Annotated in this window: 101 protein-coding genes and 7 pseudogenes (1 of these 108 running past the window's edge); 44 read left to right on the top strand and 64 right to left on the bottom strand. The window is 59.2% G+C overall.

Annotated features, from left to right (window positions below):
- The 12 genes from C440_RS06205 to cobN all read right to left on the bottom strand — a co-directional run.
- Window positions 1–31 carry the 5' end (the start) of a lysine N(6)-hydroxylase/L-ornithine N(5)-oxygenase family protein gene (locus tag C440_RS06205; RefSeq protein ID WP_008319366.1) on the bottom strand. 1,529 nt of this gene lie to the left of the window's left edge, so the window shows 31 of its 1,560 coding nt (coding positions 1–31); its start codon is at window positions 29–31; its stop codon lies beyond the left edge, outside the window.
- Complete coding sequence (locus C440_RS06200; protein ID WP_008319364.1) at window positions 24–623, bottom strand: GNAT family N-acetyltransferase; 600 nt, start codon at window positions 621–623, stop codon at window positions 24–26. The genes C440_RS06205 and C440_RS06200 overlap by 8 nt, the downstream gene beginning before the upstream one ends.
- Window positions 620–2,419 carry an IucA/IucC family protein gene (locus C440_RS06195; RefSeq protein WP_008319362.1) on the bottom strand — a complete coding sequence of 600 codons (1,800 nt, stop codon included), beginning with the start codon at window positions 2,417–2,419 and terminating at the stop codon, window positions 620–622. The genes C440_RS06200 and C440_RS06195 overlap by 4 nt, the downstream gene beginning before the upstream one ends.
- Window positions 2,416–3,918 carry a pyridoxal phosphate-dependent decarboxylase family protein gene (locus C440_RS06190; RefSeq protein ID WP_049915491.1) on the bottom strand — a complete coding sequence of 501 codons (1,503 nt, stop codon included), beginning with the start codon at window positions 3,916–3,918 and terminating at the stop codon, window positions 2,416–2,418. The genes C440_RS06195 and C440_RS06190 overlap by 4 nt, the downstream gene beginning before the upstream one ends.
- Window positions 3,919–3,953: 35 nt before the next feature.
- Window positions 3,954–5,321 carry a diaminobutyrate--2-oxoglutarate transaminase gene (locus C440_RS06185; protein WP_008319358.1) on the bottom strand — a complete coding sequence of 456 codons (1,368 nt, stop codon included), beginning with the start codon at window positions 5,319–5,321 and terminating at the stop codon, window positions 3,954–3,956.
- Window positions 5,322–5,836: 515 nt separating this feature from the next.
- Window positions 5,837–7,201 (bottom strand): cytochrome P450, encoded by a 1,365-nt coding sequence (locus C440_RS06180; RefSeq protein WP_083893998.1) that lies wholly within the window; start codon window positions 7,199–7,201, stop codon window positions 5,837–5,839.
- 110 nt (window positions 7,202–7,311) lie between these two features.
- A complete protein-coding gene (locus C440_RS06175) occupies window positions 7,312–8,109 on the bottom strand; it encodes a helix-turn-helix transcriptional regulator (RefSeq protein WP_008319351.1) in 798 nt (265 codons plus the stop codon).
- 42 nt (window positions 8,110–8,151) lie between these two features.
- Window positions 8,152–9,018, bottom strand: coding sequence for a UbiA family prenyltransferase (locus C440_RS06170; RefSeq protein WP_008319349.1), 867 nt, complete (start codon window positions 9,016–9,018; stop codon window positions 8,152–8,154).
- 396 nt (window positions 9,019–9,414) lie between these two features.
- A complete protein-coding gene (locus C440_RS06165) occupies window positions 9,415–10,722 on the bottom strand; it encodes a cobyrinic acid a,c-diamide synthase (protein WP_008319348.1) in 1,308 nt (435 codons plus the stop codon).
- Window positions 10,719–11,522, bottom strand: coding sequence for a cobalt-precorrin-7 (C(5))-methyltransferase (locus C440_RS06160; protein WP_008319345.1), 804 nt, complete (start codon window positions 11,520–11,522; stop codon window positions 10,719–10,721). Before C440_RS06160 ends, C440_RS06165 begins: the two co-directional genes overlap by 4 nt.
- Window positions 11,515–12,195 (bottom strand): precorrin-8X methylmutase, encoded by a 681-nt coding sequence (locus tag C440_RS06155; protein WP_008319343.1) that lies wholly within the window; start codon window positions 12,193–12,195, stop codon window positions 11,515–11,517. Before C440_RS06155 ends, C440_RS06160 begins: the two co-directional genes overlap by 8 nt.
- A complete protein-coding gene (gene cobN, locus C440_RS06150; protein ID WP_275040241.1) occupies window positions 12,188–16,018 on the bottom strand; it encodes a cobaltochelatase subunit CobN in 3,831 nt (1,276 codons plus the stop codon). Before cobN ends, C440_RS06155 begins: the two co-directional genes overlap by 8 nt.
- A 33-nt stretch (window positions 16,019–16,051) precedes the next feature.
- On the opposite strand from cobN, the gene C440_RS06145 reads away from it, so the two are divergent.
- The gene (locus C440_RS06145) at window positions 16,052–18,229 is read left to right on the top strand and encodes an ATP-binding protein (RefSeq protein WP_008319339.1); all 2,178 of its coding nucleotides are present in this window, start codon (window positions 16,052–16,054) and stop codon (window positions 18,227–18,229) included.
- Here the strand turns inward: C440_RS06145 and C440_RS06140 are convergent.
- Genes C440_RS06140 through cbiT form a run of 11 tightly spaced genes read right to left on the bottom strand, consistent with a single transcriptional unit; the run spans window position 18,226 to window position 26,930 of the window.
- Window positions 18,226–19,455, bottom strand: a complete 1,230-nt coding sequence (locus tag C440_RS06140) for an outer membrane protein assembly factor BamB family protein (protein WP_008319336.1) — start codon at window positions 19,453–19,455, stop codon at window positions 18,226–18,228. The two genes, C440_RS06145 and C440_RS06140, sit on opposite strands and share 4 nt — an antisense overlap.
- A gap of 6 nt (window positions 19,456–19,461) precedes the next feature.
- The gene (locus C440_RS06135; RefSeq protein WP_008319333.1) at window positions 19,462–19,839 is read right to left on the bottom strand and encodes a DUF3209 family protein; all 378 of its coding nucleotides are present in this window, start codon (window positions 19,837–19,839) and stop codon (window positions 19,462–19,464) included.
- Window positions 19,840–19,841: 2 nt separating this feature from the next.
- Complete coding sequence (locus C440_RS06130) at window positions 19,842–21,056, bottom strand: CbiX/SirB N-terminal domain-containing protein (protein ID WP_008319331.1); 1,215 nt, start codon at window positions 21,054–21,056, stop codon at window positions 19,842–19,844.
- Window positions 21,056–21,724 (bottom strand): hypothetical protein, encoded by a 669-nt coding sequence (locus C440_RS06125; RefSeq protein ID WP_008319329.1) that lies wholly within the window; start codon window positions 21,722–21,724, stop codon window positions 21,056–21,058. The genes C440_RS06130 and C440_RS06125 overlap by 1 nt, the downstream gene beginning before the upstream one ends.
- Window positions 21,721–21,972, bottom strand: a complete 252-nt coding sequence (locus C440_RS06120) for a ferredoxin (protein ID WP_008319328.1) — start codon at window positions 21,970–21,972, stop codon at window positions 21,721–21,723. Before C440_RS06120 ends, C440_RS06125 begins: the two co-directional genes overlap by 4 nt.
- 1 nt (window position 21,973) lies before the next feature.
- A complete protein-coding gene (gene cobJ / locus C440_RS06115; RefSeq protein WP_008319325.1) occupies window positions 21,974–23,014 on the bottom strand; it encodes a precorrin-3B C(17)-methyltransferase in 1,041 nt (346 codons plus the stop codon).
- Window positions 23,015–23,016: 2 nt separating this feature from the next.
- Window positions 23,017–23,868, bottom strand: coding sequence for a precorrin-3B C(17)-methyltransferase (locus tag C440_RS06110; RefSeq protein ID WP_008319324.1), 852 nt, complete (start codon window positions 23,866–23,868; stop codon window positions 23,017–23,019).
- Window positions 23,865–24,827 (bottom strand): cobalt-precorrin 5A hydrolase, encoded by a 963-nt coding sequence (gene cbiG, locus C440_RS06105; RefSeq protein ID WP_008319323.1) that lies wholly within the window; start codon window positions 24,825–24,827, stop codon window positions 23,865–23,867. Before cbiG ends, C440_RS06110 begins: the two co-directional genes overlap by 4 nt.
- On the bottom strand, window positions 24,824–25,669 hold the full coding sequence (locus tag C440_RS06100) for a cobalt-precorrin-4/precorrin-4 C(11)-methyltransferase (protein WP_008319321.1): 846 nt from the start codon (window positions 25,667–25,669) through the stop codon (window positions 24,824–24,826). Before C440_RS06100 ends, cbiG begins: the two co-directional genes overlap by 4 nt.
- Complete coding sequence (locus C440_RS06095) at window positions 25,666–26,373, bottom strand: cobalt-factor II C(20)-methyltransferase (RefSeq protein WP_008319319.1); 708 nt, start codon at window positions 26,371–26,373, stop codon at window positions 25,666–25,668. Before C440_RS06095 ends, C440_RS06100 begins: the two co-directional genes overlap by 4 nt.
- Window positions 26,373–26,930 (bottom strand): precorrin-6Y C5,15-methyltransferase (decarboxylating) subunit CbiT, encoded by a 558-nt coding sequence (gene cbiT / locus C440_RS06090; protein WP_049915428.1) that lies wholly within the window; start codon window positions 26,928–26,930, stop codon window positions 26,373–26,375. Before cbiT ends, C440_RS06095 begins: the two co-directional genes overlap by 1 nt.
- Before the next feature lie 165 nt (window positions 26,931–27,095).
- On the opposite strand from cbiT, the gene C440_RS06085 reads away from it, so the two are divergent.
- The 5 genes from C440_RS06085 (at window position 27,096) to C440_RS06065 (ending at window position 31,448) form a co-directional block, all read left to right on the top strand.
- Window positions 27,096–27,749 (top strand): energy-coupling factor ABC transporter permease, encoded by a 654-nt coding sequence (locus tag C440_RS06085; protein ID WP_049915425.1) that lies wholly within the window; start codon window positions 27,096–27,098, stop codon window positions 27,747–27,749.
- Window positions 27,746–28,018: an energy-coupling factor ABC transporter substrate-binding protein gene (locus C440_RS06080; protein WP_008319312.1), complete on the top strand. Its 273-nt coding sequence runs from the start codon at window positions 27,746–27,748 to the stop codon at window positions 28,016–28,018. The genes C440_RS06085 and C440_RS06080 overlap by 4 nt, the downstream gene beginning before the upstream one ends.
- A complete protein-coding gene (gene cbiQ / locus C440_RS06075) occupies window positions 28,002–28,766 on the top strand; it encodes a cobalt ECF transporter T component CbiQ (RefSeq protein WP_008319310.1) in 765 nt (254 codons plus the stop codon). The genes C440_RS06080 and cbiQ overlap by 17 nt, the downstream gene beginning before the upstream one ends.
- The gene (locus C440_RS06070; RefSeq protein ID WP_008319308.1) at window positions 28,763–29,476 is read left to right on the top strand and encodes an energy-coupling factor ABC transporter ATP-binding protein; all 714 of its coding nucleotides are present in this window, start codon (window positions 28,763–28,765) and stop codon (window positions 29,474–29,476) included. Before cbiQ ends, C440_RS06070 begins: the two co-directional genes overlap by 4 nt.
- A 292-nt stretch (window positions 29,477–29,768) precedes the next feature.
- The gene (locus C440_RS06065; protein ID WP_008319306.1) at window positions 29,769–31,448 is read left to right on the top strand and encodes a PKD domain-containing protein; all 1,680 of its coding nucleotides are present in this window, start codon (window positions 29,769–29,771) and stop codon (window positions 31,446–31,448) included.
- A gap of 73 nt (window positions 31,449–31,521) precedes the next feature.
- On the opposite strand, the gene C440_RS06060 is transcribed toward C440_RS06065, so the two are convergent.
- Complete coding sequence (locus C440_RS06060; protein ID WP_049915423.1) at window positions 31,522–32,730, bottom strand: hypothetical protein; 1,209 nt, start codon at window positions 32,728–32,730, stop codon at window positions 31,522–31,524.
- A gap of 124 nt (window positions 32,731–32,854) precedes the next feature.
- Here C440_RS06060 and C440_RS06055 point away from each other — a divergent pair, with 124 nt between their 5' ends.
- Window positions 32,855–33,115: a hypothetical protein gene (locus tag C440_RS06055; protein ID WP_008319302.1), complete on the top strand. Its 261-nt coding sequence runs from the start codon at window positions 32,855–32,857 to the stop codon at window positions 33,113–33,115.
- Between the two features lie 16 nt (window positions 33,116–33,131).
- On the opposite strand, the gene C440_RS06050 is transcribed toward C440_RS06055, so the two are convergent.
- From C440_RS06050 to C440_RS06040, 3 genes are all read right to left on the bottom strand, one after another.
- The gene (locus tag C440_RS06050; protein WP_008319300.1) at window positions 33,132–33,449 is read right to left on the bottom strand and encodes a hypothetical protein; all 318 of its coding nucleotides are present in this window, start codon (window positions 33,447–33,449) and stop codon (window positions 33,132–33,134) included.
- Between the two features lie 72 nt (window positions 33,450–33,521).
- On the bottom strand, window positions 33,522–37,754 hold the full coding sequence (locus C440_RS06045; protein ID WP_008319297.1) for a hypothetical protein: 4,233 nt from the start codon (window positions 37,752–37,754) through the stop codon (window positions 33,522–33,524).
- Window positions 37,755–39,206: 1,452 nt separating this feature from the next.
- On the bottom strand, window positions 39,207–39,863 hold the full coding sequence (locus C440_RS06040) for a twin-arginine translocation signal domain-containing protein (protein WP_161605917.1): 657 nt from the start codon (window positions 39,861–39,863) through the stop codon (window positions 39,207–39,209).
- Window positions 39,864–41,025: 1,162 nt separating this feature from the next.
- Between C440_RS06040 and C440_RS17050 the strand changes: the two genes are divergently transcribed.
- Both C440_RS17050 and C440_RS06035 read left to right on the top strand, forming a co-directional pair.
- A complete protein-coding gene (locus C440_RS17050; protein WP_008319293.1) occupies window positions 41,026–41,964 on the top strand; it encodes an ABC transporter permease in 939 nt (312 codons plus the stop codon).
- Window positions 41,964–42,866, top strand: coding sequence for an ABC transporter ATP-binding protein (locus C440_RS06035; protein WP_049915421.1), 903 nt, complete (start codon window positions 41,964–41,966; stop codon window positions 42,864–42,866). Before C440_RS17050 ends, C440_RS06035 begins: the two co-directional genes overlap by 1 nt.
- A gap of 237 nt (window positions 42,867–43,103) precedes the next feature.
- On the opposite strand, the gene C440_RS18035 is transcribed toward C440_RS06035, so the two are convergent.
- The 4 genes and pseudogenes from C440_RS18035 to C440_RS17685 all read right to left on the bottom strand — a co-directional run bounded on the left by C440_RS18035 (window position 43,104) and on the right by C440_RS17685 (window position 46,472).
- Window positions 43,104–43,871 carry a transcriptional regulator FilR1 domain-containing protein gene (locus C440_RS18035; protein ID WP_241432002.1) on the bottom strand — a complete coding sequence of 256 codons (768 nt, stop codon included), beginning with the start codon at window positions 43,869–43,871 and terminating at the stop codon, window positions 43,104–43,106.
- A gap of 447 nt (window positions 43,872–44,318) precedes the next feature.
- Window positions 44,319–45,788 carry a M23 family metallopeptidase gene (locus C440_RS06030; protein WP_049915419.1) on the bottom strand — a complete coding sequence of 490 codons (1,470 nt, stop codon included), beginning with the start codon at window positions 45,786–45,788 and terminating at the stop codon, window positions 44,319–44,321.
- A 211-nt stretch (window positions 45,789–45,999) separates the two neighbouring features.
- Window positions 46,000–46,122, bottom strand: a pseudogene (locus C440_RS18030) (IS5/IS1182 family transposase); the annotation flags it as partial.
- Window positions 46,123–46,298: 176 nt separating this feature from the next.
- Window positions 46,299–46,472 carry a hypothetical protein gene (locus tag C440_RS17685; protein ID WP_008319284.1) on the bottom strand — a complete coding sequence of 58 codons (174 nt, stop codon included), beginning with the start codon at window positions 46,470–46,472 and terminating at the stop codon, window positions 46,299–46,301.
- Between the two features lie 616 nt (window positions 46,473–47,088).
- Here C440_RS17685 and C440_RS17320 point away from each other — a divergent pair.
- The 3 genes from C440_RS17320 to C440_RS06020 all read left to right on the top strand — a co-directional run bounded on the left by C440_RS17320 (window position 47,089) and on the right by C440_RS06020 (window position 49,599).
- A complete protein-coding gene (locus C440_RS17320; protein ID WP_152417843.1) occupies window positions 47,089–47,850 on the top strand; it encodes a hypothetical protein in 762 nt (253 codons plus the stop codon).
- Window positions 47,851–48,155: 305 nt separating this feature from the next.
- Window positions 48,156–49,385, top strand: coding sequence for a DUF6498-containing protein (locus C440_RS06025; RefSeq protein WP_008319282.1), 1,230 nt, complete (start codon window positions 48,156–48,158; stop codon window positions 49,383–49,385).
- A 28-nt stretch (window positions 49,386–49,413) separates the two neighbouring features.
- Window positions 49,414–49,599, top strand: a complete 186-nt coding sequence (locus tag C440_RS06020) for a hypothetical protein (RefSeq protein ID WP_152417842.1) — start codon at window positions 49,414–49,416, stop codon at window positions 49,597–49,599.
- Here the strand turns inward: C440_RS06020 and C440_RS06015 are convergent.
- On the bottom strand, window positions 49,577–50,356 hold the full coding sequence (locus C440_RS06015; RefSeq protein ID WP_008319279.1) for an IclR family transcriptional regulator: 780 nt from the start codon (window positions 50,354–50,356) through the stop codon (window positions 49,577–49,579). The genes C440_RS06020 and C440_RS06015 overlap by 23 nt on opposite strands.
- Before the next feature lie 996 nt (window positions 50,357–51,352).
- Between C440_RS06015 and pdhA the strand changes: the two genes are divergently transcribed.
- From pdhA to C440_RS06000, 3 genes are all read left to right on the top strand, one after another.
- Complete coding sequence (pdhA, locus tag C440_RS06010; RefSeq protein ID WP_008319278.1) at window positions 51,353–52,501, top strand: pyruvate dehydrogenase (acetyl-transferring) E1 component subunit alpha; 1,149 nt, start codon at window positions 51,353–51,355, stop codon at window positions 52,499–52,501.
- Entirely contained in the window at window positions 52,498–53,514 is a 1,017-nt protein-coding gene (locus tag C440_RS06005; protein ID WP_008319276.1) for an alpha-ketoacid dehydrogenase subunit beta, read from the top strand. The genes pdhA and C440_RS06005 overlap by 4 nt, the downstream gene beginning before the upstream one ends.
- 495 nt (window positions 53,515–54,009) lie before the next feature.
- Window positions 54,010–54,507, top strand: coding sequence for a hypothetical protein (locus C440_RS06000; RefSeq protein WP_206537074.1), 498 nt, complete (start codon window positions 54,010–54,012; stop codon window positions 54,505–54,507).
- Between the two features lie 66 nt (window positions 54,508–54,573).
- On the opposite strand, the pseudogene C440_RS17040 reads toward C440_RS06000, so the two are convergent.
- The 7 genes and pseudogenes from C440_RS17040 to bioB all read right to left on the bottom strand — a co-directional run.
- Window positions 54,574–54,759, bottom strand: a pseudogene (locus tag C440_RS17040) (IS6 family transposase); the annotation flags it as partial.
- Between the two features lie 433 nt (window positions 54,760–55,192).
- On the bottom strand, window positions 55,193–55,687 hold the full coding sequence (locus C440_RS05995) for a hypothetical protein (protein ID WP_008319273.1): 495 nt from the start codon (window positions 55,685–55,687) through the stop codon (window positions 55,193–55,195).
- 162 nt (window positions 55,688–55,849) lie between these two features.
- Window positions 55,850–56,665, bottom strand: coding sequence for a DUF7847 domain-containing protein (locus tag C440_RS05990; RefSeq protein ID WP_008319271.1), 816 nt, complete (start codon window positions 56,663–56,665; stop codon window positions 55,850–55,852).
- Between the two features lie 438 nt (window positions 56,666–57,103).
- Entirely contained in the window at window positions 57,104–57,850 is a 747-nt protein-coding gene (gene bioD, locus C440_RS05985) for a dethiobiotin synthase (protein WP_008319269.1), read from the bottom strand.
- Complete coding sequence (locus tag C440_RS05980) at window positions 57,851–59,050, bottom strand: aminotransferase class I/II-fold pyridoxal phosphate-dependent enzyme (protein WP_008319268.1); 1,200 nt, start codon at window positions 59,048–59,050, stop codon at window positions 57,851–57,853. It lies immediately after the preceding gene.
- A 3-nt stretch (window positions 59,051–59,053) separates the two neighbouring features.
- The gene (locus C440_RS05975; RefSeq protein ID WP_008319267.1) at window positions 59,054–60,133 is read right to left on the bottom strand and encodes a hypothetical protein; all 1,080 of its coding nucleotides are present in this window, start codon (window positions 60,131–60,133) and stop codon (window positions 59,054–59,056) included.
- A 6-nt stretch (window positions 60,134–60,139) separates the two neighbouring features.
- Entirely contained in the window at window positions 60,140–61,255 is a 1,116-nt protein-coding gene (gene bioB, locus C440_RS05970; RefSeq protein ID WP_008319266.1) for a biotin synthase BioB, read from the bottom strand.
- Between the two features lie 223 nt (window positions 61,256–61,478).
- Here bioB and C440_RS05965 point away from each other — a divergent pair, with 223 nt between their 5' ends.
- The 3 genes from C440_RS05965 (at window position 61,479) to C440_RS05955 (ending at window position 65,642) form a co-directional block, all read left to right on the top strand.
- Complete coding sequence (locus tag C440_RS05965) at window positions 61,479–63,713, top strand: alkaline phosphatase family protein (protein WP_008319265.1); 2,235 nt, start codon at window positions 61,479–61,481, stop codon at window positions 63,711–63,713.
- Between the two features lie 146 nt (window positions 63,714–63,859).
- On the top strand, window positions 63,860–64,561 hold the full coding sequence (locus tag C440_RS05960; RefSeq protein ID WP_008319264.1) for a hypothetical protein: 702 nt from the start codon (window positions 63,860–63,862) through the stop codon (window positions 64,559–64,561).
- A gap of 91 nt (window positions 64,562–64,652) precedes the next feature.
- Complete coding sequence (locus C440_RS05955) at window positions 64,653–65,642, top strand: hypothetical protein (protein ID WP_008319263.1); 990 nt, start codon at window positions 64,653–64,655, stop codon at window positions 65,640–65,642.
- A 133-nt stretch (window positions 65,643–65,775) separates the two neighbouring features.
- On the opposite strand, the gene C440_RS05950 is transcribed toward C440_RS05955, so the two are convergent.
- Window positions 65,776–67,080 carry a dicarboxylate/amino acid:cation symporter gene (locus C440_RS05950; protein ID WP_008319262.1) on the bottom strand — a complete coding sequence of 435 codons (1,305 nt, stop codon included), beginning with the start codon at window positions 67,078–67,080 and terminating at the stop codon, window positions 65,776–65,778.
- A gap of 341 nt (window positions 67,081–67,421) precedes the next feature.
- Here C440_RS05950 and C440_RS05945 point away from each other — a divergent pair, with 341 nt between their 5' ends.
- Window positions 67,422–67,709, top strand: coding sequence for a hypothetical protein (locus C440_RS05945; RefSeq protein WP_008319261.1), 288 nt, complete (start codon window positions 67,422–67,424; stop codon window positions 67,707–67,709).
- A gap of 80 nt (window positions 67,710–67,789) precedes the next feature.
- Here the strand turns inward: C440_RS05945 and C440_RS05940 are convergent, their stop codons facing one another.
- Window positions 67,790–68,608, bottom strand: coding sequence for an ABC transporter permease subunit (locus C440_RS05940; protein ID WP_008319260.1), 819 nt, complete (start codon window positions 68,606–68,608; stop codon window positions 67,790–67,792).
- Window positions 68,605–69,534 (bottom strand): ABC transporter ATP-binding protein, encoded by a 930-nt coding sequence (locus tag C440_RS05935; RefSeq protein WP_008319259.1) that lies wholly within the window; start codon window positions 69,532–69,534, stop codon window positions 68,605–68,607. Before C440_RS05935 ends, C440_RS05940 begins: the two co-directional genes overlap by 4 nt.
- Before the next feature lie 171 nt (window positions 69,535–69,705).
- On the opposite strand from C440_RS05935, the gene C440_RS05930 reads away from it, so the two are divergent.
- The 3 genes from C440_RS05930 (at window position 69,706) to C440_RS17680 (ending at window position 70,645) form a co-directional block, all read left to right on the top strand.
- Window positions 69,706–69,987, top strand: a complete 282-nt coding sequence (locus tag C440_RS05930) for a hypothetical protein (protein ID WP_008319258.1) — start codon at window positions 69,706–69,708, stop codon at window positions 69,985–69,987.
- A 22-nt stretch (window positions 69,988–70,009) separates the two neighbouring features.
- On the top strand, window positions 70,010–70,372 hold the full coding sequence (locus C440_RS05925; RefSeq protein WP_008319257.1) for a hypothetical protein: 363 nt from the start codon (window positions 70,010–70,012) through the stop codon (window positions 70,370–70,372).
- A 93-nt stretch (window positions 70,373–70,465) separates the two neighbouring features.
- Window positions 70,466–70,645, top strand: a complete 180-nt coding sequence (locus tag C440_RS17680; RefSeq protein ID WP_152417840.1) for a hypothetical protein — start codon at window positions 70,466–70,468, stop codon at window positions 70,643–70,645.
- A 520-nt stretch (window positions 70,646–71,165) separates the two neighbouring features.
- Here C440_RS17680 and C440_RS05920 read toward each other — a convergent pair.
- The gene (locus C440_RS05920; RefSeq protein WP_008319255.1) at window positions 71,166–72,191 is read right to left on the bottom strand and encodes a HEAT repeat domain-containing protein; all 1,026 of its coding nucleotides are present in this window, start codon (window positions 72,189–72,191) and stop codon (window positions 71,166–71,168) included.
- Between the two features lie 117 nt (window positions 72,192–72,308).
- Entirely contained in the window at window positions 72,309–72,599 is a 291-nt protein-coding gene (locus tag C440_RS05915) for an SUI1 family translation initiation factor (protein WP_008319253.1), read from the bottom strand.
- Between the two features lie 332 nt (window positions 72,600–72,931).
- On the opposite strand from C440_RS05915, the gene C440_RS05910 reads away from it, so the two are divergent.
- The gene (locus C440_RS05910; protein WP_049915490.1) at window positions 72,932–74,533 is read left to right on the top strand and encodes an oleate hydratase; all 1,602 of its coding nucleotides are present in this window, start codon (window positions 72,932–72,934) and stop codon (window positions 74,531–74,533) included.
- Window positions 74,534–74,615: 82 nt separating this feature from the next.
- Here C440_RS05910 and C440_RS17895 read toward each other — a convergent pair whose 3' ends face one another.
- On the bottom strand, window positions 74,616–74,822 hold the full coding sequence (locus C440_RS17895; protein WP_008319250.1) for a hypothetical protein: 207 nt from the start codon (window positions 74,820–74,822) through the stop codon (window positions 74,616–74,618).
- 397 nt (window positions 74,823–75,219) lie between these two features.
- Here C440_RS17895 and C440_RS05900 point away from each other — a divergent pair, with 397 nt between their 5' ends.
- Genes C440_RS05900 through C440_RS05890 form a run of 3 tightly spaced genes read left to right on the top strand, consistent with a single transcriptional unit; the run spans window position 75,220 to window position 78,253 of the window.
- Window positions 75,220–76,464, top strand: coding sequence for a CARDB domain-containing protein (locus C440_RS05900; protein WP_008319248.1), 1,245 nt, complete (start codon window positions 75,220–75,222; stop codon window positions 76,462–76,464).
- Window positions 76,461–77,123 carry an ABC transporter ATP-binding protein gene (locus C440_RS05895; RefSeq protein WP_008319246.1) on the top strand — a complete coding sequence of 221 codons (663 nt, stop codon included), beginning with the start codon at window positions 76,461–76,463 and terminating at the stop codon, window positions 77,121–77,123. The genes C440_RS05900 and C440_RS05895 overlap by 4 nt, the downstream gene beginning before the upstream one ends.
- A gap of 38 nt (window positions 77,124–77,161) precedes the next feature.
- On the top strand, window positions 77,162–78,253 hold the full coding sequence (locus C440_RS05890) for an ABC transporter permease (protein WP_008319244.1): 1,092 nt from the start codon (window positions 77,162–77,164) through the stop codon (window positions 78,251–78,253).
- Window positions 78,254–78,664: 411 nt separating this feature from the next.
- Here C440_RS05890 and C440_RS17035 read toward each other — a convergent pair whose 3' ends face one another.
- The 6 genes from C440_RS17035 to C440_RS05860 all read right to left on the bottom strand — a co-directional run bounded on the left by C440_RS17035 (window position 78,665) and on the right by C440_RS05860 (window position 85,260).
- A complete protein-coding gene (locus C440_RS17035; protein WP_008319240.1) occupies window positions 78,665–78,790 on the bottom strand; it encodes a hypothetical protein in 126 nt (41 codons plus the stop codon).
- Window positions 78,791–78,819: 29 nt separating this feature from the next.
- Complete coding sequence (locus C440_RS05880) at window positions 78,820–79,857, bottom strand: zinc metalloprotease (RefSeq protein WP_241432001.1); 1,038 nt, start codon at window positions 79,855–79,857, stop codon at window positions 78,820–78,822.
- A 237-nt stretch (window positions 79,858–80,094) separates the two neighbouring features.
- On the bottom strand, window positions 80,095–80,694 hold the full coding sequence (locus C440_RS17675) for a hypothetical protein (protein ID WP_152417839.1): 600 nt from the start codon (window positions 80,692–80,694) through the stop codon (window positions 80,095–80,097).
- A 10-nt stretch (window positions 80,695–80,704) separates the two neighbouring features.
- Window positions 80,705–80,959 carry a hypothetical protein gene (locus C440_RS05875; RefSeq protein ID WP_008319234.1) on the bottom strand — a complete coding sequence of 85 codons (255 nt, stop codon included), beginning with the start codon at window positions 80,957–80,959 and terminating at the stop codon, window positions 80,705–80,707.
- 62 nt (window positions 80,960–81,021) lie between these two features.
- Complete coding sequence (locus tag C440_RS05870) at window positions 81,022–82,752, bottom strand: S8 family peptidase (protein ID WP_008319231.1); 1,731 nt, start codon at window positions 82,750–82,752, stop codon at window positions 81,022–81,024.
- 1,479 nt (window positions 82,753–84,231) lie between these two features.
- Window positions 84,232–85,260, bottom strand: coding sequence for an LLM class flavin-dependent oxidoreductase (locus tag C440_RS05860; protein WP_008319226.1), 1,029 nt, complete (start codon window positions 85,258–85,260; stop codon window positions 84,232–84,234).
- A gap of 127 nt (window positions 85,261–85,387) precedes the next feature.
- Between C440_RS05860 and C440_RS05855 the strand changes: the two genes are divergently transcribed.
- From C440_RS05855 to C440_RS05845, 3 genes are all read left to right on the top strand, one after another.
- Window positions 85,388–86,044: a helix-turn-helix domain-containing protein gene (locus tag C440_RS05855; RefSeq protein ID WP_008319223.1), complete on the top strand. Its 657-nt coding sequence runs from the start codon at window positions 85,388–85,390 to the stop codon at window positions 86,042–86,044.
- Window positions 86,045–86,240: 196 nt separating this feature from the next.
- Window positions 86,241–87,134 (top strand): alpha/beta fold hydrolase, encoded by an 894-nt coding sequence (locus tag C440_RS05850; RefSeq protein ID WP_008319221.1) that lies wholly within the window; start codon window positions 86,241–86,243, stop codon window positions 87,132–87,134.
- A gap of 979 nt (window positions 87,135–88,113) precedes the next feature.
- Window positions 88,114–89,898 carry a histidine kinase N-terminal 7TM domain-containing protein gene (locus tag C440_RS05845; protein WP_083893996.1) on the top strand — a complete coding sequence of 595 codons (1,785 nt, stop codon included), beginning with the start codon at window positions 88,114–88,116 and terminating at the stop codon, window positions 89,896–89,898.
- On the opposite strand, the gene C440_RS18185 is transcribed toward C440_RS05845, so the two are convergent.
- On the bottom strand, window positions 89,801–90,004 hold the full coding sequence (locus C440_RS18185; protein WP_008319217.1) for an MnhB domain-containing protein: 204 nt from the start codon (window positions 90,002–90,004) through the stop codon (window positions 89,801–89,803). The two genes, C440_RS05845 and C440_RS18185, sit on opposite strands and share 98 nt — an antisense overlap.
- A 319-nt stretch (window positions 90,005–90,323) precedes the next feature.
- Window positions 90,324–90,518, bottom strand: a pseudogene (locus C440_RS18215) (hydrogenase subunit MbhD domain-containing protein); the annotation flags it as partial.
- A gap of 338 nt (window positions 90,519–90,856) precedes the next feature.
- On the opposite strand from C440_RS18215, the gene C440_RS05840 reads away from it, so the two are divergent.
- The 9 genes from C440_RS05840 to C440_RS05800 all read left to right on the top strand — a co-directional run bounded on the left by C440_RS05840 (window position 90,857) and on the right by C440_RS05800 (window position 100,845).
- Entirely contained in the window at window positions 90,857–91,237 is a 381-nt protein-coding gene (locus C440_RS05840) for a hypothetical protein (RefSeq protein WP_008319215.1), read from the top strand.
- 328 nt (window positions 91,238–91,565) lie between these two features.
- The gene (locus C440_RS05835; protein WP_049915408.1) at window positions 91,566–92,147 is read left to right on the top strand and encodes a hypothetical protein; all 582 of its coding nucleotides are present in this window, start codon (window positions 91,566–91,568) and stop codon (window positions 92,145–92,147) included.
- A 65-nt stretch (window positions 92,148–92,212) separates the two neighbouring features.
- Window positions 92,213–93,307, top strand: coding sequence for a signal peptidase I (locus C440_RS05830; protein ID WP_008319211.1), 1,095 nt, complete (start codon window positions 92,213–92,215; stop codon window positions 93,305–93,307).
- Window positions 93,304–94,491, top strand: coding sequence for a LamG domain-containing protein (locus C440_RS05825; protein ID WP_008319209.1), 1,188 nt, complete (start codon window positions 93,304–93,306; stop codon window positions 94,489–94,491). Before C440_RS05830 ends, C440_RS05825 begins: the two co-directional genes overlap by 4 nt.
- Before the next feature lie 181 nt (window positions 94,492–94,672).
- The gene (locus C440_RS05820; RefSeq protein WP_008319206.1) at window positions 94,673–95,785 is read left to right on the top strand and encodes a DUF5305 family protein; all 1,113 of its coding nucleotides are present in this window, start codon (window positions 94,673–94,675) and stop codon (window positions 95,783–95,785) included.
- A gap of 123 nt (window positions 95,786–95,908) precedes the next feature.
- Window positions 95,909–96,748 (top strand): winged helix-turn-helix transcriptional regulator, encoded by an 840-nt coding sequence (locus tag C440_RS05815; protein ID WP_008319204.1) that lies wholly within the window; start codon window positions 95,909–95,911, stop codon window positions 96,746–96,748.
- Window positions 96,745–99,201 carry an ATP-binding protein gene (locus tag C440_RS05810; RefSeq protein WP_008319202.1) on the top strand — a complete coding sequence of 819 codons (2,457 nt, stop codon included), beginning with the start codon at window positions 96,745–96,747 and terminating at the stop codon, window positions 99,199–99,201. Before C440_RS05815 ends, C440_RS05810 begins: the two co-directional genes overlap by 4 nt.
- Window positions 99,198–99,692, top strand: a complete 495-nt coding sequence (locus C440_RS05805) for a response regulator (RefSeq protein ID WP_083893993.1) — start codon at window positions 99,198–99,200, stop codon at window positions 99,690–99,692. Before C440_RS05810 ends, C440_RS05805 begins: the two co-directional genes overlap by 4 nt.
- A 1-nt stretch (window position 99,693) precedes the next feature.
- On the top strand, window positions 99,694–100,845 hold the full coding sequence (locus C440_RS05800; RefSeq protein WP_008319199.1) for a hybrid sensor histidine kinase/response regulator: 1,152 nt from the start codon (window positions 99,694–99,696) through the stop codon (window positions 100,843–100,845).
- A gap of 148 nt (window positions 100,846–100,993) precedes the next feature.
- On the opposite strand, the pseudogene C440_RS18020 reads toward C440_RS05800, so the two are convergent.
- The 5 genes and pseudogenes from C440_RS18020 to C440_RS05780 form a co-directional block, all read right to left on the bottom strand.
- Window positions 100,994–101,181, bottom strand: a pseudogene (locus tag C440_RS18020) (hypothetical protein); the annotation flags it as partial.
- A gap of 34 nt (window positions 101,182–101,215) precedes the next feature.
- A pseudogene (locus C440_RS05795) lies at window positions 101,216–101,464 on the bottom strand (CoA-binding protein); the annotation flags it as partial.
- A gap of 91 nt (window positions 101,465–101,555) precedes the next feature.
- A complete protein-coding gene (locus C440_RS05790) occupies window positions 101,556–102,233 on the bottom strand; it encodes an alpha/beta hydrolase (RefSeq protein ID WP_008319195.1) in 678 nt (225 codons plus the stop codon).
- Window positions 102,218–103,171 (bottom strand): VOC family protein, encoded by a 954-nt coding sequence (locus C440_RS05785; RefSeq protein ID WP_008319193.1) that lies wholly within the window; start codon window positions 103,169–103,171, stop codon window positions 102,218–102,220. Before C440_RS05785 ends, C440_RS05790 begins: the two co-directional genes overlap by 16 nt.
- Window positions 103,172–103,232: 61 nt before the next feature.
- On the bottom strand, window positions 103,233–103,868 hold the full coding sequence (locus C440_RS05780; protein WP_008319190.1) for a VOC family protein: 636 nt from the start codon (window positions 103,866–103,868) through the stop codon (window positions 103,233–103,235).
- Window positions 103,869–103,944: 76 nt separating this feature from the next.
- On the opposite strand from C440_RS05780, the pseudogene C440_RS05775 reads away from it, so the two are divergent.
- The 3 genes and pseudogenes from C440_RS05775 (at window position 103,945) to C440_RS05765 (ending at window position 105,942) form a co-directional block, all read left to right on the top strand.
- A pseudogene (locus tag C440_RS05775) lies at window positions 103,945–104,301 on the top strand (winged helix-turn-helix transcriptional regulator).
- An 84-nt stretch (window positions 104,302–104,385) separates the two neighbouring features.
- Complete coding sequence (locus C440_RS05770; protein WP_008319187.1) at window positions 104,386–105,552, top strand: low temperature requirement protein A; 1,167 nt, start codon at window positions 104,386–104,388, stop codon at window positions 105,550–105,552.
- 48 nt (window positions 105,553–105,600) lie between these two features.
- Window positions 105,601–105,942 carry a DsrE family protein gene (locus C440_RS05765; protein WP_008319185.1) on the top strand — a complete coding sequence of 114 codons (342 nt, stop codon included), beginning with the start codon at window positions 105,601–105,603 and terminating at the stop codon, window positions 105,940–105,942.
- Between the two features lie 16 nt (window positions 105,943–105,958).
- Here C440_RS05765 and C440_RS05760 read toward each other — a convergent pair whose 3' ends face one another.
- Complete coding sequence (locus tag C440_RS05760; protein ID WP_008319182.1) at window positions 105,959–106,591, bottom strand: hydrolase; 633 nt, start codon at window positions 106,589–106,591, stop codon at window positions 105,959–105,961.
- A gap of 296 nt (window positions 106,592–106,887) precedes the next feature.
- Here C440_RS05760 and C440_RS05755 point away from each other — a divergent pair, with 296 nt between their 5' ends.
- Window positions 106,888–107,937, top strand: coding sequence for an enolase-like domain-containing protein (locus C440_RS05755; RefSeq protein ID WP_008319180.1), 1,050 nt, complete (start codon window positions 106,888–106,890; stop codon window positions 107,935–107,937).
- Window positions 107,938–108,746: 809 nt separating this feature from the next.
- Here the strand turns inward: C440_RS05755 and C440_RS05750 are convergent.
- The 3 genes from C440_RS05750 to C440_RS05740 are packed head-to-tail and all read right to left on the bottom strand — an operon-like array spanning window position 108,747 to window position 112,501.
- Window positions 108,747–109,118, bottom strand: coding sequence for a hypothetical protein (locus C440_RS05750; protein WP_008319176.1), 372 nt, complete (start codon window positions 109,116–109,118; stop codon window positions 108,747–108,749).
- Between the two features lie 35 nt (window positions 109,119–109,153).
- Complete coding sequence (locus C440_RS05745) at window positions 109,154–109,654, bottom strand: DUF2262 domain-containing protein (protein WP_008319175.1); 501 nt, start codon at window positions 109,652–109,654, stop codon at window positions 109,154–109,156.
- Between the two features lie 9 nt (window positions 109,655–109,663).
- On the bottom strand, window positions 109,664–112,501 hold the full coding sequence (locus tag C440_RS05740) for a hypothetical protein (RefSeq protein ID WP_193788392.1): 2,838 nt from the start codon (window positions 112,499–112,501) through the stop codon (window positions 109,664–109,666).
- Between the two features lie 86 nt (window positions 112,502–112,587).
- Between C440_RS05740 and C440_RS17670 the strand changes: the two genes are divergently transcribed.
- Together C440_RS17670 and C440_RS05730 are read left to right on the top strand one after the other, a co-directional pair.
- On the top strand, window positions 112,588–112,968 hold the full coding sequence (locus C440_RS17670) for a hypothetical protein (protein WP_008319169.1): 381 nt from the start codon (window positions 112,588–112,590) through the stop codon (window positions 112,966–112,968).
- Between the two features lie 33 nt (window positions 112,969–113,001).
- Complete coding sequence (locus tag C440_RS05730) at window positions 113,002–113,280, top strand: DUF7342 family protein (RefSeq protein ID WP_008319167.1); 279 nt, start codon at window positions 113,002–113,004, stop codon at window positions 113,278–113,280.
- A 767-nt stretch (window positions 113,281–114,047) separates the two neighbouring features.
- Here the strand turns inward: C440_RS05730 and C440_RS18015 are convergent.
- Both C440_RS18015 and C440_RS17295 read right to left on the bottom strand, forming a co-directional pair.
- Window positions 114,048–114,460 (bottom strand): annotated as a pseudogene (locus C440_RS18015) (IS6 family transposase); the annotation flags it as partial.
- An 81-nt stretch (window positions 114,461–114,541) separates the two neighbouring features.
- Complete coding sequence (locus C440_RS17295) at window positions 114,542–115,159, bottom strand: hypothetical protein (RefSeq protein ID WP_152417838.1); 618 nt, start codon at window positions 115,157–115,159, stop codon at window positions 114,542–114,544.
- Window positions 115,160–115,343: the final 184 nt, after the last annotated feature.

The following is a 115,343-nucleotide window of genomic DNA, read 5'->3' as shown; positions in this document are numbered from 1 at the left end:
TTTTCGGCTCGCGCTCACTTCGGTCACTCATCGTACGCACTCTCCTCGTAGAATCGGTCACGCTCACAGTGTACGAGCATGGCATCTTTGTCCGGAAGCGAAATCTCCCCTTTTCGGTCGAAGTGACATTTATCCAAGACGTGGTGTGTGCGCTCGCTTCGGATGTCCGGTTCGCCGACGATACGCTTTGCGTCGGTCGTCTCGAACTGAAACGCCGTAATTGCCTGAATCATGGCCGTTCCGTAGCCACGGGCGACGTACTCCGGCGGACCGAGAAGCACGTGAATACCTCTGTCGTCGGGGTGTACGTCGTAGCACTCACTGAGGACGTCGTCTTTCGCGTCGTACGTCTCCCAGTAGCTCATCGGCACGTGGTCGATGTAGCCGATGTACAGCGTGAGGTGGTCGTCGCTCACCTTCGCGTCGAGTTCTAACCGGAACTCGGACCGGGGCAGGTCGAGTTGCCAGTCCGGTTTCACGTGGTCGTAGCCGAACCACGTGTGGAGGCGGTCGAAGTCCCGCTCCAGTTCGAGTTCGGCGAAGCCGATGGTCCGGTCGATTGTTTCGTCGTACACCTCGTAGGCGTACTCTTGGCGCTCGGTCTCCACCGTCGCGGCCGTCACGGTGAGACCACCTCCAGTTCGCTGACGAGCGGGTTGTCGATGTCAACGTACACCGACTGGTTCGCTAGCGACCCGACGAGTTCGTCCATATCGTGGAATCGCGTCAGCAGGTTCGCCTTGCACGGCACCGTCGGCTCCGTGAGGAGTTCGTCGAGGAACGACGACGACGCGCGGTCGAACTCTCGAAGTGATTCGAGTTCCGCACGCAGTAGTTTGAGGAGTCGCGTTTCGTCGGCGAGGCCCGCGGTCCCGAAGGCGTTGATGAGACCGAAGGCGTTGTTGAGGATGATGTAGTACCGGAGCCGTTCGTCGGCAATCCAATCGGGACAGACCGACTCCGCGCGGTCGCCGATTCCCGGGAGGTGTTCGTCAACCCTGTCGTGAATCGACTCTGGCAGGTAGTAGCCCTGATTGTCGCGGTAGTAGAACGTGTCCGGATAGCCGTCTTCGAGCGACAGCACGCTGTTTTGTTGGTGGGCTTCGACGCCCAGTCCGCGCTCCAGATAGAGCCACAGAATCGGTCGAACCGACCGTTCGAGGTACTGCTCGAACCAGTCTTCGCTCACCGCGTCCGTCGAGCGCCCCTCGCGTTCCGCGAGCGTTTTGATTATGGTTGCGAGCCGCGAATCGCCGTCGCCGACGTGTTCTTGACACAGACCAACGACGGGCGTCGCGTTCATCGCGTCCGCGCCACGGAACGGGTTCTCTCGGAGGACCGTCTCGAATCCGGATTCGCCGTCACCGAGGTCGAGCGTCAAGTAGCCGGGGTCGGAGACGATGTCGAACGAGGGGAATCGCTCGGCGAGTTCGTCGCCGAGTTCGGTCTCCAGTAGTTCGGTGACGGCGACGCCTCGCTCCAACTCGTCGAGTTTGTTGGTTCGTTCGGAGTTGGTGATTTTGACGTTCAGCGACGCCTTGACCATAAACGGCGAGTCGGGAGCGTACAGCGTTCGCACCGACGATGTGGGATGGAACTCCCGGCCGACTTGGCCCACATATTCGAGTCCGTCGCCGAGATGTTCTTGGACGTGCGGTTGTTCGCGCAGATAGCCAGCCTGCCACGGATGGACCGGAAGCAGTACGTCGTCCGAATCGACGTGCTCGGAGACGAACGATTCGGGGACGTTCTCGTCTTCGCGGAGCGTCTCTTTGACCCACTCGGACGCGGCTTGTGTGCGCACCGATTTCTCTTTGACCAGCGACGGGTCCGCCTTGAAATACGCCAGCGGGAACGCGCCTCGAAGTTCCGGCGCGTACGTCTGTTCTTTGTGTGGTGGGATTCCCTGTCGGCTCTTCGGCGTCGGATGCAACTGGTGGCCAAACACGAGCGACTGCTCGGCGTCTCGGAACGAGGTGTCGAAGCCGTAGAGCCGCTCCGAGTCGTCCGTTCGTGCTTCGACGAAGCGCTCGATGTTCTTGTGGCTCTTGATAACTCGCAAGAGTAGTTCGTCACCCGCGCCCGTATCGTCACGTGTTCGTTTCAGCTCCGTCGTGACGAGATTCACGAGCGTCGGGTAGTCGAGTTTCAGCGTCTCACCGTTCGCAATCCGATAGACTGCGGGGAGGTCGAACTGGTGTCGGCCGGTCAGCGACTCGTACTGAAGCGGGACGTAGATGGTTACTCCCTGCTCCGGAAGCGACGCGCGGATGACGTCGTCGGTGTCGGCATCGAGCGGCGCGTCACGCTCGGAAATAACGTCGTAATCACCGGTTTCTCGGAGATAACAGTTGAGGAAACTGTGGAGTGTCGCAGATTCTGCGGGCGCTACGGAGTCGTCGATGTCTGTTTCGTTCATGAGTAGAGTTCGTCGGGGTTGGTTTCGAATTCGGTACCGCGAGCGACGACCGATTGCAGAAGCGAACGGATATCCTCGCGTGTCGTCCGAGGATTCAGAAGCGTCAACTTCAGACAGTTGATGCCATCGACGGTCGTTCGCGCGATAACCGCCTCACCGTCTTCGAGAAGCGAATCACGAATCGCCTCGTTCACGCGCCCGGTCCACGCTTCGCGCGTCGCGTCCGCCGGAACCGACTCGGGGACGTACCGGAAGAGAACGACGTTCAACGGCGAGTCGTGAATGACGTGTAAGTCGGGGTCACGGTCGATAAGTTCGACCGCTTCGGCGGCGAGGTCGATGGTGTACTCCATCAGCGAGGCGAGACCCTCGCGGCCGACCGCCTGCATCGTGACGAACGGCTTGAGCGCGTCGAACCGTCGGGTTGTCTGCACCGATTTCGACACGAGGTTCGGTACGCCGGCGTCGTCGTCGCGTTCGGGGTTCAGATACGCCGCGTTCCGGTCGATGAGGTCGTAAGACGACTCGTCGCGGACGAGAATCGCCCCACAGCTGATGGGCTGATAGAACATCTTGTGGAAATCGACCGAGATGGAGTCCGCGGATTCGATGCCGGCGAGTTTGTCGGCGTGCGCGTCACTCAACGCGAGCGCGCCGCCCCACGCGGCATCGACGTGGAACCAACAGTCGTACTTTCGCGCGCGGTCGGCCAGCGGTTCTATCGGGTCGATACTGCCGAAATCGGTCGTTCCGGCGGTGGCGAAGATTGCGAACGGCCGGTTTCCGTTCGCGCGAATATCGACGATTGCCTCGTCGAACGCCTCGACCGACAGACGGTACTCGGTGTCCGTCGGGACGGTAACGACCGCGCTTTCACCTAATCCGAGTTGCGCCGCGGCCTGCTTCGCGGTGAAGTGAGCCGCCTCCGAACAGAGGATGCGGAGGTCTCGGGCCTCCGGAGGCAGTCCGTTTTTCTGTGCATCGACGCCGTACTCTTCGATTAAGATCCGGTTTCGAGCGAGTAACAGGCCGACGAAGTTCGACTGCGTGCCACCGCTCGTGAAGACGCCGTCGCTTTTTGTTTCGTCGTAGCCGAACAGAGCACACAGTTCCGAGATGAACTGCTGTTCGAGGTGGGTCGCCGCGGGGCTTTGGTCCCACGAGTCCATCGACTGGTTCGCCGCGGTCAAAAGCACTTCCGCGGCGAGTGCCGGCACCATCGGCGGACACTGTAGATGCGCGATGCAGTGCGGGTCGGAGACACCGACGGAGTTGCGAAGAACCGGGCTGGCCCGGTCGAGCGCCGCCTCCAATCCGTCGCCCTCGGCGGGAAGCATTTCGAATTCGGCGAGTGTGTCCGCCAGTTCTTCGGGAGCCGCACCGGAGTACGGCGTGGCGTTTTCGAGGAACTCCCCGAGAACGATGTCGCACGCCTGTTCGATTGCCGCTCGATAGGTCTCTCGGTCCGCCTCGTCGTCTCCGAGGAACAGCCCTTCCATGTCCGGTTGTTCCTCCCAGAGCTGTTCTGCGTTGCTCACGCGAGCACCTCCTGTGACCGTCCGTGACGCACCGATTCGACCGCGGCTTCGACGGCGTCGTCGAAGATGCGACCGATTTCGTCAACGTCGTTCTGCGAGACGATAAGCGGCGGGAGGAACCGGACGACGCTACTGTGCCGCCCGCCCAGTTCCACGATGAGACCGCGCTCGAAGCAGGCCGCCCGAACGGCATCCGCGAGGTCCGAATGCACCGGGTAGTGGCCGCACGCATCGGGTTCTCCGGACGGGTCGACCATCTCGACGCCGAGCATCAATCCGCGACCGCGAACGTCGCCGACGGCGTCGTGAGCGTTTGCTGTCGATTCGAGGTGTCCGCGCAGGCGTTCGCCGACGCGTTCGGCGTGCTCGTGGAGATTATTTTCCACGACGTGTTCGATGGTTGCGATACCGGCGGCCATCGCAAGTTGGTTCCCACGGAACGTTCCGGCGTGCGCACCCGGTTCCCACTCGTCGAGCGAGTCGTCGTAGACGACGACTGAGAGGGGAAGCGACCCGCCGACGGCCTTCGAGAGCGTAATCGCATCCGGAACGATATCGGCGTGTTCGAACGCGTATAGCGCTCCTGTCCGGCCCAATCCGGTCTGGATTTCGTCCACGATGAGCGGGATGTCTCGCTCGCGGGTCATTCGTCGAATCTCGCGGGTCCACTCGTCGGCCGCGGGAATCGCTCCGCCTTCTCCTTGGACGAGTTCGACGACCATTCCGGCGGGGTCCGTGATGCCGCTTTCGGGGTCGTCGAGCGTGTTTTCGACGTACTGGCTGGCGAGTTTGTGGCACCGGTCGCCACCGACGCCGAACGGACAGCGGTACTCGTAGGGATACGGCAGGTGGTGGACGTTCGGCATGAGTCCGGCAACGTCAGCTTTCGGGTCCGTGTTGCCCATCAGACTCAGCGCACCGTTCGTCATGCCGTGGTAGCCGCCCTGAAAGCCGAGCATCGAGCGGTTCCCCGTGGCGGTCTTGACCAGTTTGATCGCCGCTTCGATAGCGTCGGTCCCGGCGGGACTACAGAACTGGATCCGCGCGTTGTCCGAGAACTCGTCGGGAAGCGTCCCAAATAGCGTGTCCACGAATCGCTCTTTGACCGGCGTCGTGATGTCCAGCGTGTGGAGCGGCCGGTCTTCCGCGAGAACCGTCTCCATCGCTTCGACCACTTTTGGATGATTGTGGCCGAGCGCGAGCGTTCCGGCCCCGGCAAGACAGTCGTAGTACTCAGTACCGTCCATGTCGGTGACGGTTACCCCTTTGGCCTCCTTGATGGCGTGCGGAAGGTTCCGCGGGTAGCTTCGCGCGTTCGACTCACGCGCGGCCTGCTTGGTGAGTAGCGTTTCGTTGTCGGTCATCGCCTTGTCCCCCGTCGGTTAGTCGCTTGAGTGTCGCAGTCCGCCATACAGTTTTAGGTCGGCCTAAAACAATAAAATTCTTTCTGCCGATTGAAAATTCACCAAAATTCATATTATTCAGATGCCTCTATCCCCCTGTGAGTCGGCACGTCGGTGCCGACTCTGTGCGCAAGCCATCGGGGGCCTTGGGTTTGCTTACACGGTCCCGCCGACTTCGACACCGATTTGCTGTCGAGGCGTCAGCCCGAACCGTGTTTTTAGGCTCGCCTAAAGTATTAAAGAGGTTTCGAACTCCTGTCAGACTCGCACGCGGGCACACCATATAGCAACGGTAGAAAACGAACTGTTGTCTTCCCTATCTTTCCATCTTTGTTCTCCGCCTACACGGTCATTTCGAGCGCTTTACACCCACGACACGCTCAGTAACTCAACGCTCTCTTTCGGGGTTGGTATCCGAAGAAATAGGGGTAGCGTCGTTGTACCACTCACTCGACAATCCAGCGTCGAGTCCGAACCTAGCGCTCGGTACCTTCTCTAGCCGAGCGCTTTTGCACGCTCACGGTGACCGTGTCGGCGGGTCGCGTCGAAAGCGACGGGGTGACGTCGAGCGGTGCCTCGGAGACGATTTCGAAGTCGAACTCACGCAGAAACATCCCGAGAACGATTTTCAGTTCCAACTTCGCAAACCGCTCTCCGATGCACCGACGCGGTCCGGCCGCAAACGGGAAGTAAGACCCCGGAGACAGCGACGACCGAAACTCGTCTGTCCACCGTGACGGCCGGAACTCCGACGGCGAATCGAACACCGTCTCGTCTCGGTGGACCACCCACTGCGGCAGTACGACAATCGTCCCTTCGGGGATTCTGTAGCCTCCGAGCGTTACGTCTGTCGTCGGTTCGCGGAAGATGCTGTACGCCGGCGGATACAGCCGTAGTGATTCGTCGATGACGCGTTCTAACCACTGCGAGTTCCGCACCTGTTCGAGAAACTGGTCGTCGTCGAACGAATCGACTTCGGCTCGTGTCCGCTGTAACACCGATGGTGTCGTTCCGAGAAGGTGTATCGTGAACGTCAGCGCCAGCGCCGTCGTCTCGTGACCAGCCACGAGCATCGTCACAATCTCGTCCCGTATCTCGTCGCGTCCGAACGCCGCATCCGACCCGCCGTGAGTGAGTAGTTTGGACACGACAGTCTCTTTGTTTCCGTCGCCGCGAGCGTGTGACTGGATAATTCTCTCGACTACCGAATTCAGTTCGTCGAGCGCTCGCTTGTACCGCCGGTTTCCGGGCGTCGGAATCCACTCCGGGACGTAGATATACGTCTCTCCGACCTGCTCGTAGTGCGCGAGTACCTGTGCGAACGACTCTTCGAGATTCAACGACGCTGACCGCGTATCGACGTCGAATAGGGCCTCCGAGATTATCGCTAACGTCAACTCCTGCATCTCGCTATCGAAGTCCAGAACGTCCCCGTCGGTCCATCTCTCGAACTGGCGGGCGGCCTGGCCCTGAATCACGTCGGCAAACCGCTCAGTTTGTCGCGGATGAAACGCGGGTTCGAGCGCGTGTCTGTGTTCGCGCCATTGTTCGCCTTCCGCAAGAACGAGTCCTTGCCCGAGGAGCGATGCCGTTACTCGCTTTTGGAACCCCCCTTTTTCGAAGTGTTCGTTTTCGTCGATGAGAATAGTTTCCACAGCAGTCGGGTCGGCGACGATTGTCAGTCGCTTTCCTGCGACGGTCAATCGCACGATATCGCCGTGCGTCTCGACCAAATCCGACATCCAATCGAGTAAATCGTGTCGCAACAACTGATGGGTATTCCCAAGGAACGGTATTCCCCCCGGACCGGGTGGGTCACCTAATACCGTGTCATCTGTCATCACCTGTTATTCGATCAATCAGTACATTAAATCCACAGTATAACACCGCATTCGTGATATAGTTTCAACACAAACGCTTGTCTATTCAAAAATATAACAGATATTATTTTCTACTCGGTTTGTGCGACAGACTCCGTCACGTTGACCGCATTATCGCGGTACCCCTGGTAGACCTTCCGCGCCCACGAAACTGCGGCAGGGCTATCGTTCATGAGTACTCCTTGAATGCCACCGTTGTTATAGACCGTCATCCCCGCCGTCTCGCCGTCTTCTTGCTCCATTATCCACAGCGCGTACGGCAGTTCGACGTCGGTCCGGTAGAACTCGACGTCTTCGTAGCCCGCGAGTCTCGCCATCGCTTCACTGCGAACTTCGATAATCGAGTCGAGGACATTGCTTTCGACGACGATTTCGACGCTCAGACCGTGTCCTTGTACGCCGCCTTCTATCGTATCAGGGTAGGTCGATAGCGCGGTCGGTGCGAGACCGTTCATTCGAGTCGAGATTGCTAACAAGTCGTCGCTGGCTTTGAGCGCCGAGTCGGGGACGTTCGGGTCGGACGGATAGACCGAAACACCGTCGAGAAACGCGAGGCTGACCGAACTATCAGAAGGAAGATAATTTAGGATATCTCCAGCGCGACTGAGACTATCCATGATATTCGTGTACTTCGTATATTCCGCCAACGCGAGTTCGCCTTTCGTCGTCGGAGCGTATCTGCTGTTGTGTCGCTCGACACAATCTATCGATTCGAGGTCGTCGATGCCTCTGTCGATTGTGGAACGCGATGTCCCGAGGATTTCGGTGAGTTCCGGTTTCGTGTACGGTTGGTCGGATACGGCTTCGAGAATCACACTTCGTTTGTGGAGGACATCTCGAAGTTCGCCGTTCTGCGTCAGGCTACTCATACACGAGAATTCGGATTACTGATATATAGTTATTGCAGAGATCTACGCGAATAAACTCACCGCGAACGCACCGTTTAGTGCAGTTGCCCACACATCAATTCGAAACCACTGTGCAATTTTGTGACATTGGGCCGCTTCCGGACCGTCTCGGACTGCCACTGCGAGGGTGACGTATCCGAGGCCGCCGATGACTAACCCTGCGGCGGCAATCAGGTATCCTTGCCCGACTGCGAGCACCGCGGCTAGAACAGTCACGCACCCGGCGAGCCACATACTCGGTGTCACACCGAGTGACTGGGTGAACGTCTCGATGCCGCTTTTCCGGTCGTAAGCCGTATCCGCGGCTTGGTGGACCACGTGGTACCCGAACGCGTACAAGAAGACGATACCGAGCGGGGTCACGACCCGCCCGTCGGCCGCTCCGCCAGCGACAATCACGACGGGGAGGATAACGCCGACGACATCGACCCCGGTCGTCACGAGGTGATTGAACACGCCGCGTTCTTTCAGTCGCGGCGGGTACGAGTAGGTGAATCCGAGTATCGAACTCACTGCCCCCACGAAGACGAAAAACGGCATTCCGCTTTCGATGCTGAGCCACGCCCAGAACGCGAGTCCCCCGATTAGTTCGACAGTGAGCATCGTCCAGAGGGTTTCGACACCGATTGTATCGACCGCTGAGGCGAGATGCGACTTCTCGGGATTCGCTTTGTCGATCGTGTAGTCGTGGATGACGTCGGCGATAGACGCCTGCGTCTTCGTGAGCATCACGGCGAGGAAGACGATTCCGAGTTGGTGATTTGCGTCACCGAATAGTTGGATAGGTGACTTTTCCACAAGACCGATTCCGATAGCGAAGTAGACGAGGTTGTAGCCGACCGTTTCTGGAAGGCGGTTGACGCGGGCCAAATCAGTGAAATAACTCCGAAACCCCGCGAGTGAACTCCCCCCAAATGAGTAATTTAACCTCATTACGTACTTTATTCCCGCTAATACCAGAAGTATATACCTCTAACTGTCATTGAATTCAAATAATTGGTTGTCGCAGACATTTTCGGCTCGTGTTCGGAACTCGGTTTGTCCACTGCCTCGCAGTTCGTACTCGACCTACGATGGCCGCCGCGTGACTATATTGGTATTTCGAAAAACATGAACGATAGCTGTACGGACACGGTCGTTTCTCGCTGACAGCGTCGCCACTATTTACTCAGTTAAAAATGTATTTTGAGAGCATCGCTGAGGTGGAACCGGCGTGGCTGTCGAAGTCGTCCCGAAGCGCAGATACGTGCCGCGGTTCGCTCGACATCAGCGCGTGGCCGTCACGTTCCGAACGAACGTCTCGAATGCGCCGCTTTCTGCGTGGACGTGGCAGTAGGTTCCGAGCGTTCGGTACTCGAAGAGACCGTCAGACTCGTCTTCGATTCCGCTTCCGCGCGTTACGTCGAAGGCGAATCGCGCATCGGAATCGACGTCGGTGCGGGAGTAGTGGAACTCGTGGCCTCGGAGCCGACCACCTCGTCCGGCCGTGAGCGTGTCCGTCGTCGCCTGGAGTTCGACGTGGTCGAGCGCCTGATACCGGTCACACATCTGCACGTCCGCTGGGAGGACGCCGGCCATCTCGTACGTCCCTTCGTCCGTCGTCAGCGACTCGGTAAGCGCCATCAGACCCCCGCACTCGCCGAATACGGGCAGTCCATCGGCGGCTTTTCTTGCGATGTCGCCGAGCGCGGGACAGCCATCCAGTTCGGGACCGTGCAGTTCTGGATAACCGCCGGGGAGGTAGACGCCGTCACACTCGGGTAACCCGTCGCCCGCGACCGGCGAGAACGTCACTACGTCCGCCCGCGCTTCGAGTTTCTCGATAGTCGCCGGATAGGCGAAACAGAACGCCGAATCCCGAGCGACTGCGACCCGAGACCCAGACTGCTCGGCTGGCGACCGCGCCGGCGGTCGTGGCGGCTCCCGCGCGACCTCGGTGAGTCGCTCAGTTCGAATCTCCGCCGCCGCCTCCGCGAGGTCGTCGTCGGAAAGCGGCGACTCGTCGCCCATGTGAAGCCCGAGGTGGCGGTCTGGAATTTCGAGGTTCGACCGCGGCGGAATGCGACCGAAGTACGTCATCTCGTCCGGAAGTGCGTCTTTGATACCGTCTTCGTGGCGGCCGCCGTGCGCCCGCTGGGCGATGATTCCGGCCACGTCGATGTCGCGTCCGGCGTGGTCGGCGTACTCGCGGAAGCCGTGGGCCGTCGCGGCGACGCTCTCCATTCCGGCTTTCGCATCCACGACTAACACGACCGGCACGTCGAGCGCCTCGGCAACCATGGCCGTACTGGAGCAGTCACCGTCGTACAGTCCCATCACGCCCTCGACGACGCAGATGTCGCCGTCGCCGTGATAGTAGTTGTGCCGGATGCCGTCGTCGCCTTCGAGCCACAGGTCGAGCGTCCGAGACGGCCGCCCCGCAACCTGTTCGTGGTGGCTTGGGTCGATGAAGTCTGGTCCGGCTTTCGCGGGCTGGACGCTGTGGCCGTCGTCTCGAAGCGCGCGAATGAGTGCCAGCGTTGCGACCGTCTTCCCGACGCCGGAACTCGTCCCACCGAGGACGAATCCTCTCATCGACCGCCCTCCGGTGCGGCGGGCGCACGAACGGCGAGTACCGAAAGGTCGGAGTACGGTGTCGATTCCCGACCGCTCCCGCCTGCGGACTCGCTGAGTTCGCCGAGCGTCGTTCGCGTGATGTGTTCGTCGTCGTGAGTCAGTCGCTCTAAGACGAGCGCCTCCAGCGACTCGTCAGCGCCGGAGTCCAGCAGGAACTCGGCGATGTCGCCGGGCATCAGGTCAAACGGGCGCGGGAGGACCAGCAGGTGTCGCTCGCCGACAACTTCGGCCAGCCGGTCGAGGTCGAAATCGAGTGACCCGCTCTTGTGGAGCGTGACGAATCGCGTGTCTTCCATCGGCGTCCGCGCGCGACTCGCGGCGATTTGGAGCGACGAAATCCCCGGAATTGCTTTGACCGGCCGCTCGGACACTCGCCGAACCGCCCGCTGAACTTTCCCGAGGAACTGGTAGCCCGAGTGGTTCGGGTCGCCCATCAGCACCGCTGTGCCGCGCTCGCCAACCGCGACGCGCTCGGTGAACTCGCTCAGGGCCTCGGCCTCGTCGTCGTAGCCGCAGGTGAGTAAGTCGGCATCGGTCTCGTCGGCGACGAAATCGACGACCGTCTGAAAGCCGACGACCACGTCGGCCTCTTGGATGGCTCGCAGGCCGCGCGGCGTCAGATACTCCAGATTCCCGGGACCGATGCCGACGCCGTAGACCGGATTGTCGGCGTCTTCGATATCTGGTTCGGGCGTCGCGGCCGCGACACTTGCCGGGTCCGGCCCGCTGTCGAGGTCGTATGGGTCGTCCTCACTCATGCGCGGTCAGGTCTACGTCGCCGTCGCGTACGTCGCTTGCGACGTGAATCAACTCGTTCGTGAGGGCGGCCGCGAGACCGCTTCCGCCGCGCGTTCCGACGTTCGTCACGGCGGGGACACCGTACTCCGCCGCGACGTCGCGGATTCGCTTTCGGCTTTCGGCGGCCTTGACGAACCCGACTGGAGTTGCGACGACGACCGCCGGACGAGTGCCGTTTTCGATGCAGTCGGCGAGCGCCAACGCACCGGTCGGGGCGTTGCCGACGACGGCGATTGCGCCCTCGTAGACATCCCGTTTGTCGAGTTCGAGAACCGAGGCGGCGGTGCGTGTCATCCCGGTCTCGGCGGCGAGTCCGGCCCCGTTGCCGATGGCCTTCTGCACTGGGCAATCGTGACCGCGCCCGGTGATTCCGGCTTTCGCCATCGTGATGTCCGTCACGATTGGTCGCTCGTCGAGGACGGCGCGCGCTCCGGCGACGGCCGGGTCGTTCTGACAGCGGATGAGGTGTTGGAATTCGGCGTCACCGGTCGCGTGCACCGCCTTCTGTCGGAGTCGGTCGTTGAGCGTCTCGTCGGGGACGAACGTCCGGACGATGTCCATGCTCGTCTCCGCGATATCCATCGCTTCCTGCGTCGTTGCACCGAGGTCCGCGTAGGCTTCGTTTTCAGTCATTGGTCTGCGTCACCGCGTTGGTCGTGTTCGCTTCGAGGTCTCCTTCGACCGAGAGGTTGATGTCCTGCAACCGTTCTTTCACGTCGGCGTCGGCGTCCCAGAGACCGCGGTCGATAGCTTCGAGGAGCGTCTCGGTGATGCTTTCGAGCGCCCACGGGTTCACGTCGCGCATCCACGCCTGTCGGTCCTCGTCGAAGGCGTAGGCTTCGGCGAGACTCTCCCAGAGGGTGTCGCTGACGACGCCGGTCGTCGCGTCCCAGCCGAGTGCGACATCGACCGTCGTCGAGAGGTCGCCCGCGCCTTTGTAGCCGTGTTCCTCCATGCTGTCGAGCCAATCAGGATTGAGGACACGCGCCCGCATCGTCTTGCGGACCTTCTCCTCGTTGGTGTAGATTTGCGGATTGTCGGGGTCGCTGGAGTCGCCGACGTACGAGGCCGGGTCAGACCCGGAAATTTCGCCGACAGCGGAGATAAACCCGCCGTGGAAGGCGTACCAGTCCGACGAGTCGAACTCGTCTTGTTCGGCGGTGTCTTCGATTTTCACCGTCGCCTCGACCCCGCTCAGGCGTCGTTCGAACGCTTCGTGGGCTTCGGTCACGCGGCCACGACTCCCGAGGGCGTAGCCACCCCACTGGACGTACACGTCTGCGAGGTCGCTTCGGTCGTCCCAGTTGCCTTCGTCTACCGCCTTGTTCGTCCCCGCGCCGTACCCGCCGGGCGTGGTCGTGAAGACGCGGTGCGTGGCCAGTTTCTCGGCCTCGGCCGCGTCGAAGCCGTCGGCTTCCAACTCCTCGGCTTCCTCCTCGACGTGCTTTTTCACGTAGTTCATCTCGTGCGGTTCGTCGAGTTCGACGACCGCGTCAACGGCGTCGTTGATGACGCTCGCGGCCTGCGGGAAGGCGTCGCGGAAGAGTCCGGACACACGCGTCGTCACGTCAACGCGAGGCCGACCGAGTTCGTCGAGCGAAATCGGTTCCACGTCGTCGATGCGGCCCGCGTCGGTCCAGACCGGTTCGACGCCCATGAACGCGAGGACCTGTGCGATGGTCTCACCGCGGGTTCGAATCGTCGGCGTCCCCCACGCGACGACGCCGAACTCCTCTGGATACTCCTCGTGGTCGTCGTGATGGCGTTCGAGCACACCGTCAGCGACGCGCTTGCCCACGTCCCACGCCGGTTTGGCGGGCACCTTCCGAGGGTCGAGCGTGTAGAAGTTCCGGCCCGTCGGGAGCAGGTCCACGCCGCCGCGAGTCGGTGCGCCGCTCCCGCCCGGTTGGACGTATTCGCCGTCGAGCGCGTCCGCAGTCTGCGGAATCTCGTCTTCTGCGGCGGCGATTCGCGGGGCGGCCTCGTCGCAGATGAACGCCAGCACCTCGCGGAGGTCGTCGTGCGCGCCGCGCTTCGCTCGCGCGTCGCCGAGTTGGTCGATATCGACGACGAGCAAATTCATGTTCACCTCGTCGTCGGGGTCGGCTTCGACCTCCGATTCGGGCACGTCGAAGTCGTGTTCCGCGAGGGTTTCGACCAGTTCGACACACTGGTCGTAGACGCGGTCTGCCGCCTCCGAGAGGTACATCCCGAGGTCCTCGTCGTAGGTTCCGGGTTCGTCTCGCATCAGGTCGTACTCGACGCCCATGACGCCCGCGACGCTCGCTCTGAGGCTCGGCGTGTCGGCGTTCGGCAGTCGTGTGAGGGCGACGAGGTACTCCACGAGTCGGTCGCTTTCCGGTGGTTCGCTCATCGTGTGGAGTCCCATCCGGATCTGCGTCGTCTTCACGTCGGTCAGGTATTCGTGGATGCGCTCGACGAGGTCGTCGAACTCGGCTTCTGCGCCGATATCGGCGGCGTCCTCGAAGCCGAGTTCGACCGCGAGGTCCAGTTCTTCGACAGCCTCCACGACGAGTTCTCGGAGGTGATCGCCGCGGTCGGGGCGCGCCTCGTCCATCCCCGCCTCGCGGTACTCACGGGCGAGTTCTTCGAGGTCCGCGAGGTCGTCGTAGGTTCCCGCGGTTCGCATGACGGGCGTCAGGTAATCGACGATGGCCGCGTACGAACGGCGCTTGGCCTGCGTTCCCTCGCCGGGGTTGTTGATGATGTACGGGTAGACGTTCGGCAGGTCGCCGACTAACTGGTCCGGCGCGCTCTCGGCGTTCAGGCCGACCGTCTTGCCGGGGAGCCATTCGAGACTCCCGTGGGTGCCGAGGTGGACGACGGCGTCGGCCTCGAACTCGTTTCGAAGCCAGCCGTAGAACGCGAGGTAGTCGTGGGGAGGTTGGAGGTCCGAGTCGTGGTAGACCTTCGAGGGGTCCATTCCGAAGCCGCGCGGCGGCTGGACCGTCACGAGGACGTTTTCGAACTCGACGCCCGGAATGGCGAAGGGTCGCTCTGGCGGTTCGCCCCACTCTTCGACGAGATTGTCTTGGAAGCGCTCGTCGGTCTCCTCGAACCACTCGCCGTACTGGTCGGCTGAGACGACGTCGACGCTCAGGTCCCGAACGTCCTCGGGTGCGACCCAGCGGTCGTCGAGAGTGAGTTGCGACGTGAGCGTGTCGATGAGCGCCTGTCCATCGCTTGGAACGTCGCCCACAGCATAGCCTCGTTCCTGCAGTTCGGAAAGCAGGTTGACCGTACTCGCCGGGCTATCGAGTCCGAACGCCGTGCCGATACCGTCGTCGCTCGGCGGGTAGTTGTGGAGGACGACGGCGACGTTCTTCTCGTCGTTCGGCAGGTACTGGAGGGTCGCCCAGTTGACCGCGAGGCGGGAGATGTGGTCCACGCGGTCCTCGATAGGAAAGTGCTGTTTCGGCGCACTGCCGACACCCGCCTCGTCTTCCATTCGCTCTTTTCCGCTGATGGGGTGGGTGATGACGTTGCCGTCGAACTCGGGAAGCGAGACGGAAAGCGCGAGTTCGAAGCCCATCACGCCGGTGTCACTGCTTTCGTACCGAGAGCGAGACCGCATCGTCGTGATTCCCTGAAGCACGGGGACGCCGAGTTCGGTGAGGAACACGTCTTCTGCGTTCGCTCCTTCGTCGGCCGCGTCGCGGCCGCGTTCGCTCATCGACAGCGAGAACATGAACGAACTGATCACGGCATCGACGAGCGGTCCGCCGTCGTCGGAGAACCAATTTCGGGCGACCCACTCGGCGTTTTCCTGTCCTTCCTCGTCGGTCGCGGGATTACAGAACGCCGGCAGGACGTTCGAGCCGAGTGACTCCAGTCGTTCGACCATCGCATCGACGTACCGGGTATTCGCGTGCGTCCAGTGCGACTCGTAGAACCAGAGCCCAATCGTCGGCTTGTCGTCGTCGAACGTATCGAGTAACTCCTCGTACTCGATGCCGGGGTAATTTGGGTGGTAGACGCCCTCGGTCGGCAGTTCGACCGGTTCATCGACGGTCGTGTCGAAATCGTCGTACTCGGCCGCGAGATACCGACAGAGGTTCTCGATGTTCACGACGCCGCCGCGTTCGAGGTAGTCGTAGGCTCTGTCGCGGTCTTCCTCCGCGACGGTCGTGTCCCGGAGTGCGAAGGCGTCGCCGGTGGCTTTGACGACGAGCGGGACGCCAGCCTTGGATAGTCGCTCGACGGCGTGGTCGTAGCCGGGCATGCTGTCTTCGGCACCGTGGAGCCAGAGCACGACCGCCGTCGCCGACTCCACCGCATCGACGAACGCATCGACGTCGGTGGCGTCGTCGAGGTCGCTCGAAGACCGGACGACGAGGTCGATTCCGTCGAGTCGTTTGGCGGCCTGCTGTACCGCCCCCAACTCGTTTTCGGTCGCCGTGTACAGGCCAATTGTTGGCATCTTTTGATAAAGCATTATTGCCCTACTACAAGTAAGGTTTCATATCTCATGTCTGCGCAGACGCTCCCGTTTCCCGCTATCGTCGGTCAAGAGACGCTCAAACGGGCGCTCTTGGCGGCCGGGGTCAACGACGAACTCGACGGTGTACTCGTTCGCGGTGAGAAGGGAACGGCGAAATCGACGACTGTTCGGGCGCTCGCGGAGTTGCTTCCCGAACAAGAAGTCGTGGTCGGCTGTCCCTACGGTTGTCCGCCGGACGACTCGGCGAGTCAGTGTGAGTCGTGCCGCGAGCGCGACGAGTTCGACGTCGAGACGCGTCCAGTTCCCCTCGTGACGCTCCCGCTCGGTGCGACCCGCGACCGGGTCGCCGGAACGCTCTCTGTCGCCGACGCGCTCGACGGAAACGCGTCGTTCGACCCCGGACTGCTCGCTCGCGCGAACCGCGGTATCCTCTACGTTGACGAAGTGAATCTGCTGGACGACCACCTCGTAGACCTGCTGTTGGACGCGGCCGCCAGTGGCGTCAACCGCGTCGAGCGCGACGGCGTGAGCGTCGAACACCCCGCCGAGTTCACGCTCGTCGGGACGATGAACCCCGAGGAAGGTGACCTGCGCCCGCAACTCAGAGACCGCTTTGCCCTCCAAGCGAGCGTCGTCGGCAGTCGCTCCGTCGAAGAGCGTGTCACGATTATCGACCGGGCGCTCGAACGCGGCCGCGACGCGGCCGACTCGTTTGATTCCCACCACGACGAGGTTGCGGCACTCGAACGCGACGTCCGGGCGGCCCGCGACCGACTGCCCGCCGTCTCTCTCCCGTCGGAGTTCAAGTCCGATATCGCCGAACTCTGCCTCGACGCGGGCGTCGAGGGCCACCGCGCTGACATCGCTATCGCCCGCACTGCCCGAACCCTCGCGGCGCTCGACGGCCGCACGAAGGTCATCACCGGCGACGTTCGTGAGGCCGCCGCGCTCGCGCTCCCGCACCGACTCCAAAACCGGCCGTTCGACGACTCGGCCGACGCCGACGACATCCTCGACGACCACTTCGACAGCGACGACTCGGACGCGGGAACTGAGTTGGACGACGCAGACACCGAGAACGACACTGATGACGACGGGGACCACGAAGACGGCGACGGGGATCACGAAGACGGTGACGGAAGCCATGAGGCTGGCGACGAAGACGAATCGGGAGGTCCCGAACGCGGCGCTGGCGACACTGATTCCGACCGCGACGACCGGGGCCACCCCGACAGCGGACCTTCGTCCAACGCCGAGAACGCGACCGACTCGGGCGGGGTCGAAACGACGCGGGACGGGGACCGTGAAAGCGACGGCCGCGGAAACTCGTCGGGCGGTGACTCCGATTCGGAGCCGAAATCAGACGCCGACGGCGACAGCGACGGCGGCGCGCCCGAGGCGACACCGCTTCTCCCCGGCCAGAAACGGGCGGCAGTCGGCGAGGTTGACGACCCGTCTCTCGACGACGTGGAACTCCAGTCGGACACGCCCGGCGGGGGCACGCGAGCGACAGTCGGCGAATCGCGGCAGGGCCGCGGGTCGCGCGTCCGGACCGAGCCGGCGACTGCCGCCGACGACATTGACGTTCCGGCGTCGGTCCGCACGGCGGCGTCGAATGGTCGCACTCGCGTCACCGACGCGGACCTCAAGACGGCCGTCAAGCGAGGGTCAGCCCGGTCACTCGTCGTCTTCGTCGTGGACGCGAGCGCGTCGATGCGTTCTGCCATGCGAGCGACGAAAGGAACGGTCATGACGCTTCTCGAAGACGCCTATCAACAGCGCGACGAAGTCGCGTTCGTCGCCGTCGCTGGCGATTCGGCCGAGGTGTTGCTCCCGCCGACCAACAGCGTCACGCTCGCGGCCCGCCACCTCAAGGAACTCCCGTCCGGCGACCGAACCCCGCTTCCAGACGGCTTGGACGCCGCACACCGACTGGTCACGGGTGCCGAGACGGATTCGTGTCTCGTCGTCGTCGTGACGGACGGCCGGGCGAACGTCGCCGACGGAAGCCCGACCGGTGAGACGCGGTCGGCGGCGCGGCAACTCGCAACGACCGACGCGTCGGTCGTCGTCGTCGATGCCGGCGATGATGGCGTCGGCGTGACCGATATTCTCGTCTCCGAGACCGGCGGGCGTCGAATTCCGCTATCCGAACTTTCAGCAAAACGAGTTGCCGACGCGGCGAGGTCGGCCGACGAATCCTAGTTTCGACGGGATTCCGCCGCCGGTTGCACGTGGAGCCTATACGCCCCGTGCGTGACGCCTTCGTCGTGGTATTCGACCGGCTCTTCGACCATCGCCAGTACGTCGTCACCGACGGCGATTGCAGTCGGAATACCCGAACACTCGGTTGTCTCGACGTGGCCGTCAGCGGCGTCGAAGACGCGGACGCAGTGGGTGTCGGCGCTTCGGAGCCGGAAGTTCTGCGCCGACGGGACGACGACGCGCTCGCCGACCGATTCGACGCCGCGAGCGAACCCGCCGGAGTCGTACGTCCACTTCGGGTCGCCGTCTTCGACTGCGAAGACGGTGTGTTCATTCGGGTGTCGGGCGTCCGGGTCGCGGGTCGATTCCGCGAACGTGTTGCCGGTCACGAAGACGACGGTCCCGTCTGCGACGCAGACGTGATTCGGGTAGGCGTACACCGTCTCGTCGCCGAGTGACTGTTTCGTCGCAAGGGCGACCGACCATCGCTCGCGGCCGTCGCCGTCGAGTAGATAGCCGCGCTTGTCGCCGTGACAGGCGACGGCGATGTCGTCGCCTGCGAACGCGACGTCGCCGACGCGGCGTTCGGCGTCGATTTCGGGGTCCCACGTCGCGCGCGACGCGCCGGTTTCGCCGTCGAGTACGACGAGTCCGTGTTGGTCCGCCTCGGGACAGCGATTGTACGCGACCGCGACGCGATCCCGTTCGGCGTCCAACGCGATTGGTGAGGCGGCGGTTCGGTAGCGCCACCGGACTTCACCATCGTGGTCGAAGCCGTAGACGACGCTCGTCCAAACCCGCTCGTCGCTGTCTCGTTCGTAGCGTCTGGCGATGGCGACGACGCGGTCGTCCGTAACCGCGACGTCGACGAGGTACGGCAGGAAGAACAACGACTCTCTCGTCGCGGTGCCGATGTCGTCCGTCGTCGCGTACTCCCAGCGTAGGGTGCCGGTTTCCGGGTCCAGCACGCGGAGGCGTCCGTCGCCGCCGCGCTCGCCGACGACGAGACAGTCGTCGCCCGCGGCCATCGAGACGATTCGGTGCTCGCCGCGCACCGACCAGCGCTCGCCGTCTTCGAGGGACGAATCGAATCCCGAAATTCGCCCGTCGGCCGTTCCGACGAACACCTGTTCGCCCGAGACGGCAACTGCCGACCGCGCCCAGTTGTGTCTGCTCGCGGCGGGGTCGAGAGAACCCAAGTCGCGTCGGTTCGTGAAGGCGTCCATCGCGGGTTACTCCTCGACTGGGAAGGTGTCGTGGAGGTCGTGGTGAGCCTCACCGAGGTCGTCGAGGAACGAGTCAGTCTGGTCGCGGAGTCGACGAAGCGACCGCTCGGCGTCTCGAACGGCGACGACGCGACCGCGGAGGTAGCCCGACTGCGGGTCGTCTCTGGGCGTCTCCATCGCCTCTTTTTCGAGGTCGACGAGCGCGGCGTCGAGGTGTCGTTGGGCTTCGTCGAGGGTCGCGGCGTTTGCGAGCGCCTGAATCGGGCCGGGTTCGTCGAGATAGCCTTCGAGTTCGGCTTCGGCGTGTCGTTTGACGCTCTCGTCTGTGGTGCCGGTGATGTTCATCAGTGCGAGTCGGAGTGCTTCGAGTTCAGCGCATGCCATTGTTAGAGTGATTGGTGTACGAGGTCGGAGACGATGCGGTCCCGTTCGAGATGGGACGAAACGATGCGTTCCGTGTCGTCGGGCGTCACGCCGCCGTACCAGATGCTATCCGGGTAGACGGCGACGATTGGCCCGTCGCCACACTGCCCGAGACAGGAACTACGCGAGACGTGGACGTCGCAGTCGTCCGACTTCCGCGCCTGTTGTCTGAGTTGTTCGAGAACCGTCGCCGCGCCGCTCGCGGCGCACGTCTGGTTCGTACAGACGGCGACGTGCTTGCCGGGTGCGTCGTGGACGTGCGGGTCGTCGCCGACGTCGCTTCGGTCGGCGTGTTCGGCCTGATGGACCAGCGAGCGAAGCATCGCACGCGCCCCGCCGTGGTCGTCTTCGTAGCCCGACAGTTCGACTTTGTACTTGCAGGTGTCACACGACATTTCGACGCTTCCGGAGCGCGCTTCCCGACAGCGGTCCGCGAGCACGTCAACGAGTCGGTCGTCGGTGCCGAGCGGCCCGGACGCGCCGGCAGTGACGTACGGGTACTCGCCACCGAAGGTCTCCGTCTTGTCGATGATTCGCTGGGTCAACACGCCGTCGCCGAGCATGTACGGGAGGACGACGACCGCGTCGGGACGGTCTTTTGCGACGGTGTGAAGCGTCTCTTCGAGGCGGGGCGAGGTCACGCCGATGAACGTCGATTCGACGCGCGTGAACTCGCGGCCCTCGTACAACAGGCGCGCGAGTTTGTGCACGTCGCCGTTCGAATCCGGGTCGCTCGACCCGCGCGCACAGAGCACGACCGCAACGTCGTCGTCGCCTCGTTCGACACCGAGGTCGGCTTCGACACCGCGAACGCGTTCGTCGAGCAGGTCAACAATCGACGGATGGATGCCGAGGTGCGACCCGAAGTGGAACGTCATGTCGTCGTGTTTCGTTCGGGCGACTTGGACCGCCATCGGCACGTCGTTTTTGACGTGGCTGGCGGCGAAAAGCGACAACGGAACGACGGTCAGACTCCGACAGGTCGGTGCCAGCGTCTCGATGGCATCCGCTATCGACGGTTCGGCGAGTTCGATGTACGCCGCGTCAACGGGGAGCGAAAGGTGGCGTTCGAGTTTGGAGGCGAGCGTCCGAACCTGTTCGTTCGATTTCTCTCTGCGGGACCCGTGTCCCACGAGGAGTACCGCGTCGTCGTCGAGTGATGTCTGCTCGGTGTGCATCAGTGTTCTACCTGTTCGAGGCTTCGGGTCAGTTTTCGACGCCGCGTCGGCGCGAACAGGTGGGTCTCGTCGCTTCCGTCGTAGACCCACCGCCCGAACGGGGCCGCGGCGGCGTCGTCGATGCCGAACCAGTAGCCGCCCGAGGAGGTCTCTTGAACGTCGCCGGTCGGCGCGTCTACTGGACAGGTGTCGAGTAGGCGGTCGATTCGCTCCAGCAACGCCCGGTCGTCGTGGACGAACGAGATACCGACTGTCCCGCTGGCGGATTTGAAACAGACCGTCCCGCAACTTTCGAGCAGGCCCCGAAGGAGTTGCTTCCGGGAGTCGTCGAACACGTCGAATCGGTAGCCACCGGCGTCGTCGCCGACTGGGAGACCGAACGCGCCGGTCGCGCTTGCGACCACGTCGCCTTCGATTGTCACGAGGTACTCGTCTTTCGTCCGGGTGACTGAGGTGTTGTGCGCGTAAGGGCGTTCTGTCACCTGCTGGTCGATATCGCCGCCGCCCGCGATTGTTGCGATTCGGTCGGCACAGGTTTCGTCGCTCGTGTGGACCGTCGCCACGTCGGATTCGATGTCGTCGCTTCCGGCGACGTGGCCCCACAGATAGGCCGTCTCGGGCGTACTCTTCAGGAGGTCGTCAGCAGGCCCGAGGTCGGGAGTGCTCACGCGTCCACCTCCCGGACGGTAATCGCGTCTGGTGGGCACGCTCGCGCCGCGAGGGTCGCGTCTTCGATGTCGCCTTCGACGGTCGCAACGACGCTGTTTCGCTCGTCGTCGCGGACGACTTCGACTACGCCCTCTGCGTCCACGTCGATTGTGGCGAGTCCCGCGTCGTCTTCGACGAATCGGCTATCGCGGGTGAGACACGCGAAGATGCCGTCGCAGGCCGTTCGGTCGATTTCGATTTCGAACATCTCAGTACTCGTATTTCTGCTCGTAGCCGCGGGGCGTCACCATCCGGTCGTCCCAGACGTACGTCTCCTCGTTGCCGACGAGTAGCGTCGTCGTCATGTCCACGAGGTCGGTCTCGCCGAGTTCGGGGAGGTCTTGCAGTTCGACGATTTCGACTTCCTCGTCGTCGCGGCCCGCGCCGTGGACGATTCCGACCGGCGTCTCGGGGTCGCGGTGTTCGAGCAGAATCTCGCAACACTTCTCGTAGTTCGACCGCCGCTTGCGACTCCACGGGTTGTAGATGACGATGGTGAAGCCCTCTTTCGCGGCCGAGTGCAGACGCGACTCGATGGTCGGCATCGAGGTCAGGTGGTCAGAGAGGCTGATGGTAACCGTGTCGTTCACGAGCGGCGCACCCAGCCGGGCCGCACAGGACTGTGCGGCGGGGACGCCGGCGACAACGTCGAAATCGACCATGCTCGCGGTCGCGCCCTTCGATTCGAGGATTTCGAGTGCGAGACCGGCCAGCGCGTAGACGTTCGGGTCGCCGCTCCCGACGATTGCCACGTCGTTGCCGGCGAGCGTTCGGTCGATTGCTTCTTCCGTTCGGGAGACTTCGCCGCACATCGGCGTCGAGTAGATGTCCTCCGCGCCTTCGACGATGTCGTCGGGGAGGAGTTCGATGTAGGTGGTGTAGCCGACGATGTGTTCTGCGTCTCGGAGCGTCTCTTTCGCCAGCGTCGTCATCTCACTCGCACGGCCGGGACCGAGACCGACCGCGACGAGTTGGCCGGGTTCGCCGTCGAAGTCGTCGATTGTCGCTTCGACCTTCTCGTCGGTCTGTTTCTTTTTCGACCCGCCGCATTTGGAACTCGAACTCGACGTGGAGTCCGTCGATTCCGAGGACCCGCCACACTTTGAAGACGAGGATTCGGACGAGTCCGTCGATTTCTCAGCCGACTTGCCGCCGCACTTCGAGGCCGACGCCTCGGCCGAGTCGGTCGTCTTCGATTCCGTCGTCGTTCCGCCGCACTTCGATTCGGATGCTGTGTTGCTGTCGCTCATGGTTAGAAGTCGTCAACGTCGCGCCCGCCGCGGGGCGTGACGAGGTACGTTTCGTAGTCGTTGCTCCACGGTTCTGTCTCGTGGGTGCCGATGAGAATCGACGTGCCCATCCCGCCGACGTCTTCGTCGTGGGATTTCGCGTCGCCGAGGGTCGTAATCGAGAAGGCTTCGTCGTCCAGATTCCGCCCGGCTTCGCCCCGGCCGGCGTCGTTGAAGATACCGACCGGAACGTCGTCGGCGCGTTCCTCACGGACGATGTCGATGGCGCGGGTGTAGTTTCGCCAGCAGTTGTACAGGACGATGACGAAGTTGCTGATGGCGGCCGCGCGCAGTTTCTCCTCGATTTCGTCCCACCCGCGCCACTTGTCGGACAACGAGATGGTACAGAAGTCGTTCGACAGCGGCGCGCCCATCATCGCCGCGCCGCCGAGGGCCGCGGTCACGCCGGGGACGATTTCGATTGGCACGTCCGTCGCGTCGTCGGCGTCGGCCATCGTGAACACGAGGTCGGACTTGCCGTAGACGTTCGGGTCGCCGCCGGAGACGTGCGCCACGTCTTCTCCCGCGCGAACTCGCTCGAAGGCCTCGCGGGTCAGTTCGACCTGCTGACCCATCGACGACCGGACGACCTCCGGACCGTCGTCGCTGTCTTCTGGCGGGAGTGTGTCGTCGTCGCGGAGGAACTCCTGATAGAGGTTCGACGCGACCACGCAGTCTGCTGTCTGGATGACTTCCTTGGCGCGTTGGGTCATGTGCGCCGGGAGACCGGGACCGATGCCGACGACGTAGAGGGTGCCGTAATCGTCGGGGGCTTCCTCGGGGCTGTCTGTCGTCGTCTCTGCGCCTTCGCTCATCGTCCCACCGCCACGGTCACCGCGTCGTCGTAGCGCTGTTTTTCCACGACCAGTTCGTGGTCACGGCCGCCAGCAATCGCGCTCGCTTCGGCGATGCCCGGCCAGCCGATGAGTTCCTTCGACCGCGACGGCGTCGGGCCTTCGAACTCGGTCAGCGTCTCTTTCTCGAAGTAGACGACACCCGAGCCGATTTCTTGGGCGGCGTCGAGCATGCCGGGTTCGTCAGCCTTTCGCGTGCCGGTTGCGACGAAGTCAACGTCGTCCCAGTCGCAGTCGGCGTCGTCGAGAGCGCGTTCCCACGCGGTCAGGAACTGTTCTTTTTTCGCGCCGGAGACACTTCCGGTCCCGAGGACGACGCCGTCGTCGCCGTTTCGCTTGAGGACGGTCACGTCGTCGTCGACGAGGACGGCTTTCGGGCCGTCGAGTCGAGCGACCGGCCCGAGTTCGTCGTTGAGGACGGCGAGGTTCGTCGCAACGGTCGAATCGCCGTTGACGACGTGCGTATCGAGTGCCTTCGCCTTGCTCTCGACGCCCTGTTTTCCGGCCGCCTCGGAGGCGGTCGTCATCGCTGGGACGGCACCGAGCTTCGAGAGGTCGTAGGCGACCTGATTCGCGCCGTGGTGCCCGCCGGTGAGCGGAATCGCCCACGTCAATTCTTCGTCCACGACGACGACCGCGGGGTCGTCCCACTTGTCGTCGAGGAGGCCAGCGGTCTTTCGCATGGCGATGCCGCTCGCCATGAGGCCGACGAAACAGTCGTATTCGCCCCAGTGCTCGGCGAACACGTCGCCATGGTAGGTCAGGATGTCGATGCGGTCGTAGTCGTCGGCGAGGTCACGTTTGATTTTCTCGGCCGTCTCCAGCTTTCGCTCGAAACTGACGATGCCAATCTCGCGTGCGACCTCTCCGTCGCTGTCTGGTGTTTCACAGTGTCCACTTCCGGAATCAGAATCACTCATTGTACATCACGCTCCTGTGTTTCAGAATCGGGGTCGGGGTCGTCGTTCGGCGCGTCGCCGCCGCGGGCCCAGTCGCCGTAGAGGAACGACCGCTCGTAGTCCGAGCCAGTGACAGCGTCGCCAATCATGACGAGTGCCGAGGCACGGTAGCCCGCGTCTTCGACCTTCTCGCCGATGGTTTCGATGGTGCCTTCGATAACGTCCTCGTCCGGCCACGAGGCGTGATAGACGACCGCGACCGACGTGTCGGGGTCGTGACCCTCGCCGAGGAGACGGTCCATCGTCTCCGCGACGGCGTGGGTGCCGAGGTAGATACAGACCGTGGTGTCGCCGAAGCCGACGAAGTCGCTGATGTGGTCTTCTTCGGCCGTGAGCGTCCGACCCTGCGGTCGGGTGAAGACGACGTGGTTGGCGACTTCGTTCAGCGTCAACTGCGTTCGGAGCGTCGCGCTCGCGGCGAACGCGGAGGTGACGCCCGGAACGAGGTAGGTCGGAACCCCTTCCTTCGCCAGTGCGTCCATCTGTTCGAGTGCGGCCCCGTATATCGCCGGGTCGCCGCTGTGGAGTCGGACGACCGTCTCGCCGGACTCGTAGGCGTCGGCCATCAGCGGAATCAGCTCTTCGAGGTCCTTGCCGACGCTGTTGACCTGTTCGGCGTGGTCGCAGTACTCGTCTAAGAGTTCGCTGTTGACGAGCGACCCGGCGTGAACGACGAGGTCCGCTTTCTCGACGAGTCGCCGCCCGGCGACGGTGAGGAGTTCCGGGTCCCCCGGTCCAGCACCGACGAAGGGAATCCCCTCCTCGTCGGTGAAGCCGGTGTCTGCGTCTCCGTCGACCGTCACGCCGACCCCTCCGAGTCCACGCCGTCGAACTTCGCGGTCGCAACGTCGCGTTCGATACCTTCCCGCTCGGCGTAGGCCAGCGTGTAGTAATCGCGCTCTTCGAGTTCTTCTGGGTCGGTCGTGACGAGTGTCTCGCCCTGTTCCATGAAGAGCCGGCGACCGAATTTCACGTCGTATCCGGCGTCAGTTAGTCCCTCGTAGGTCGCGGGGGCATCGGTGACCTTGAACAGAATCATCCGGTCGGGACCGGTCGGGACCGCTCCCTTAGCGGCTTCGCGGAGTGCGAGTCCGGTTCCCGACTCGATTTCGACGCCCAGCGCGGTTGCGAACGCGGTCATCGCGCTCACACCGGGCACGACTTCGAGGTCCACGTTGGGGTGGAACGCGTCGAGCGTCCGGCGGAGATGTCCGAACGTGGAGTAGACGTTCGGGTCGCCGAGCGTCACGAACGCGATGTCGCCGTCGTGAGCGCGCGTCGCTACTTCGGCGGCGGCCTCCTTCCACGCGCGTCGGAGTTCGTCCGGGTCGCGCGTCATCGGGAAGTCGAGGTCGCCGATTCGGTCTTCGGGGACGTGATTCAGTGCGACCGTCCGCGAGAGACGTCCCGGCGAGTAGACGATATCGACCGATTCGAGGATTCGCTTGCCTTTGACGGTCACGAGGTCGGCGTCGCCGGGACCAAGTCCGACACCGTAGACGGTCATCAGTCCAGCCCTCCGGCGTCGCGTCGGCCGACGATGATGTAAACCGGGTTGTTCGACCGGAAACTCGTCGCGCCGGCGAGTTCGTAGCCGTGGCTCACCTGCATCTGGACGACCTCGTCGAGGAGGTCGCGCTCGCGGAAGGCTTCGATGGCCGCACCGGTCGGTTCGACCCGTGAGACGTTCATGACGATACGGTCCACGTCGGTCTCGACGGCGTGGTCGAGCACGGCTTCGAAGTTCCGGCTTCCGCCGACGAACATCGCGTCCGCGTCTTCGGGGAGACCTTCGGGAGCTTCGGCTTCGCGGAGCGTCACGTCTGCGCCGTAGTCGTTCGCCGCGAGATTCTTGCGGGTCACGTCCAGTCGCTTTTTCTTTCGTTCGACAGCTGTCACTCGACTGACTCGCTGTGCCGCTTCGATGCTCACTGAGCCGGTACACGACCCAACATCGACGAAGTGGTCCGTCGGACGCAAATCGAGCTTTTCGAGCGTGACGGCTCTCACCTCCGTTTTGGTGGGTCCTGCTTTGGCGTCGTGAGGGAGCGTTACGCGTGGCATTCGAGTCAATCATTCTACCGGGTTCTGAAAACAATTATGCTTGTAGTACTCCAATCGAGTTTTCGCAACATCGCTGACGAGATTATTAAACCTCACTTGCTGTAAGGCAATCATAATTGATTTATGGGTTCGTTTTCGTCCTATGAACACGGAGCGACATCACTCATGCACATCATGGAAGGGTTCTTGCCGCCGTTTTGGGCGATTTTCTGGACCGTGGTTGCCCTCCCGGTCGTCGCCTACGGCGCGAAGCGAACCCTCACGGCTGTCAAGACAGACACGAGAACGAAAGCCCTCATCGCGGTCGGGACGGCGTTCGTGTTCGTCCTCTCGGCCCTCAAACTTCCGTCGGTGGTCGGGAGTAGTTCCCATCCGACTGGGACCGGCGTCATGGTCGTCCTGTTCGGCCCGGCGGTGACCGCCTTCGCCGCGACTATCGTCCTCCTCTACCAGTCGTTGCTCCTCGCCCACGGCGGATTGACGACGCTCGGTGCGAACGTCACGGCGATGGGAATCGTCGGCCCGTTCGTCGGGTGGGCCGCCTACCGACTCGTTCGGACGCGTCTCTCGCTCGAACAGGCGACGTTCGTCGCCGCCGTTCTCACCGACTGGGTGACGTATCTCACAACGTCGATTCAACTCGGGTTGGCGTTCCCCAGTGACGCCGGTGCCCTCTCGTCTGCGGCCGACTTCGCCGCGGTGTTCGCCGTCACGCAACTCCCAATCGGGATTTTCGAGGGACTCATCGCGGCGGCGATGGTCGGCTATCTCGTCCGCGTCGGGTCGGTCACGAAGGAGCGACTGGGGGTGACGGCATGAAACGACCGCTCGCAGTGGGCGTTGTCGTCGTCTTTGCCGTCATTCTCAGTACGATGGTCGTCTCAGGATTGGGTGCGACGGACGAGCAGGCGGTCGCAACCATCGAAACCAAAGCACCGAACTACAGTCCGTGGGCGAGTGCCGTCTGGGAACCACCGGGAAGCCACGGCGAACTGGCGTTTTTCGCCCTCCAAGGCGGTGTCGCGGCGTTCGTCCTGACGTACTACGTCGAACGTCTCCGAGCCGGGACACATGCAACAGACGCTTGAGCGCGTTCAAGCCGATGCAACCCCGCTCGTTGACGGTCCGCTAACGGTGTACTTTGTCCTCCTCTCGCTGTTTTTGACTGCGACGAGCGGCCGGATTTCGTCGTATGTGACCGCAATCATCGTGTTCTCGACACTGACGTTTCACGCCGTCGGTCGGTCCTACGTCACCTTCCTTCGGTATCCGATTTGGTTTCTGGTTCCCAGTCTCGCGCTCGTCGCGCTCGTCACGCCGGGACCCACGTCCGCTTTCCAGTACTGGATTTTCGATGTCTCTGAGGCGGGCGTTCAGCTCGCGGTGAAAACCGGACTCCGGTCGATAGCGTCGCTGTCGGTGCTCTCGTTTCTGGCGCTCACGACGACGGTTCCGCAACTCGTGTCGGCGTTGCGGGCACTGGGTCTTCCCGACTCGATCGTCGAGTTACTGCTGTTGGTCTACCGCGGGATTCAGGTGCTCGTAGACGAGTCGATTCGGCTGTACACCGCCGCGAAGCTACGCGGCGGCTTCTCCTCCCGACGTGCGACATTTCGAACGACGAAGCACGTCGCCGCGTCGTTACTGTTGAGTTCAATCGACCGCGCAGAGCAACTCGATGTATCCATGCGCTCGCGGTGCTACGACGGCGCTTTTCCCGTTCGGGACTACGACAGTCGCGGCCACGCCTATGCGCTCTGCTCGCTCGCCGTTCTGTTGTTCGCACGATTTGGAAATCTTTCGGCCGTCACCGCTCAATTCGGGGGTCTCCCGTGATTCGTACTGACGGCCTTCGGTTCGGCTACGACGACAGACCCGTACTCCGGGGCGTCGATTTCCGTGCCGAATCGGGCGACGTTACTGTCTTGCTCGGACGCAACGGTGCCGGAAAATCGACGCTTCTCAAGCAGTTCAACGGGTTGTTAGAACCCGACGACGGCCGCGTCGTGGTCGATGGCGAGACGATTCAGTACGACGCCGATAGCATCGCGGTCCTTCGCCAGACGGTCGGATTCGTGTTTCAGGACCCCGACGACCAACTCGTCGCACCGACCGTCGGACAGGACGTCGCCTTCGGACCGACGAACCTCGGTATCGATTCGACCGAGGCCGTCGAATGGGCGCTCTCTCGCGTCGGTCTCGACGGCTACGAAGACCGCCTCTGTAGTCGCCTGAGCGGCGGCGAGAAAAAGCGCGTCGCGCTGGCCGGCGTCCTTGCGATGAAGCCGTCTACCATCATTCTCGACGAACCGACCGCGGGTCTCGACGGCGACGGCACCCGCGCGCTCGTAGAGTTACTCCGCGAACTCACGAACGAGGGTATCTCGGTCGTCGTCTCGACACACTATCCGGATTTCGCCGTCGCCGTCGGCGATTCGTTTTCGCTCCTCGACGACGGGCGGATTGCACACCGAACGTCGTCGTTCGACGAGATTCCCGCACGGAACTACGGTCTGCGGCAGTTCGATTCTGCTCGAAATAACTAATTCAGAACCACTAGCTGAATTGCCGTGGCCCGATACTCTGGATGCTGAATACACGTCATACCGAAGTACCTCGTCTGTGGAAATTGAGCGGATTGACATCGGCTCGGCGGCCTCTCAACTCGTTTATCACGGCCACAAACCACCCGATGGAACGATTAAAAATAATTGTGTAGTAACATTTTTGGTATGGGTTTAAATACGTTATTTCATAATAGTTTATACTAATCCGGCGTTGGTACGTGATGGAATCAGCCCGCACGACGACCAATACCGGGCGATTCCGGAGATAACGATGAAACAAAACCGACGCGACTACCTGCGCACTGCATCTGCACTCCTCACATCGGCCGCCGGTGTGAGTGTCGCGGTATCCGGAGCGGAATCACCACCTCAATGGGACCCCGACGCCACCTACACGGGCGGCGACCGCGTCGTCTACGACGGCTACATCTGGGAGGCGAAGTGGTGGACGAAAGGCACAGAACCGAGCGTATCGAGCGGCAGTCCATGGAAACAGATCGGCGAGGCTGGCGGCGGCACGACGCCCGAAGCAGTTATCGAGACGAGCGCCGCGACCGTCTCCGTCGGCGAGACCGTGACGCTCGACGCCTCGAAATCGACCGGCGACATCGCTACCTACGAGTGGGTCGTCGGCGGCAGAGACCCCGTCACCGGCGTCGAGACCTCGGTACGCTTCGACAGCACCGGGTCGTATACGGTTACGCTGACCGTGACGACCGCCGACGGCACTACCGCGACCGCCGAGACGACAATCACCGTCGAATCGGCTGGTGGCTCTCCCGGAGAACTCACGCCCGAAACGACGATTGCGGAGTTCTTCCCGAACTACCAAGAGCGGTATATCCCGGACATCTTCCTCGACTTCATGCCCGGGAGCAACGACTCCGGGGGCGGTGTCGGCGGTGGCGGTTCGAGCACCGTCAACTGGACCGACGCCGAAAAGGCGGCCGAGTTCGACGTTGACCTCGACGCGATTCGAAACAACGTCTCCGACGGGTCGCTGACTTTCGGCGCACTCGGGACGCAGGCGCTCGACTGGGCCAAGCAGTTCCGTGCCGAGGGACTGCCGGACCACGCCGTCGCCCAACTGCTCCCGCGTTTGATGCTCTTGCCCGACAAGACCGAAGACCCGACCTTCCAAGGTGCCGGCCGGTCCGCCGCGTGGGACGAAACCGCCGGTCCGATTCCGGCCAGCAACGACCCTGCTCTCTTCTATCAGGACCAGTGGCCCACCGACGCTCGAAACGAAAAGGATGCGGAGGTCAAAGAGCGCGACCGGGTATACTTCCAGGCGCAAAACGACCCCACGTGGTCGGACGACTTCGACTATCTGAACAACTACGACAGCGCGCTCCTCGACACGCTCCAGAACAACACGCATCCGGCTACGGGTGAGCCACTGGGAGGAGACCGCTTCACCGCAAACGCGCCTATGGAGGCGAGCGCCGAGATTCACGGGAGCGACTGGTTCTGGTACCAGGTGTTGCTGTTCAAAAACACCAGTCCGGTACCGTATCACCTCGACGGGGCCGTCGTCTGGTGGCTCGGCCCGGCGAACTTCGGCAAGACGATGGCCGCCGGTGCGTACAACAACGAACAGCGCCCGAGACCCGGATACGGGCACCCACAGCGCGACATCGTCGAAATCACGCTGGAGGACAAACACGTGCCCGCGGCGTACGCCGATATCGACTCGACGCTCTCCGCGTACGCCGTCCGACTCGCCTACCACGACTCGCCGTACAACATGCGGACTGCCTACCCCGGCCAGTACTGGTCGCTGGAGGTCAGCGTCGGCGAACCGCTCATGAACAAGTTCGATACGTCGGCAAAACGCCAGCGTATCGTCGATATGATGGCCGAGACGGCCCACGTCGAATTAGAGACCGACATGGACCTCAACGACGACGTGGTGGACGCCATCGAACTGTACAACCGCGTCGGCAACTAACGACCGTCCGCGGTTTCAGCACTCGCGGTATTTGGTGCTGAACACCACTCGATTCTGCCCGTCCCACCGGCAACTAGGTGAGAAAGCCGACCCAGCATTGTCTGTGTTCCGGGCTTTTCGAGCGGTCGCGTTCGTTGTACACGACGAACAGCCCGTTTCGTGTTGGAACGAGGCGGTCAACGTCGGCGTGGTGGCTTGCTATGGGGTATCCTGCGGGACCACTGGGGACAGAAGCGACGAGTTCAGGTGCCGAATCAGGAGCGCGGACGACGAACCGATAGTCCGTGAGTGCCCCGTCGGCATCGAACCAGGCGAGCCACGGGAGAGAGCCGTCACCGCAGAGTGCAGTTCCCGAAAGCAAGAATCCGTCGTCAAGTGCGATTGCGTCACGACCGAAATTGCTGGTCGCCGCGAATCCGGTGGCTCGGTCGAGCAGGATTTCGCCGTCGGAATCGATGACGAGCAGTCTGGCGTCGTTCGCATCTGAACCTTCCCAGGCCTTCCCGGCGATGACGCTTGCACCAACATGGGGTTGGTCACTGTCCATAGCGTCGTTGGTGTCTATGTCTTGCTCGTGGGGCGCAATGCTGTCGAGCGTGTCGAAACTCCCGGTATCGGCGTAGTAGTACTCGCTGTGTTCTTTGGTCCCGTCAGATGAAATCCAAGTAACAGACGAGCCGCCGACGTATCTGAGTCCGCCCCTTTCGTCGGCGACGAGCGACTTACAGTCGTTGCCGGCGTACCGTTCACGCCAGTGCTCGGTACCGTCGTCGGCGTCGGCGGCGAGGAGCCACTCTCTGGTTCCGTAGACTCGCTCCCAGGACCCCGGCGACCGTCGGGAGTAGCCGCCTGTTTGGCCGCCGGCGACGACGCCGCCCGGGGTCGTATCCACCGTCTCGAAGCTGTCTCCGGAGCCGAACGGGTACTCTCGTTCCCAACGACGGACCCCAGCTCCCGTCACGGACGCCAGCCAAGCCGGCGGCTCTTCCTCGGACTTTTGTGTGTTAGCCGACAGGCTCTTCCCAGCGACGATTGGACCATCTGGGGCCGCCGTGACGGCTCTCGGTCGCCGCGTCCGGTCCCAGTAGAACTCCCAGTCAACGGTTCCACGTGGACTGAGTCGCTGCAGGAAGCCACCGAATCTGTCGCCAGTGCGGTCTCCCACGTCGTACCATCCGACTGCGTACAGTCCATCGTCACCGGTCGGTACGGCATCCGTTACGAACCGTTCACGCTCGGAGCCGAGGCGGGTCCACCACTGCACTATCGGCTCGTCTCTCATCGCGCACCGTCGCGTGCTGTCCCATCGACTTGGCGGAAAGACATGCCGAAACAAGTACATAGCGAGCCCAAAAGACTTCGCTTCTCTCGGAACTGTTTATCCCGTGCCGCCCCTCGACCGACCAATGCGAGTCCTCGACCGGAAACGATACTCCTACGTCTTGCTGGCCTGCGACGGGGAGGTCATTCTCACGTTCTTACTCGGCGGTCCCATAGAGCGCGACGTCTCCGTACGATTGACATCCGCGGAGGTCACTGCAATCGAAGCCGGTGACTCGTCGGCCGCCGATCTGGTCGAGAAATTCAGTGCCGACCGTTCGACCTACGAAGATAGACGAGTTATACCGACGGTCTGGCCCGGAAGGGACGATGCCCCCGGAACGTAACCTGCCAGCCGTGTCGTCAGTGTTCTTCCGTTTCGAGCGCCGTGTGTTTGTTCAGCAACCGGACGAAGTCTCTTTCCTCGACTGCAGTCAGTGACTCGTGGCTGGAGAGTTCCGCGAGAAGCCACTCGCCGGCACAGGTCTCGATGAATTCGGCCCACTCCGCGACCCGGAACGTCTCGAAGTCGTAGCAGGCACCACCGAGACCGTGGCCCTTGCCCTGAAACAGGTTGACCGCTTCGTCCTCGAAGGAGAGCCTGAGTTCTTTCGGCCACTCGGAACTGTGGGGACTGTCGGCATCGCGGTCCGGGCTGGAGATGACGTAGTAGGTTGCCATGAGTGGGTGAGTCGTTCGCTGGTGGACGATTCGAGACTGTGTGTCGAAGCCCCCAGCGTTCGTGGAGGCGGTCTAGTCGACTGTTTCGTCGGATTCGAAGGCGGCCGCGGCGAGGTCGTCGCCCACGACTTCCCGAAGCCCGTGGTCGAGTCGAACGGCGTAGTCCGCGCTCGCACGTGGATTGGCGGTCGAGAGTTCGTTTACCGACCGTTTGAACGTCCGCTCGAGCGTGCCGTCGCCCCGAACGATGCCAGCGTCGGCCGCGGTTTCGATGGACGCACAGACAGCGGTGACGTAGGCTTCGACCTGTTCGAACGGTTCGCTACTTCTCACTCCTTCTACGACGATGTCGGCGTACACTTCCTCCAAGAACTCTGCAGGGTCATCGACGCTCGCGCCAGCGGCGAACGCGCGGAGTTCATCGTCGAGGCGTTGCCGCCACGCCGTCGCGTCGTCCTCGACCGCTTCGACCGTATCGACGTAGGCGCGAGTATACACGGACGCGACGAATTCGGCCGGGTCCCCGGGCACCGCTCGCGTTGCAGTCGCCTCGATTCGTTCTGTGACGACCTCCAGCCACGTCTCTACGTTCGTATGGCCGCTGTTGGTGCGACCGACAACAGCGAGTGCTCGGGCATAGAGCCGTTCGAAGATACCGGCCCGCTCGATGCCGACCCACTCGAAGTCGGCCCGCTCTTCGGCCGCGGCGAGGACTTCTGTAACGCCGAACCTGACTTCGGCCGGTTCGGCCTCGACAGTGAGCGCGAGTGCGGTTCCCCAGACGGAACTGACGTAGTTCACGGGGTGTGGTGGGTTATCCGCCGCCGTCGCGCTACTTTCGACCTGCGAGAGCACCGCCTGCACCAGACGGTCGTGCGACCGGTTGCCGATATCGCCCCGCGTCACTACTGCTAGGAGGACCGCCGCGTCAACCTCCGCGAAGGCGTCGAACCACTCCATCTTCGTCGACCCGTCGATCTCCCAGCGGCATTCACGGAAGGTCCTGACAAGCGAGGTGACCCACTCCCGGGAGACGCTCGCCTCCCCGTCGGCCGCCCAGTTCACTGCGGCATCGCCAAAGACGCCATCTAAGAACGAGATTGGGTCAGTGACCAAGTCTCCCGTGGTTGCCACCGTCTCGATGCGGTCGGTGAGCGCTTCGAACCAGACACGCTCCCGCCGTGGCGAGATTCCGGACGCCGAATCGCGTTCCCGCCGTCGTGACCCCGTGGCCGACGAACCGTCGTCGAGTCCGCGCACGCGGGTTGACAGCGCCTCGCGGTAGACCGCCGTCAGGAATCGCTCTCGACGGGCCGTCTCGGTGGCCGCGTTCCGGGTTACGGACTCGTCGTACAGTTCGACCCAGTCCTCGAATCGTGGCGAGTCCGAAAACGGAAGCGCGCCGATTTCGTAGGGACCGTCGTTGACGCCGTCAGTGTTCTGCTCGACGCTGGCAAACGCCGCGAGGCCTGCCGCGTGGAGGTCAGCACGAACCGTCCACTCCTCGGCATCGAGGTCCGACGACGCGACAGTGTTGACGAGTCGGTCGCACGCACCGAACAGTCGCTCCGCACGGTCGAACTTGCGGTCTGCGACGATGCGCCGGACGGCCTGCCCGTAGACTTCGACGACGAACGCCACGGGGTCGTCGAGGTCAGCGGTCGTCGCAGTTCGGCAGAGGTTCTCACCGACAGCCACCAGCCAAGGCTCGATCCGGTCGTCGGGACACTCGTGTTCGAATACCCAGAAGCCGAGTGCGCCAGTGTAGGCGTGCCGGAGCAACTCCGCTCGATTATCCTGACGCTGCATGAACGCGACCGAGTCTCTGACCTGGGAGCCAAGCACGTCTACCCACGTCGAGAGGTCGGCGAGTGAACACGCCGCGCCAGCGACGGCTCCGATTGTGGACGCGAAACTGTTTCCGATGACGAACGCCGCGAATCCTTCCTCGTTGGTTGCGGCCGCCTGTTGGACGAGTGCGGCGACTGGCGCGAGCGCGTCGTCGGCCACCGTGGTGTCCGCAACGGTCTCGATGAGTCGCTCGGCCGCCGCACCGTAGACGCGACAGAGGAGCGTCAGTCCCGGTTCCTCGGAGATCGCCCCCGAATCGACCGTTCTGTGGAGGACCTGATCGACACACGCGAGTGCGCCGTGATTCGGTCCGGTCCCGTCAGTTGGCCACGCGAGCCGTGCCAGAGCGTTCGCAAATGCACTCACGAACGGTTCGCGGTCGCCGCCGACGGAGTCGCGTCCGTGCGGCGTCGCAGTCTCGTTCGTGAGGGCGACCGCACAGTCAGTAATTGCCTCGACCCACTCGTCAGTCGTGGGATTCTCGCTTGCCACTACTGCCATGGCAGTGCCGTAGACCGCTCCTCGGTAGCTGATAGCACCGTCGGTGTCGCTTCGATTCAGCCCGACGTCCCCGACGAGGTCGTCGAACAGCGCCAGCCACTGTTTTGCGGCACTCGGCCGCGCAGTCCGCGCGACGACAGCGATGGCATCGGCGAGCACTCGGCCCACAAACGCCGCGTCGAGGTCCTTGTCGGGGATGCCAGCGATTGCCGCCAGTGTACTCTGGTCCGTGATTCGATCCACGTCGAGCGTCAGACGGGACGGGCGTTGGGTGTCTGGCCAGTCCATCGCCGAAAGGAGGTCGTCGGCGACCGCTTGGGACGACCGTTCAGGTGCGGCCTCAGTGTCGCCCAGTTCGAATTCGGTTCGGTTACGCCAAGGGGCGACGTCGGCACAGCCGGTCCGGTCGGCGACGGCGTCGAACTGCTCGCGGAACTCGTCGTCACAGATGAGTAGTGCACCCGAACAGGTGCCGTCAGCGACCCACTCGACCAGCGTTCGAATCCCTGTCTCGCTCGTGACTCGTGCTGGCCCGGCACCATAGGTTGCGACCACGACCGCGTCCGGCGTGGCGTCGATGCCCGTGCTGATGTAGTCGAGCCGGTTGAGGTCGGAGAGCCTGACTGTCGCCCCCCACGTCGTGAGCTCCGTGGCGACGTTCGCCGCGAGCCGTCGCTTTCCGCTCGCTTTCGGTCCCGAGATGACGACGACTCCGCCATCGAGCGCATCGACGACCCTGTCGATGTCGCCCTCCGCCAGTCCGTCGTCCCTTTCGGGACCGTCGCCCGTGTTCGGAAACTCCCGCTTCGCTGCAGCCGCGTGTAACGCCTCTGGTCCCTCCCAATGCCAGGCACCGACGAGGAGAGAGGAAGCGTACTCGTCGGGTCCCGTTGCGACCTCGTCCAGTGACGACCCGATTGCTCGCATGCCAGCCCGAACCTCCGCGAAGGCGGCGCCCGCATCGGCGATAGCCGTCTCGGTCTCGGTGTGGGCCGCCAGTTGCTGACCGATCTGCGTCCGCACCGACTCGGACGCGAACACCCGAAGGTGATCGATCGTTCCCGGTGGGAGACCGAAGGCGATTTCGAGCGCCTCGGCCGCCCCCGCCAGCGGTCGATGGCGAACGAGCGGCTCGAACCACGCCGTGTCGTCGTCTGCGAGCGAACTCACAACGAGAGCGAGTGCGGTGGCGACCGCTGGCGACAGTGCGGCTGGCGCACGACCGACGCTTCCGACACGTGGATGGAGCGACGAGATTCGTTCGAGTGTCGCTTCACCGAGTGGCTCGACCGTGGTGTCACAGTCGCCGACCACCGCCCTGACAGCCGGTTCGACGAGCACCGTTTCGGACCCGTACTGCGAGAGCGAGAGGAAGGCCGCGGGTGTGACGGTCTCCTCGATAGTTCCGACCTGTTCTTGGAGTCGCTCGTCCTCGAACTCGTAGTTAGGATAGGTGATGCGTTCGACGAGCGACAAACGCGCCTCGTCACTCAGACCACTGACACTTCGATGGCTGGTTCGCTCGCGGATCTCGTCAATCGCATCGCTACTCTCTGCTGGCGGCGTCCGAACAACGAGTACAGAATCGACCCGCTCGACGATGTCACTGGACACGGGGAAATCGCTTCGGCACAGCCAGTCGAGGCTCCGTGGCCGTGTTACGAGGACTGCACCGCCGGGGCGAGCGAACAGGGCGTTCACGTTGGACTGCTCTCCGTCGGCCGAGTACGCTTCGTCACTTCGGCCACACGTCGCCGCGACGAAATCGTCGATAATCACGAGTTCGTCGTCTTCGACGGCGCTCGCCGCCGCAAGCCGTTCGACCGATGGGCCAACCCGCCGCACGTGATGTGATTTCCCGACGCTGGGTGCCCCGAGAACGAGTGTCACCTCGCCGGGTTCGACGACGTCGCACAGTTCGCTCGGTGTGACTTCTTGAATGACCTCTTTCATGTATTCTCCACGACCGACTCCGCCGATGACTGCGTCCGGATGGCAGACCCCGTCGAGTGTATGTGTTCAGTAGGGTTACTCGTGAGTATAATTGTTTACTGTTGACGGGCCATCGACGAGTCACTGGTTTTGGGAATTCTCTCATATTGTGCTCATTGACACGGGTTCCTGACTCGTCCCGTGAGGAGAGCTCGTGCTGTCTCGTCTTCGAGCAGCCCGGCAACGGTTTTCAGCGCCCCTTCCTCACTCACTATGATCCGGTTTAGTAGTATTCCTATTAGGTGTATATCAAGTACTCCACGCAGTGAAGTGACACCTAACAATCTATTGATTGGTCACATCTCAGTCGATACGGTATCTGCTCGGAGTTCTATCCAATTGAGACTGCATCACTCGCGGTCCGGTACCCTGTAGAGTGCTCTTCCAGCTTACGGATATCCTGTATGGTGATTACGGCACGGTTCGCATGAGTCAACTTTGAGAGTCCAACGAGGTCCATAGTGCAAACTGCGAAATTCAGTCTCGCAAAGAACGGAACTCCGTGGAAACGTACTGTTCACCGACTAAATTCTGGTTTCAGCCTTCACATCGGTTGTGTAACTTGTGCTATGATAATTCGCAGTTGAGTTCTAATTACTACTGACTCTGATTTCGCTGAATACTCCCCTACGGAATTCACGCCCTGTATGCAGCACGTCCTCTGAAACCGATCCCCGGTTGAGGATTTCAACAGGGACAACGAATTATTGCTTTCTCGGTGTCGAACGCTCTCGTCAAGCAGTTTTAGTGAGTACGTCAACTATATAATGACTATCATAACCCGATTGAGGCAACGCCGAGGTGGGCTGCGGACGATGAGACCGCTGTCAAAATCAATGACGAGTAACCTTGATTGTATAGTGCAATAAACACCATGCCAAGTTGGGTCTTAGCGTCGAGTTGTTGGACGTCATGGTACCTAACCGACTGCTGTGTCTCATCAACTCTTGGAGGAACACAATCTGTTATACGCTATGTATCTCGTTGATAGCATAGATATCAGACTTCACTCTCTCAATTAGGGGTGAGTGATCGGCTTGATTACGTCGAGTGAAATTGCATCGAAAGTGCTATGACTCCCTCAAAATCCTCGTCGGTCGGGTCTATAATCTGCGGTGAGTATTATGCGAGCGTCCGCAAATTTTTCATACAATTTGTGCAATGCGATATCTTCCAACAACTGCATTAATCGCTGGACGGTCGAACGCTGGTTGGGAACTTGACAGCAATTGACTATTAGATTGAACGGCTTGAATTCAATGATGTTAGTAATATTGCAATTAAATTTCACATATAATTTAGGAATAGATATGTGTTATTTACTGAACTCTGTATACTTAAAATTGAATTTAATATTGTTTAGCAGGGACTCACAAAGAAATGTATCGTAACACTGTAATTCCCACTAGTTACCTATAGTGGTGCCTTAGATTTGACTGTCTCTCCGTCTCCGTAGACATTCCCTTTGCAATCAAGTTCTGCAGTAACGGTACGACCAACCCCGACGAGTCTAAACTTCGCCTTCGCACGGTTGATGAAGTACGAGTCTTTTCTCACCCGATCATCAACCTCCTTTGAACCATTGACATATTCTGCGAGAGCACCGTGTGGATCCGCAGTAATAGTTGAACTTATCTCCTTGTAATCTTCACCATTATTATATTGCCAATCAATTCGATGCTTGAGGATGTATTCAGTCGTCGTATTCTGAACGCTTCCAACAACTTTGTCTACGTAGTCTTCACCTTCGTATCCTTGAATAGTAAATTTGTCTGCCGGTTTAGTTTTGACATCCTCATGAGACCACGAGATATTGGTCATTACATCCCCAATAGCGTCTACCTGTTCGTCGCTTAGTTTATTGATCTGTTCAATCGTATTATCTTGGGTATCTACCCACTCGATGTATTCGGCGACAGCATCCTTATCTGAAGGATCGAAGGAAGCATTACTACTTTTGTCTGCACTAACGATACTAGGTACCGCAAATGTGGCGGCAGCAGTGGCTGCACCTGCGGTTTTAATAAATCGTCGTCGGCTCTGCGAGTGATTAGGCTTTTCTGATACCATGTCGCGATTATACAGCATGGTGGCAGATAGTTAACATTAATTGGTGGAATAATGTCCCCCCACGCGAAAATATTGGCCTATGTGTATTTTTCATACTCTGGAAAATTTCTGCATCTCAAAATCAGCCCCTTATAAAATAAATCAAATATTGGTTTATTCTTATATTAGATATATTCCTTTTGGGATCTGGTCATCGCTATACTGTGGATTCGACTATGTTCCGGCACGTTTGAGGTTATGAACACATTTTAAGACGAGTGTGCGAAATTTCTAGTACTACGTTCGGCGCTACCGTGCGTTCGCTTGATCGTACAACGTGAAGACGATCTCACATCGATCATTGAATATCGAGACTCAATCGCCCACGCGCATAACATGCTGGTCAATGGGCTGGAAGGTGCGATGTTTAATCACGGTTTCATTCCTTCTTTTTGTAGTTTTCACGCAATCGAATCCATCCGTAGCCTTTGTCAGCGGCGAGTCTGCTGCAATGCAGGTAACCTAGTCGAGTTGTGTGTCATGGTCTTCCGGCCGTACAATGAACGTCTAGAACAGCTCGCGTTTGAGCATTGACGAGAGCCGTCGCTTTGGGTGTCTGAACGTGTAATTCGTGCAATAGTACCGTTTGCTAGTTCTCGCGGTCGAAAAAGTGGCATCAATAGAGGCATCAACACTCGCCATACCTTCTCTAAAATATATTAATAAGTTAGATATAATCAATGAGTAGGGATTGTTCCCCCTTCGCGGCAGCGTTTTTAACAACGTGACCGCTTTGTTTGTAAAGCGAGTAATTTTCGACATACACATCGCTGACTTTCCGCTTTACCTTCCAAGTTCTAACGCCGAAACCGACGCTGTCTAGTGATCCACAGGGCCTATTTTGTACCAAACTCTCAAGGAGACACAATATTACATACGCACGACACAGCGTACATTTGCACGGGTAGTAATGTTAATAGTCTGAAATATTATAAATTCGGCGGGAAGTGTTTACTATCCATAAACATCCAACAAAATAGATTTGAGGCATTATACTAGTCAACGTGCAAATCTATTAGATATGTGTTTATTGAACCATAGAAACCATTACTAAGAAGAGGTCTCACTGCTACCAGAACAGTTATTCCATACGACATGTAATCATGATGCAGGTCCTACAAGTATGCCCGGAAACTGGCAACCAATAGCAAGACGCGAGTTTAGAACCACTGTCAAGAGTCGATTTGTTTGGATTCTCCTAATCCCAATCGTACTTGATGGGCTATTGAATGTCATAACAAGTCAAACAGCTATACAACATCTGGGGAACCTTCGATATATTGCGTCATTTCAACGCGGCATTGGAATAATCACCCCAATTGCTTGTATTATCTTGGGAGCAAAAACTGTTGGAGGAGCACGTGGGGAGGGTTACCTCAAATACACAGCAATCCAGCCAGTCTCTCGAATAGGACTGCTCCTCGGGAAGGTTGTGGGCCGCGCAAGTGGTTTGATTGTGCCACTTTCCGCAGGAGTGTTCCTCGGCTACTTGCATGGCGTAGTGGGCGCAAATGCGCCCCCACTACTTCCAACAGTTGGATTTTGGCTTGCGAGTGTACTCTATGTTGGTACACTCATGCTCGCGATGGTCGGACTTTCTGCAACGTTTAAAAATGCTCTTGCACCCTCTGGCCTTGCTTTTATACTTGGTGGAGGGATGTTCCTTTTTTATGATAATCTACTCCCAATTCTATTGAAATCGATTTATGGTGTCGAAGAAGTTAGCTCTGGTACTAGCTTCGCTGTTAGCTCGGTACACTCGAGTGCTCCTTTAACAGTCTCAGCATTTTTAACTCGTCTCCTCCCTACGAACGCGTACTATACGCTCACAAATTGGACACTAGGGCTTCCAAATACGGATAGTTTGTCAATATTTGTAATTTATCAACTTACACCACAAGTTACAGCACTTGATGTAGTTCTACTTGAGAACGCTTTTGAGTCACAACCAGTCCCGGTTTATCTCCACCCACTTATGAGTGGGGCTGTACTAGTTTTTTTCTCAACTTTTGTCTTCGTTCTTGGCTATTACACATTCAACAACACCGACTTTAATCAATAATGACTGAAATAATATCCACAACGAACCTGGTGAAGAATTACGGAGATATTCGTGCAGTTGACGGTCTGAACCTCTCGATCGAAAGTGGTACAGTTTTTGGATTCCTTGGACCGAATGGTTCTGGGAAATCTACAACAATTGGAATGTTGTTGGGTTTGATTCACCCAACTGATGGTACGATGTGTCTTGCGGGGCATGATCCCCAAGTAGAACCTGTTTCAGTGCGTTCTAAGGTTGGTGTTCTCCCCGAGAACTTCACACCGTATCCATCTTTAACGGGTCGAGAACACATTAAATACATCTCACGTCTTCGTGGAGAAGAAATTGATCCCGAAGCTGCCCTTTCAGAGGTCGGCTTAGAACGTGCACAAGACCGTACTGCAACAGCATATTCAAAGGGAATGACACAACGACTTGGCTTAGCAATGGCGCTCATCGGCCGCCCACCAATTCTCATCTTGGATGAGCCATTTACCGGACTAGACCCGGATGGAGCACAACTTGTGCGAGACGTGGTAATGCGAGAACGTAGCCGAGGGACTACAACGCTCTTTTCAAGTCACATCCTCGGCCAAGTTGAGACACTCTGTGATGAGATTGGAATCATTTCACAGGGGACACTCGTTGCGGAGGGTTCAATGGCTGGATTGCAAAAAAAGGGAGAATTACTCACCCACACGACATTCAAGATCCAAGATCAGACAGACGACGCAATCGACTTATTAGACAGTTTGGAAATAGTTGAAAATGTGTCAAACACGGGCAGTACGATCGTAGTTGACCACGACTCGGAGAGTTCCCACCTAGACCTCGTACGTCAACTCCAAAAAAATGAAATCAAAATCACTGACGCCACAATTCAAACTCCCACTGTTGAAGACATTTATCGAGAGTTCACGTAACTCGTCAGGTATTTGTACCGAATATTGAACAACCGCTCAACGGCTACTGTCTGTTTGTGATTTCCTCAACTAGATTTTGTTCACCGAGTTCAGAACGCCCCACGTTCTAATGGGATACACGAGGGTATTACTATCGTGAACGTTACTACCAGATTATTCTCAAAATTCTGCCAAATTCGTCGCACAGTATTCGCTGAGTCGTCTACAAACTCGTAACGGTACAACTCAGAGTAAGTATTATATTTTACTAGTCGGTTCACAACCACTATTTTGTTTTTTAATATTATTGAATAGTTTTCGTGCCCTTTTTACTGCGTGTGGCGTTGTGTTGTTGATGAGACCAAGGAGCCCACCACTCTCACGGTGGACGCTTAACCAAAACTCTTGCGAGCCAATAATGATTAAACCAAACTGCGGTAGCCTTGCTGCCGTAGCAATCTCCACATCACTATTACGAAGTGCTGAATATTCTTTCCTATATTTATTTTTGAGTATTGTAATCAGATCCCTATGAATAACAAGTTCGATGGAACTACCATGGTTTAATCTTTCACAGATGAATTGGAGTTGTTGTGGAAATAAAATGGGGAGCAAGGCCTGGATCGGCTCATCATCTGGCACGCCTGAAATTTCCCTAAATGGTGCTGCTGGTGCGCGTTGGCTTGCCAACGTTACGTCTGAGCCATCTAACAGGTCCTGTTCAAGCTTAGACTCCCCTGGTAGAACAGAAAGGAGTTCACTTGCAGAATGAATTGCTTCGTATTCTTTAGACAATCTATTAAAATAATTGTAAGTTAGTCTCCCAAACCGAGTGAATTCACAATGCCGGCCATGACGAGAAAGAATGTTTTCTTCTTCGAGTTCCCTAATTGCGCGGTCAATAGTTGTTCGAGAGCTATCTAAACTCCCATACAACTCTCTCTTATCGCTAACACCGTTATCAATTTGTTCCAGAAGTTGATGCCGAGAAAGGATAACTTTCAGCGGGGACAGATGAGATGCCATACTTGTGAGCTGGTATACATTTTGTATTATAGTTTGATAATGGTTTCCTTTTATATTATTGATATTATTCTACTAGTGTTGCCTTGATAATTTGGGAAGTGATTGGTCTTTTGAGCAGGTTAATCGCAATCGTTTTTCATTTTCATGTTTAATTTCGTAGGTATTAATGAGTATAACACAAAAACAACGTAGATATCAGCTTCACAGAGAGTCCTGTTTTTGAGTAACCTTACTCACCGATAGTTCTCTCCAAAAGTATCTACTTACATCTCTCACCAGCTATCTAAAAATCAACGAGGTACACCAGTCTTTGGCGGGTACTCCCGCAAAGACTTCCAAATTCTACTATCGCTGTTGGTGTCTCACAGGTAGCCGCTGTTGTGACTTTGCTCGCAAAAGAGCACGTCCATCCATGTTGAAGCGTGGTGTTGTTTACCGGAGGTAGACCTAAACGAGACTCCAGCGGCCATACTCCCAAACGGCGGTGTACAGAACGAAGCCTATCGTAAACACACCTGCACCGACTGCGAGCGAACTGAACGAAGAGAACGTCCCCGAAGCGACAGATACAGCCAACAGCATTGCGGCCATACCTACTCCACACCCCTGGCTGAGCGATTTGAGACGCACGTGGCCGCCGTTCGAGAACTGTCGGACGACTTGATATACAAGCCCGAGGGTAGCGAGGACCGCGAGCGCGAGTACAACCGTCAGTCGTGACGGTGCGACAACCCCCACGACGGCGGTGACGAAGCCGCCGAGAGAGAGGCCGGTAGCGACCCGACTGAGGGTCCCGACGCGACTTAGTTTCGACGTATCGGTGGCGTCAGGAGAATCACCGACTGTATCACTCTCTCCCGACCTCATCTCGGGGACGTGTGATACCCGCTGGCCGACGTGGATGTGGGACCCGGGACCACCTTCCGGTTCGGTCCAGTCGGTGGACTTCACGACATCGACCCCAGGTGTGTCTACAGTCACGTCGTCGAACCGGACTGGTAAACCTGCCGCAACTTCGAACGCCGGATGGTCTTGCAGTTGAAAATGGAGATGTGGCTCTGACGAGTTCCCGGAGTGGCCGCATCGGCCGATCTGCTCCCCGCATTCGACGGTATCTCCCGGTTCGACCTCGATGCTTCCCGGGATAAGGTGGGCGAGGCAACTGTACTCCATGTTCGCGTGTCGAATCATGACACAATTTCCAGTGAGACTACGCTTGAGTGGATGAGAAAGCCCACCGGCTCGCTTGAGTTCCGGGTCACTATCGTGCACAGCAACGACAACCCCACTAGCAGGTGCGAGAACGGGTTCGTCATAGCAGTAGTAATTCTCGGTACTCGAATCGGTCCCCTCGGGACGGCTCCGCCCCGATTCGTCGGTGATGACGAAGTCGTAGGCGTAGCGCTGGGTCGCCGGAAACCACGAATGAGAGTACGCTTTTATCGGGCTCCCGTTGACGACTGTCCACGTTCCATCGACAGGAAGCCGATATCGCGTTGCCTGCGTGTATGTGTCCGGAGCGGGGAGTGACCCACGGTGTCTGATTCCAGCCACGAGACTCCCGAACAACTGCATCACGTCCTGCCGGAACATCCACGGGTTGAGCACCGAAAGTGGAACGCCGAGCAGAAAGGCGACCTGTCCGCGCCATCCGTCATTCATTTCGAGCCAGTCGCGCGGACCCTTCTCACCCTCGTCGAAGCCGAGTGATTGCTTGACCGTGGCACACAGCATCGATGCGAACGGCCACAGCGCGAACAGCCAGAACAGATGGAACAGCGTGAGTACCTCTAGTTGGGGGAACGCATCTCCGAGGAATCCGATGAACCCCAACAGTGTCAGGGAAGTCGGGCTGATAGACTTGACCCGCTCGCGGAGACGCGAACTAACTGACGTCGTATCTCTTACGTCCGACATATCGACAACTACGCTACACGTGAACCCGAATGGTCGTATGTGTTTTGTGGCCGTAACTCTAATACAATTCACACATTTGGTAGGCGTGCGCAGAATTCATGGCATGGTCGCTCGACTGGACTGACGCGACACCGACTATATATTACGTGTCACTTCCAGCGTGTTCGTCGATGATAGCGTTCGCTATCGTGTCAACGAAAACTACAACTTACCAGTACTGAATCGTCAGTTTCGTTCGCTTCGTGTAGTGCTTCGAGCCGCGACTGCGGTCGAACCTGAAAACATCGATGCCGACGACACTGTTGGTCGAGAGAAGCGTGACTGAGTGATTGAGAAAGCCCTGCCGAACACATCCCAAGGCGGTTGCACACCTCACATCACGTCGAGAGGGAGGAGTTCCCTCACGGCCGGGGACGCTCTGAACCCGAGGCAATTCGATGGATGTAGTGTGCTGAATATAGTGGATGAGTTCAGCAGGATACAAACGAAGATAGCGTTGAAAGCGTGTACTCAGCCACGCAGTTTTGAATATTCTTCGCGTCTCGCATCTTGTTTTCCTCGGTGGTAGAGCCAGAAGAAGACGAGTAGCGTCAGCGGGAAGAATATGATTGCGACGATAGCCAGTGGTGGAAAGAGGATAAAGAGCGCAAACGTCTTCCACGAAACGATTGTGTCGCGGGGCATAGTGAAACGTTGGTTGATAGAACGTTTAAATTTGAAGTGATCAACTCGCGCTGTACTCTGCACGGCCTTGACCCGATTATCCATCGGGGATTTCAACAGAGCCAACAGAGTCTAAATTTCTGCTATCAAACCGACAATTCTGGGTGCGGATATAATCAGAAGTGATACTCCCACGACGCCAAATACAACTCCACCACTTAGCAGTCCTTTTGTCAGTCTGAAATCGTATATCGAACCCACTGCTAACAGCCTCCCAAAATTGCTCTATACAGCGCGTTGACAGTTCATCTGGTCCACTTTTCACCATGTGTTTTAAAATATATTGCATTGATCATGTATTGGCTCATTATTTTCAAACTATCTGTCACTCGGGTTGGTGTCGATTCCGCATGGGTCGTTCCCGACCGTTCTATTGTAATATTGTCTACGCATTTTCACTACCATCAGTTAAAAAATAACATATAAAGGGTCCCGGGGTAGAATCAGATTTGAGATAAGAGTAAAACTTGGTCTCCTTGGAGAACATAAAATGAACCAACAGAATTCTATCAGCCGACGTACCGCCCTCAAAACAGCACTCGCAAGCATCGGTGCATCAGCATCTCTCGCGGGGTGTATGGACCAGTCAGATACTGGAACCCCAACAGAACGTGAGGAGACGTCAGAACAGACGACATCCGAAGAGGAAGAAGAAGAGTCACAGAGTATTATTAGCAGTGTTAAAACAGAAGGCACAGATTTAGTCGTCAAGCGCAACCCAGAGGTGTCCATAGATCGGATTACCCTAGCTAATCCAAATAGGCAACTGGCTGGAAACGCGGATATGACCGTTGCTACAACGGCTCGGTTCAACATTGCAGACCACGTACCTGGAGAACACACTATCACAGCGGTTAAAGATAGAAAACCAGTAGAATCTCAGACAATCACCCTCCGTCCAGAAATTGAGATTATCGAGGCTGGTCCTGGAACAAGTGATCCTAGTCTAGACTGGGATAAAAGGAGTAGTCGCTGGAAATTCCGCGGCTTTGTGCGTATTCGCAACACCGGGAACGCACCGGAAGGTATTAGATCACTTTCGTTCAGTGGTGGCGTTCCTGCGCCTACGACCGACTCTAATTCGCCGCTGAATGGGATTCGCCGCGGAAAATCAGTCAACATTGGGGCAGACTCTACAAAGGCCATCAGAACAGAGCATGTTCCGTTCGGGAACGTACAAAACGAGGACGTCACCTGCGGCACTGAACTGAAATTCACCGTGGAGGTTGAAACGAAAAATCTGGATAAAACGATACAGAAGGAGTTCATCGCAAAGTACGGGGAGGGAAGCGGAGAACCACCACTCGGTTGTGATATCGAGGTTCTAAGCGACGAATAGTTAGTGTATCGATCAACTACCGGTGAGCCAGCCATGTCCATCGGAGGAGTAGCACCTAGTTACGCCAGTTTGAGAAGAAAAGTGGGCGTCGTTTAGAACGGTTCTCGCAGGCCCTCCACAGACCCTACTCGCTAACGGCCCCACAGAACACGACCCTTCTCTCATCGGTCTGATGCTTCCCGAGAACCGTCTCATGAAACATAGCACCGTGATGCATACTTTGTACGGCACAACGCAACTTTCGTTTCATAAATTGTTAGTTCGACAGTAGAAAATCTGCACGCACTGTGACGAACGGACTGCAGATGTGGCGGCGTACGTTGGCTGGCGTCGCCGCGGCCAACGCGCTTCCACTCGTCGGAATCCTCCTGTTCGACTGGGGTCTCGCACACCTCCTGGTCGTCTACTGGGTTGAGATTACCGTTGGCGCGCTCCGGCAGACGCTGGAGGCGACGTTCGCGGGCCAGCGCGCCGCCCCGGAGAACTGGGCGGCCGCTGACTCACGGTGGGGGTGGCGGTCACCGTTCCGCTCCCTCCGTGAGAAGCGTGGGAGTTTTCGACTTCACCGGGCACTGCCGCCGGCTTACCCGCGTTCGTTCCCTCGCGTACTCGGGCTTGGCCGAGTGGTCATGGGCCTCTCGCTCATCAGTGGTGCCGTGCTCTGGTTTGCGACCGCTGAGAGTGGGGTGTTCGTCGAGAGTCTCCTCCTCGCGGGCGTGACGACGCTCGCCCGCGAGGGAACGACATTCGCGGATCACGTCCGCTCGCGCGACTACCGCGAACTTGTCCCACAGTCGATTCTCACAGCGCGGTCGCTCCTCGAAAGTGTTGCGTTCGTGGTAATCGTCGTCTGGGGAACCTCACTCGACCTGTCACAGACCGAGAACACGGGGTTCCTCTTCATGCTCGTATACTCCGCTCGCGTCGGGTTCGACGTGTACACCGCGGTCGGTCAGAGCGAGCGGTTCGACCCACTTGCCCCGAGCGAGGCCGATTTCGAGACCGCAGACGACGATACGTGGGCACCCGTCTCCGTCCCCGATGGAGACCCGACAAACGTGCTCCACACGAACCGCCACGCGGTGTGGGTCGGCGCCGTCGTTGACGGAATCCTCGGGATGCTGAACCCCCGACGCTTCGCCGCGGCGGCCGTCATCGCCTTCCTCGGGTACGTCGTCGCCGGGGTGACGTGGGCAGTCGTCGGTGCGAGTGCGGTCGTGGTGGTGGTCGTCGCACACACACTCGTGGAGCGAGACCTCCGGTGGGGGCACGTAGAGTACCGAGTGTGCGTAAATAGCATCGTCTGTCACGACTGCCTGCTGGACGAGCCGCAGTGGCGTGTCGAACGTGAGCGAGTCACGGACGTGACGGATCGGTCCGGACTGCTCGGACGCCTGCCGGGTGTCTCCTCGGTCTCGCTAGAGCAACGCGACGACAGTGATACTCGGGCACTGCGATACCTCGACCCTGCCGATGTACCGGTTGCAGAACGTTGTCGAAATCCAAAATCACAGGCCACACGCGGTGACGGTTGAGGTTTCGGCTCTGGATTCTACGGCCGCTGTGACACTCGAACGGGCCTATGCAACCTCGAAGGCTCAAACGATGGTCGCCGTCGATGCGGCCACGGGTGACCTCGTCTGGCCGCGTCTCCTCTCGTCTATCGACGCCGCCGACCACACGCTCGTCATCTTCAGCAGAGTCTCCGCGTACGAGCGACTGACGCTCAGTTGGCTCCTCCGTACTTGATGTTGATGTGTATCTCGTCGATCGTGGCCAGTAGTTTGTCTGGCAGTTCGTCCCGTAGCAGGCTTCCTTTTATCCGGTTCGCTGGCCCGGAGATGCTGATTCCGCCGACCGGCGCACCCGTTTCGTCACGAATCGGTGCTCCGACCGCATTCAAGCCCTCTATCGACTCGCCGAGGTTGAACGCATAGCCACGGTCTCGAATCGAGGACAGTTCTTCGAGGAGTGTTTCCCTGTCGGTAATCGTCTCATCTGTCGCTTCGACCAGCCCTCGCCGGTCGAGGATTCCGTCGCGCTCTTCGTCGGGAAGATACGCTAGCATCGCCTTTCCAGCGGCGAGTTGGTGGAGGTGGCGGCGTTGACCGACTCGTGCGGAAGTCGCTAACGGACTCGCACCCTCGGCCTTGTACAGGTGCACGCTGTAGTCGCCTTCTTTCGCAACGAGCCAGACTTTCTCGCCGGTCTCCTCGGCTAACCGGTCAACCTGTCTTCGCGCGACGTCGAAAAACGAGACGCGGTCGCGGGCGCTGATTCCGAAATCTAAGAGCCAGAGGCTCAGATAGAACGCACCGTCTTCTCTAAAGAGAAGGTCGTTGTCTTCGAGGGTGAGGAGATGCCGATGAATCGTGCTCCGAGCCAAGTCGAGTTCGTCGGTGAGTTCGTCGAGCGTACAGCCCGGTCTGTCCTTGAGCAGTCTCAGTATTTGAATCGACGATTCCGTCGTGGTTACCGGACGATTCGACCGGGGGCGCTCAGTCATGCTTTATCATGTAGTTCTATCTGGTTTAGCTTTTATGCTGATAGTGTGGAACGAATCTCGCTCGTTGAACCGTCTTATCGTTGAGTCTTGCCGTGACTTGCGTCCGCCTACTCTAACGTTGCCGACCGGATGTTTCGAATATCCGAGTTACTCGGACATGAGTTCTTGCGTCGCCGAGGACGAAACTATGGAAAATTGAGGTTACACACATACGACTGTAACGCGCCTCGACCAGTCAGTCGAGTTTACAATCGGTCTACATGAGGCTCATAAGCGGTATCTGTACGAAACTGCTGACGGCGTGTTCTAACTCATCCGTCCGTACACTGGTGGGCCTCGTCTCGAACGCTGATTCTCCCTGTTTGTTATGACCTCCCTTCGGAACATGGCCACCCAAGATATTCGTATTCTACTAATTCTTGTTTGTCCACGCTTAACGCTACTAAATCGGAACCAATTGAATTAAGTTTTAAATAATATCCACATTGGTTCTTGAATTCTCATTTCTGGCGCACACTATCAAATATATTTGAATTCTGTTCCATCCCGATAGCTTGGATACGTGGTGTCACCACCGACTGAAATCAGTCGGCGCAACTGTGCCTGAAACTCGGCCGTATTGGTGGACAATCTTGTCTATCTGTTTCCGTTGAGGACGACTTTCGCCTCGTAGTCTATCATCATCGAACATTGTGATTACTTCTCACAGAACTATTAAGTTATTACCTGTCGATTGAGGTAAATATGGTGACAGTCAGTGAACCAGAGATTCGCGCGGCGAACGAGCCAGTTCGGCACCTGGGAGCCATTTTTAGCGCGATTTCTCTTATTACATTTAAACTGACAACAGTCGCTTCGATGCGAGGCGATACCCGCTCTCACATCGGACACAACTGCTGGAACTAACTCACGACGTCCAAACGCGAGATCGCGTGGGTATCCAGACTGGCCGTGGCACAGACGGCAAACTAACCACCGGTATATCGACCACCACCAATGAGCGCACAAAAGGAACTCGACCAGCAAGACACCAGCAGTCCCGTGACGATCGCTGAGCAACCAGTTCAGGTATTGGATGCGGACGGCAACGTCTGCCCGAACGCAACGCTCCCGGACCTCTCAGACGAAACGCTCGTCTCGATGTACGAGGACATCAAACTCGCCCGTCGGTTCGACGAGCGCGCAATCAGTTTACAGCGTCAGGGCCGAATCGCAACCTACGCGCCCATGACGGGCCAAGAGGGTGCACAGGTCGCAACGAGCTATGCGTTGGACGAACAGGACTGGCTGTTTCCGACGTACCGCGAACACGCGGCGAAGTACGTGCATGGCGTCCAGTTGGCGTCACTACTGAAGCCACTTCGCGGGATTCGAGACGGCTATGCAGTCCCCGACGGTGTCAACGTCATGCCCGAGTACATCCCCATCGCAACGCAGGTGCCGCAAGCGATGGGCATGGCTTGGGGGCACAAACTACAGGGGAAGGCCGACCACGCGGTCCTCTGTCATCTCGGCGACGGCGCGACCTCCGAGGGTGACTTCCACGAGGGACTGAACTTCGCCGGTGTCTTCGACGTGCCAGCGGTCTTCGTCTGCAACAACAACCAGTGGGCGATTTCCGTTCCCCGAGAGCGGCAGACGGCGAGTGAAACTATCGCACAGAAAGCCCAGTCGTATGGTATCGAGGGCGTCCGCGTGGACGGACTCGACCCGCTTGCGATGTATCAGGTCACGAACGAGGCGCTCAACAAGGCTAAGGCACCGGCGGCCGGTGAACGACGTCCGACGCTCATCGAGGCGGTCCTGTATCGCTTCGGTGCCCACACGACGGCCGACGACCCGTCCGCGTACCGAGACGAGGACGAAGCGAACGAATGGAAAGCCAAGGACCCAGTTGACCGATTTGGGAAGTTCTTGTACAAGCAGGGCCTTCTCGACGAGCGTCTCGAAGCCGAGATGGATGCCCGCATCGAGGCGACGATTAGCGATGCAATCGAGGCGGCCGAACAGGCGGAATCCGACCCCAACCAGCTATTCGAATACGTGTACGACGAGATGCCCGACCGGCTTCGAGAACAGCGGGCCGAACTCGACGCGCTCCGCGAAAAGTACGGCGACGGTGCGTTCGACGGGGTGTTAGAATGAGTTCGGCGACCGCACCGGACGCCGACACGCCAATCGAGAAGCTCACTCTCGTTGAGGCGGTCTGCGACGGTCTCTACACCGAAATGTCCCGCGACGACAGTGTCGTCGTGTTGGGCGAAGACGTGGGAAAAAACGGCGGCGTGTTCCGTGCGACAGCCGGTCTCTACGAGGAGTTCGGCGACGAGCGCGTCATCGATACGCCGCTCGCGGAGGCCGGCATCGTCGGGTCCGCAATCGGTCTCGCCCTCTCCGGGATGCGCCCGGTAGCCGAGATGCAGTTTATGGGATTCATCTATCCCGCGTTCGATCAGCTCGTGAGCCACGCCGCCCGATTACGGAGTCGGAGCCACGGGCAGTATTCGGTGCCGATGGTCGTTCGAGCGCCGTACGGCGGTGGTATCCACGCACCCGAACACCACTCGGAGTCGAAAGAGGCCTTTTTCGTGCACGAACCCGGGCTGAAGGTCGTCTCGCCGAGCACGCCGTACGACGCGAAGGGGCTTCTCATCGCGTCCCTTCGAGACCCAGACCCGGTCATTTTCCTCGAACCGAAACTCATCTACCGCGCGTTCAAACAAGCCGTCCCGACCGGCGAGTACGAGGTCCCGCTCTCCGACGCTTCGGTTCGGCGGGAAGGAAGCGACATTTCGGTGTATACGTGGGGTGCGATGACGCGCCCGACGCTTATCGCCGCGGACAACCTCGCAGACGAACACGGCGTCGATGTCGAAGTCGTGGACTTGCGCACGTTGTCTCCTCTCGACATCGACACGATTGTCGAGTCGTTCAAGAAGACCGGTCGCGCCGCCGTCGTTCACGAAGCCCCGAAGACCGGCGGTCTCGGTGCCGAAATCTCCTCGACGATTCAGGAAGAGGCCCTCTTACATCAAGAGGCGCCCATCAAGCGTATCACCGGCTTCGACACGCCGATGCCGCTTCACGCAATCGAGGATTTCTATCTACCGCAGGCCGTGCGGATTCAGGAGGGAATCCTTGAGACGGTCCAATTTTAGTTCTCTCTTGTCGTACGGACTCTCTTCTCTCGACGAGTGGTGATTCATATTCACGAAGTGACTATTCTGTGTTGAAAAGACAGATAGATTACTATTCGGTCTACTGGGCACTGTCTAGTTAGGCCAGTGTGAGGAACGGGCAGGCCGTTGAGTGAATTGGTTAGAATGCTCGCAGACCTGCTCAGCGAGTGCGTTGCGGCGGATTTAGAAGAAACGTGGGGGCGTTCGCCGTCCAGCTTCACGCGACCAGTTGACCATCATACAATTTGCGCAATACTATAACTTCCACCGACGCATCAGTCGCTCGACGGACGAACGCTGGTTGTGGAGACCGCTAACTAGACAGTGCTCTTCAGCGTTGGCATTGCGTAGGGCCGCTCTTTCTATCGGGTTCTACGAATCCACTGCAAAACTAGAATCTCAGCAAATTACAAGACTGCAAGAGTACTTCAATATACCAACACGATTATGCCGAGGCATTTCTTTTCAGCAGTTATGAACCGACGTAGCGTACTCGCTAGCGTGGGGCTCCTAGCCACGAGTTCTCTCGCAGGATGTATGAACAAGACGCGTAAGAAGATAACGTCCGGCGACTCCACGGACGAAGACATGCTCAAGATTAGCAGCTCTAAGTTCTACAAGAGCGCACGGCTCACCTCTGGTGGCGATGGAACCTCCGACGAACTCGTCATCGATACGCACAAGAAACTTAACATCCGAGAGAAAGGTAGAGGGTTCGTGAAATCATCCGCACTCGTTCTCCTGAGCGACGGCGAGTGGAAGACCGAACGGACGCCTGTGTTCGACAAGACCACGTATCGGTTCCCTATCGAGAGCGACGGCGCGTACACCGTTGTTGCCACGGGGTCAGCAACCAACGGACAAGACTTCCCGGTCACCATAGAGACCGAAACCATCCTCGAACTCACCGTGGAAGACGGAAAGGTTAGCGTCGAGGGCGTCTATTACACCCAGAAGAGAGAAGTATATTAAGCGAGGAGACTATATGAGCGGCTCAGTTATATCTGTGCTTCCGCAACGATTCGGTTAGTGCACTGTCTAGTTAGTGACCTCCTCGATCGGAGTTCGTCCACCGGTTGCTTGATACGGTCTTTGAAAATCATAGTATTGCGCAAATTGTATGAACCACTCGCGGACGTTCGCATGACTGCCCACCCACGAATTATGGGAGTGGTCGATTCGCATTATGTGAGTCTGAAACCACTTCTCGATGAGGTTTCGCTCTCGTGAACGCCCCCAGAAATCTTCGATTTCTGGTGTGCGCACGAGACGCGTTGCGTCTCGTCACGTTCGAAAGACGCAAGCGTCTTTCGAGCCCACAAACTCGCTCTGCGAGTTTGGGACGTCGCCGTCCGCTCACGCTCCCACGTCTCTTCATAATCCGTCGCAACGCACTCGTTGAGCAGTCCTGTGAGCATTCTAACCAATTCACTCAACGACCTGCTCACTTCTCACGTTGGCCTAACTAGACAGTGCCGGGCAATTCTATATCTCAGACATCTATAATATATGCGTCTTTAACTTGTTTATCCTTCCCTCATATATTTTCTCTAACATATGGTGGCTCTGTTAGTTTTCTCACCTCGCTAGATGCTATTTTGCTGTTCGATTCACTCGATTGCGCTAAGTCAATGGAAACAGAGCGTCTCCGGTCGTTTTAGCGTTCGTCGAACGACCACGTTCCTTCGACGTCGTGAATCGAGAGACCCAACGAGTCGTACGAGGCCTTTACGCGGTCGTGGGCCTGCACGCGGTTGAAGTCCGCTCGACTCACGTTCGCGTTGCGACAGCCGATTCGGTCCTCGTCTGTCTCCCATTCGGGACTACACACCCCGACGACATACCGGACGGTTTCGTATTCTCGTTGGAGGTCTTCGTGAAGCGTGTCGGAAACAACGGGCGTGTGTGGCGTCTCGAAGCGGTCTTCCCAGTCGTCGTGTAGCCAGTGCAAATCTGGTTGGTCGGACTCGGCCGACAAATTGAGGGCAACCGTAATCACCGATTCACCGTGCCATCGGTCGTCTTCGCGGTACCTGACTTCGACTGATTTCTCTTGGACGTATCCCGTCACGCGGTTGAGCCACCGGTAGCCAACCACACTACTCACCGCAGTCGCACCGAGTGCGCCGAGGATGGTTCTTCGGGAGGGCATACTGGTACGGAAAGCACGCTCTATTGTGAATTGTTCGGCTGGTGGGCGCAGTGCGACTGTATGGCCACTGCGACGCTCGCAGGTCTCGTCCCCACTCCTCACAGCGACGTAGAACAGGACGCGTCAAAAAACAGGTTCGGGTTCGATTCGAGACCGGGCCTATCAGGTGCTCATCGGCTGACTTCCACGCTGTGGCGTCTGAATTTCGCGGTAGAACGCGACCGAGAACACCGTCAGCAGACTTCCGAGAAGCATCGACGAGAGCACGATTATCACGGTGTAGCCGCCCATTCCAAGGAGCATATCCGTCGAAAACGACTGGCTTTCGGCCGTTGGTGCGGGGAGCAACAGCGCGCCGGCTCCACCCGCTGCACCGCCGAGTATGCCGCCGCCGATGCCGCCAACCACCATGTATCCGAACGTGCTCAGAAGGTGTGCGCGGACGAGTGACGCGCTCTGTTTGAGACTACCGAGCGCGCTAGCGTCGTTGAGAACGATCTCCTGCGAGTAAAACTGGATGAAGAAAACGAACACCAGATACAGGAGCCCGATGACGAGACCGATGAGTCCCGCGACGATTAGCCCGGCGTCGTTTCCGACCGCGAACCCGACTCCGAGACCCATCATGACGGCGATCCAGAAGACCACTCCGAGTACGATGTTCACGCCGAAGACGACGAGCATAGCAACCAATAGCGGGACGTAATTTTCCTTCCCCGCACTGATGAACGTGCGCAACGAGGTCGTTCCGCGGAGAGCTTCGTCGGCCATTTTGATTAGGCCGCCGTGGATGAACGGCAGTCCGAGAAGCATTCCAAGGAGGAATACACCAGTCACTGTGATACCGATAATCGGGTTTATTTGCTGTGTGACGGTCGGAGCGGACTGGAGGAGTCCCAACAGGCCGAACAGGGCAACGATGAGGGGGTTCCGTGCCAGCGCGCCTGGAACGGATTGGAGGGCTTTACCAATTGCCATATCGGAATCGACAGACCATGATGGCATAAATGTGGTGGTGTCAGTAAAATACTATTCCAATCGAGTGGCAACTCGGGAACCCCAATTACCGACGGCCGAGTCGACGACGGCACGCTGGGGGTTCCCTCGTTGTGGTGGTCCACCGTGCGCCAGCGCCGAATGAAATACTCGACTCATAATTTCTTTAGACATATCTAATCTAAAGAATAGATAGACAGAATTAATATGTTGGCAAGAATAGAATTGAATGCGTTCCGCTGACACGGGACGCTGGTTGCAACGATTTCCAGATGAGTTCCTGCAACACGGGGTGGTCGAGTTCGGACATTGTTACATCCCCCTGTGTTACTACTTACGGATGCGAATCGATGCGGTAGCTCCAACTCCAATCACGCATCCGTCGTAGACCCGCCGAAAATAGCGTACTGAGAGGACGTTTTAGCTCTCGAATTCGGTCGGGTTCCTAGATACCTCATTTCCGTCCGCTTCTGCCGATGCGACCGTCTGTAGCAACTGTTCGACTGGTAGCTCTTCGCGGACGCCAGCGACTACGTCTTCGGGGGTCTCCATCGAGACCGGTGAAAGCGCGTACACTGGACACTCAGTCATATCCTCGATAATCTCGGGGTTCGTTCGCTCGGCAGTCGTGCTCCCCTCGTACTGGTTCAGCACGACTCCTGCGACTGCGACGCCTCGCCGACGAAGCGCCGCCACGGAGAGAGCGGTGTGATTCAGCGTCCCGAGACCGGACCGGCCGACGAGAATCGCCGGGACGCCGAGGTCGGCGACCAAGTCGATAACTTCCTGTCCGTCGGCGAGTGGCACCCGAAGCCCGCCGATTCCTTCGATTACGCACGGTCCGTCCCGATCGCGCTCGGTCTCGCACGTCCCGCGAATCGCCGAATATTCGAGCGTTCGGTCGGCAACGTCGGCGGCGACCGCGGGGGCGAGCGCTGGTTCGAGTCGCGGGCCGCAGGTTGCCGCCGCGTGGGTTCCGCACGCCGCCGCGACGAATCCAGCATCGTCGTCCGGCGGATGTCCGGTCTGCACCGGTTTGACTGCGCGAGCGTCGTACCCGGCCGCTCGAAGCCACCCGACGACTCCAGCGGTGACGACCGTCTTTCCGACGCCGGTGTCGGTTCCGACGACCGCGACGTTGAGTTTTGAAGTAACCATCGTCTCCATTTAGATGAGCCCGAGATCTCTTCCGGCGGTCTCGAACGCTGATAGACACCGCTCGATAGCCGCGTCGGAGTGAGTTGCCATCGGGGCGACTCGGATGCGACTCGTCCCGTCGGGGACGGTCGGCGGCCGAATCACCGGCGCGACGATATCCTGCTCTCGCAGTCGTCGGTCGAGTTCGATTGCATCCACTCTCTCACCGAGTAGGACCGGCAAGACGTTCGTCTCTCCGAGGACGCGATAGCCCACCGAATCGAGTCCCTCCCGAAGGGTCTCGACGTTCTCCCATAGCGACGCCCGCCGCGCTCCGTCGCGGGCGATTTGCAAGGCCGTGCGACTCGCACCGACGGCGGGGGGTGCCAAGCCCGTCGAAAAGACGAACGACCGGGCCTCATTGACGAGATACTCGACGAGCGTGTCCGACCCCGCGACGTAGCCGCCCTGACTCGCCAGCGCCTTCGAGAGCGTCCCAACTTGCACGTCGATGCTGTCGCTCAGTCCGTCGCGCTGGACGATTCCGCCGCCGTCTTCGTACAGGCCCGTCGCGTGCGCTTCATCGACTAACGTCCACGCGCCGTACTGTGCCGCGAGGTCGCAGATGGCCGCCAGCGGAGCGACGTCGCCGTCCATGCTAAAGACTGTATCTGTCACGATGAGCCAGCGCTCGTCGTCGGCCGCGTCCATCGACCGACTACGGAGTTTCACCGCGAGCGACGCCGCATCGCAGTGGTCGTAGACTACCGTTTCGGCGGCGGCGAGGCGACAGCCGTCGATGATGCTCGCGTGGTTGAGTTCGTCCGAGAAAATCACGTCGGGGTCGAGCGCCGCAATCGTTCCGACGTTCGCGGCGTAGCCCGACGAGAACAGGAGCGTTCTGTCGGTGTGTTTCACCGCCGCGAGGTCGTCTTCGAGTTCGCGGTGGAGTTCGGTGTCGCCGGTGATGAGCCGACTCGCACCCGAGCCGGTTCCGACCGCGCGAGCGGCCTCGGACGCGGCCCGCTGGACTCGCGGGTCGGTCGCCAGTCCGAGGTAGTTGTTCGCGGCGAAGACGTATCGCTCTCGGCTGTCGATTCGGGTTCGGGCGCTCACGTCGGCGGCGGGTTCTAGCGTCCGGCGCAGACCGTACCGCTCCCGGGTTTCGAGGTCGGCTTCGAGGTCGAAGCCGTGGTCTCGCGTCGATGTTTCCGTCGTATCCGAGTCCATGTTTCAGAAGCCGGGCATCAGTTCTGCCGGACCGAACACGCCGTAGTCGCCGGCGCGGTTTCGGCGGACGGCGGCTTTCAGATAGCCCAACGCCGGCCCGTTGACGTTGGCGGCCATGCTGGTCGCGTCGTCCAGTTGGAACGTGTTGGTTCCGCGCTCACCGTCGAACGTTCGACCGGTTACACGGACCGTCGTCGTAGTCGGCTTTTCGTCCTGTCGAATATCGAGAACTCCGCCGACGGTTACGTCGTCACCGTCGCAGATGCCCGCGCGTTCGAGAAGCACGTCGTCGGCGTGTTCCATGTCGTCGAATTCGAGAACGCCGTCGTGCGCTTCGATGACCGCCTCGATTTCCGATTCGTCCATCTCGCGGGCGGTCTCGATGTCGTAGCCGTCGAGGTGCGCGATGTCCTCGCGGACGGTCCCGCGGTTGTCCTCGTAGCCGGATTTGAGGCCGACACCCCACCAAATCTCGACTTCCTCGACTTCGACGAACGATTGGGCGGCGAGCGCCGCCGCGCCGGTGAGGAGTCCGGGAGTCGCCCCGGCACCGCAGACGAACGTGATTCCAGCGTCGGTGAGCGTTGCCTCCCGTTCGTCGAGCATGCCGATAACGCGAGAGCGTTTCAGCACGTCGATGAGCACGCCTTCGAACTCGGCGTCAGCGAACCGCTCTGCGATACGCGGGATGAAGTCGTGTTCGAGGTTCGGCAGTGCGAGCAACACCGCGTCGATATCCTCGCTTTCGTCGATAATGTCGTCTATCGGGGTCTCAGTCGGTGTCCCCTGCGTCGAGGCGACGATTCCCGCGCCGTCGCCGTGTTGTTTGACGGCCGTCCCGCCGTCGGTTACGCGGTCGTCGTTCGCTCTGGTTTCCGAGTCGGTGTCACCGGTCCCGTCGCCAGCGATGTTCCCTTCGGTCGCATCGAGCAGTTCTGCGACGTCGAGTCCGTCGTGGTTGACGGCGACGCCGTGTCGGTCGCAGGCCGCGACGGGCGTCAGTCCGTCTTTGTGGGTGCTGACTTCGAGCGTTCGCCGTCCGATACCTCCTGTTCCGAGTACTGCGAAGTTGATGTCGTCCATCTCAGCTTAGTCTTCAGTTATGCGTGTGTTGGTTACCGCGGTCCCGGCGGCCGTTTCGACCGCCGAGTCCTCGTCTGTTCGTCCGGATTTGACACGCTCCGGGTCGAACTCGTTTGCTTCCATGTTCGGTTCGAGTCCTGCGCGTTCGATAATCTCGATGTCGTCGCCGGGGGACTGGCCCTCGGTGGTGAGGTAGTCGCCGGTGAGAATTCCGTCCGCGCCGGCCTCGAACGGGAGGTGCTGTTCGTCTGCGTCGAGGTTCACCTCTCGTCCGCCAGTGAGTCTGACGCGCACCTCGGGGTGGAGCATCCGGTAGACCGCGATGGTTTTGATAATCTCCTCGGTCGTGATTTCGGATGCTATCTCCTCGCCGAGCGGCGTTCCGGCAACGGGGTTCAGAACGTTTACCGGAAGCGACGAAATGCCGATGTCGCGGAGGGCGAGCGCGGCATCGACTCTGTCGGTCGGCGACTCTCCCATCCCGAGGATGACCCCGGCACAGAGGTCCATCCCGACCGATTTCGCGCGTTCGAGTGTCTTCACGCGGTCGTCGAACGAGTGCGTCGAGACGACGTTCGGAAAGTACCGAGGCGAGGTTTCGATATTGTGATTGTAGTGGTTGATTCCCTCGTCAGCGAGAATTTCGGCCTCCTCTCGGGTGAGGATGCCGAGGCTCGCGTCTACTTCCACGTCCGTCTCGTCGCGGACGAGTCGAATCGCCCGGATAACGTCGTCCCACTCGTCCGGGCGCTTTCTTTTGCTGACGCCTTTCTCGGCGACGACGATTCCGAATCGCTGTGCGCCGTCGCGCTCGGCGCGCTTTGCCGCGTCGAGAATCTCCTCGGGGTCGAGAAAGCCGTAGGTTTCGATGCCGGTGTCGAAGTGCACCGACTGCGCACAAAAGCCGCAGTCTTCTGCGCAGTTGCCGGCTTTCGCGTTGACGATGCTACATGCGTCTACGGTGTCGTCGCCGAAATACGACCGAACGACGTCGGCGGCGGGCGCGAGGTCTGCAACGGGTTGCGCTATCAGCGCCAGCGCGTCTGTTCGGTCGAGTTCGCCGCCGTCGAGTATCGTTGCGACCGCGTCATCGACCGTTCGGTTACCTGTCTCGTAAACCACGATGCTAGTCGAGGTTTACGAAAGTGTAATTCTTTCGGGACTGTTCGTCGTCGGTCGGACTCTGTCGGTCGATAAAATCCGTCGAGTACTAGTGCTGAAATACGTATCATTGCTGATACTATGTTCCTCGAATTTTCGTGTTAGATGTCTCTTCGTTATCCAATTTGGGTCCGTATATTACCCAGCCAAGTGCTAACCCGGTTCTCTTTAGTGTCCAAAGCGCATGCGACGAAGATCGTATCTCTCCGCGCTCGCGGCTGGCATCCCGCTTAGCTCGCTCGGTAGCACAGGCTTGAGTACCGCCGAAACGCAAGACACCGGGAGCTATCTCTTCGAAGAGACTTTCGACGAACTCGCGTCCGCTCTCAAACCCGCATCCGACGAGTACATCGACGACTCGGTTCGAGGGTGGACCCACACACCGCCGGAAGGCTGGTCCGTCGAGCTGGCGGCCGACATGCCACAGGGAACGACCGAGTGGCAGGGCTGGAGTTTCACGACCGATGCGTTTTGGACCGCCGCCGCGGGCCAGGGTCGAAGCGAGTTCACGCGCGCCGACAGCGTCTTCGCCGTCGCCGACCCCGACGAGTGGGACGATACGGACTCTCCTGCCAGTGAGGGCACGTTCGACAGTACGCTCGTCTCGAAGTCTATCGACCTACCGGACGAAGCGTCTGTTTATCTCGGATTCGCGTCCCACTACCGACAAGAAGACGGGCAGACCGCAGACGTGGTGGTCTCGTTCGATACGGGTGACGAACAGACCGTGCTCCACTACGACGGTGCGGCTGACTCTGATAACGGGGGCGACGACGTGCGGAATGCCTACCCGGTCGTCGAGGTTTCCGTTCCAGACGGGGCGCAGACGATGGTCGTCGAGTGGCGACTTTCGAACGCCAGAAACGACTGGTACTGGGCGATTGACGTCGTTCGAGTGGCTAGCGAACCTTTCGACGGCGGTCCGAAACCGGGACCAGACCCGATTCAGCTACCGGACTCGCCGGACGGGACGAGCGACGAGAAGGTGCTCGTACTCGGACTCGACGGCGTTCGCTGGGATAAACTCCGACAGGCGAATACGCCGGTCTTCGACAGGATTCGTGAAGACGGTATCGGTGGTCCGTCGCAACTGTACGGGCCGCCTCTCGCCGACTCGTCGAGCGGTCCCGGCTGGTCCACGATTGCGACGGGCGTCTGGCCTGACAAACACGGCGTCACCGACAATAGTTTCGAGGGCAAGCAGTACGACACCTACCCGGACTTCCTCACGCTGATGGAGCGGGAAAACCCTGACCTGAGCACGTTTGCGATTATGGACTGGGACCCGCTGAGCGAGCAAGGGACGTTTTCCGACGCAATCGACGTGAAAGCCCCGGTCGAATCGTCGCTGAGTTGGTGGGACAGTGGTGAACGAATCGTCGCCACCGCCCGTGACCGCCTTCGAAATCAGAACCCAGACGCGCTCTTCGTCTACTGGGTGTTGGTTGATATGGTTGGACACACGAAGAGCGTCGGCTCCGACGATTATATTGAGGCAATCGAACAGAGCGACGCGTGGCTCGGAACGCTCTTGGACGCAATCGAGGCGCGTGAGACCCGGAGCGAAGAGGACTGGCTCGTCGTCGTCACCACCGACCACGGGTTCGAAGGCTTCGGCCACGGCGGTAACACCATCCAAGAGCGAACGTCGTTTGTGTACGCTATCGGTGACAGTATCTCGGGACAGACCCCGGAGAGACAACCCGAAGCCGTCGATATCGCGCACACAGCGCTCGACCACGTTGGCGTCACCCCCGCCCCGGGGTGGGACCTCGACGGCATCGTCTTGGGGACGCCCTCCAACGACCCCTTCGACGACCTGAAAAACCAGCTCAAGCCGGCTGAAACAGTCGATATCGACTCGTCGGTCCTTGGATGGACGCGCACGCCACCGACTGGATGGAGCGTCGGTTTCGCCTCGCAGATGGCGGAGCGCGGAACCACGGAGTACCGCGGTTGGTCGTTCGTCTCGGACGAGTTCTGGGCGCGTCGCAACCTGGACGGCCGGCAGAATTTCGTTCGAGCGAGGGACGTGGTTGCCGTCGCCGACCCGGAAAAATGGAACAGCGGTGGGAACCCTATCGACGACGGCTTCGAGTTCCAGACGACCCTCGAATCTTCGGCGTTCGACGTCTCCGGTCGTGAGACCGTCTCCGTCGAATTCCGGTCTCACTACCGCGGCACCGGTGGGCAGATTGCACAGGTGTTCGTTTCGTTCGATGGCGGTTCACAGACCGAACGACTCCGGTACGACGGCTCTGATGACGATACGTCGAGCCGCACCGAGAGCCTCGACGTGTCGGTTCCGGCCGAGGCAAGCACCATGACAGTCGCGTGGCGGCTGACCGCTTCCAGCGCCGATGGGTTCTGGGCAATCGATAGCCCGACTATCGACGCGCCGCAGTCCTCGTCGGAATAGGCCGGTTGTCGTCGCTCCCGGCGGAGCGGTCTCCCAGCGAGAACGCGCCCCCATGCTGGAAGCGTCCTCCCTTGCATAGTGGACCCTCTCGCATAGTGAACCGACACCCCTATTTTCGGCCTCGGTTGCCATTCACACAAAAGCAGATGGATTCGCACGAAAAAATCGGTGACGAGCAGACGACTGTGACGTGGACGACGCAGTTGCGTGGATTTCGAGGGCTTCCACTCCGACACCTGTTCAACGTTGCTGACTTCAGCCGTTCGTTGTGGTGGTCTGCACTGACTGTCGTCCCACTTGTTTTGCTCGTCGTCGCAGTGGTCGTCGGCGACGAAACCAACTATTTCTACAGCATGTACGCCGCTGTGATGATATTGTTTCTCTCACAGATGTCGGAACGATTCATACATACGACAATCGAATTCGGCCGGGAGACCGGCGAACTCGAAACCACCTACCACTTGGGAAACCCCAGTCTCTTCCGCGGCGGCGAGCAGACGACAATCTTGCTCGAAGACGTCGAGGCCGCTCGATTTTTGTCGTTTGCCGGCCATACGATGGTCCGATTACACCACCCGAGAGCGTTCAGCACCAAGCCGACTGCGTTTCTCATTCCACCGGACAAAGACTGGGAGTTTCGGAGGGTCCTCAAGCGTCACGATGTCTCGATTGACGGAGCGCCAGAAGGAGACTCGACTGATTGGGTGTGGGGACGGTGCGCCGTCACCGGAGTCTTCCTGGGGATACTCCCGGTGTGCGCCGCGTTCATTTGGCACCCTGCGTATTCGTGGAGCGTACTGCTTGTTCTGTTCGTGAATGCTATCTTCCTCCTGCGACAGGGTTGGTGAGCGCGCTTCGACTCGTATCTCTCTCGGAGTACGTTTCTTCCTCGCCGCGTTGCAAAAAATAGATAACAGATTGACTCTTTATCGGAGCTACATGAAAATCGATGTGGTTGACACGCTCCACCAGCCGGAATACACTGGTAAAAATCGGTGTGAGCCGTGTACGTTGCTGAACCTGTTTATCGCGGCGGTGCTCGGCTCTGCCGTCGCGCGGAAATCGAAACTCGCCGGTGCCGTCGCGTTCGGTGTCTCTATCGCTCTCATCTATCTCCGTGGTTATCTCGTGCCCGGAACGCCGACGCTGACGAAGCGGTACCTTCCGCCAGAAGTTCTCACGTGGTTCGGCAAGGACCCAGAACCGGAGCTTGCATCCGGCTTCGGCGGCGGCGCACCGACCACACCCGCTTCGGAGACCGCGGATTCGAGCACCCACGCCGTCTCGTCGGGAGCCGACGAAGCGGCAGAAAATGGGTCGCTCGCCGACGACACAGACGAGACCGGCGATGCGGACGCATCCGACGACGTCGCCGACACGTCCGACGAGGGCGTCGCCGCAGGCGACGAACTGGAGGTGTTTTTCGTCGAACAGGGCATCCTCGAACCGTGCGAGGACGCAGACGACCTCTGTTTGACCGACGAGTTCGAGTCGGCGTGGGCGGCCGAGACCGACCCGCTCGTCGATTCGGAGATTACGGCCGAGATGGTCGCGGAGGCGTTCGGCATCTCGACCGACGACGGCCAGGACCTCGAACTCGTCGCCCGCGACGACGCACAAATTCTGCAGGCCGACTCGACGTGGCTTGGTCAGTGGCCCTCTCGTGCCGCGCTTATCGCCGACATTGCCGCCAGTCGCGTGCTCCAGTCGGACGTGGTGGGATGGGACGCCTACGACCCCGAAGAGAAGGGGCCAATTCTCAACGGTCTTCGGATGTTCCTCGAAACGTGTCCAACGACGGGTGGCGACATCCAGATGGGCGAAGAAACCGTCGAGTCCTGCTGTAGTTCGCACAAGGTTATCGCTGTCACTTGCGAAGACTCCGGTGAACGCCTCTTTGAGCACCAACTCCCCGACGCCGAAGCCTGAAGTCGGGCCAACGGACTCTGTCTGGTTTCACTTCGTATCTGCCTGCCGAAAACTACAGCGCCGTCCGAATCTGAACCCGAACCCGTACTCAGACCCGAACGAAAAAACGTCTACGTCCCGCGAACGAAGCTAGTCAGTCGTCACTGGGAGTAAGCGCACCGACACCGGACGCGGGTTCGGCCCAGACGCCGTCTCCGAACTCGACAGCGTCGTTCCACTTGCCGACGACTGTTGCGACCGCGAGGTCACCAGTGACGTTGCTCATGGTTGCGATGCGCCCGAGAATCGGGTCTACGCCGGCGACGAACCCGACGACCGTCAGCGGAAGGCCGACCTGATTGAGGACGACGGTAAGCATGACGAGTCCGGCACCGGGAACGCCGGCGGTGCCGATGCTGATGAGGACGGCGACGAGCAGGACTATCACTTGCTCCGAAAAGACGAGCGGTTGCCCGACGACGTTCGCGGCGAAGACGACAGTCAACGCCTGTCGAATCGCCGCACCGTCCATATTTGCGGTGGCTCCGACTGGGAGGACAAACGAGTAGACGCGCTCGTCGATGCGGAGGTCGTCTTCCGCGTTCGTCATCGTCACGGGGAGGGTCCCACTCGACGAGCGCGTGGCGAACGCGGTCACCATCGCGTCTTTCGCCCCGGCGAGAAACGACCACGGAGACACGCCCACGACGAGTGTCATGAGACCGAACAGGTAGGTGACGACGACGTGGAGAACGACCGCGACGGCGACGCCGAAGACGAGTTCGCCGAGCGACGAGAACACGCCGACACCTTCGGTCCCGATGCCGGAAGCCATGAGTGCGAAGACGCCGACGACGCCGTATTCGAGGACGCCTCGGACGATAACGAACATCGCCTCCGTTCCGACTTCGAACGCCTCGAACACCGAATCGACGCGGTCGGCGAGAGAGTCGTTTCGGGCGCGAACGTACGTGAGCGCGATTCCAAATACGATGACGAAAAAGACCGTCGCCAAGAGGTTCCCGTCGGCCATGGCGGCAATCGGATTACTCGGAATGATACCGAGGAGGACTTCGGTGAGCGAGGGTGGGACCTGTGATTTCGCTTCACCGCCCGTGAACGCCACTCCGCGGCCGGGTTGGAGCACGTTTGCGACGAGGAGACCGATGAGACCGGCTATCGTCGTCGTAACCGCATACAAGCCGACGGTCGTGCCGCCGATGCGACCGAGGCGGGCGGGTGAGAGTTGTCGAATCCCGGTCAACAGCGTGACGATGATGATCGGGACGACGAGCATGTTGAGAAGGCGGAGGAACACGTCCCCGAGCGGAGCGAGAACGCGCATCTCCTCGCCGAATACGATACCGGCGAGAGACCCAAGGACGAACGCGAATGCGATCCGGTAAATCAACTGGACCGACCGATACTGCCTCCAAACCGAACTGAGTGTCGAGTACATACCCCCGGTAATAGCGTGGACTTCAAAGCGCCTCCCGTCTCGTACGTATTTGTAACCGACTACGACGCCTTTGTACGCACTGCGTGTGTCCGGAACCGCTCTCGACTCCAACCATCTCTCGATAAACGGCCTTGTCGGACCCGGGTTTGACACTCGTCGAGGCTCTGGCTGTGAGTTCTCCGATTTACGTGGCTGTGTGAAACTCGCAGACGACTGCAAGTGTTGCCGGATTGTGTCCGAACTCGGCTCCGCCAAGTCACTCCATTTACAACTTGGCACCGCGACATCCACACGGGATGACAGCACAGCTGACTCGACGACAGCGGTGGATTGGTGTTTCTGTGATTGCCCTCTGTATCGTGTTTTTCACCGTCGTCGGATTCACTGACGGGGGCTGGGGACCGCTCGAAGGAGTCGGATTTGCAGTTGTCGCCGGTGGGTGGGGCCTCGTCCGTATCACGGAAGACTACCTCACTACCGTACAGGAGGGACTTGTGCTCGCCGCCTATGCCTCCGGCTGTCTCGGAGTCGTCGCTCTCATAGAGGGCGGTGCCGTAGATATTGAACTCGTCGCCTTATTCATTGGTTGCCTCGTGGCTATTGCCGGGTTCCTCTATTGGGATGTGTGACTCCCGAACTGGGCTTGGCACGTCGTCGTCCACAGGGTGTGTCCGGTGGTTTCAGTCACCGATAAAATAGTGGTGGTGTTTTACGAGAGTTCCGTCCGCTCGAACCGCCAGAGACCGAACGCCAGCGGCAACACGAGCCAACAGAGGAGCACCAGCGCGGCGAACCACCATTCAGACCACACCGAAGTGGGCGCGCCGCCGGAGCCAAGAATCGTCGATGTCAGCGTCGAAAACGCGCTTTTCGGGTTGACGGCACCGATGAATCCCACGAGTTGGTCTCGAAGGGCTTCGGTACCGACGTCGTATCTGGCGAGCACGATACTCAGGCCGAAGGTGAACATCCCCCAGACCAAGGTGAACAAGACTACGAGACTGAAGCCGATACCGACGACGATACTCTCGGAGTTGATGCTGGACGACAGCCCGATGCTCACGCTGACGAAGGTCGCACCCAACACGAGCGCGAGGAGCAACACTCCGACGTAGTCCATCGGTGCAAACGACCCACCGAGAGCGAACATCGTGATGCCGCCGGCAAGCGCACCGACGACAGTGGCGACCGAGACGATTGCCGTTCGGCCGAGGAATTTGCCCAGCACGACGTCGGAACGCGTGTGTGGCAGTGACAACAAGAGCTTGATACTCCCGCTCGACCGTTCGCCGACGACCGACCGGTAGCCGATGAACATCCCGATGACGGGAAGCAGGAAGCCGATTGGCGACACGATTGCGGCCGTGAACGCCGCCGCTCCTAACTCACCGCCCAAGAACGTCCCAACTTTGGTGAAGAGCGCGGACAGTCCGACGAAGAAGACGACGAACGCGGCTACCAGACCGAGCAGTCGCCACGACCGAATCGCGTCCTGTACGTCCTTTTTTGCGATTGTAACGACGCTCATTCCGCGGTCACCTTTCCGTTCGTGTACGCGCTGAACAGGTCTTCGAGCGACTCTTCGTCCGTGTCGAAGTCGCGGACTTCGACGCCGGTCGCGTCGATTGCTTCGAGGACGGAGAACTTCGAGTTGGCGTCCAATTTGACGACGAGTTCGTCGGCTCCGGTGGTCTGGACGTTCGTGACGCCATCGACCGACTGCACCGCGGCGACGCTCTCGTCTGTGACCGCCGAAACGGCTACCGTCAGGACCGACTCGGAGTTGGTCTGCGCTTGGAGGTCGCTAATCGAGTTTTCGGCGACGAGTCTGCCGTCTCGGAGGATTCCGACACGGTCGCAGATGGCCTCGACTTGTTCGAGGATGTGGCTCGAAAAGAAAATCGTCGCCCCACGGCGGTTCTCTTCGAGAATTATCTCGCGCATCTCCAGCGCACCGTTGGGGTCGAGTCCGGTAGACGGTTCGTCGAGGATGATCAATTCGGGATTCCCGACGAGCGCCATCGCAAGGACGAGTCGCTGTGTCATCCCCTTCGAGTAGCCACCGGCTTTTCTGTCCGCCGCACCGAGAATACCGACTCGGTCGAGGAGTTCTTCGGGGTCGTCGTCGGCGTTCTTCGATTCGATTGCGAAGTCGAGATGTTGTCTCCCGGTCAGGCGTTCGTAGGGGCGGAACGCGTCTGGGAGGACGCCGATGTGTTCTCGAATCGTCGCCGACTCGGCTTGCGCGTCGTGGCCGAGTACCGTTACATCTCCCGCCGTCGGGGGGAGGAAGTCGAGAAGAATATTAATCGCCGTAGACTTGCCGGCCCCGTTGGGACCGAGGAAACCGTATATCTCGCCTTGTTCGACCGTGAGGTCGAGGCCGTGGAGGGCCGTGACGTCACCAAACTGCTTGGTGACGTCGTCGAACTGTATTGCAGGGGTATTCGACATACGACCTATCCTCTGTTGTGGGGGGATATAGTGAGGGTTCGTATTTTTCTGGCTCAGAAAATTGCTGAAGCCAATCGTTCACCATAAATCAGAATATAGGTGGGGACCCGTATAGAATCTCATTCAATCTCAAAAATATACTATTTTCACCCCTCGGTCAGTTCTCTGGACATGAACGGCGTCTTCCGATACGCTATCGGACTCACTCTGGCGTTCCTGCTCACGGCGGTGACGAGTCACTACTTCGGCGATGCGTACTTCATGATCTACCCCTCGATATTTCTGGTGTACGCGTTCACGATTGCGCTCGTGCTCGTTGACTCGTGGTATGTGCTCTCCCCGAGCGATACAAACCGTCGGCGACTCGGTGGCATCATGGGTGGTCTCGGGGCCTTTACTCTCGTCTTTTTCGCCGACACCGGTCGGTTGCCCCGTTGCGTAGAGTTAATGTAAACGCACCGTCGGAATATCGAGTATGAGCGATTCCGCGATGCGCGTTCGGGTTGGTTTCATCGGCGGGCTTTCGGTTCTCGTTTTTGTCGGCTTCGTGTTCTTGGGTCTGTCCGATACCGGGCTTGGGCCAGCCAAGGCCATCGTGGGTGCGGTCATGTTCAGCGGATACATCCTCTGGAAGGGACTTCCGAATCATCTCTCTCCTCGACGGGACGATATTCTCGTCGGCACGGTCTGCTTCCTCGGGTTCGGGCTTGTCGCTTGGGACGTGGTCGTCAACGGCGAGCCGGTGAGCGAGTCTGACCTCGTCACTTGGGGTGCTCTCTCGGTCGCGGTTCTACTCATATACGGGTGGGTGCGGATGGCGAACCGCCGTCCCGAGTGAGATAGGGTCCAGTATGGAACACAGCCACCGCTAAACGACACGAGCGAACCACTTAGACGACTCACGTACCTGGATACCGTCTTGGGAGATGGCATGTGTCACGGCCGGACGGGGATGGCACTCGCTCGACTCGCCATGGGTGAGCACCTCAACGACGACGCGCTCGTGGCCGAGTTCGTGAACCCAACGTTCTTCGATGGTCTCCGGTCCCGCTTACACCTCCTTCGTTTACGCGACCCCGACGCGCTTCCCTGCGTGCTCTTACTCGAATAAGGTGGGACCGTACCTATTCGAAATCGGAGGTGAGTTTGACATGCACATTATAAACAAATCATGTCTTGAATAAGACATAAAGAGCTAATATGTTTGTTAATATCAATTGATTCTGAAATGCCAGCCCCGATCAAAAACGACTCCGGTAACAAGGCGTAGTACGACAGCGAGTTTGCCCACGTCCCCGTCGGTGGTGAGGCACCTGAGACGAAGCCAGATACCCACGAAGCGTGCGCTTTGCGTGCAGTCCGTTCTCGGGCTGGGATAAGCCCGTTCGACTCCGGCTTCGTTATTTTTCACGGCATCGACGTCGAACACCCGTCCGCTACTAGTTGGTCGGTCGGCTAGCCGTCCGTCGGCTGGTCAGCCGGTTAGCCGGTCGGTTTCGAGACGTCGCAGAACCCCCGCGTCGTGTCGGCGACCTGTTCTTGACTTGGTATCGTCGCTCTAGGTTAGTGTACACTCGACCGAACGCCATCGTACGAGCGGGCGTGTAGCCAGTCGCATATGCTCCGTTCGTTCAGTACGGAGCACCACACTGCGGGCACATCTTCGGCCCGTCTCTCGGCAGTTCGAACCCACAAAGCGGACACTCGCCGTCGGTTTCGGGTGCCGTAATCTCATCGACCGCCTCGCTGGTCGTCGCTCGAACACCCGATACGCTCCCGATTTCGTCCGATGACGCCGGTTTTCCCGTTGCATCGACCGCTTCACGCGCAAACCGCGCTCGATTGGCGGCAAACGACTCTTCTTCGTCGTCCGTCGCCATCTCTCCGAGTGTTGCCGTTGGAAGTGCGCGCTCGTCGCACGCTTCGCACGCTCTCCGAGCGAATACGCCGAGGGCTTCCGCCGCTCGCCCGCGGATGAACGCGTTCTCGTCCACTAGTCGTGCACCGAGCGCGTCCGTCACAGCAGCGAGCCGCTCGGGATACTCACAGCCGACTATAACCAGCGCCGTCGCAAGGTGATAGCGAACGAGTTCGTTCTCGTCGCTGAGGTGGTCTCCGAGCGTCGGTACGTGGTGTCGAAGTCGGCGTGGGTCGCCGCCGGCGACGTATTCCAGCGCCTTCGCCAGTTTCTCTTTGACTTCGGGTTCGTCGAACGACAGCCCGACGCGGAGGTCAGCCAGCGTCTCGGGAGAGGCGACCATCTCGGGATGGGCACGAGCGATATACCCGAGGGCCTCGGCAGAGCGGGCGCGAACGTAGTAAAATTCCTCTTCGTCGGCCAATCGGTCTGCCAGCGCGGGGACGACCGCGTCGAGACGCTCGGCTCTCACTTCCGCGAGGGCAACGAATAGTTTCGCGGTCGCCAATCTCACCGGTCGCTCGTCATCGACTAAAAACGGCGTCAACGCTGGCGAGTGCTCGGAAATCGCACGTAGTTTCTCGTTTCCAACGGCGCGGAGTTGCCGAAGTGCCTCTTGTTTCGCCCGTCCCTCGGCTCCTTCGAGTCGTTCGAGCGACGCCGTGATATGTTCGTACTCGCCCGCCTCGATTTGGGTCCGGAGGCGGTCAGTCGTTGACGGCCGTCCCGATTTATCCATCGTTCCAATCAGCTCAACTACCGGTCCGTCTGCTAATAAAATCAGGGACGCGGGCGGATACGAAGACGGGCTTGTCGATCGGTTCGCTACCTACTCAGAACGCGGTCGTCTCGGTTATCATTCGATCTCGAACCCACGCTCGCGGAGGAGTTCCCGAACTCGCTGTTCGTGATCTCCTTGAATCTCGATATGCTCGTCTTTGACTGTTCCACCGGTGCCGAGCGCCGATTTGAGGTCGCTCCCGAGAGAGCCGAGGTCGGTGTCTCCTCGGAACCCGTCGATGAGTACCATGTGTTTTCCGTATCGTCGCTTTTCGGTCCGTACCGTGAGCTGCTGTGTGGCACGGTCGAGGTCGTCGAGCGGGTCGTCGGGGATATCGAGGTCTTCGAAGGGGTCGTCTTCACTCATCTCCGCGTCGATGTACGCGCGGGAAGCGTAAGAACATTGGTAGCACACCTGTCGTTCGGCAGTGCGTCGATAGAATCGGCGCACCGTTTTCGTCGCCTCCCGGTGTTCGACTCAGCCGAGCCGTTCGACGAGTTTTCGTGAACCCGACGTTCTTCGACGACCCAATATCCTTCCTCATAAACTGAGAACGCGCACCGTGTTTATCTCTTCTTGGTTTCGATGTTCAACTGAGAAGACACTATGAGAGAAATAATACAACCTACTATCGACTTTCGGCGTTCGAATGTGGTGCACAGATGGGATACGCTCGACTCGAACGGGAGGACGAGCTTATGAGTGATACCGACACACAGAAGACGGCTGTTGCGGAGCGAGAGGCCTACTTCGTTGGGGGCGGTATCGCTTCACTTGCCGGGGCCGCATTCCTGGTCCGGGACACTGGGATGCTTGGCGAGAACGTCCATATCCTCGAAAAGCGGGAGGTGTTCGGCGGTGCACTCGACGGTCGAGGTGTCCCCGAGGAGGGATACGTCCTTCCCGGCGGCCGCATGTTTAACTTCCCGACCTACGAGTGCACGTGGAATCTCCTCGATTCGATTCCCTCGCTCGAAGACCCCGAAACCAGTATTAAAGCCGAAATGGACGAGTTCAACGAACGGTACAGCACGTACGCTGAGACGCGACTCGTGGGGTCAGACCAAGAGATACTCGATGTTTCCTCTTACGGCTTCGAGACCCAACACCGCCTTTCGATGATTCGCCTCTTGCTTACGCCTGAGGCGACACTTGGCGACACTCGAATCGAAGAATGGTTCTCCGACTCGTTTTTCGACACGAACTTCTGGTATCTGTGGGCGACGACGTTCGCCTTCCAACCGTGGCATAGTGTTGCGGAGATGCGCCGATACATGCAGCGTTTCACGCAGGAATTCCCACGTCTGCACACGCTCAGCGGTGTCGCACGTACGAAATACAACCAGTACGACTCTATCGTCCGCCCGCTTCGACAGTGGCTCGACAACCACGGCGTCGATTTCCGCACTAACCACACTGTGACTGACCTCGATGTCGTCCCATCGCGCTCGGGGAAGACTGTCGAGACGATTCACTACGAAGGTGCCGACAGCACGGCGAAAGAGATTCCTGTCAATTCCGATGATCTCGTCTTCGTCACGAACGGTTCGATGACCGACGGCCTGAGTCTCGGGTCGATGACGGAAGCTCCCGACCTCAAGTCCAGAGGGACGTCCTTCGAGTTGTGGAGATCACTCACTGAGGACTACCCTGAACTCGGGACACCCAGCGCGTTTGCTGACCACGTTCCTGAGTCGAAATGGGAGTCGTTCACGCTCACGCTCCGCGAACCAGACTTCCTTGAACATATCGTCGAGGTCACGCGCGAAGAACCCGGCAACGCTCTCGTGACGTTTACCGAGTCGAACTGGCTCATGTCCATCGTCACTGCCGCCCAGCCTCATTTCGAGAACCAGCCGGACGACGTGAAAGTCGTCTGGGGCTACGGTCTCTTCCCTGAGGAGAAGGGGAACTACGTCGAGAAGAAGATGGAAGACTGCACGGGTGAGGAACTCCTCGAAGAACTTTGCTATCATCTCGATTACACCGAACACGTCGATGACCTCCGCGAAACTTCGACTTGTATCTCCTGCATGATGCCCTTTATCACCAGCCAGTTCATGCCGCGGACACCCGGAGACCGTCCAGATGTCGTTCCGACAGGGTCGAATAATCTGGCGTTCCTCGGTCAGTTCGCCGAAATCCCCGACGATGTCGTGTTTACTGTCGAGTATTCGGTCCGGTCGGCGATGCTTGCCGTCTACGAGTTCCTCGACGTTGAAAAAGAGGTGCCTCCGGTAAGTACCCACCAGTACGAGCCGGATGTGCTTTTGAACACCGCAAAGGCTGCCTTCCGGTGATAAACAGCGGGATGTGACGGGTCACACACCCGTCGAACCCCCAACTCAGGAGTAGTCCTACGCCACCGTCTGTTTGACATGATCACGATGCGGGAAGAACGTGCATCCTCACGAGCCACCTGTCGTTGGACGCGCAAATAGCCGGCTGGGTGTCTGTATAGGACTCGGCGTTCGTCTGCGCGTTGCTTCCGATAATCGAGATGTGGGTCGTCCCGGTCACGCGGAACGCGCTCTCCGGGGGCGTCGCGGTAATCGTCGGGTCGGATAGTGTGGATTGGTCAGAGGCCATAGTTAAACTATGTTAGGTAGTTCGGTTACGAACTCGTTAATTCCTCGCGGCCGGTGAGACAATCAGGTAACGTCGATGTTAGTGTGGTTACGTCGGCTACCCGCTTTCGAATCGTGTGTTCCAGACTTGGACGGTCGAGCCATACAGATACGGATGGAACGGAGGCAGAGGCGGAGACGGAAACGGAGCTATCGCCGAGACACGAGCGATGTCGGTCCCGACCAACTGATGTCATCGCACGCACATCAGAAAATTCATAATACGAGATATGTTATCTGCGAGTAATGTGGGATAAATGTCCCGAAAGACCCTCCGAGCGACGCCTGATTCGACGGGCGCGCCTTGCTTCGTGCGAATGTACTGTTTCACCGTGTCGCGTTGTTAGGAGTGTTCACGCATGAAACGCGTTCGACTGTTGTCTCTCGTCGTTCTCTGCGCAGTCGCGTTGAATGCTGGTCTCGCCGGTGTCGATGTTGCGTCGGCAGACCAAACGAGCGTTTCGATCTCGGGTGTTCGGACCGCACCGACGAGTCCGTCACCGGGACAGGATTTCACCGTGACGGCGAACATCTCGAATATGGGCAGTAGCGGGCAGGCAGTTGAACTGACTGACGTGTACGTTCGCGGTCCCGGCGGTACCGACGAGCACGGCCGCGTCGAGAATGTCGGTTCTATCGCGCCGGGCAATACGATTTCTGTCCCCGTCTCGCTTTCCCTCGACGAAACGGGGAGCCATTATCTCCGGGTTCACGCCGTCGTCAAAACGCGCAACGGCGGCCACCGGCATTTCGAGTACCCGGTGTTAGTGACGGTCACAGACCACGAACCGGTGTTGGTCTCGGTGCAAGCGTCTGAGTCGGCCGCCGAGTCTGAAACTCCAGTCAACGTCACAGTCGCCAACGGCGACGCTAAGCCGATCTCGTCTGTTGAGGTGCAACTCTCGGGGAACGGCTCGGCAACGGACCCCAAACGCATCACTGGTTCTATCGAACCGGGTGTGGACCGCTCATTCCGATATAACGTGACGTTCGACGACCCCGGAGCGCAGACGCTCTCTGCGAACGTGACCTACAAGACGAGCGGAGGTACCATCAAGACGGTCACTGACGAGACGACGTTCGATGTCGTCAACGAATCGGCAGGCACCGGAAACCGAATCGACGGGAAAATCAGACTCGTCGGCGTCGAAGCGTCCGGTTCTGGTATCGTCACCGTCCAAGGTGACGCCGCGAACGTCGGTGGCTCGAACGTCAAGTCAGTCCTGCTACGAGTCAAGGACACGAAGTCCGTGAGTCCGATGGGTGCCTCTGGCGAGTACTTCGTCGGCGCGGTCAACGACAGCAAGTTCGACACGTTCGAACTAATCGCCCGAACGGAGAGCAATGCGACCGAGATTCCCATCCGCGTCAGATATCTCGTCGATGGCGAACAGAAGACAGAGACCGTCCGGGTCAACCTCAGTTCGGCCCAGGGCCCCTCACGACCGGCTCCACAGATGGACAGAGAGCCTCCGGAGCGCCCGTCTCAAGTTCGTGATACCTCGTCTTCCGGCGGCTCTTTCAACTTCGGCGGCATCGTCGTTCCTCTGCTCGTCGTCGTTGGTCTCGTCGGTGGTGTCTACACTCTCTGGAAACGACGATGAGCGTCATCGAACTCGACGGCGTGGTGAAACGCTACACCAACGGTGACGAGGAAATCGCCGCCTTGGACGATGTCGATTTCACCGTCAACCGCGGGGAGATGGTCGCTATCGTCGGCCCTTCGGGGTCCGGAAAGAGCACGCTATTGAACGTCATCGGCCTGCTCGACACGCCCACCGAGGGGACGGTTACCCTTGACGGACGGGACGTGACGGACCTCGGGACCGACGGACTCACCGAACATCGCCGCGAGAGCATCGGGTTCGTCTTCCAAGCGTATCACCTCTTGCCCATCTTCACCGCGGTCGAAAACGTCCAAGTGCCTTCGATGTGGGATTCGACCGTTGACCGGAAAGACCGCGCCGAAGACCTCCTTCGTCGCGTCGGTCTCGGTGACCGACTCACGCACAAGCCGAATCAGCTCTCTGGCGGCCAGAAACAGCGCGTGGCCATCGCTCGCGCGCTCGTCAACGAACCGCATATCATCCTCGCCGACGAGCCGACAGGAAACCTCGACCAAGATACCGGTGCGACGATTCTCGACGAGTTGACGCGGATCAAAAACGAGGAGAACGTCGCAATCGCGGCAGTCACACACGATACGCAACTGACCGACTACGCCGACCGGACGGTCGAACTAGTCGATGGAGTGAGACGGTGATCTGAATGGATGCCAGTCGCAGACTACCGAGTCTCGTCATGGCTTGGCGAAACCTATGGCGAAACAGGCTTCGAACGATACTGGCGGCGCTCGGCATCGTCATCGGCGTTATCGCCATCGCCGGACTCGGAATCACCGGGTCCGCACTCCGCTACGGTACCGCCCAGCAGTTCAGCGATATCACGAATCAAGCGACGGTCATGCCCGGTGAAGACGCCGAACAGCGGTATCTGACGGAATCACAGGTCCAATCTATCAGAGGCGTCGCCTCGAACGCGACGGTGATACCCGTCAAGCAGGGCCGAGTTACGATTTCGTCACACACTGGAGAGTCGTATGCGAGCGTCGATCAGGTGACGAAGCCACGCGAGTTGTACAGCGCGCACAAAGGAACGATACCACAGCCGTTTCGGACTGGCGTCCTGATCAACAACGAAACGGCGGCGTATCTGAACGTCACGATTGGTGACCTGATAATCGTCGGCGACCAGTCGTACAAAGTGCGCGCGATTATCTCGGACGGCGGTATCGGCTACCGCGACAGTCGCGTCGTCGTCTCGCCGCCGGCGCTCTCGAAACAGGGTTACTCGTCGGTGATGATTATCGCCGAAGACGGCGACGCCGCCCAGTACCTCGCTAACGCGACGAAAGACCACTTCAACACCGAAGGGGAGGTCGTCCGAACCTCGTCGTACGGGGGACTCAACCAGCGAGTTGGCTCGCTTTTCAGCACGCTGAACTTAGTCCTCCTCGGCATCGGTTCGATATCGCTCGTCGTCGCCGGCGTCAGCATTCTCAACGTCATGCTGATGAGCACCATCGAGCGCCGGAGCGAGATTGGTGTACTCCGAGCGGTCGGCGTCCGACGCAAGGACGTCCTCCGGATGATTCTCGCGGAAGCGACGCTGTTGGGTGTCATCGGCGGGGCAGTCGGTGCAGTCCTCTCGGCGGGAATCGGCGCGCTCCTGTACGATACGCTTTACAGCGACCCGCTTCTCGTCTTCCGGTGGGCGAGTGCTCGCTATCTCATCGTCGGGTTCTGTTTCGGCGCGTTCGCAAGCGTGCTCAGCGGAATCTACCCGGCGTGGAAAGCGGCTAACAAGCGACCTGTCGAAGCAATTCGAAGCTAACGCCAGTCACACCCGGCTGGCATTTTCCGGCGTTGTCGGTATCCTACGAGTTCGACACGCTGGCTTTAGAACACCCGTTAGGTAGGCGCATCTACACGTTCGCTGGAATTTTACTCTCCGGGAGAAAATATCGGTAGTGATGAATAAATACGTAGAACGACTTGTGCGTTCTCTCATCGACGACCTTGACGAACCACTCCCAGTTCTCGGTCTGTTGTTCGCTGCGCTTGTCCTGTGGGCGATCTGTTAGATAGCTTCTGGGGTTCTTGACTCCCGTAATTACGCTTCTCCTCTCGTTCGCCACTGTCACGCTGTTCATCGCCGTCGTCAAATACTACAGATACCCCTTTTGGCCGCTTTCCCTGTCGGTTCTCGAAACCGGAACGAGCCGAAGCGAAGTCGAAAAACCGTTTAGGAGTCCTTGCCAGCCTGCTTGAAGAACGCGATTGCGGCACCGAAAAGCGTGATATTCTGGAGGAACGCCGTGAGTTCTTCCCCGCGCGAGTCCGAGTTAACCGCCCAACAGTCGTGCACCATATTTGGAATTAGTGCGACGAAACAGTGGGTTAGTCCGACCAGCGTTCCGCCTTCCCGAATTCGTCGTCACCGTCGAATGGCTCCGGGAGTTGCGTCTCGTTCTCCGGGTTTAAAAGAAGGTATCCCAAAGCGAGGGCGGTGTTATAGTCTATGTACTCCGGGTTGCGTTCGCCGACGTAGAGAGTGACGTTTTCGTACACTTCGAGACTGTCGTCGCTGTCTGTGTTGAGCGCCCACGACTCCCAGCGAACCCCTTCGTGACCGTCGATTTTGACGACGATGTTCGCCTCCTGTTTGCTATCGACGAATCTGAAAGCGGGTTGTGCTTCGAGGTGGTCGGTTTCGGTGCTCCAGTACTTCCAGCCCTCCCGAATTTCCCGGCGGTAGTCAGACTCCTCCGTGCTGGAAACTGAGCCAGCCGTATCGAAGTAGACACGGAAGTCGGTCGTATTCCACCCGTACGACCGGTTTTCGAGGTCCTGCTCCGGGATGAGTAACGTATCAACTGTCGCGTTCATGGCCGGGATTTCGGAGTGATTCTCGTGGTCGAGCCCTCGGGTGTGTCCTAATTCGTGGATGATAATCTCCCGAGTACTCGAAACCGCGTAGTCGTCTTCGATAGTGACGGTCTCCGGCGACACGGCCGTGTCAGATTTCGTGAGAATCGGTGCGCACCCGACCGTCAAATTGTCGTAGCCGTTACAGTAGGTGATGGTATCGACGAACCGAATCAGAATCTGTGCCTCGTCGGGGTCGCTGACGAACGTGTAGTTCGCATCGTACGAACCCGCTGTCCGATTGTTCCAGAAATCGAGTGCGCCCACGACCGCCCGTTCGTACGACCGGTTCTTGGCGTCCTCGGCCACGGCGTAGCCGACACGAATCTGTTCGGTCCCGAATGGGTTTTCGGGCGGTGTCGGTGTCGGTGTCATAGTCGGTGTCGGTGCCTGTGTCGTGACGGATTCCGGCGTCGCGGCGGCGGTCGAATTGGGAGTCGATGGAGACCCTTGTCCCACACAGCCAGCGAATAAAACGAGGAAACAGAGTAGAAGTACGGCTCGGTCCATGGAGGGACAACTGAACAGTTTTAGGATAGATGTTGTGATTGACGTCGGAAATTGAACGTTCGTTTACAGTATTTTCGCAGGCACTTGCGTCGAACGTTCCTGCCTCGATTCGCTTCTGTCTGTTAACCGCGTTCCGCTGGTGTCCAACGTTCCGTAGACTGTCCGATCGCCCCTAGCGGACTACACGTGAACTCGTGTCGAAATAACGTAGTACTTGGTTGTAACCGTGCTCGACAGCTACGATTGCCGCCCTTCTAACCACTCGATGAGCGTGTTCCGGTCGCTTCCGGCCCGCTCGGCTTCGATGAGCCTCGTTATGTCGAGGTGTCCCTGCTTGACGCGGTCTTTGACTTCTTCGACGGTTCCCGAGACGATGGCTTCGTAGTCCATCTCAGCCCCGGAAACGGTCTCCGACCGGTGTGTCGAAATCGGTGGAGAGCCGGCACTACTCACCGTCTTTGGTGGCTGTTCTGACGCTCGTGGGTGGCTTTCACCCCGAGTAGACGGCCCACCGTTTATCGAGGGGTCTCTCGTTGACTCCGACTTCGAGACCGGTGCCGCACCGGCCTCGGTCGCTTGGCGCGTGACGGTGCCGCTCCTGTCTTTGGCTGGCGATGCCGTAAGCGACTGGGGAGCACCTCCTCCATCGATGGCTTGGTCTGACTGCCGTTGTGGTTCTCCCGGTGCTGACCGTTGGCTCGATGTGCCTGCTGAGGGTGCCGGGCCGCCTCTGTTCGTGTTGCCCGCGCCTTCGCGTGTCGTCACGCCGGCCGATTCGTGAACCTCAGCTGTCGTCGCTTTTCGGTCTTCGTCGTCAACTTCGATTATGATTCGCATCTCTATTCACCTAGTTCAACACCGCGTATCTGGCTTCGACTTGGACGCTCTCGTTGGTGGTGTTTTGAATCGAGAGCCAGTACGTGACGTCGTCACTCGATGCGCGTTCTACTTCTACGTCCCAGTCGATCTGCGGGCCGCCCTGTTCTGGTGTGGTCGGCACGACGTACCACGTGACGTGCCAGTCTTCGGGCCAGCCCCACGTGAACCAGCGCCGACTGCTGTTTGCCGGGACGGTGCCGCGGAATTGAACTCCTGTTGTCATGGTTGTGTCTCCGTGTCTCTCTGCTCGGCGTCACTGCTCGCGTTCGTGCACTCGTTCATCCGTTACGACTCTCCAAGGACGGCGTAGCGGGCTTCCGCCTCGATCGTCGACCCCGTCTTGTTCGTGATGCTAATCCAGTACGTGATATTCTCGTGGGTGGCTCGTTCGACCTCGACGTTCCAGCTGAGTTGTGGACCGCCACTGCCGGGTGTCGTCGGAACGACACTCCACAGGACGTGCCACTGTGCTGGCCAGCCCCACGTGAACCAGCGACGCGTGCTGTTTGCGGGGATAGTCCCACGGAACTGGACACCGGTCCAACTTTGCGTCTCTCGCGCGCGTGGTACCAGTTCCCGGAGGTTCGGTCGGTTCCCGATACGCTGAGAGCTCGGTCGTCCGGGAGCGTCCTGTTGGGGCGACCCCGTCGAACGGAGCAGTTCCCGCGCTCGCAGTGGACTCAGCTGGGGCTGTCTGTCCCGTCGAAGGATTCCTTGGACACAGGCGAGGGCACCGACGACGATGGGTGATGCACTCGACGTTCCGCTGAACCTGTCGGTGTACCACTCGCGTTTGTCCGAACCGCCTTGGAGGTCGCCGTATCCCGTGGTGGTCACCTCTCGACCCCACCCTTGGGCGTCGATGATGCGCCCGTAGTTCGAGAAGCCGAGGCGCGACCGGTCTGGTCCCCAGTTGCTCCCGTGCGTTCCCGGCGGCGGCGCGCCCGCTCCGACGACAATTGCACCCGAATCTCGGTCTCCTCGCCGGAACGGATTCTCCCAGTCAGCGGGGAACCACGACGGTTTGGTGTCGTAAATCGAATCGTCGAGATTCTCGTCGCCGTTCCCTGCGGCTTCGACGACGAGGACGCCTTTTGCGACGGCATATCGGATGGCCGCCCAGTCGTCAGGCCACCATTCGATGGCGATATAGCCGTCTTGGTCCGCACGACTCTCGAAGTCGTTGCGCGGTCCCGGTCGATGAATCTCCAGCAACATGATGTCGCCACGAGCCAACCGGTCCGCCGCCAATCGAATCGCCCGTGCTGTGGGCATCGAGAAGGCGACGGCACTGATATTCGCGTCGGCCGCGATGCCGGTGACTCCGTAGTCGTTTTCGTCACCGCCGATTTCCCCGATGACGGCAGTTCCGTGGTTGTCGTTGGACGAGTTGGTGCCGCCAACGACGCCGCCTTGGTTGTGTTGATGGTCTTCGTGACTGAAATTCCATCCCCACTCTAAGTCGATTACCTCGACGCCGTCGCCCCTACCGCCAGCAAAATTCCACGCGTAGTGGGCGTCAACGCCTTCTGGAGCGGCGTCGAGGAATCCCTGCCGGGATACGAAGTTTGGCGTATTCACGGGCGGCGCGTCGTCTGTCGGCGTCATCGCGTTGAGTTCGCCGACTTCGATTTCTCCGACCGCGTCCGCTGGTTCGGCCGGTGGTTTCACGTAGGCGGATTCGACCGCATCGAGTTCGTTCAACCGCTCGGCCATCGACTCCATTCGTTCTGCATCCGTGTGAACGGCGTAATACAACGACAGGTCCGGTACGTCCGTGTCCGACTGGGACGCGACGGATTCGACGTCGGCACGCAACCGCTCTTCGGTCGCTCCAAAGAGCGGTTCGATAGTCGCACCTTCCTCGTCGAGGACGTCGGATAACGGGCTAATATCGGCGTTTGCGGCCGATGTCAACCCCTCCGGTCGAGCCCGTAACTTGACGTCGGGCTTGGCGACCATGACGAGTTCTGGTTCGCCTCGGATCTCTTCTGGTTCGTTTGTGTTCGGATTCATTCTCGATATCTCTCTTTCTGTGAGGCCCGTTCCGCCTCCTCCTCGATGCCGTCCAACCACTCTACGCGAGGCCCACCACTTCAAAAATCAACACAGTTGACATTAATTGTTGTCAGAAGGGTGAATGTATAGGATAGACCCCACTCGTCTGTCTCAGAACGACTGTTTTTCGGGTGCCATTACCACGTCCGCACCGCATGTGGTGAGTTATCATACTGGTCCGCGAGTGTGACGCTCAGCGCTGTGTGTTCACGAGTACTCGTTGGAGGAGTGGGAGGTGGACAATCCCGTGTAACTCCCGAGGCGGGGTGTTCGTTGCCCGCCGACAGCAGAATCATCCATCTATATCTGTTTTCTCCGAGAGCACACTACAGTTAATATCATATCATATCATATCATATTATATTATATTATATTATATTATATCTAAACCCGTAGATAGACATATGAACGTGCACCCCGGTGGAGCAACTCTTCAGACACCACGCCGATTAGATACTCGCTTCGGAGTCGTGGCTGGCCTTTACACCGCGACGTTGGTCTCGCCAGCGCTCCTACTCGTCGGAATACAGTGGTTCTCGTTGGGAAGCGACCAACTTGCTCTCGGTCTCCTCGGAGCAACTGGAGGACTCCTTACGGCCGTCGTTGCGTGGTGGGTTACGGGTCATGGGGGAATCGTAGCGTGGTTTAATTCAACGTGGCTGGCGATTCTTATCCCCGCGATTGGTGTCCTCCCGATATTTGCGTATTTTATCGATGTGGTTCTCTATCTCGGCTTTTCTATTTCGACTCTCCAAGCCGAGACGACTGCTCATCTCATCGGAACTGCTGGGTTTGTGTTGGGAATGGCGGCTTCGTGTCTGGGTGGTGTTCTCGTCTACATGGCTCGCAGGCGGCTGGTGGACGCCACGATTGACAACGGGACCGTCAGTAGTGAGTGGACTGCTGGGTGGTCGCGTCGAGACCGATTCAAGCTCGTGGTCAGCACGCTCATCACTGTCGTCGTTCTCATCGGACTGAGTATCTGGCAGCTGGGTTCTTGGGGTGTGATTACGTCGGCTATTGGATTCGTATCTGTAGTCGGAGTGTCCGCTTTCGTGTCCGAACGCACCTATCGTGTCACACCGGCGGGTCTCGAACTGCGTAACGAGTCAAAGTGGCTTGCCTCTCGTCGAATCATACCGTGGTCGCAATTTGAGGGCTTCAGCGTGACTGGTGACTCGGTCGTTCTCCACCGACGCCTCCCTAACATTGACGTCCGATTTTCGCGTCGAGGAATCGCCACCGAAGAAGCTGTCATCACGGACCTGGAACAGCACCTTCATAATCGAAATCACACTACTAACTAAAACGACATCTGTATCGGCGATTATCGCTGATTCCGGATGTGAGTCGGTCCGTAGGTCGGACGTCACGTGCTGAAATTTCAAAACCAACGTGACTCCCCTCAAACATCGAACATAGAACCGAGACGAGAGCCTATCGGGATGTAAGACCGATACCGTCGGCTAGTAGCTCGTGCGACCGGAGACCGTCGTCGTGGGTTGGCACGATATGCTGGACCATCACCTCGTTCACGCCGACGCGGTCGGCGAGTTGTTCGAAGAGACTTGCAAGCGTATCCGGGCTTCCTGACAGTGCCCGCGGCCACTCGTCGTCGTCGAGCGTGGCGGGCGTCGGTTCGGGGACACCGCCGAGTTCGTCGATGGCCGCCTCTACAGATGGTTTCGTTCCGACGCGTCCGCGTTGCATCCGTTTGTACGACGCTTCTGCCACCGCTCGCAGTCGGGCCGCTTTTTTGTCGGTTTCGGCACAGACCGCGTTCACCGCGACGATCCCTTCTGGTTCTTCGACGCTTCCGGCCAACTGCGAGGCTTGGAATCGCTCGCGGTATTCCTCGAAGGCGTGAGTAGCGAACTGCGGGCGGATGAATGCCGCGAAACAGTACCGTAACCCGAGTTCGCCTGCAATCGCCGCACTCGACGGACTTGACCCGAGAACCCACGGCGTCGGTAGTTGACGGCCCGACCGGGGAATCGAGAGGCCGTCGTACGGATGCGACTCGGGGTAGTCGTCGTAGAGGTGGTTGACGACGGCTTCGATCTTTTCCGTGTGGTCTTCGTCGGGGTTCTGGACGTGTCGCTCCGTGCCGAGTGCTCGGTCTGCCGCCGGCGAGCCGTTTGCTCGGCCAAGTCCAGCGTCGATACGCCCCGGTGCGAGCCCATCCAGCGTGCCAAACGCCTCCGCGACTTTGAACGGACTGTAGTGGTTGAGAAGCACCGCACCCGACCCGAGTCGAATCGAATCCGTTTCACCGGCGAGGCGACCGAGCAACACCTCGGGTGTCGTCCCCGCGATGGTATTCGCCATCCCGTGGTGTTCCGCCACCCAGAACCGTGTGTACCCGAGTTTCTCGGCTTGCGTTGCGGCCTCGACCGTATTCTCGTAGGCTTCCGTTGCGGTTCCGCCGTTGGGCACCGGAGACAAGTCAACGATGGAGAGTTTCATACCCGGCTTCTGCGATTGCGATGAATAACGGTTTGGCTAGCCGGAACCCTTGCTTGCTTTCAGACTTCAGCAACCGATGATGTCGGTCACCCGCGATGATTTAAACCAACGCAACCCAAGCCGTTATATGCGATACCTCACGGTTCTGGCCAAACCAAGCGGGTCTGGTGCATTCCATCCGCTCGGGGGACAGTTGACAGCTGAACCGTCTATCGAACGGAGAGCCATCCATCACGTCGAACTGCTCTCTGATGATACCGTGTTGCTGTTCGCCGAGGCAAGCGGCAGTCAAAAGCGCTATAACGAGATTATGGACGATTCTCCGCACGTCATCGACTATCTCGTCTCCGGTGACGACCGCTGGATGGCCGTGAGTCAATTTGAACCGACGGAAGTCCCTCGCCGAACACTGAAACTACAACGAGAGTCTCACCTGATACTTGAGACACCGATTCACTTCACGTCTGACGGAGAACTGAAGATAACGTGCTTAGGGACCGACGAAGCGTTCGAAACACTGTTCGACGAGATTGTCGAAGTGGATTCGGTTTCGTTCGAGCTTCTCGAGATGGGTGACTTCGAGCCGGACGAATCATCGTTCGGGAGAATGCTCACCGCTCGGCAAGAAGAAGTGCTAGAGGCGGCAGTTGAGTTGGGGTATTACGACGTTCCTCGCCAAGCGGCACTCGAAGACGTCGCCGAGATATTCGGAATTACTCCAACGACTGTAAGCGAACATCTTCGAAAGATCGAACGGCGTGTGTTCAGCGAAATCGTCCGCTGACGCGGTCGCTTTCAAATACACGCAGGATGACTCTTTACCGACGTAGTCTCCCCTCCGGGTCGTGTGAGTTAAAAACGACCCCACACCTGCGGCAGTATCCACATCCAGTTGCGGCGGTTATTCTCACTCACTCACGCTTCCGTTCCATGTACGCGATACAACTGCTGAACCCGGTTACCGAGTCAGTCCGATACCGATGACAGAGACAACGACTGCCCCGAAAACTGATGCATCGCTACTTGCCGACCAGCGGCTTGAGTCGTCCTACCGCGACGTCAACGGCGTCACGTTACACGTCGTGACCGCGGGTAACCCCGACGCTCCACTCGTCGTTTTACTACACGGGCATCCCGATTTTTGGTACGGGTGGCGCGCACAGATACTTCCGCTCGTCGAAGCCGGCTTCCGCGTAATCGTCCCTGACCAGCGGGGTTGCAACCTGAGCGATGCTCCCGAAGGCATCGACTCCTATCGGGCGTCAAGGTTAGCCGACGACGTACGCGCATTGATACACGGTGAAGGACGGGATTCGGCGCACGTTGTCGGACACGACTTCGGCGGTTTCGTCGCGTGGCACGTGGCGCTCCGTTACCCGTCTATCGTCGATCGGCTCAGTATCTGTAACGTTCCCCATCCGACTGTGTACCGACAGACCGTGCGGTCCAGTCTTCAACAGATTGTCCGGAGCTGGTACGTCTGGTTCTATCAGGTGCCGAAACTTCCCGAATGGCTGTTGAGCCGAAATGGGATGGATAACATGGTCGCTTCGCTCGAAGTGACGTCGAACCCCGGAACGTTCGACGACGAAACCATCCGTCGTTACCTGGCGGCCTGGCGTCACACCGGCGTCGGTCCGAGGGTAAACTGGTATCGTGGATTCCGACGGTCGGAAAACCCACCGCGCGACACCGTTTCTCAACCGACCCTCATCTGTTGGGGCGAAGACGACATCGCGCTCGTTCCCTCGATGGCAGAACAGAGCGCTGACTACTGCGACGATAGTCAGCTACGAATGTTCCCCGACACTTCGCATTGGGTGCACCACGAGCGTGAAGCGGTGACCGACGCACTGCTCGACCATCTCTCGTAAACACACAACGAACCGTCGTATTCGTGGCTCTGGTTTCGTGGGGTGGAATATCTCGGAATGATAGTGGTGTTCGACTCCGTTCGAATCTCCAGTCACTGGTCGTTCGTTGGTCGTGCTGAATACGGTACGAGATTCGTGACAATCTCATTCTTTTCTCTCAGAGGAACCTTCCTGAAACAGAGACAGTGTGTAACCGTCTTTTGTTGGTTAAGCGCTCGCACGGCCGCATCAAGCGCTCGACGGACTAAGTGAATGGGCACTCCGGCTTGCCCCTCGTGAGCGGTGGCACTATCTCTGGGCGGGATTTTTCGGTCTATTTCTGACGATCACGAATAATTAACTAACTCAGACAAGATTTCTAGCCCACTCTTCCCGTAATCTTGCCGAATATGGCGGAGAGGTAACGCCAAAACTGCCCATTCTCCGAAACTCTGAGTCCTCTGCGAGAAGTATTTAATATAGCGTTATACAATATATTCGTTCAGTCTCTTATCCGAGCCCAAATTCGCTAATCCTCATTGTCTGTCTCGGACAACGAGCTAATTAAAAATATCAAATTGTGAATCTTTTGTCTCATACTTCCAGAAAACACGGACACAAAACCAGCGTAGTCCGGAGTGAGTCGGATTCTACGGACGATACTCAGTGTGAGAACGACAATCGACCACAATCTCACTCACAACCGGACGCAAATGAGTGGGCGACGGACAACTGATAGGAAATCCACGACGTGATGATGGCCCGAGATAAGGTCACACAACGACGGTAGAGTTAGCTCTAGCCGAAGTCCGGACTCCTAGTGTGTGGTGGCGGTTCGAATACTCTCCCCGGCAATATTTGTCAGTCGGGAGTATGATTGAGGTACTTTCTCCGCAGGAGTTCGGGGACGACTGCGTGCTGAACAGGTATTTTTATGCATCAGAATCCGCTCAAAACACCCATTCATGCCTTCGCTCCCGTCTATTAGGACGTCTGATATATGAGTTGGCAATACACGGCTTTAGCGCTCCCGACGCTCTTTGCGATGGTCGTCTCGATACTGTTGGGTGTCTACAGTCTCCACCACATCCGAACCAACGGTCGGTCACCAGTTCTCTCGGCATTTTTCGCGGTGGACATCGGACTCGTACTCTGGACGGGGTTTTCGGCGCTCAAACTCCTCCACACAGACCCGGCGGTGAAGCTCGCGTTCTACCGGGCGTTGTATCTCGGCGTCGCACCGCTCGGTCCGCTCGTGTTTCTCTTCGTTCTCGTGCACACGGACCGCGTTCGTAAGATACGGCCGCGACTGCTCGCAGTTCTTCTGAGCCTGCCGTTCGTCTTCTTAGTCCTGTTATTCACGAATCCGGGCGGCCTCACGATTCAATCTACGAACGTCGTCACCACTGCGGACGGGTTGGTCATCCTCCGGGTCACTGTCGGCCCGGCACATGTCGTGCTACAACTCCTCTACAACGCGATTCTCTCCATCGCGGCGGTTGGAATTATCCTCTACGAGGCGTTCCGACTGGGCCGGTCGTACATCCAGCAGGCCGTGTTGGTCAGCATCGGTATCGCGGCACCGTTCGTGTTCGCGTTCTGTTCGTCGCTCGGCGTGCCGCCGTTCAACCCCGAGGGCGTCAATCTCGTGCCGACGTCCGCGGCAGTCACGGCGTTAGCTATCGGCATCGCAATCTTCAGATACCGGTTCCTCGAACTGCCACCGCTCGCGTACACCACCGCGATGGAGGCGTCACCCGACAGCGTCCTCGTTCTCGGTCCCAACGAGCGAATCGTCCACGTCAACGACCGAGGAGCCGACTTTCTCGACCGGTTCGGTTCGGAAGTTGGCGACTTCGTGACGGACGTCTCCCCGATGCTCGACCCGAGGACGCCGCACAACGACAGCGTCCGCGTGGACAACGACGACGTGCCGATGTTCCTCAGCGTGCGGTCTCAACGGCTCGTCCGGCAAAATCAGGTCGTCGGCTGGGTCATCGTCCTTCGAGACGTCACGGAACTCCACCGACAAAAACAGGTGGTCCTCGACCAAAACGAGAAACTCAGACTGCTCAATCAAATTGTTCGACACGACATTCGAAACGATACGGCCGTCGTCCTCGGCAACGCGCGCCTCGTCGAGGAGATGGTAGACGACGAGCGAGCGCGTACGCGACTGGAGACGATTATTCGGAACAGCGAGCACACGGCCGAACTGACGGAGACGGTTCGAAATCTGATGAAGACGATGCTCGAAGACGAAGAGACCTCGCGGGCAACGTCGATCGATGGGGTACTCTGGGACGAAGCGACTGAGGTGCGCGATGGGAACCCGAATGCGACTGTCAAACTTCCAGACGAGCGACCCGACGCGACGGTTCTCGCCGACGACATGCTCGGAACCGTCTTCCGGAACCTGCTCACCAACGCAATTCGCCACAACGACACTCCCGAACCGACCGTGCGTATCTCAGTCGAATCGCGTCAGGACGACGTACTCGTCAAAATCGCGGACAACGGTCCTGGAATCCCCGACGACCGTAAACACGAAGTGTTCGGACGCGGAGAGAAGGGTTTCGAAAGTCCGGGGACGGGGCTCGGCCTCTATCTCGTCGATACGATCGTCAGCGGTTACGGCGGCGACGTGTGGGTCGAAGACAACGCGCCTCGTGGCTCCGTCTTCGTCGTTAGATTCGAGAAGCCGGAATCCAGACGGGTTGAACTCGGTCGCGTCGCACTGAACCAGTCTGAATCCGATTCGGACCGACAGCCGAAACGGCCGTGACGACGCCGCCTTGGAACCCACCGCCGACCGATGACGTTCCGTGAAAGAGCGTGAACAGCACGAACGTCAACACGAATGGTGCGAGCAGGTGGACCGTCGCCGTCACGGCCGGGCTGTCGGCGGGGACGTGCGGTACGGACCGGCTCACGGCTATTCACACCCGGCGTTGTCTCCGCCACGAAGGACAGCGAGAACGGAGACGACGTTTTTGATGCCGTGAGCGGCCGAATCGGCGAGGTAGAACTCCGTCGTTGCCCCCTCGTTCGGGAGTCCACGTGGTCGGCATCGGCTACGTCGTCCGTGTTGGGTACGACGTTCGTGTCGGCTACAGCGTCCGTACCATCTGCGTACGTTGAATTGACTGGGTTCGTTAGATTATTTGGATTACTTGAAATGGCTGAGTTATCAGCACTATCTAAATTATTCTAGTTGTCCGAGTGTGCATGAGAACTGGAACGTGTCGCACCCCCTGTCCGGTCGCCGTTCGTCTCGAATTCGATCGCTGAGCCGAAGCCGACGGTCCGACTCACGACGATGAGGGACAGCGCGGTCGTCACGCCCGCGCCGACCGCGGCTTCGGTGACCGCGACGTCGAGGGCGCGGAAGACGAGCCAGACGACTGCGAGACCGAGCTGTAGACGCTAAACGACGCGAGAGTCGTCAACAGCGTTCGGACGAGCGCTGTCGCCGCCGTTGCGAGAGCTACCCCTGCGCATCGTCGAGACCCCCGCGGCTAAATCGGCTCCAGCCAGCACTCCGGGACGTACTGCATCCCGCTGACGGACGAACTCGACCAAAATAATCACATATTGGTATCCTACCAGAGTTATTTGACCATATTGGTAAGATAATGCGGTTCTTTATGCTTCTGTGGGAATATGGGTAGACATGGACGCAAGCTACGGTCCATCTGAACAGTACAGTCACGGTCGACCGTGCGGCCCACCGAGGTGAGTCGATGAGCCGACAGTCGGCCGACGGCGACCGGCGATGGGCACTGCTCTTCGCACTCGTTCTCGTCACGATGCCAGCGCTCACGCTCGTCGTCGCGTTCGCGGTGTTGAGCCTGACACAAACCGAGCTTATCGGCCAGCTCACGGCGTTCGAACTCGTCGAACTCTACGTCATCGAACTCGCCGCATTCGCCGTGTTTAGCTACATTCTATACCGAACCGGCCGGTTCGCGTGGGCGAAACACGACGACTCGGTTGGAGGGCCGCCGAGTGAACACACACCGGAGGATGAAGCGGTCTCTGACGCGCAGTCTGACAATACTATCGCTGGCAACGAGGCCGGTTCGACGGTCGGTCGCTCAGTCGAGACGGAGGACGGCGCATAAGTATCCCGCGGGAGGCGGAGCGGAGCGACGGCCAGTCGGCGCACCACAGAGCACAAAGCGGCGCACCACCCGCCGTCGGCATCGGCTTTGAAGGCATCGGGGCGCCGTGGTGGGACCTCGTCTTCACGGGCAATATTGCAGTCACGGCAGGTTTATCCGAGTTCGCTATCCCGGTTCTCGTCGGCACAGCGAATTAGCAAGCCGGGACAGTAGCGCCGTCGTCTCGTTTTCCCGCTCGTTTCGACCCGAGGTTACAGTGAGGTAACCAGCAGTTCGACCTCGTGGTTACTCGTTGTTCATATACTGTCAGGACTTCCTGAATATTGTAATGTCCCGGCTATTCACAACGGTAACCGTTGCGTTGATTCTCGTCATCACCGCCGCATCGCTCAGCACGAGTGCATTCACCGCGGCGAGCGTGGACCGCTCCGCGAACATCGACGTCGTGGCCGACCAGAACGGTCTGCTCGCGCTCACCGACGGCACCTCCGGCCCACTCGTCTACTACAACGACGAACAACTCGCAATCGACTTCGCGCAGGGAACCGCAACCGGTGCGAACGTTGACGCCGAGTTCGTCCTCGGCGACGCGAATGACTCGAAAGACGAGCACGCCTTCACGGTGACCAACAACGACGGCGAAGCACACGACGTCTCCGTCCAGTACGTCGCCACCCAGACCGACTCGAACGACGACGATAACGTCGAGTTTGTCGTCTTCGACGCCGACGGCGACGCGGTCGCAACCCTCTCCGAGGAGACCGACGCGCAGTCCTTCAGCGCCGGCGCTGGTGAGACGTTCTACGTGGTCGTTACGGTTGACACCGGACACGGCGTCTCAGAGGTGCTCGGGAGCGGTGACGACCTATCCGGCACCCTGTCGTTCACCGTTGACGACAATGCCGCGTAAATCACCGCTGAAGTCACTCGCGCACCGATTGTAACCGTATTTTCATACTCACAACCCATACACTCATGCTCCGGAAACTCCTCCCTGCGTTCGCCATCGCGGCACTCGTCGTCGTCGCGCTCCCTGCATTGGGGCCAGTTAGTTTTGGATACGTCTACTCCGACAGCATGGAACCGACGCTCACCGTTGACGACGGCTTCATTCTCGTCTCCGCGACCGACGTCGTCGTCGGTGACATCATCACCTACCGAACCCCCCAATCGGGCACGCTCGTCACCCACCGCGTCGTCGCTGTCGAATCCGATGGCTACGTCACCCGCGGGGACGCAAACCCCTCGACCGACCAGGCCGTCGGCCAACCGCTCGTCACCGATGCCGATATCGTCGGCGTCGTCTTCGAACCCCGAGGACGGCCGCTCGTCATCCCCGGTCTCGGTTTCGCCGCGGGCTTCGTCCAGTCGTACCTGCTCGTCCTGCTCGGCGGACTCGCCGCCGTCGCGCTCTCGTGGGAGGTACTGACCCGCCGTGACCGTCCGCGCCGGGACGTGCTTCGCTCCGGCCAGGTCGTGTGGCCCGTCATGCTGACGACGTTCGTCGTCGCGGCCGTGTTCGTCGCCACTGGCGCGGTCACGTACGACGTCTCGTCCGTCGTCACCGAGACGGGCGTCGGAAACTCGCTTCCGGTCGCCAGCGATGTCGTTTCCGACCTCTCGGTCTCGGTCGTCCAATCCCCGATTGCAACGCTCATCGTCGAGAGCGAGGGCGGGCGCGTCGTCGGCGTCGAAGACGCGACCGTTCCCGCCTCGGCGCTGAACCCGTTCGTGGTCGAAACATCGCGGCAGACAGTTCGCGTGCCGGTCATCGGGGCGACGGTACCGGTGGTAACGGGGCAGACCTACGAGGTCCCGTTCGCAGTCCGGACCCCGGACGCGCCGGGGACCGTCGCGGTGTCCCTCGCCGTGTACCCCTACCCGGCGACGCTTCCGGAATCGATGCTCGTGACGCTCCACCGAGTACACCCCGTCGTCGCGGCGGTCGTCTCGGTCGGTGCGGGGCTTGCGCCCTTCGCCGTCGCCTACTGGTTGTTGTTCGATAGCTCGCTACCGCTCCGACTGCCGCGGACGACCGGTAACCGGATACTCGAACGGTGGCTCCAATGAGTTCCCGACGAACACACCGTAACTCCGCTCGTCGCGGCGACTCAGGTCTCTCCCGACGTGCGTTCCTCGCCGCCGGCGCGGGACTGCTCGGGGTTGGACTCGCCGGGCCGAATGGCTCGGACGCGTACACGACGGCCGCCATCTCACGCGGCTCCAGTCTCCCCATCGCAACCGACGACGACGGACTGCTCGAAATCGACGCCGTAGAGAAGCTGTCGCCCGGCCGTCGGTCGGAATTGGTGTCGGTTCGAAACCGTTTCGGCCGGACGATTACGGCGACCGTCTCGGTTTCGACCCCTGGCGTGTCCCTCACGACAGACACGGAAACCGGTCCGTCGGTTTCGACGATGCTGACGAGCGGCGAACGGGTCGTCGTTGACGCCACCGTCGAACAATCGAGTCCCGCTGTCGGCGGCGTCCTCTCGTTCGTCGTCGAGGCGACCGTCGATGGAACGACTGCACGGCTCTCGCGGTCGGTCCCCGTCGAACGAACCGGAATCGACGGTCTCATCGCTCGCTGGCCGTTCGACACGATTTCGCGCGGTCGCTCGCCGGACGTCATCGGCGGCCGCGACCTGACTGCCTCCGGAAACGTCCGCGTGTCCAGCGGCCGAATCGGCTCCGCGGTCGAACTCCGCGGCAACGGCTACCTCGAACGTCGAGACGGCGCGCTCAACGGTCTCGACGCGTTCACCCTCTCGGTGTGGGTCAAATCCGACCGGACCTCCTACGACGGCGGCATCGTCTTCGGTGCGCGACCCGACGGGCGGGACGACGTGCTCGGACTGCGATACGACCGAGACGGTGCATTCGCGGGGTCGAACGGCGTGTTCTATCCGCGGAACATCGTCAAAGCGAGCGTCCGCGTCGGCGGCGCAGTCCTCCAGTTCGAAAGCGAACGGTTCCTCCAGACGACCGACTGGCAACACCTCGTGTTGACGTGGGAAAGCGGCGAACCGCTCCGACTGTACGCAGACGGCGAGCCGGTTTCCGCGCTCTTTCTCGGCTACGACGGCGGAACGCCCGCGTTCGGGAACTACCCGACCGGTGTGACGACCGGTTCTGACCGGATTCTCGTCGGGCAAGGCTCGAAAAACGACCGCTGGGATGGCCACATCGACGACCTTCGGCTCTACGACCGGCGACTCTCCGACGCGGACGTTCGAGCACTCTACGAGGAGTGAACTCGCACTTCACGACGCGTTAGCCCCACTCTCTCGACACGTTAGCTCGGCCGCGTCTCGGGACCGTTACCTCGGGGTAACGCGCTCGGTAACATCCGAGTGATTTCCTGTTTATCATCCAACGAGACACTCTGTTATCTATGAATTACTCCGAGACACCCACGACCGAGGTGCGGTAGCGATGTCGGTGCTCCCGCCGCGAGTCCGATGGTTCCTCGCAACGAAGGGCACGTCCGCCGCTATCGTTCTCGTCGTCGTCGGTCTCGTTCTCCTCGGGCCTGTCGGCGTCGCATACGCGACGCCACCGCAGACGCAGACGGTCGTCGAGGCGAGCAACGCCCAGACGTTCGAGACCGCACTCGGAACGAGCGCCGTCGTCACCGGCAATACGACGCTGTTCGCAGACGGCGCGACGCTGACAGAATCACCGGTGTACCTGCTCGAAGCAACCCCTGTCGTCTCGCTCGCGGCGACGACGACCGTTCCATCGGACCGCCCAGTGACGGTCGACCAGCGAATCTCACTTGTCGTCCGCGCAGTCGATGGCGAGCGGGTGTTCTGGGAGGAGACCGACGTGCTCGCCGACGAGTCGGCGGAGGTAACTGACGGCACCTACACGACCGAAACGGCGTTCGACGTCGCCGCGTTCCGCACGAACCGACTCGCCGAAGTTCGCTCCGAAATCGGTTCGTCGGGTCGCGTCGAGGTGTTCGTCCGCACTGAATCGGCAATCGACTCCGGCCGCTACACAGACGAACTGACCGTTATGACGCCACTCGTCGTCACCGGGGATAGCTACGAGTTCGGCGATACCCGTAACGCGTCCACGACCCACTCGACGCCGGTCGAACGAACCGTCACCGTTCCGCGGGAGGCGTCTTTCAGCGGCCAACTCGCCGGCGGCAGTCTCCTGCTCGTCGCCGGTGTTGCCGTCGCGTTCGTCGCCCGCAGGAACGACTTCTCGGACCTCGAATCCGAGATGGGAACACACCGGTACGGCGAGTGGATTTCGACCGGGACGCTCGGAACGCTCCCCGCCGACCGAATCCTCGTCAGTAGCCTCGGGGACCTCGTCGATGTCGCAATCGATTCCAGAAAGCGAGTCGTCTACGACCCCGAGTCGAGCGTGTACGCCGTTCTCGACGCTGGCTCGGTGTACACGTACGAACCGCCAGTGGCCGAATCTGCGGTCCCGACTGACGGGGGAAAGACGGTGTCAGTCGGTGAGGCGACTCAGTCGGACGAGAACGAACCCGACGACGCCGAAACGAACTCGGCCGACGAAGCGCGCTGATTCGTGGTGTTTCGACGCTTCTCTCTGTTTTCGATGCATCACAACTCCTCATTCCATCGGTACGTACAAGGTTCAATACGTTTCAGCACATCTACTTGTTTAACGGATTACGAATCAACACATATGTCCTCCACCACCAACTCCGTCGCGGCGAGCATCGTCGCCGCGAAGTGGAAGCCTCATATCGTCAGCACGCTCGCCGATTCGGGCGCACTCGGGTTCGGTGACCTCAAGCGAGAACTCGAATCCATCTCGAACAAGGTGCTCGCCAACGACCTCGATGCGCTCCAGGAGTACGGCATCGTCAGACGGCGAGTGCTCTCGGAGGACCCGCTACGCGTCGAATACGCGCTGACCGAAAGCGGCGTGGCTCTCAACGAGTTACAACAGGAACTCACGGCGTGGGACGACGAGTACCTCGGAAACGACGGTGCAACTCGAATCCTCGTCGCCGACGACGACGAGAACATGGCCGACCTCTATGCGACCGTCCTCGACGACCGCTACGACGTCGTCACCGCGGGTGACGGCCGCGAGGCGCTTCGGATGCTGGACGAGACTATCGACCTCGCCATCGTCGATAGACGGATGCCCGGACTCAGCGGCTCTGAGGTCGCAACCCGACGGGCCGACCTCGGTATCGACTGTCCGATCATCATCTGTACGTCGCTTCGGCCGGACCCGTCGGTCTTGACGCTTCCAATCGACGAATATCTGGTCAAACCTATCTCGCCGGCCGAACTCCGGGAGGCAGTCGCGTCGGTTATCGCGCGGAGCGACCTCTCAGAGCGCGAACGCGAGTACCGCGCGCTCGCCGCTCGTGTCGAGTCGGTCAGCACCAACAGCGCGTCATACCAGTCGGCGACGTCGTCGGCGTTCCGCGACGCGCTAGAGCGCCTCGAAGAACTCGGCGACGACCTCGATATCGACCCCGAAGAACAGCTCGTCGGAGGTGAGATGTGAGCGACGTGGACGCCGCGGGGTTCGACGCCGAGCGCGAGTCGAAACTCCTCGGCGTACTGGCCGCGAGTCGCCGACTGTTTCGTCAGTTGTCGGTCGAAGCCGTCGCGTCCGTCGCCGTGGACGAAGCTCGACAGATATTCGGGCTCGAACTGGTCGCGGTTCGCCTGCTCGACGACGGTGCGTTGGCGCCGATATCCTACACCGCGGGCGTGGTAGACGTATTCGGCGGCGACCCACCGGCCTACCCCCGCGACGACTCGGTCGTTTGGACCGCGTTCGAGACAGGTGAGACCCAGGTCGTCGCGGACACGACGCAGATAGACGCGCTTCGAGGACTTCCCGTCGGGAGCGGCGTGGTCGTCCCGCTCGGCGACCAAGGCGTCTTCACGGCGTTTTCGCGCGAACGAGCCGGCTTTTCCGAGACGGACGTTCGGTTGCTCGAACTCCTCGCTCTCGCGGTCGCAGAAGCGCTCTGGCGCGTCAAGCGAGACGAGCAGTTGGTCGCGGCGGAGACCAGACTCGAACTCGCAGTTGACGGCACCGGCACAGGAATCTGGGAGTGGGACCTCGTCGAGAACGAACTCGTCGTCCACCGAAGCGCCGCGACGGTGTTCGGCTACGACCCGCCGTCCGACAAGACGTATCTCACCGTCACCGAACACCTCGAAGACCTCTTAGAGCGGATTCATCCGGCGGACGTCAATCCGGTGGTCGAACGAATTGCGAACGCGCTCGAAACCGGGACCGTCGGCGGCGGCATCGAATTCCGCGCGTGGACGGGACAGGAGTGGCGATGGCTCCTCGCCCGCGGGCAACTCGAACACGGGTCTGATGGCGACCCGGTCGTGATGCGCGGCGTCGTCTCCGACATCACCGACTTACAGACGGTCGAAACGGAGCTTCGACGGACCTCGGCCCGCCTTGAAGCGATACTCGAAGCGGTGACCGACGTGGTCATCATCTACGACGCCGACGGGACGATACGCTTCGTCAGCGAGTCCGTCACATCGGTCCTCGGCTACGAACCGGAGGAGCTAATCGGAACGAAGGGAGGCCGGTACATCCATCCCGACGACGTGTCTTCGGTGCTCGACGTGGTCGAGAAAGCGCGCGCATCCAAGACGCGAGAGCGCATTCGGTACCGGATGCTCGCCGCCGACGGAACGTGGCGATTCGTCGAATCGATCGGCAATGGCGAGCCAATCGCCGTCGGCGGTGGCTACGCGACGAGCACGCGGGACGTGACGCAACAGGTCCGGCATGAACGGGCACTCGAAACGCTCCAGACGCGGACGAGCGACCTGATGCAGGCCGAAACCGTCGAAGACGCGGCGCACGAAGCGGTTGCGATTGCGAGCGAGGCGTTCGGTCTCCCATTGACCGCCGTGTGGCGCTACGACGCCGACAGCGACACGCTGATTCCAATCGCCGAAACGCCGCAAGTGAGGTCGGTTATCGGACCCGCACCCGTCTTCGACCGGTCCCGCGGCGTCGTCTGGGACGCGTTCGACAGTGGGACCGTACAGGTGCATCCGAATCTCCGGTCGAACCCCGACGTGTACGACCCGGAGACGGCCATCGAGACCGAGGTCATCGCCCCGCTGGGCGATTTTGGCGTCCTCATCACCGCCGCGACGGAGACGAACACGTTTTCCGAGCGAGACAAGGCGCTCGTCGAAATTCTCGCTACGACCGTCACGGCGGCGATACAGAACACCCGACGAAAGCGCGAACTCACCGAGGCGCGGCGGTTGTTGGAACGGTCAAACGAAGACCTCCAGCAGTTCGCCTATATCGCCTCACACGACCTGAAAGAGCCGCTTCGGACGGTTTCGAGTTACCTCTCGCTTCTCGAATCGAGCTACGATATCGAAGCGGCGCTTGGAAGCGACGCCGTCGAATTCGTGTCGTACGCGACCGAGGCCGCCGAACGAATGCAGGAGATGGTCACCGCGCTCTTGCAGTATTCACGCGTCGAAACCCACGCGAACGTTGATTCGACCGTCGAACTCGACGAGGCGCTCGAACTTGCGATGCTCAATCTCACCGTTAGAATCGAGGAGGCGGGCGCGTCGGTGACCACAGACGACCTCCCCACCGTCGTCGGCGACTTGCGACTTCTCGTCCAACTGTTCCAGAACCTCCTCGACAACGCCATCAAATACAACGACAGCGAAACGCCGACAGTCTCCATTTCAGCGACGATAGACGACGGCCGGTGTGAAGTGACAGTCGCAGATAACGGCGTCGGAATCGAAGAGTCGATGCGAGAACGCGCGTTCGACGTCTTCGAGCGCCTCGACGGGCGCGTCGGTGACGGTGGAACGGGAATCGGTTTAACGCTCTGTCGCCGCATCGTCGAGCGCCACGGCGGCGACATCCGACTCGACGATGCGGCCGGCGGAGGCACGGCAGTCAAGTTCTCGCTCCCGTTGGCGGAGGTATCTTCATGACGCCGCCAGTACAAGAAAGGCCCACGGCGATGCGTGCTGACTCCACCGGAGATTCGCGGCCGTTCGTCGTCCTCCACGTCGAGGACAACCCCGCGGACGTCGAACTCGTCAAACAAGTCGTTGGCCGGTCGGACCGCAATCTCTCGGTCACCGCGGTTTCCTGCGCTTCGGACGCGCTCGCGTACCTCCGAGGCGACCTCGATCTCGGAACGGCCGACCGCCCTGATTTCGTGCTTTTAGACCTCAACCTCCCCGATTCTGACGGCTACGAACTCCTCGAACAGATACGGTCGATGCCCGCAAGTCGGAGCCTTCCCGTCATCGTTCTGAGCGGGTCGGAGTCGCAGACGGATATCCAGCGGGCCTACGAGTTGCACGCGAACGCGTACTTGATTAAGCCGATGCACTATCCCGAGCTACAGTCGGTGCTCGAACGAACGTTCGACTTTTGGGCGCACGCGGCCGCGCTCCCCAACCGTCACGGTGTCTAACATGCCCGAACACGACTCACAGGCGACGGTAGAGACGATAGATGCGATAGACGTGCTCCTCGTCGAAGACAACGAGGCGGACGCGAAACTCTTCGAGAAGATGCTCCTCGAACCGCAAAGCGCCGCGACGGGGACGGACGAAGGCCCGCCGTTCCGCCTGCAACACGTCGGGACGCTCGAATCCGCGCGGGAGATTGTCGCCGATTTCGACGTCGTGCTCCTCGATTTGAACCTCCCAGATTCGAAGGGATTAGACACGGTGAGTGCGATTCTCGACGACGCGCCCGAGGCCGCGGTTATCGTCCTCACCGGCGTTGACGACGGTACCACCGGAACGACGGCGGTCGAACGCGGCGCACAAGATTTTCTCGTCAAAGATACCGTCACACCCCGCGTACTCACGCGGACGGTTCGGTACGCAATCGGCCGGAAGCGAAACGCGCTCGAACTGGAGAACAAAAATCAGGAACTCGCCATGTTGAACTGGCTGGTTCGACACGACATCCGAAACGACGCCGCGGTCGTCCTCGGGTGGGCACAAACGCTCGACTCGGACGCGACAGACGCCAACGAGACGGCGGTGAATCGAATCGTGAGCGCCGCAGAACACATCGTCGAACTGACCGAATCCGTCGGCGACTTGCTGGAAGCGTTGACCGAGGACGAACCGCAGTTGACCGCCGTCTCGCTGGTCGATACCGTACACAACGAGGTTGCAGACGCCGAAGCGCAGTTCCCGGACGTCGAGTTCAGAACCGACTGCCCGGACGAGGCGCTCGTCGAAGCGGACAGTTTCGTCGCTTCTGTCGTCCGCAACCTCCTCACGAACGCCGTCTCTCACAACGACAACCCCGACCCCGAGGTCGAAGTCGTCGTCCGAAAGGCCCCCGAGACGGGGGCGGACGGCCGCGACAGATACGTGCTAACCGTCTCCGACAACGGGCCAGGCATCCCTCCGGGGGACCGCGAGCGGATTTTCACCCGCGGGAAGAAGGCCCAAGAAAGCTCCGGTGTCGGCGTCGGTCTCTACCTCGTCGAAACGTTCGTCGAACGGTACGACGGGTCGGTCGAAGTCGAGAGTAATACACCGCATGGCGCTATATTCAAAATTGAGCTACCGGAAGCGACAGTTTCGGAGGATGGGCAATTTTAGCGTTGATTTACCCCGTGATTAGGCAAGATTACGGGAAGTGAGCTAGAAAATCTGTCCGAATCAGTTAATTCATTATAATTGTCAGAACCCAGCCGACAGATTCCACCTGTAGATAGTGCCACCGCCCACGAGAGGCAAGCCAGCGTGCTCATTCACTTAGTCGGGTGAAGTAGCGCCGAAGAAACAGCTCAACGCATTCACCAGCGGTTATCACAGACGCAGTCGTCTCACTCTCAGCAGGAAATCAGTGAGTCGCCAGATATTGTACAAGAGGATGGCAAAGAGGAAGTAGAAGAGTCGGACTCGATAACCCTTCGAAGATGCCTTCGGCAAAAAATATCAACTCGTACGCGAATTGGCATTTGTGTCATACATTTTCGCTCGGCCGGAAGATATCCACGATGTCAACTGTCTCGGGAGCGCTGGCGAGTGACTCGAACGCCTGAGTGCCAAAAATCTCGTCTGCAGTCGGATTGATTGGTCGGAGTTCGTACCCGTGCCGCTGGAGATACGCCGACACGATGTGTGCAGTTTTCTCGTAAGAGGTTGATGCCCCCACGACTGCAACCCGGTCATATCGAAGAATCTGACGGGGTTGGTCGGGGTTTTCTACCGGCATATTTCGAATAACGTGAGACAGACACTCAGTGTATCGCTGGAATCTGGCTCGGCAAATTCGGTCCGTGGCCTGCTGAAATAGGTGTAGACATCTATGAACGCGATATATAGGTTAACTGTTCAATGAATGTATTGATTACCTGGACCTCGTCGTCGTTGATAGTGTGCCCCATTCCCTCGTACAATTGCTTGGTTACGTTGCCACCAATCTCGTCCAACACGCGCGCTGTCTCGTGAACGCGTTCGGCAGCGACCCATGAATCATCGGTACCGCAGCCAAGAAAAACCGGTGTGCAATCGATCGACCCGACGTAGTCATCTCTCGGCTCTGGCCCGAGGAGACTTCCCGATAACACCACGAGACCGCCGTAGCGACGCGGATTTCGAGCGACGAACTCACTCGCAAGGCAACCACCTTGTGAGAATCCGAGCAGTATCGTTCGCTCGGGCGCTACCCCTGCATCAGCAGCCATCTCAAGTGCGCTCGAAACATGGTTGAGTGCTGATGAGAACCACGGTTCGTTGTCTTCGAAGGGTGCGAACCCTGAGTGAGGATACCAGGTACTGTTCGCTGCTTGAGGGGCAAGGTAGGCCACGCCGTGATGGTTAATCTCGTCAACTAATCTGAGAATCTGCTTGGCAGTCGAACCGCGTCCGTGGAGCATGACGACTGCAGCTTCTGCAGCTTGTGGGGGTGCACCCGCCGTCTCGATTGGTTGTCCTTGGTGCGGGTGCTCGTCTATTCCGGAGGAATCTACTCGCTCGTCCATTCGTCGCCCCCCACAGTGAAATCGAGTGGCTGCAGTTTCCCCTCGATCATCTCACGGTCTTCTTCGAGCCACGGTGGGAGAAACAGCGACTCCCCAAGTGTGTCCAGATTACCCTCACCTGTGAGTCCGGGAACCTCGGTGGCGAGTTCGAACAGGATTCCACTGGGTCCACGAACGTACAGCGAGTGGAAGAAATGACGGTCCTTCACTCGTGACACATCGTATCCACGCTCGCGGAAGAGGTCGTGCCACTCATAGAGTTGGTCTTTTTCAGGAATCCGCACGGCAACGTGATGGATGGATCCAGCACCCTCCCGACCAAACTCGGCGTCCCGGTCGAGGAGATCGATGACGGTCGCATGGTCCCCCTGTGCCTGATACCGAACCCGGTCACCAGCTTGATCAAGGAGTTCGAATCCCAGTGTATCCAGTACGCTCGCAGTGACGAAGACGCTCGTCGAAAGTAGCGTTACGCCGTGGATACCGCGAATCGCGTGCTGAGTTGGAACCGGACCGTCCACCCACGGCTCTACGTCTGGCTCACCGGTGACGAGTTCGAGTTGTGTGCCGTCCGGGTCGGAAAACCGAAGGATTGTCTCGTCGAACCGGTCGCGTGGTCCCTCAACCGTGACGTCGTGTTCGGCTAGTCGGTCCTGCCAGTAGGACACCGAGTTCGACGGGATAGTCAGCGCAGCGGTGCTGATCTGTGGCTTTCCGGGGCGACCATCGTCTTCGGCGGGGTACGGAAAGAACGTCAGGGCGGTACCTGGCGAGCCAGTTTCGTCACCGTAGAAGAGGTGCCGGGTGAACTTGTCGTTGAAGTTCACCGTTTGTTTGACGAGCCGAAGACCGAGCACGCCGCTGTAGAAGTCGACGTTCTCCTGGGCGTTGCGAACGATTCCTGTGATGTGGTGGATTCCGGATGTATCAGTGAGCATGTGAGTGGTATGCGAAGGGGCGCCGTGAGGCTTTGCTCCGTTTCTCTGGGTTCTGCCGAGCTTAGTCGAATCCGCCAGCACCAGACTGCGCGTCGGGGAGTGTCTTCCGTTCGACGGGTATGTCGAGTTCGTCGAGTGCGGCTTCGAGATGTTCCGCTTTGGCGTACTCGGCACCGTCTTGGAGTCGTTTTTCCTGTGCGAGGGCCAGCACTTCGCCGCGCCGATCGTCGGGAATCTCGAATTTGTCGGTCGCCAGCTCGATGACGAGACCGTTGTGATCGGTTGTATACAGCGAGTGGAAGATCCCACGGTCAAACTCGTTGTAGTGATGCCCGTGTTCTTCGAGCCCGGCACGGGTCTCTTCCAGCCGTTCGGGCTCGTACCTGAACGCGACGTGGTGGACACCGCCAATCGGTGTTCGCAGGCGGCCCGCGTTCGTCTCTCGACCGTCTTCGACGAAGAACGTCAGCATGCGTCCATCCCCCGTATCGAAGAACAGGTGTGTGATGTTCGGCGCGTCGAGATTAGGTTGCCTGAGGACGAGTGACATCCCGAGTACGTCACGGTAGAACGCGATCGTGTCCTCGACGTTGCTTCCGATAATCGAGACGTGGTCCAGTCCAGTCGTGTGGAGCGCACTGTCCGGTGTCTCGACCGTCACCGGCGGTTTCGTGAGTGTGGATTGATCGCTCATCATAGTATCGTTGTGTAACCTACTTCGTTTCCGAACCGGTATAAGCTCCCGCAGACAACGACAGCACCAGGTGACAGTCATGCCAGTACCCCGGTCAGATTCGGAGGCCGATCTCGGCGACGACTTGTGTAACGTGATCGACTCGCTCAGCCAACTCGAATCGAAGTGGCGACTGGTCGTTCTCTACGACCTGCAGTAGGTTGAGAAACGGTTTAACGAACTCAAGCGCTCGACCGGTGCGTCAGGCCGGACCCTCTCCCGGGTCTTGGATGCCCTCCAGGAGTTAGGATACGTCAATCGGCGTCTGGAAGAGGATGCACCCGTCGCTACGTTCTACAGCCTCACTACGAAAGGCGAATCGCTTTGCCCGGTGTTCGACAAAATAGAGGAGTGGACGAGTGAATGGGCTGGCGAATCGCGGTCCAGCTCTGATTGAGTAACAGTATCACCGAGCCAAACACTCCTAGAGAGCACGCAACTCCTGAATATTGAAGCCCCGCCGTCTGAAACGAAAGGGTAGATGACATCGGCTCTATCCATCTTTTCGACTCACGCAAATGTCGGTGAGAGCGAACAGGAAGTAACGCCACTGGAGTTATTTTTTGACCTCGTCTTCGTCTTCGCCATGACCCAGGTGAGTGGCTTCCTCGCCAACCATCTGACGTGGGTCGGAATCGTTCGTGGTGTCGGCTTGCTCGCCGTACTGTGGTGGGCGTGGGTCACCTATTCCTGGTTGACGAACGCAATTCCCGCTGAGGAAGCACTACCGGCACGACTCGTGCTTCTCACAGCGATGGCGGCAATGCTCATCGTCGCACTCGCTGTTCCCGACGCTTTCGGCGATGACGGCGTACTCTTCGGCCTTGCGTACTTCCTTGTCCGGGTATTGCATGTAGTGCTGTACGCGATTGCCACCGATCCGGAGACTCGAGATGCGATTTTGCGACTCGCCCCTGGATTTTTATTTGGACCGATACTCCTCATCCCGGCGGGATTTCTCGATGGATCGATGCAAGCATTGTTGTGGACCATTGCGCTCGCAGTCGACTACGGCGTCCCGTTGGTCCGAGGTGTGTCCGGCTTCAAAATCCAGGCGAGCCACTTCGTTGAGCGCTATCGCCTGATCCTTATCATCGCACTCGGCGAGTCTATCGTGGCAATCGGCGTCGGCGTCAACGCCGGTGACCTGGCGCTCACTCCGAGCGTTATCGTCGCCGCTCTCTCTGGAATCCTGCTCGTATTCGCACTCTGGTGGCTCTACTTCGACTACGTCGTGCTCGCTGCCGAACGGCGACTCGTTTCGGCGACCGGTTCGGAGCGAGCGGCCCTGGCACGGGATTCGTACAGTTATCTCCACCTCCCGATGGTCGCGGGAATCATCTTTACCGCGCTCGGAATCGAGCAGACGCTCGCACACGTCGGAGAGTCGCTTGGGGTTATCCCAGCCGTGGCGCTCGGTGGCGGTGGGGCACTGTACTTGATCGGACACAACCTCTTTCGATTCCGCGATACCGGAACGATCAGCATCCCTAGATTCGTCGTTGCTGTCGGGAGCTGTCTGATAATTCCGCTGTCGACCTACGTCTCAGCACTTGTTTCGCTGTTTGCGCTGATGGTTTTGTTTGTCGGTCTCTCGGGCTTCGAGACGGCCCGATCTGAATTTCGCCAAACGGTTCGAGGGAGCTGAATCGACGGCAGCGAAAACACTTACCGACCGCTGTCCGATGAAATCGGTATGAAGACCGTCTTTCACGTGGCAGATGGAGCGGACGACATTCAAGACGCGGCGATTCGATACGCCAAGGGTATCTTTCACGACGAATCCGTCGAGATGGATGCTGTCGCAGTCGTCGTCAACGCATCCGGTATCGAACTCGTTCGGTCGGACTCCGACTACGCCGAGGAAGTCGCCGAACTATCCGAGGGAGCTGTCCAGTTCGTAGCCTGCGAGAAATCGATGCAGGCCGCTGGACTGACGCCAGACGACATCCTTGACGTCGCCGAGACGGCCCCCACGTCCGTCGGAGAACTCACGCGGCGTCAGGAAGACGGATACCACTACATCAAGGTCCCCTGAACCTGTCCGAGTAATCCTACTCGGAGAGGAAGTCCGCGAACTCGACGGCCATCCCGAAGTCGCCACCGTGATCTTTTGCGATCTGGTGCGCTCGTTCGGCACCGTCAGCTGCCCAGTCGCGCTGCAGTTCGTAGAGGACCTGCGACCACGTGACTGGTGTCACACCGGCTTCGATCATCCGCTCCATCGCACATTCGTGATCTGGGGTCGTCTGTCCGCCAGATGCATCGGCAACGACGTAGACGTCGTATCCCGCGTCCACCGCTGAGAGCGCAGCGAAGCAGACACAGACTTCAGTCCAGAGGCCAGCGATGACCAAGCGGTCACGGCCGGTGGCTTCGACAGCTTCGACGAACGCCTCGTCCTCCCACGAGTTCATCGTCGTTCGGTCGATTACCTCCTCGTCCGGTAACGTCTCCGTGATCTCCTCAAAGAGAGGCCCGTTGTACTCTCTGCCGATGCTTGTGAGGACCACCGGGAGGTCGTACGCGTCGATGGTCTTTGCCAACCCGGCGACGTTATTCCGGAGTTTCCCGGTTTCGATGGTACTGACTCCGAGTACCATCTCGGGCTGATGGTCGATGAGTGTGATTGCACAGTTCTGGGGCGTGAGCAACTGATCGCTCGGAGTAGCAGTTACCTTGTCCATAGGATCTAAATTCGTCCACGCACCGGAATAAGTGCTTGCGGACAGGAACAACACCAGGTGACAAGGATGCCAACTCCCAACCCATATCCCATACTGACGGCCACAGTAGATGCCAGCGCTCGGAGTCCCCCCAAGGGACCGACGCGTGCGCTGAGTGTTGACCAACCGGACATTCCTTGACTCCAGAAGGTCAGGCCACCGCGACCCGAACAGAGGAGCGGATGACAGGAATGCTACCAGGTTCTACGATTGTCTCTCTCACTTATTAATGGCGTCGGGACAAAGGAGGACTCACGATGTTGTACGATCACGTTTCCGAACTGGAATTCGAACTAGAGGACTACGATCTCGAACAGCGCGAGCGGGACACGTCCAGTGGCTTCACCCGAGCGACGACCATCGTCTCGTTACACGGCGATGGCGAAACCGGGCGTGGCGAGGACGTCACGTACGACAACGACGCCCACGAAGCCCTCAACGGTTCCGTAGGAGACTTCCCCATAACGGGTGAATACACCCTCGACGAGTTTTCGGGCCAAGTATCCGAGATCGATCTCTTTCACGGTACTGAACCGGACCAATCGATATTCCATAATTATCGACAATGGGCGTTCGAGAGCGCCGCGCTCGACCTCGCATTGAAACAGTCCAACACGAACCTCGCCGATTGCCTCGGCCGCACGTACGACCCCGTTCGATTCGTCGTGAGTACGCGTCTGGAGGATCCGCCGACCGGCGACATCGTGCTCGACTGGCTCGACCGCAACCCTGAGCTAGAGTTCAAACTCGACCCGACATCGGAGTGGACTACAGAGGTCATAGAGCGACTCGCGGCAACTGACGCCGTCCGAACACTCGACCTCAAAGGGCAATACCACGGGACGACAGTCGATCAGCCTGCTGATCCAGAACTTTACAAGCGAATCATCGACGGCTTTCCCGAGGCACTCATCGAAGACCCGGAAATCAACGAGGAAACGCGACCACTGTTCGAAGATGAGAAAGCCCGTGTGACGTGGGATTACCCGATTCGAGGTGTCGAGACGGTCGAAAACCTCCCGTGGGAACCGAAGTGGCTCAACATCAAGCCATCTCGATTCGGCTCGGTCCAGTCGCTCTTCGACACAATCGATTACTGCCGAGAGCATGATATCCAGATGTTCGGCGGTGGGCAATTCGAACTCGACGTAGGCCGCGAACACATCCACGCAGTTGCGTCTCTGTTCTATCCCAATGCACCAAATGACGTAGCTCCGAAGGCATACAACGATCCCGACCCGGGCGGTGAGCTTCCGTCGAGCCCGCTCGCGCCGCCAACGGTTTCTCAGGGTCTCTCTTGGCAGTAGCGAGTGCAAACGACTAACATAGTTTCTGAGGATGGACAATTTTCGCGTTGATTCGTCGAGAAATTGGGCTAGACATCTGGGAAAATGAGCTAGGGAACTTGACCAATTTAGATAGTTCTCGGTGATTGTCAGAAATCAGCCGGAATATTCCGTCCAGAGATAGTGCCACCGCTCACGAGGGGCAAGCCGCTGTGTTCATTCAGTAGTCAGGTGGCACCAGTGCCGAAGGGACCAATTCAACGGCTGGTAAATCGCCATACAGCGGTTGATTTGGCTATGGTGCGGCACGCTTGATGTTATGAACGACACATTTCAAGACGAGTTCACGAAATTCTCGGTATCTTCTCACGCACGCCCCAATCGAGCACGATGATATCGTGGTCAATATCAGTACGGGAACAGGTATCGTAGCTCTCGAAGTGTGACCACGTGTTAGGGCAGGACATCTAGGACGAGTGGCTCCGATACGCCCGTGAGACGGCTGAGTGTCGCGGTATCGAGAACGTCTCGTTCGACCATGGGTCGTTTCGTGAACCGAACGTTGAGGAACCGGTGGATGTCGTCGTCGCAAGCTACGCTCTGTACATGGTTGACGACGAGGCAGGCAAGGACGGACTACGCGTTGCCATTGACGGACTCGCGGCGTTGAATCCGTGTTGCATGGTGTGGCCGACAAGATGCGCTTCGTCCCGACACAGGATGGGCTGTTCGTCGTGTACAACGAACGCGACCGGTCACAGTCGCCCGAACGCCGACGGACTTGGGTCGGGTATCTGTCGTAACTGTGCGTGGCCGCCGAGCGTCCTATCTCAGTCACCTGACGGCCGACCGGGCCACAGCACAGCTTCGAGTTTGTACGCGTAACGCCCGGATTGCACTTCACCGAACGAAAGCACGGCGAATCGCTCGTCAGGGTCACCACCGAGAACCGCGTAGTGCAGTTCCAGTCCGGTCTCGCTGCCGCGATACACGGGTTGCCCGTCGAACGTGTCCACCGGGAGTCCGAGAGACGACGAAATCTCCTCTGAGGAGACCCCTGAAAGATGCGCGTCCAACTCCGCGATGTCCAGCAGATCACTCGGTTCAATGGTGTAGCTCGTGTCCTCGGATTCGACTGTCAACGTGCCCGTCGCCAAGTCTTCGAGGTATTCGATACTGCTGTCCGCCGGTTCGAGATGCATGGTTCGGAATGTCCGGTTTCAGTCGTCGGTGCAGGTCACAGATACGCCTCGGTAATCCCCTCTTCGAGGGTGCCAGAGACCTTGATACGGTGGTCGAAGAACAGGCCATTGCCGCGATGCCAGAACGTGAACCTGCCATCGTGGCCGATGGTGACGGTTTTCGGTTCCATTCTGTCCGTGAACTCTTCGGCGGTCACCGTGTCCTCGTCTGTTCTGATCCACTCCACGTTCTTGAGTTCGAGCAACTCGTCGAGCGCGTACTGCTGGATCCGTTCGTTCCACGCCGACTGGTCGTCCCACAGTTCTTTCGCGACGGAGAGTCCGGACAGGCGCTCGCCGGTTTCGGTGGGCGAGAGGATCAGCTCTATCTCGTTGCCGTTCCATTCGGCGGTCGTAGAATAGCCGCTCCTGGTCGGCTTCTTCTCGAAGGTCCCGAATTGCTCGTCTTCGTACGTCTCGGGCTCCTGTGATTGCCCGGAACCGGGCGTTTCGCCGTCAACTTTGTTTCCGTACGATAGAGGCAGACCTAATTGCACCGTTTCGGTTTAGGTAGACGAGGGGCCGTCGAACCCGTCATACTCGGCGAATGGAGCGAACTGGAGTGCACTGGTTAGCTGTGACTGTATCTCCTCGTCGTCGGGGAAGTCGTGGGCGAGCAGTTCGAGCCGTTCGAGAGCCGACTGACGGTCGCCGGGTGTCCCCACCTGATTTTTGATAGCGTGAACCAGTGCCCAGGCGAGTCGCCGTTGGATCATCTGGTTGTCGGGATTGTCCCGAGCGAGGGTCTGGAGCCTGTCGAGGCGCGTTCGGAAGTCGTCGAGTCGACCAGCAGCCGCCTCCCGTTCCATGAGTTTACAGAGCCCAGCACCGAACTCGGACTGAATCTCCTCGGCATTGGGATGGTCTGTGGCGTGGGCTTCGAGCCGGTCGAGGTAATCCCCTGCGTCTTCGAACTGCCAAGCACCACTCGACGCAAAGACCGCGTTGAACAGAACCTGCGCGAAATCAGACTGGATCGCATCGGTGGCGGGATTGTCGGCAGCCAGTGTTTCGAGGCGGTCGACTGACCGCTCGAACGCGTCGAATCGGCTGTCCTCAGCTTGGTATCGTGCGGTGGTGAAGACTGCTTTCGAGAGTCGCTCCTGTACCGTCTCGACGTTCGGATACACCGTCGCCAGCGCTTCGAGACGGTCCAGTTGTGTGTCCACAACATCGGTCCGTCCGGCTTCGGCCGCGTGGAATGTGGCGTTCCAGAGCGCCGTCGCGAACGCTGCCTGGACGCCTGAGACGGCGGGATATGCACCAGCATGTGATTCGAGCTGGTCGAGCGAACCGCCGTTCGCGAGAACGTCCGCGAGGACGACCTGTATCTCCTCGTCGGTCGGATGTTCGCGTGCGAGCGCTTCGAGACGGTCGAAATAGTCCCGGTCGTGCTCGAATCGGCCTGCCTCCCGCTGGGTGAGGATCGCAGTCTGCAGCCCCGAAGCGAACGTACGTTGGATTCGCTCGCTCTCGGGAGTGGCCGCTGCGATGGATTCGAGCTGGTCGAGCCGCGTCGGGAGCACGTCGACTCGACCGGCGTCGCCCTCGTGGGAAATAGCCGTCTCCAGCGCTCTTGCGTAGTGACACTGGATTTCGGTATCGTCACGATGGCTGCTGGCGAGGCGGTGGAGGCGGTTGAGGTAATACTGTCCGTCCTCGAATCGGCCGGTGGTTGCCATGTAATACACCACCACGCGGAGGGTGTCGGCGAACTGGCGTTGTACCGCCTCGAACTCGGTCGAGGCTTCGGTGACGGATTCGAGACGCGACAGGACCGTCGTGAGGTCGTCCATCCGACCGGCCTCTCCCATGAACGTGACGGCGTTGTACAGCGAGGTGGCAAACGCGCTTCGGATCTCTGCGTTGTTCGGGAAGTCGGCGACGAGTGCTTCGAGACGGTCGAGATGGACGTGGAGACCGACGAGTAGCCCGGCATCCCCCTGATTCTGCGTCGCGTTCAGGGTCGCCTTTGCGAGTCTGACGTGAATCTTCTCGATGCCAGAGTGGCTCTCAGCGAGGGTTTCGAGCCAGTCGAGGAGTCTTCGTTGGTGTTCGAACCGACCGGCTTGGCCCGCGTCGGTCACGGCGTTGAATAGCGCGAGACTGAGCCTCGACTGTATCTCCTGGTGGTCGGGCTGGTCGTCGGCCAGTGTCTCGAGCCGGTCGAGAAGGTGGTCGAGTTCCTCGAACTGGCCGTGGCTCCCAGCGTGCGTGGCAGCACTGGCCAGGCTCTTGGCGAGATTGCGCTGGAGGGCATCGGTGTCTGGATTCTCGGAGACCAGTTCCGCGAGCTGTTCAAGGTCCGCTCGCTGTGCGTCGAGCCGACCAGCTTCGCCCCGGTAGTAGCTGGTGTGATAGAGCGCCTCACCGATGCGGGTTTGAATCGCTTCGTTGTTGGGATACGTGGAGACGACCGAGTCGAGATCGTCGAGGTAGGATTGAACCGCCTCGAACCGCCCAGCGCTCGCATTGTACGTCGCTGCGTTATAGAGTCCCTTCGCATAGCGGACGTGAATCGCTTCAGTCGGGGTGGCGTCGCACAGCTGTTCGAGTCGGTCGATGCGGGCGTCGAGGCGCTCGAATGCTCCGGCTTTGCCCTCCGCACCTGCAGCGTTGTACAGTCCGTTGGCGAGTTGGAGCTGTATCTCGTCGGTGGTCGGATACTCCATCGCGAGGGCATCGAGGCGGTCAAGGTGCGTCTGAAGCACGTCGAGCTGGTCGGCGTCGGTCGCATGATACACGGCATTGAACAGGCCTGTTGCGAACTGGGACTGAACTCCTCTGTGGTCCGGGTGCGCACGGGCGTGGGCTTCCAGCCGGTCGAGTGACCGCTGAGCGTCGTCGAATCGACCGGCCTCTCCCTCATGATATGCAGCGGTGTAGAGTGCGCGTGAATGAAGATATTGGGTCCTGTCGTCATTGTCGTATTCATCTGCCAGTGACTCCATGCGTTCGAGGTGGGTCGCCATGGATTCGACGCGTCCTGATGCCCCGTCATACCCGATTGCTTGCACCAGCGTCCGAGCTAGTAGCTGTCGAAGCGTGTCAGCGCGAGGGGTGTGCGCGACGATGGACTCGAAACGGTCGAGGGGAACGGAGAGCTGTTCGAACTGTCCGGTTTTGATTGCATCGACGATGGCTGCAAAGAGAGCGTCGGCGAGTGCCGACTGACTATCGTCGTCAGCGTTGTCCGACAGCAGCGACAGGATGCTGTCGACGTGTGACTGGCGGAACGCGTCGGTATCGGAATCGAGTGCGCTGAGGAGCGCCTCCACGATCTCAGCGTTGGCCGGAGGGGAGGAGGTAGGGGTGGCTTCAGCGGGAGGCTCGTCGCCGTTCATTACCCGATATCAGATTCCGCTGACAATAAACAATGTGATGGCCTTGTTGCGATTGAAAAAAAGCAGCGCTCGAAGCACTCGGATCGATGGGTGCTGCGGATCAAGACACAGCCGAGCATGTCGTCGGGGATCTGCAGGCCGGCCTTCGCGACGTCACCTCGGCCGTACGGTCGTCGGCAGCGAACGCCGGTGACGACGACCCCGCTGTCCGCGCCTGGGCTCTCGTCGCTTACTTGCGGGCGATAACCGCGTATGGGCGAGTCGCTGCCAACGACGCCAGTGTGTTTGAGGACCGTCTCGACGACGCAGCGTCCGTGCAGTCGGCGGCTGCAACCGTCGTCCTAACGATTAACGCGTGGACCCTGATCATCAAGATTCAGCTCGCAATTAGTCTCAAGAGTTCGTTGACGACGTTGGGGGCAGCGTCGGGGTCGGGTGGCTCGACGGGCCTCCCACAGGAAGGGTAATAAGCCTCTCAAACGAATTTCTTTACGAGCATCATGAGCGATCCACCGTCGATAGATTTCGCGGCTGAGTGGGATACAGTGCTCAATCGTCGGACAGCGGTCGAAAACATATACGATGTCGCCCTCCAGCTCGCTGAGCCATTGCGTGTCGCTGCAATCGCAGACCGAGTAGAAGTCACGCCCGGTACCGCACAGAAGTACCTCCGCTTCCTCACAGAACTGGGCGTCGTGAAGAAAGCATGCGACGTCCCAGCTACCTACGAGCGCAACGATGCCTTTCGAGTGGCGGCGAATCGAGCGGTTCCAGACTGAACACAGTGTCGAGAACTCCAAGAACGAATTCGTGAATGACTGACCAAATCGCAGACTACGAAGCGTGCGTAGGTCGCGTCTATTTAGTTACTGTGACTGATGGGTGGTGGTTGAAGCATCAAGTCGGTAGGCGTTCTCAATGGTGTTGAAGTCATCGTTGAATGCGTACCAGTAGTTCGTCTCCGTTGAAAACGTTCAACGTAAACATTGTGAAGAGTTGCTATTCCAGGGGTTTCTGCGAATGCTGTTGGAAATTCGAACCTCAATAAGTCACCAGGTGTAAAGAAGATTTCAGCAGAGCAGAGGTACCGTCTTCCACCAGTAAAGAGGCATTTCCGACATCTATCCTCCAGTTATATATTGAAGCAATAACACTGTCAAATATGGACGAGATACCAACACCGATTTTCGGAATATTGTCCGCATCAGCTATGGTACTTCTCATGTACTATGGTTCATTCTGGAATTTGAAGCTGGGTTTAGTGGTGTTTGTAACATATTTACTCGGTGTATCTTTATTAGTTCAGTATCGAATTCCCCTAGAAAAACCCAGCAATTCATCAATTGCACTACTAGTACTCACGATTACCCTAGCACCGTTTTTAGGAGTTACCTCTGACCTCCCGATAGGATCAGATCTACGTGTATCAATAATAATATTGATATATGGTATAGGGTTATGCTTGTCTGGGATCACTCTCAAAATATACACTGAACAGCGGCGTGAACGTTCCGTCTCAGCTACATTATAACCTGACTATCACTGTCTAGTTGATCGCCAGAACTGATATTCTTCGGTTTAGTAACTGACTCGGTCGGTGAAAGTGATAGTAATAGATGAACACTGCAAGCCATTGGCAGAGATTCAGCAGACATACGCATGAATTCCAATAGCCAAATACATCGACAAGAAACATCGCCTCTGAACAGTCCTGTTTCTCCGTGAGTCCATGTAGAAACGCAGCAGCTAAATTAGTCTAATGACGTTCAAATAACGCAACGTCAAAAGTCACTTTTCTGTCGAGGTCTACTGCAGCGTATAACCATGATTACTCTCTGTTGAGTTTGACAGCAGCCTCGTCGACTGCAACCTGTCAGCTAACCGAGGTGCCTACTTGAAAATTGCTTGGGACGAACGTTCTACGCTGAGGAGATACAGAACCGATTCTGTCTCTCTGAGCAGGTCTGAGAGTAGTATAGGTCGCTAGCTCTTCGAGCTGCTTGGTCCTATATAGACAGTGTCATTTGTCCGTTCCTGAGTTCAGTCCTCGTGAGTACAGGCGTATCCAATTTCAGCCCTCGATACTTTGTAATTGTCACAAATATTACAGTTATCGCCAACGATCCACAGCGCAAGATTACCACTTGAAGATAGGAAGCACCCGATCTTGCCTACAGCGCAGCTTGCTCCCCAAACGCTACCTGCGATAATTAAACAATCCCAGTTATAGCTCGTACAGTTGCGGGATACCACGGTTTCACAACCACATCGGTAGCAGACACCGCCACTGCCAGGGGGCGCAGTGTTATCCATCGGTTGAACCATACCACCAGAATCAGTGATATCATCGGAATCAGGATGCCCAAACGTGCTTGTTTCCTCTTTTACGGTTCCATCAATTACTACAGCCGAAGTTTCTGTATGCTCTGAAGTGTTAATTAAATTAACACTTGTCGGCTCTTCGTCTGTACTAGTCCAACGGAACACACCATCAGAACCGTCTTCTTCAACGTTTGATAGCATTACCGCGACAATTATAAAGTCATCTCCATCTGGGACAACGATTTTTCTGTACGTTCCATCCTTGAGATTGCAACCCCAACCATGGTCAGAGATATAGTCCAAAAGTTTGTTAGCCTCACTATCGGCCTGAATCATAGATATCGTCTGATCAATCTCTGAGCGAGATAATTCCTCAATATCTCGATCAGACTCAGGGGTGTCACCTGAAGCACTTGCTGTGGACGAAAGAAGCGTTGCACTGCCTGCAGCACCGATTGTTTTTAGCACACTTCTGCGATTGATGTCAGATTTCCTGGGCATCAACTACATCTTACTTTGC

The organism is Haloferax mucosum ATCC BAA-1512 (genome assembly GCF_000337815.1).
GTDB classification, from domain to species: Archaea; Halobacteriota; Halobacteria; order Halobacteriales; family Haloferacaceae; genus Haloferax; species Haloferax mucosum.
This window is presented reverse-complemented; position numbering and strand designations above follow the sequence as displayed.

Excerpts from the sequence above, each read along its gene's own strand:
- C440_RS17675 (WP_152417839.1), bottom strand. The coding sequence starts at position 80,694 with ATGCGAATCATAATCGAAGTTGACGACGAAGACCGAAAAGCGACGACA.
- C440_RS05880 (WP_241432001.1), bottom strand. The coding sequence starts at position 79,857 with ATGGACCGAGCCGTACTTCTACTCTGTTTCCTCGTTTTATTCGCTGGC.
- C440_RS05915 (WP_008319253.1), bottom strand. The coding sequence starts at position 72,599 with ATGAGTGAAGACGACCCCTTCGAAGACCTCGATATCCCCGACGACCCG.
- C440_RS06135 (WP_008319333.1), bottom strand. The coding sequence starts at position 19,839 with ATGGCATGCGCTGAACTCGAAGCACTCCGACTCGCACTGATGAACATC.
- C440_RS05860 (WP_008319226.1), bottom strand. The coding sequence starts at position 85,260 with ATGAAACTCTCCATCGTTGACTTGTCTCCGGTGCCCAACGGCGGAACC.
- C440_RS05825 (WP_008319209.1), top strand. The coding sequence starts at position 93,304 with ATGAGTTCCCGACGAACACACCGTAACTCCGCTCGTCGCGGCGACTCA.
- C440_RS06025 (WP_008319282.1), top strand. The coding sequence starts at position 48,156 with ATGTGGCGGCGTACGTTGGCTGGCGTCGCCGCGGCCAACGCGCTTCCA.
- C440_RS05955 (WP_008319263.1), top strand. The coding sequence starts at position 64,653 with ATGAAAATCGATGTGGTTGACACGCTCCACCAGCCGGAATACACTGGT.
- C440_RS05830 (WP_008319211.1), top strand. The coding sequence starts at position 92,213 with ATGCTCCGGAAACTCCTCCCTGCGTTCGCCATCGCGGCACTCGTCGTC.
- C440_RS06095 (WP_008319319.1), bottom strand. The coding sequence starts at position 26,373 with ATGACCGTCTACGGTGTCGGACTTGGTCCCGGCGACGCCGACCTCGTG.
- C440_RS05755 (WP_008319180.1), top strand. The coding sequence starts at position 106,888 with ATGTTGTACGATCACGTTTCCGAACTGGAATTCGAACTAGAGGACTAC.
- C440_RS06050 (WP_008319300.1), bottom strand. The coding sequence starts at position 33,449 with ATGGCAACCTACTACGTCATCTCCAGCCCGGACCGCGATGCCGACAGT.
- C440_RS05730 (WP_008319167.1), top strand. The coding sequence starts at position 113,002 with ATGAGCGATCCACCGTCGATAGATTTCGCGGCTGAGTGGGATACAGTG.
- C440_RS17050 (WP_008319293.1), top strand. The coding sequence starts at position 41,026 with ATGCCCGGAAACTGGCAACCAATAGCAAGACGCGAGTTTAGAACCACT.
- C440_RS05850 (WP_008319221.1), top strand. The coding sequence starts at position 86,241 with ATGACAGAGACAACGACTGCCCCGAAAACTGATGCATCGCTACTTGCC.
- C440_RS17680 (WP_152417840.1), top strand. The coding sequence starts at position 70,466 with ATGTGTCACGGCCGGACGGGGATGGCACTCGCTCGACTCGCCATGGGT.
- C440_RS05920 (WP_008319255.1), bottom strand. The coding sequence starts at position 72,191 with ATGGATAAATCGGGACGGCCGTCAACGACTGACCGCCTCCGGACCCAA.
- C440_RS06055 (WP_008319302.1), top strand. The coding sequence starts at position 32,855 with ATGCGAGTCCTCGACCGGAAACGATACTCCTACGTCTTGCTGGCCTGC.
- C440_RS05840 (WP_008319215.1), top strand. The coding sequence starts at position 90,857 with ATGAGCCGACAGTCGGCCGACGGCGACCGGCGATGGGCACTGCTCTTC.
- C440_RS06030 (WP_049915419.1), bottom strand. The coding sequence starts at position 45,788 with ATGTCGGACGTAAGAGATACGACGTCAGTTAGTTCGCGTCTCCGCGAG.
- C440_RS05815 (WP_008319204.1), top strand. The coding sequence starts at position 95,909 with ATGTCCTCCACCACCAACTCCGTCGCGGCGAGCATCGTCGCCGCGAAG.
- C440_RS05935 (WP_008319259.1), bottom strand. The coding sequence starts at position 69,534 with ATGTCGAATACCCCTGCAATACAGTTCGACGACGTCACCAAGCAGTTT.
- C440_RS06120 (WP_008319328.1), bottom strand. The coding sequence starts at position 21,972 with ATGTTCGAAATCGAAATCGACCGAACGGCCTGCGACGGCATCTTCGCG.
- C440_RS05800 (WP_008319199.1), top strand. The coding sequence starts at position 99,694 with ATGCCCGAACACGACTCACAGGCGACGGTAGAGACGATAGATGCGATA.
- C440_RS05980 (WP_008319268.1), bottom strand. The coding sequence starts at position 59,050 with ATGGACTCGGATACGACGGAAACATCGACGCGAGACCACGGCTTCGAC.
- C440_RS06005 (WP_008319276.1), top strand. The coding sequence starts at position 52,498 with ATGAGTTCGGCGACCGCACCGGACGCCGACACGCCAATCGAGAAGCTC.
- C440_RS06045 (WP_008319297.1), bottom strand. The coding sequence starts at position 37,754 with ATGAAAGAGGTCATTCAAGAAGTCACACCGAGCGAACTGTGCGACGTC.
- C440_RS17295 (WP_152417838.1), bottom strand. The coding sequence starts at position 115,159 with ATGATTCAGGCCGATAGTGAGGCTAACAAACTTTTGGACTATATCTCT.
- C440_RS06065 (WP_008319306.1), top strand. The coding sequence starts at position 29,769 with ATGAAACAAAACCGACGCGACTACCTGCGCACTGCATCTGCACTCCTC.
- C440_RS05875 (WP_008319234.1), bottom strand. The coding sequence starts at position 80,959 with ATGACAACAGGAGTTCAATTCCGCGGCACCGTCCCGGCAAACAGCAGT.
- C440_RS05925 (WP_008319257.1), top strand. The coding sequence starts at position 70,010 with ATGAGCGATTCCGCGATGCGCGTTCGGGTTGGTTTCATCGGCGGGCTT.
- C440_RS05950 (WP_008319262.1), bottom strand. The coding sequence starts at position 67,080 with ATGTACTCGACACTCAGTTCGGTTTGGAGGCAGTATCGGTCGGTCCAG.
- C440_RS05765 (WP_008319185.1), top strand. The coding sequence starts at position 105,601 with ATGAAGACCGTCTTTCACGTGGCAGATGGAGCGGACGACATTCAAGAC.
- C440_RS05790 (WP_008319195.1), bottom strand. The coding sequence starts at position 102,233 with ATGGACGAGCGAGTAGATTCCTCCGGAATAGACGAGCACCCGCACCAA.
- C440_RS06035 (WP_049915421.1), top strand. The coding sequence starts at position 41,964 with ATGACTGAAATAATATCCACAACGAACCTGGTGAAGAATTACGGAGAT.
- C440_RS05780 (WP_008319190.1), bottom strand. The coding sequence starts at position 103,868 with ATGATGAGCGATCAATCCACACTCACGAAACCGCCGGTGACGGTCGAG.
- C440_RS05750 (WP_008319176.1), bottom strand. The coding sequence starts at position 109,118 with ATGCATCTCGAACCGGCGGACAGCAGTATCGAATACCTCGAAGACTTG.
- C440_RS17035 (WP_008319240.1), bottom strand. The coding sequence starts at position 78,790 with ATGGTGCACGACTGTTGGGCGGTTAACTCGGACTCGCGCGGGGAAGAA.
- cbiG (WP_008319323.1), bottom strand. The coding sequence starts at position 24,827 with ATGAGTGATTCTGATTCCGGAAGTGGACACTGTGAAACACCAGACAGC.
- C440_RS05975 (WP_008319267.1), bottom strand. The coding sequence starts at position 60,133 with ATGGACGACATCAACTTCGCAGTACTCGGAACAGGAGGTATCGGACGG.
- C440_RS05740 (WP_193788392.1), bottom strand. The coding sequence starts at position 112,501 with ATGAACGGCGACGAGCCTCCCGCTGAAGCCACCCCTACCTCCTCCCCT.
- C440_RS05990 (WP_008319271.1), bottom strand. The coding sequence starts at position 56,665 with ATGGCAATTGGTAAAGCCCTCCAATCCGTTCCAGGCGCGCTGGCACGG.
- C440_RS06085 (WP_049915425.1), top strand. The coding sequence starts at position 27,096 with ATGCACATCATGGAAGGGTTCTTGCCGCCGTTTTGGGCGATTTTCTGG.
- C440_RS05965 (WP_008319265.1), top strand. The coding sequence starts at position 61,479 with ATGCGACGAAGATCGTATCTCTCCGCGCTCGCGGCTGGCATCCCGCTT.
- C440_RS06060 (WP_049915423.1), bottom strand. The coding sequence starts at position 32,730 with ATGAGAGACGAGCCGATAGTGCAGTGGTGGACCCGCCTCGGCTCCGAG.
- C440_RS06110 (WP_008319324.1), bottom strand. The coding sequence starts at position 23,868 with ATGAGCGAAGGCGCAGAGACGACGACAGACAGCCCCGAGGAAGCCCCC.
- C440_RS05940 (WP_008319260.1), bottom strand. The coding sequence starts at position 68,608 with ATGAGCGTCGTTACAATCGCAAAAAAGGACGTACAGGACGCGATTCGG.
- C440_RS05900 (WP_008319248.1), top strand. The coding sequence starts at position 75,220 with ATGAAACGCGTTCGACTGTTGTCTCTCGTCGTTCTCTGCGCAGTCGCG.
- C440_RS06000 (WP_206537074.1), top strand. The coding sequence starts at position 54,010 with ATGAACCGACGTAGCGTACTCGCTAGCGTGGGGCTCCTAGCCACGAGT.
- cbiQ (WP_008319310.1), top strand. The coding sequence starts at position 28,002 with ATGCAACAGACGCTTGAGCGCGTTCAAGCCGATGCAACCCCGCTCGTT.
- C440_RS17320 (WP_152417843.1), top strand. The coding sequence starts at position 47,089 with ATGGACCAGTCAGATACTGGAACCCCAACAGAACGTGAGGAGACGTCA.
- cobN (WP_275040241.1), bottom strand. The coding sequence starts at position 16,018 with ATGCTTTATCAAAAGATGCCAACAATTGGCCTGTACACGGCGACCGAA.
- C440_RS06160 (WP_008319345.1), bottom strand. The coding sequence starts at position 11,522 with ATGAGTGAGGACGACCCATACGACCTCGACAGCGGGCCGGACCCGGCA.
- C440_RS05960 (WP_008319264.1), top strand. The coding sequence starts at position 63,860 with ATGGATTCGCACGAAAAAATCGGTGACGAGCAGACGACTGTGACGTGG.
- C440_RS05820 (WP_008319206.1), top strand. The coding sequence starts at position 94,673 with ATGTCGGTGCTCCCGCCGCGAGTCCGATGGTTCCTCGCAACGAAGGGC.
- C440_RS05870 (WP_008319231.1), bottom strand. The coding sequence starts at position 82,752 with ATGAATCCGAACACAAACGAACCAGAAGAGATCCGAGGCGAACCAGAA.
- C440_RS06130 (WP_008319331.1), bottom strand. The coding sequence starts at position 21,056 with ATGCACACCGAGCAGACATCACTCGACGACGACGCGGTACTCCTCGTG.
- pdhA (WP_008319278.1), top strand. The coding sequence starts at position 51,353 with ATGAGCGCACAAAAGGAACTCGACCAGCAAGACACCAGCAGTCCCGTG.
- C440_RS05845 (WP_083893996.1), top strand. The coding sequence starts at position 88,114 with ATGAGTTGGCAATACACGGCTTTAGCGCTCCCGACGCTCTTTGCGATG.
- C440_RS06015 (WP_008319279.1), bottom strand. The coding sequence starts at position 50,356 with ATGACTGAGCGCCCCCGGTCGAATCGTCCGGTAACCACGACGGAATCG.
- C440_RS06180 (WP_083893998.1), bottom strand. The coding sequence starts at position 7,201 with ATGACAGATGACACGGTATTAGGTGACCCACCCGGTCCGGGGGGAATA.
- C440_RS06175 (WP_008319351.1), bottom strand. The coding sequence starts at position 8,109 with ATGAGTAGCCTGACGCAGAACGGCGAACTTCGAGATGTCCTCCACAAA.
- C440_RS06190 (WP_049915491.1), bottom strand. The coding sequence starts at position 3,918 with ATGGAAGGGCTGTTCCTCGGAGACGACGAGGCGGACCGAGAGACCTAT.
- bioD (WP_008319269.1), bottom strand. The coding sequence starts at position 57,850 with ATGGAGACGATGGTTACTTCAAAACTCAACGTCGCGGTCGTCGGAACC.
- C440_RS05995 (WP_008319273.1), bottom strand. The coding sequence starts at position 55,687 with ATGCCCTCCCGAAGAACCATCCTCGGCGCACTCGGTGCGACTGCGGTG.
- C440_RS06140 (WP_008319336.1), bottom strand. The coding sequence starts at position 19,455 with ATGGACGCCTTCACGAACCGACGCGACTTGGGTTCTCTCGACCCCGCC.
- C440_RS18035 (WP_241432002.1), bottom strand. The coding sequence starts at position 43,871 with ATGGCATCTCATCTGTCCCCGCTGAAAGTTATCCTTTCTCGGCATCAA.
- cobJ (WP_008319325.1), bottom strand. The coding sequence starts at position 23,014 with ATGAGCGACAGCAACACAGCATCCGAATCGAAGTGCGGCGGAACGACG.
- C440_RS06080 (WP_008319312.1), top strand. The coding sequence starts at position 27,746 with ATGAAACGACCGCTCGCAGTGGGCGTTGTCGTCGTCTTTGCCGTCATT.
- C440_RS05760 (WP_008319182.1), bottom strand. The coding sequence starts at position 106,591 with ATGGACAAGGTAACTGCTACTCCGAGCGATCAGTTGCTCACGCCCCAG.
- C440_RS06195 (WP_008319362.1), bottom strand. The coding sequence starts at position 2,419 with ATGAACGAAACAGACATCGACGACTCCGTAGCGCCCGCAGAATCTGCG.
- C440_RS05890 (WP_008319244.1), top strand. The coding sequence starts at position 77,162 with ATGGCTTGGCGAAACCTATGGCGAAACAGGCTTCGAACGATACTGGCG.
- C440_RS05895 (WP_008319246.1), top strand. The coding sequence starts at position 76,461 with ATGAGCGTCATCGAACTCGACGGCGTGGTGAAACGCTACACCAACGGT.
- C440_RS06040 (WP_161605917.1), bottom strand. The coding sequence starts at position 39,863 with ATGGTATCAGAAAAGCCTAATCACTCGCAGAGCCGACGACGATTTATT.
- C440_RS17685 (WP_008319284.1), bottom strand. The coding sequence starts at position 46,472 with ATGCCCCGCGACACAATCGTTTCGTGGAAGACGTTTGCGCTCTTTATC.
- C440_RS05805 (WP_083893993.1), top strand. The coding sequence starts at position 99,198 with ATGACGCCGCCAGTACAAGAAAGGCCCACGGCGATGCGTGCTGACTCC.
- C440_RS06155 (WP_008319343.1), bottom strand. The coding sequence starts at position 12,195 with ATGACTGAAAACGAAGCCTACGCGGACCTCGGTGCAACGACGCAGGAA.
- C440_RS05785 (WP_008319193.1), bottom strand. The coding sequence starts at position 103,171 with ATGCTCACTGATACATCCGGAATCCACCACATCACAGGAATCGTTCGC.
- C440_RS05770 (WP_008319187.1), top strand. The coding sequence starts at position 104,386 with ATGACATCGGCTCTATCCATCTTTTCGACTCACGCAAATGTCGGTGAG.
- C440_RS17670 (WP_008319169.1), top strand. The coding sequence starts at position 112,588 with ATGGGTGCTGCGGATCAAGACACAGCCGAGCATGTCGTCGGGGATCTG.
- C440_RS06185 (WP_008319358.1), bottom strand. The coding sequence starts at position 5,321 with ATGACCGACAACGAAACGCTACTCACCAAGCAGGCCGCGCGTGAGTCG.
- cbiT (WP_049915428.1), bottom strand. The coding sequence starts at position 26,930 with ATGCCACGCGTAACGCTCCCTCACGACGCCAAAGCAGGACCCACCAAA.
- C440_RS05855 (WP_008319223.1), top strand. The coding sequence starts at position 85,388 with ATGCGATACCTCACGGTTCTGGCCAAACCAAGCGGGTCTGGTGCATTC.
- C440_RS06165 (WP_008319348.1), bottom strand. The coding sequence starts at position 10,722 with ATGAGAGGATTCGTCCTCGGTGGGACGAGTTCCGGCGTCGGGAAGACG.
- C440_RS17895 (WP_008319250.1), bottom strand. The coding sequence starts at position 74,822 with ATGGCCTCTGACCAATCCACACTATCCGACCCGACGATTACCGCGACG.
- C440_RS05910 (WP_049915490.1), top strand. The coding sequence starts at position 72,932 with ATGAGTGATACCGACACACAGAAGACGGCTGTTGCGGAGCGAGAGGCC.
- C440_RS06145 (WP_008319339.1), top strand. The coding sequence starts at position 16,052 with ATGTCTGCGCAGACGCTCCCGTTTCCCGCTATCGTCGGTCAAGAGACG.
- C440_RS05930 (WP_008319258.1), top strand. The coding sequence starts at position 69,706 with ATGAACGGCGTCTTCCGATACGCTATCGGACTCACTCTGGCGTTCCTG.
- C440_RS05835 (WP_049915408.1), top strand. The coding sequence starts at position 91,566 with ATGTCCCGGCTATTCACAACGGTAACCGTTGCGTTGATTCTCGTCATC.